The sequence below is a fragment of the Alphaproteobacteria bacterium genome, assembly GCA_015231795.1.
Taxonomy (GTDB): Bacteria; Pseudomonadota; Alphaproteobacteria; order Rhodospirillales; family WMHbin7; genus WMHbin7.
Genome location: JADGAX010000002.1, coordinates 574,626 through 686,221 on the forward strand (window position 1 = coordinate 574,626; position 111,596 = coordinate 686,221).

111 protein-coding genes and 2 tRNA genes (2 of these 113 cut by a window edge) are annotated in these 111,596 nt (G+C 61.9%); 67 read left to right on the plus strand and 46 right to left on the minus strand.

Translation table 11 applies throughout. The annotated features are described in order from the left end of the window. Positions 1-1,329, plus strand: the 3' portion of a protein-coding gene (rnr, locus tag HQL44_06925) for a ribonuclease R (protein MBF0268309.1). Its footprint begins 846 nt before the window's first position; only the last 1,329 of its 2,175 coding nucleotides appear in the window; its start codon lies off the left edge, out of view; its stop codon occupies positions 1,327-1,329. Positions 1,330-1,379: 50 nt separating this feature from the next. Then, the gene (locus HQL44_06930) at positions 1,380-2,087 is read left to right on the plus strand and encodes a sel1 repeat family protein (GenBank protein MBF0268310.1); all 708 of its coding nucleotides are present in this window, start codon (positions 1,380-1,382) and stop codon (positions 2,085-2,087) included. A gap of 5 nt (positions 2,088-2,092) precedes the next feature. On the opposite strand, the gene HQL44_06935 is transcribed toward HQL44_06930, so the two are convergent. After that, positions 2,093-4,009 (minus strand): PAS-domain containing protein, encoded by a 1,917-nt coding sequence (locus HQL44_06935; protein ID MBF0268311.1) that lies wholly within the window; start codon positions 4,007-4,009, stop codon positions 2,093-2,095. A 109-nt stretch (positions 4,010-4,118) separates the two neighbouring features. Here HQL44_06935 and HQL44_06940 point away from each other — a divergent pair, with 109 nt between their 5' ends. Then, positions 4,119-5,786 carry an EAL domain-containing protein gene (locus HQL44_06940; protein MBF0268312.1) on the plus strand — a complete coding sequence of 556 codons (1,668 nt, stop codon included), beginning with the start codon at positions 4,119-4,121 and terminating at the stop codon, positions 5,784-5,786. On the opposite strand, the gene hutG is transcribed toward HQL44_06940, so the two are convergent. From hutG to HQL44_06955, 3 genes are read right to left on the minus strand one after another with little or no spacing between them, the layout of a single operon-like run. Continuing rightward, entirely contained in the window at positions 5,776-6,564 is a 789-nt protein-coding gene (hutG, locus tag HQL44_06945) for an N-formylglutamate deformylase (GenBank protein ID MBF0268313.1), read from the minus strand. The genes HQL44_06940 and hutG overlap by 11 nt on opposite strands. A gap of 10 nt (positions 6,565-6,574) precedes the next feature. Next, positions 6,575-7,477, minus strand: coding sequence for an ornithine carbamoyltransferase (gene argF / locus HQL44_06950; GenBank protein MBF0268314.1), 903 nt, complete (start codon positions 7,475-7,477; stop codon positions 6,575-6,577). Continuing rightward, on the minus strand, positions 7,477-8,658 hold the full coding sequence (locus HQL44_06955; GenBank protein MBF0268315.1) for an aspartate aminotransferase family protein: 1,182 nt from the start codon (positions 8,656-8,658) through the stop codon (positions 7,477-7,479). Before HQL44_06955 ends, argF begins: the two co-directional genes overlap by 1 nt. Before the next feature lie 197 nt (positions 8,659-8,855). Between HQL44_06955 and HQL44_06960 the strand changes: the two genes are divergently transcribed. Then, positions 8,856-9,218, plus strand: coding sequence for a global cell cycle regulator GcrA-like protein (locus HQL44_06960; protein ID MBF0268316.1), 363 nt, complete (start codon positions 8,856-8,858; stop codon positions 9,216-9,218). 89 nt (positions 9,219-9,307) lie between these two features. Here the strand turns inward: HQL44_06960 and HQL44_06965 are convergent, their stop codons facing one another. Beyond that, positions 9,308-10,318: a complex I NDUFA9 subunit family protein gene (locus HQL44_06965; protein ID MBF0268317.1), complete on the minus strand. Its 1,011-nt coding sequence runs from the start codon at positions 10,316-10,318 to the stop codon at positions 9,308-9,310. A 118-nt stretch (positions 10,319-10,436) separates the two neighbouring features. Between HQL44_06965 and HQL44_06970 the strand changes: the two genes are divergently transcribed. The 8 genes from HQL44_06970 to HQL44_07005 all read left to right on the plus strand — a co-directional run bounded on the left by HQL44_06970 (position 10,437) and on the right by HQL44_07005 (position 18,007). After that, positions 10,437-10,523: transfer RNA gene (locus tag HQL44_06970), tRNA-Leu, on the plus strand. Positions 10,524-10,595: 72 nt separating this feature from the next. Further along, positions 10,596-11,204 (plus strand): ribonuclease H-like domain-containing protein, encoded by a 609-nt coding sequence (locus HQL44_06975; protein MBF0268318.1) that lies wholly within the window; start codon positions 10,596-10,598, stop codon positions 11,202-11,204. A gap of 157 nt (positions 11,205-11,361) precedes the next feature. After that, positions 11,362-12,339, plus strand: coding sequence for a KpsF/GutQ family sugar-phosphate isomerase (locus HQL44_06980; GenBank protein MBF0268319.1), 978 nt, complete (start codon positions 11,362-11,364; stop codon positions 12,337-12,339). Positions 12,340-12,347: 8 nt separating this feature from the next. Further along, positions 12,348-13,031, plus strand: a complete 684-nt coding sequence (gene lptC / locus HQL44_06985; protein MBF0268320.1) for an LPS export ABC transporter periplasmic protein LptC — start codon at positions 12,348-12,350, stop codon at positions 13,029-13,031. Next, entirely contained in the window at positions 13,028-13,858 is an 831-nt protein-coding gene (locus tag HQL44_06990) for a hypothetical protein (protein MBF0268321.1), read from the plus strand. The genes lptC and HQL44_06990 overlap by 4 nt, the downstream gene beginning before the upstream one ends. Then, entirely contained in the window at positions 13,855-14,640 is a 786-nt protein-coding gene (lptB, locus tag HQL44_06995) for an LPS export ABC transporter ATP-binding protein (protein ID MBF0268322.1), read from the plus strand. Before HQL44_06990 ends, lptB begins: the two co-directional genes overlap by 4 nt. 11 nt (positions 14,641-14,651) lie before the next feature. Next, complete coding sequence (gene rpoN / locus HQL44_07000) at positions 14,652-16,151, plus strand: RNA polymerase factor sigma-54 (GenBank protein MBF0268323.1); 1,500 nt, start codon at positions 14,652-14,654, stop codon at positions 16,149-16,151. 26 nt (positions 16,152-16,177) lie between these two features. Then, positions 16,178-18,007, plus strand: a complete 1,830-nt coding sequence (locus tag HQL44_07005; GenBank protein MBF0268324.1) for an O-acetylhomoserine aminocarboxypropyltransferase — start codon at positions 16,178-16,180, stop codon at positions 18,005-18,007. Positions 18,008-18,151: 144 nt separating this feature from the next. On the opposite strand, the gene HQL44_07010 is transcribed toward HQL44_07005, so the two are convergent. Together HQL44_07010 and HQL44_07015 are read right to left on the minus strand one after the other, a co-directional pair. After that, the gene (locus tag HQL44_07010; GenBank protein MBF0268325.1) at positions 18,152-21,496 is read right to left on the minus strand and encodes an EAL domain-containing protein; all 3,345 of its coding nucleotides are present in this window, start codon (positions 21,494-21,496) and stop codon (positions 18,152-18,154) included. A 96-nt stretch (positions 21,497-21,592) separates the two neighbouring features. Then, complete coding sequence (locus HQL44_07015; GenBank protein MBF0268326.1) at positions 21,593-22,177, minus strand: TIGR00730 family Rossman fold protein; 585 nt, start codon at positions 22,175-22,177, stop codon at positions 21,593-21,595. A gap of 147 nt (positions 22,178-22,324) precedes the next feature. Between HQL44_07015 and HQL44_07020 the strand changes: the two genes are divergently transcribed. Beyond that, complete coding sequence (locus HQL44_07020) at positions 22,325-22,783, plus strand: cytochrome c (protein MBF0268327.1); 459 nt, start codon at positions 22,325-22,327, stop codon at positions 22,781-22,783. A 27-nt stretch (positions 22,784-22,810) separates the two neighbouring features. After that, positions 22,811-23,260 (plus strand): ribosomal protein S18-alanine N-acetyltransferase, encoded by a 450-nt coding sequence (rimI, locus tag HQL44_07025; protein MBF0268328.1) that lies wholly within the window; start codon positions 22,811-22,813, stop codon positions 23,258-23,260. Here rimI and HQL44_07030 read toward each other — a convergent pair. Beyond that, positions 23,257-23,586, minus strand: coding sequence for a type II toxin-antitoxin system PemK/MazF family toxin (locus HQL44_07030; GenBank protein MBF0268329.1), 330 nt, complete (start codon positions 23,584-23,586; stop codon positions 23,257-23,259). The genes rimI and HQL44_07030 overlap by 4 nt on opposite strands. Next, positions 23,573-23,764: a hypothetical protein gene (locus tag HQL44_07035; GenBank protein MBF0268330.1), complete on the minus strand. Its 192-nt coding sequence runs from the start codon at positions 23,762-23,764 to the stop codon at positions 23,573-23,575. The genes HQL44_07030 and HQL44_07035 overlap by 14 nt, the downstream gene beginning before the upstream one ends. Positions 23,765-23,936: 172 nt before the next feature. On the opposite strand from HQL44_07035, the gene HQL44_07040 reads away from it, so the two are divergent. The 5 genes from HQL44_07040 to HQL44_07060 all read left to right on the plus strand — a co-directional run bounded on the left by HQL44_07040 (position 23,937) and on the right by HQL44_07060 (position 28,727). Continuing rightward, the gene (locus HQL44_07040; GenBank protein MBF0268331.1) at positions 23,937-24,140 is read left to right on the plus strand and encodes a 30S ribosomal protein S21; all 204 of its coding nucleotides are present in this window, start codon (positions 23,937-23,939) and stop codon (positions 24,138-24,140) included. Positions 24,141-24,250: 110 nt separating this feature from the next. Continuing rightward, positions 24,251-24,925 carry an MBL fold metallo-hydrolase gene (locus HQL44_07045; GenBank protein ID MBF0268332.1) on the plus strand — a complete coding sequence of 225 codons (675 nt, stop codon included), beginning with the start codon at positions 24,251-24,253 and terminating at the stop codon, positions 24,923-24,925. Positions 24,926-24,945: 20 nt separating this feature from the next. Further along, a complete protein-coding gene (locus HQL44_07050) occupies positions 24,946-26,370 on the plus strand; it encodes an NAD-dependent succinate-semialdehyde dehydrogenase (GenBank protein MBF0268333.1) in 1,425 nt (474 codons plus the stop codon). A gap of 81 nt (positions 26,371-26,451) precedes the next feature. After that, positions 26,452-28,059: an MASE1 domain-containing protein gene (locus tag HQL44_07055; protein MBF0268334.1), complete on the plus strand. Its 1,608-nt coding sequence runs from the start codon at positions 26,452-26,454 to the stop codon at positions 28,057-28,059. A gap of 14 nt (positions 28,060-28,073) precedes the next feature. Beyond that, positions 28,074-28,727, plus strand: a complete 654-nt coding sequence (locus HQL44_07060; GenBank protein MBF0268335.1) for a response regulator transcription factor — start codon at positions 28,074-28,076, stop codon at positions 28,725-28,727. A 2-nt stretch (positions 28,728-28,729) separates the two neighbouring features. On the opposite strand, the gene HQL44_07065 is transcribed toward HQL44_07060, so the two are convergent. Further along, the gene (locus tag HQL44_07065; GenBank protein MBF0268336.1) at positions 28,730-29,944 is read right to left on the minus strand and encodes a cyclic nucleotide-binding domain-containing protein; all 1,215 of its coding nucleotides are present in this window, start codon (positions 29,942-29,944) and stop codon (positions 28,730-28,732) included. A gap of 102 nt (positions 29,945-30,046) precedes the next feature. Between HQL44_07065 and HQL44_07070 the strand changes: the two genes are divergently transcribed. After that, positions 30,047-30,637 (plus strand): SIS domain-containing protein, encoded by a 591-nt coding sequence (locus tag HQL44_07070; protein ID MBF0268337.1) that lies wholly within the window; start codon positions 30,047-30,049, stop codon positions 30,635-30,637. Between the two features lie 78 nt (positions 30,638-30,715). On the opposite strand, the gene HQL44_07075 is transcribed toward HQL44_07070, so the two are convergent. Continuing rightward, positions 30,716-31,432 (minus strand): Bax inhibitor-1/YccA family protein, encoded by a 717-nt coding sequence (locus tag HQL44_07075; protein ID MBF0268338.1) that lies wholly within the window; start codon positions 31,430-31,432, stop codon positions 30,716-30,718. A 151-nt stretch (positions 31,433-31,583) separates the two neighbouring features. On the opposite strand from HQL44_07075, the gene HQL44_07080 reads away from it, so the two are divergent. Beyond that, the gene (locus HQL44_07080; protein ID MBF0268339.1) at positions 31,584-33,647 is read left to right on the plus strand and encodes a hypothetical protein; all 2,064 of its coding nucleotides are present in this window, start codon (positions 31,584-31,586) and stop codon (positions 33,645-33,647) included. Positions 33,648-33,656: 9 nt separating this feature from the next. Beyond that, positions 33,657-34,175: an acyl-CoA synthetase gene (locus HQL44_07085; GenBank protein ID MBF0268340.1), complete on the plus strand. Its 519-nt coding sequence runs from the start codon at positions 33,657-33,659 to the stop codon at positions 34,173-34,175. Positions 34,176-34,227: 52 nt separating this feature from the next. Here the strand turns inward: HQL44_07085 and rpoH (HQL44_07090) are convergent, their stop codons facing one another. Beyond that, the gene (gene rpoH, locus HQL44_07090) at positions 34,228-35,100 is read right to left on the minus strand and encodes an RNA polymerase sigma factor RpoH (GenBank protein MBF0268341.1); all 873 of its coding nucleotides are present in this window, start codon (positions 35,098-35,100) and stop codon (positions 34,228-34,230) included. Between the two features lie 81 nt (positions 35,101-35,181). Next, entirely contained in the window at positions 35,182-36,177 is a 996-nt protein-coding gene (locus tag HQL44_07095; GenBank protein ID MBF0268342.1) for an RluA family pseudouridine synthase, read from the minus strand. Between the two features lie 26 nt (positions 36,178-36,203). Between HQL44_07095 and HQL44_07100 the strand changes: the two genes are divergently transcribed. The 3 genes from HQL44_07100 to HQL44_07110 are packed head-to-tail and all read left to right on the plus strand — an operon-like array spanning position 36,204 to position 37,878. After that, the gene (locus tag HQL44_07100; protein MBF0268343.1) at positions 36,204-36,569 is read left to right on the plus strand and encodes a hypothetical protein; all 366 of its coding nucleotides are present in this window, start codon (positions 36,204-36,206) and stop codon (positions 36,567-36,569) included. Then, a complete protein-coding gene (locus HQL44_07105) occupies positions 36,566-37,015 on the plus strand; it encodes a M67 family metallopeptidase (GenBank protein MBF0268344.1) in 450 nt (149 codons plus the stop codon). The genes HQL44_07100 and HQL44_07105 overlap by 4 nt, the downstream gene beginning before the upstream one ends. An 8-nt stretch (positions 37,016-37,023) precedes the next feature. Next, a complete protein-coding gene (locus tag HQL44_07110; protein MBF0268345.1) occupies positions 37,024-37,878 on the plus strand; it encodes a CoA ester lyase in 855 nt (284 codons plus the stop codon). A 25-nt stretch (positions 37,879-37,903) separates the two neighbouring features. Here the strand turns inward: HQL44_07110 and HQL44_07115 are convergent, their stop codons facing one another. Continuing rightward, positions 37,904-40,183 (minus strand): GAF domain-containing protein, encoded by a 2,280-nt coding sequence (locus HQL44_07115; protein ID MBF0268346.1) that lies wholly within the window; start codon positions 40,181-40,183, stop codon positions 37,904-37,906. After that, entirely contained in the window at positions 40,180-40,803 is a 624-nt protein-coding gene (locus HQL44_07120; protein MBF0268347.1) for a hypothetical protein, read from the minus strand. The genes HQL44_07115 and HQL44_07120 overlap by 4 nt, the downstream gene beginning before the upstream one ends. Before the next feature lie 79 nt (positions 40,804-40,882). Here HQL44_07120 and HQL44_07125 point away from each other — a divergent pair, with 79 nt between their 5' ends. Next, positions 40,883-41,200, plus strand: a complete 318-nt coding sequence (locus HQL44_07125) for a PilZ domain-containing protein (protein MBF0268348.1) — start codon at positions 40,883-40,885, stop codon at positions 41,198-41,200. 8 nt (positions 41,201-41,208) lie between these two features. On the opposite strand, the gene HQL44_07130 is transcribed toward HQL44_07125, so the two are convergent. From HQL44_07130 to HQL44_07160, 7 genes are all read right to left on the minus strand, one after another. After that, positions 41,209-41,922, minus strand: a complete 714-nt coding sequence (locus HQL44_07130) for a phosphatase PAP2 family protein (GenBank protein ID MBF0268349.1) — start codon at positions 41,920-41,922, stop codon at positions 41,209-41,211. Next, positions 41,919-43,562, minus strand: coding sequence for a glycosyltransferase family 39 protein (locus HQL44_07135; protein MBF0268350.1), 1,644 nt, complete (start codon positions 43,560-43,562; stop codon positions 41,919-41,921). Before HQL44_07135 ends, HQL44_07130 begins: the two co-directional genes overlap by 4 nt. A gap of 52 nt (positions 43,563-43,614) precedes the next feature. Further along, positions 43,615-44,487, minus strand: a complete 873-nt coding sequence (locus HQL44_07140) for a 3-hydroxybutyryl-CoA dehydrogenase (GenBank protein MBF0268351.1) — start codon at positions 44,485-44,487, stop codon at positions 43,615-43,617. Between the two features lie 48 nt (positions 44,488-44,535). Beyond that, entirely contained in the window at positions 44,536-45,465 is a 930-nt protein-coding gene (locus HQL44_07145; protein ID MBF0268352.1) for an electron transfer flavoprotein subunit alpha/FixB family protein, read from the minus strand. A 1-nt stretch (position 45,466) separates the two neighbouring features. Further along, the gene (locus HQL44_07150) at positions 45,467-46,216 is read right to left on the minus strand and encodes an electron transfer flavoprotein subunit beta/FixA family protein (protein MBF0268353.1); all 750 of its coding nucleotides are present in this window, start codon (positions 46,214-46,216) and stop codon (positions 45,467-45,469) included. Between the two features lie 119 nt (positions 46,217-46,335). Continuing rightward, on the minus strand, positions 46,336-47,190 hold the full coding sequence (gene pssA / locus HQL44_07155) for a CDP-diacylglycerol--serine O-phosphatidyltransferase (GenBank protein ID MBF0268354.1): 855 nt from the start codon (positions 47,188-47,190) through the stop codon (positions 46,336-46,338). Then, entirely contained in the window at positions 47,190-47,879 is a 690-nt protein-coding gene (locus HQL44_07160) for a phosphatidylserine decarboxylase (protein MBF0268355.1), read from the minus strand. The genes pssA and HQL44_07160 overlap by 1 nt, the downstream gene beginning before the upstream one ends. A 120-nt stretch (positions 47,880-47,999) precedes the next feature. Here HQL44_07160 and HQL44_07165 point away from each other — a divergent pair, with 120 nt between their 5' ends. Next, the gene (locus tag HQL44_07165) at positions 48,000-48,488 is read left to right on the plus strand and encodes a hypothetical protein (GenBank protein MBF0268356.1); all 489 of its coding nucleotides are present in this window, start codon (positions 48,000-48,002) and stop codon (positions 48,486-48,488) included. Between the two features lie 2 nt (positions 48,489-48,490). On the opposite strand, the gene HQL44_07170 is transcribed toward HQL44_07165, so the two are convergent. The 4 genes from HQL44_07170 to HQL44_07185 are packed head-to-tail and all read right to left on the minus strand — an operon-like array spanning position 48,491 to position 51,039. Then, the gene (locus HQL44_07170; GenBank protein ID MBF0268357.1) at positions 48,491-48,766 is read right to left on the minus strand and encodes a hypothetical protein; all 276 of its coding nucleotides are present in this window, start codon (positions 48,764-48,766) and stop codon (positions 48,491-48,493) included. 60 nt (positions 48,767-48,826) lie between these two features. Beyond that, the gene (locus tag HQL44_07175) at positions 48,827-49,222 is read right to left on the minus strand and encodes a hypothetical protein (GenBank protein MBF0268358.1); all 396 of its coding nucleotides are present in this window, start codon (positions 49,220-49,222) and stop codon (positions 48,827-48,829) included. A gap of 45 nt (positions 49,223-49,267) precedes the next feature. Beyond that, the gene (gene metW / locus HQL44_07180; GenBank protein ID MBF0268359.1) at positions 49,268-49,882 is read right to left on the minus strand and encodes a methionine biosynthesis protein MetW; all 615 of its coding nucleotides are present in this window, start codon (positions 49,880-49,882) and stop codon (positions 49,268-49,270) included. Continuing rightward, the gene (locus tag HQL44_07185) at positions 49,879-51,039 is read right to left on the minus strand and encodes a homoserine O-acetyltransferase (GenBank protein MBF0268360.1); all 1,161 of its coding nucleotides are present in this window, start codon (positions 51,037-51,039) and stop codon (positions 49,879-49,881) included. The genes metW and HQL44_07185 overlap by 4 nt, the downstream gene beginning before the upstream one ends. A 100-nt stretch (positions 51,040-51,139) precedes the next feature. On the opposite strand from HQL44_07185, the gene pheA reads away from it, so the two are divergent. The 3 genes from pheA to HQL44_07200 are packed head-to-tail and all read left to right on the plus strand — an operon-like array spanning position 51,140 to position 53,954. After that, positions 51,140-51,961: a chorismate mutase gene (pheA, locus tag HQL44_07190; protein MBF0268361.1), complete on the plus strand. Its 822-nt coding sequence runs from the start codon at positions 51,140-51,142 to the stop codon at positions 51,959-51,961. Positions 51,962-51,975: 14 nt separating this feature from the next. Then, positions 51,976-53,067 (plus strand): histidinol-phosphate transaminase, encoded by a 1,092-nt coding sequence (locus HQL44_07195; GenBank protein MBF0268362.1) that lies wholly within the window; start codon positions 51,976-51,978, stop codon positions 53,065-53,067. Beyond that, on the plus strand, positions 53,064-53,954 hold the full coding sequence (locus HQL44_07200; protein ID MBF0268363.1) for a prephenate/arogenate dehydrogenase family protein: 891 nt from the start codon (positions 53,064-53,066) through the stop codon (positions 53,952-53,954). The genes HQL44_07195 and HQL44_07200 overlap by 4 nt, the downstream gene beginning before the upstream one ends. 265 nt (positions 53,955-54,219) lie before the next feature. On the opposite strand, the gene HQL44_07205 is transcribed toward HQL44_07200, so the two are convergent. Together HQL44_07205 and HQL44_07210 are read right to left on the minus strand one after the other, a co-directional pair. Continuing rightward, positions 54,220-55,257 carry a DUF2125 domain-containing protein gene (locus HQL44_07205; GenBank protein ID MBF0268364.1) on the minus strand — a complete coding sequence of 346 codons (1,038 nt, stop codon included), beginning with the start codon at positions 55,255-55,257 and terminating at the stop codon, positions 54,220-54,222. Then, positions 55,254-55,814 (minus strand): DUF2889 domain-containing protein, encoded by a 561-nt coding sequence (locus tag HQL44_07210; protein ID MBF0268365.1) that lies wholly within the window; start codon positions 55,812-55,814, stop codon positions 55,254-55,256. The genes HQL44_07205 and HQL44_07210 overlap by 4 nt, the downstream gene beginning before the upstream one ends. A gap of 86 nt (positions 55,815-55,900) precedes the next feature. On the opposite strand from HQL44_07210, the gene HQL44_07215 reads away from it, so the two are divergent. Then, complete coding sequence (locus HQL44_07215) at positions 55,901-56,320, plus strand: hotdog fold thioesterase (GenBank protein MBF0268366.1); 420 nt, start codon at positions 55,901-55,903, stop codon at positions 56,318-56,320. A gap of 1 nt (position 56,321) precedes the next feature. Here HQL44_07215 and HQL44_07220 read toward each other — a convergent pair whose 3' ends face one another. The 7 genes from HQL44_07220 to HQL44_07250 form a co-directional block, all read right to left on the minus strand. Next, a complete protein-coding gene (locus HQL44_07220; GenBank protein ID MBF0268367.1) occupies positions 56,322-58,208 on the minus strand; it encodes a GHKL domain-containing protein in 1,887 nt (628 codons plus the stop codon). A 1-nt stretch (position 58,209) separates the two neighbouring features. Further along, positions 58,210-58,944, minus strand: a complete 735-nt coding sequence (locus HQL44_07225) for a transporter substrate-binding domain-containing protein (GenBank protein ID MBF0268368.1) — start codon at positions 58,942-58,944, stop codon at positions 58,210-58,212. 207 nt (positions 58,945-59,151) lie between these two features. Further along, entirely contained in the window at positions 59,152-60,627 is a 1,476-nt protein-coding gene (locus tag HQL44_07230; protein ID MBF0268369.1) for an AAA family ATPase, read from the minus strand. An 85-nt stretch (positions 60,628-60,712) separates the two neighbouring features. Beyond that, complete coding sequence (locus HQL44_07235; GenBank protein MBF0268370.1) at positions 60,713-61,366, minus strand: Crp/Fnr family transcriptional regulator; 654 nt, start codon at positions 61,364-61,366, stop codon at positions 60,713-60,715. A 47-nt stretch (positions 61,367-61,413) separates the two neighbouring features. Then, on the minus strand, positions 61,414-62,697 hold the full coding sequence (locus tag HQL44_07240; GenBank protein MBF0268371.1) for a c-type cytochrome: 1,284 nt from the start codon (positions 62,695-62,697) through the stop codon (positions 61,414-61,416). A 28-nt stretch (positions 62,698-62,725) separates the two neighbouring features. Then, a complete protein-coding gene (locus HQL44_07245) occupies positions 62,726-63,037 on the minus strand; it encodes a DUF4242 domain-containing protein (GenBank protein ID MBF0268372.1) in 312 nt (103 codons plus the stop codon). Positions 63,038-63,159: 122 nt separating this feature from the next. Beyond that, a tRNA-Met gene (locus tag HQL44_07250) sits at positions 63,160-63,234 on the minus strand. 167 nt (positions 63,235-63,401) lie between these two features. On the opposite strand from HQL44_07250, the gene HQL44_07255 reads away from it, so the two are divergent. From HQL44_07255 to HQL44_07275, 5 genes are all read left to right on the plus strand, one after another. Further along, a complete protein-coding gene (locus tag HQL44_07255; GenBank protein MBF0268373.1) occupies positions 63,402-63,980 on the plus strand; it encodes a 2-oxoacid:acceptor oxidoreductase family protein in 579 nt (192 codons plus the stop codon). Next, positions 63,964-65,136 carry a pyruvate ferredoxin oxidoreductase gene (porA, locus tag HQL44_07260; protein ID MBF0268374.1) on the plus strand — a complete coding sequence of 391 codons (1,173 nt, stop codon included), beginning with the start codon at positions 63,964-63,966 and terminating at the stop codon, positions 65,134-65,136. The genes HQL44_07255 and porA overlap by 17 nt, the downstream gene beginning before the upstream one ends. 61 nt (positions 65,137-65,197) lie before the next feature. Next, the gene (locus tag HQL44_07265) at positions 65,198-66,205 is read left to right on the plus strand and encodes a pyruvate ferredoxin oxidoreductase (protein MBF0268375.1); all 1,008 of its coding nucleotides are present in this window, start codon (positions 65,198-65,200) and stop codon (positions 66,203-66,205) included. 14 nt (positions 66,206-66,219) lie between these two features. Beyond that, complete coding sequence (locus HQL44_07270; protein ID MBF0268376.1) at positions 66,220-67,905, plus strand: FAD-dependent oxidoreductase; 1,686 nt, start codon at positions 66,220-66,222, stop codon at positions 67,903-67,905. A gap of 80 nt (positions 67,906-67,985) precedes the next feature. Then, positions 67,986-68,600, plus strand: coding sequence for a hypothetical protein (locus tag HQL44_07275; protein ID MBF0268377.1), 615 nt, complete (start codon positions 67,986-67,988; stop codon positions 68,598-68,600). 14 nt (positions 68,601-68,614) lie between these two features. Here the strand turns inward: HQL44_07275 and HQL44_07280 are convergent, their stop codons facing one another. The 3 genes from HQL44_07280 to HQL44_07290 form a co-directional block, all read right to left on the minus strand. Beyond that, positions 68,615-68,956 carry a DUF2794 domain-containing protein gene (locus HQL44_07280; GenBank protein MBF0268378.1) on the minus strand — a complete coding sequence of 114 codons (342 nt, stop codon included), beginning with the start codon at positions 68,954-68,956 and terminating at the stop codon, positions 68,615-68,617. Positions 68,957-69,033: 77 nt separating this feature from the next. Next, positions 69,034-69,414, minus strand: a complete 381-nt coding sequence (locus HQL44_07285) for a hypothetical protein (GenBank protein MBF0268379.1) — start codon at positions 69,412-69,414, stop codon at positions 69,034-69,036. A 64-nt stretch (positions 69,415-69,478) separates the two neighbouring features. Then, a complete protein-coding gene (locus tag HQL44_07290; GenBank protein ID MBF0268380.1) occupies positions 69,479-70,051 on the minus strand; it encodes a cob(I)yrinic acid a,c-diamide adenosyltransferase in 573 nt (190 codons plus the stop codon). Between the two features lie 91 nt (positions 70,052-70,142). Between HQL44_07290 and lptG the strand changes: the two genes are divergently transcribed. Genes lptG through HQL44_07305 form a run of 3 tightly spaced genes read left to right on the plus strand, consistent with a single transcriptional unit; the run spans position 70,143 to position 73,385 of the window. Then, positions 70,143-71,246 carry an LPS export ABC transporter permease LptG gene (gene lptG, locus HQL44_07295; protein MBF0268381.1) on the plus strand — a complete coding sequence of 368 codons (1,104 nt, stop codon included), beginning with the start codon at positions 70,143-70,145 and terminating at the stop codon, positions 71,244-71,246. Continuing rightward, positions 71,246-72,721 (plus strand): glycosyltransferase family 39 protein, encoded by a 1,476-nt coding sequence (locus HQL44_07300; protein MBF0268382.1) that lies wholly within the window; start codon positions 71,246-71,248, stop codon positions 72,719-72,721. The genes lptG and HQL44_07300 overlap by 1 nt, the downstream gene beginning before the upstream one ends. Position 72,722: 1 nt before the next feature. Continuing rightward, positions 72,723-73,385, plus strand: a complete 663-nt coding sequence (locus HQL44_07305) for a phosphatase PAP2 family protein (GenBank protein ID MBF0268383.1) — start codon at positions 72,723-72,725, stop codon at positions 73,383-73,385. On the opposite strand, the gene HQL44_07310 is transcribed toward HQL44_07305, so the two are convergent. Then, on the minus strand, positions 73,354-74,673 hold the full coding sequence (locus HQL44_07310) for a PAS domain S-box protein (GenBank protein MBF0268384.1): 1,320 nt from the start codon (positions 74,671-74,673) through the stop codon (positions 73,354-73,356). The two genes, HQL44_07305 and HQL44_07310, sit on opposite strands and share 32 nt — an antisense overlap. A 137-nt stretch (positions 74,674-74,810) precedes the next feature. Between HQL44_07310 and HQL44_07315 the strand changes: the two genes are divergently transcribed. The 20 genes from HQL44_07315 (at position 74,811) to HQL44_07410 (ending at position 94,556) form a co-directional block, all read left to right on the plus strand. Further along, complete coding sequence (locus HQL44_07315; GenBank protein ID MBF0268385.1) at positions 74,811-75,818, plus strand: HupU protein; 1,008 nt, start codon at positions 74,811-74,813, stop codon at positions 75,816-75,818. Next, positions 75,815-77,251: a nickel-dependent hydrogenase large subunit gene (locus tag HQL44_07320; GenBank protein ID MBF0268386.1), complete on the plus strand. Its 1,437-nt coding sequence runs from the start codon at positions 75,815-75,817 to the stop codon at positions 77,249-77,251. Before HQL44_07315 ends, HQL44_07320 begins: the two co-directional genes overlap by 4 nt. A 299-nt stretch (positions 77,252-77,550) precedes the next feature. Further along, on the plus strand, positions 77,551-78,708 hold the full coding sequence (locus HQL44_07325; protein MBF0268387.1) for a hydrogenase small subunit: 1,158 nt from the start codon (positions 77,551-77,553) through the stop codon (positions 78,706-78,708). 11 nt (positions 78,709-78,719) lie between these two features. Then, positions 78,720-79,721 carry a hydrogenase 2 operon protein HybA gene (gene hybA / locus HQL44_07330; GenBank protein ID MBF0268388.1) on the plus strand — a complete coding sequence of 334 codons (1,002 nt, stop codon included), beginning with the start codon at positions 78,720-78,722 and terminating at the stop codon, positions 79,719-79,721. 1 nt (position 79,722) lies between these two features. Further along, a complete protein-coding gene (hybB, locus tag HQL44_07335; protein ID MBF0268389.1) occupies positions 79,723-80,871 on the plus strand; it encodes a Ni/Fe-hydrogenase cytochrome b subunit in 1,149 nt (382 codons plus the stop codon). 15 nt (positions 80,872-80,886) lie between these two features. Next, positions 80,887-82,590, plus strand: coding sequence for a nickel-dependent hydrogenase large subunit (locus tag HQL44_07340; protein ID MBF0268390.1), 1,704 nt, complete (start codon positions 80,887-80,889; stop codon positions 82,588-82,590). A gap of 182 nt (positions 82,591-82,772) precedes the next feature. Continuing rightward, positions 82,773-83,255, plus strand: a complete 483-nt coding sequence (locus HQL44_07345) for a HyaD/HybD family hydrogenase maturation endopeptidase (GenBank protein MBF0268391.1) — start codon at positions 82,773-82,775, stop codon at positions 83,253-83,255. A gap of 2 nt (positions 83,256-83,257) precedes the next feature. Beyond that, complete coding sequence (locus HQL44_07350) at positions 83,258-83,488, plus strand: HypC/HybG/HupF family hydrogenase formation chaperone (protein MBF0268392.1); 231 nt, start codon at positions 83,258-83,260, stop codon at positions 83,486-83,488. Beyond that, the gene (locus HQL44_07355) at positions 83,485-84,681 is read left to right on the plus strand and encodes a nickel-dependent hydrogenase large subunit (GenBank protein MBF0268393.1); all 1,197 of its coding nucleotides are present in this window, start codon (positions 83,485-83,487) and stop codon (positions 84,679-84,681) included. The genes HQL44_07350 and HQL44_07355 overlap by 4 nt, the downstream gene beginning before the upstream one ends. Continuing rightward, positions 84,674-85,015, plus strand: a complete 342-nt coding sequence (gene hypA / locus HQL44_07360; protein MBF0268394.1) for a hydrogenase maturation nickel metallochaperone HypA — start codon at positions 84,674-84,676, stop codon at positions 85,013-85,015. Before HQL44_07355 ends, hypA begins: the two co-directional genes overlap by 8 nt. Beyond that, a complete protein-coding gene (gene hypB, locus HQL44_07365) occupies positions 85,015-85,806 on the plus strand; it encodes a hydrogenase nickel incorporation protein HypB (GenBank protein ID MBF0268395.1) in 792 nt (263 codons plus the stop codon). Before hypA ends, hypB begins: the two co-directional genes overlap by 1 nt. Further along, complete coding sequence (locus HQL44_07370; GenBank protein MBF0268396.1) at positions 85,803-86,882, plus strand: hydrogenase maturation protein HypF; 1,080 nt, start codon at positions 85,803-85,805, stop codon at positions 86,880-86,882. Before hypB ends, HQL44_07370 begins: the two co-directional genes overlap by 4 nt. An 82-nt stretch (positions 86,883-86,964) precedes the next feature. After that, positions 86,965-87,243, plus strand: a complete 279-nt coding sequence (locus HQL44_07375) for a type II toxin-antitoxin system Phd/YefM family antitoxin (GenBank protein ID MBF0268397.1) — start codon at positions 86,965-86,967, stop codon at positions 87,241-87,243. Beyond that, positions 87,240-87,662, plus strand: coding sequence for a type II toxin-antitoxin system VapC family toxin (locus tag HQL44_07380; protein MBF0268398.1), 423 nt, complete (start codon positions 87,240-87,242; stop codon positions 87,660-87,662). Before HQL44_07375 ends, HQL44_07380 begins: the two co-directional genes overlap by 4 nt. 48 nt (positions 87,663-87,710) lie before the next feature. Continuing rightward, complete coding sequence (locus HQL44_07385; protein MBF0268399.1) at positions 87,711-87,941, plus strand: HypC/HybG/HupF family hydrogenase formation chaperone; 231 nt, start codon at positions 87,711-87,713, stop codon at positions 87,939-87,941. Continuing rightward, positions 87,938-89,065 (plus strand): hydrogenase formation protein HypD, encoded by a 1,128-nt coding sequence (gene hypD / locus HQL44_07390; GenBank protein ID MBF0268400.1) that lies wholly within the window; start codon positions 87,938-87,940, stop codon positions 89,063-89,065. Before HQL44_07385 ends, hypD begins: the two co-directional genes overlap by 4 nt. Continuing rightward, positions 89,062-90,084 (plus strand): hydrogenase expression/formation protein HypE, encoded by a 1,023-nt coding sequence (gene hypE, locus HQL44_07395; GenBank protein MBF0268401.1) that lies wholly within the window; start codon positions 89,062-89,064, stop codon positions 90,082-90,084. The genes hypD and hypE overlap by 4 nt, the downstream gene beginning before the upstream one ends. Continuing rightward, positions 90,084-91,727 (plus strand): hydrogenase maturation protein, encoded by a 1,644-nt coding sequence (locus HQL44_07400; protein MBF0268402.1) that lies wholly within the window; start codon positions 90,084-90,086, stop codon positions 91,725-91,727. The genes hypE and HQL44_07400 overlap by 1 nt, the downstream gene beginning before the upstream one ends. Further along, entirely contained in the window at positions 91,724-93,169 is a 1,446-nt protein-coding gene (locus HQL44_07405) for a sigma-54-dependent Fis family transcriptional regulator (protein MBF0268403.1), read from the plus strand. Before HQL44_07400 ends, HQL44_07405 begins: the two co-directional genes overlap by 4 nt. After that, entirely contained in the window at positions 93,147-94,556 is a 1,410-nt protein-coding gene (locus HQL44_07410; GenBank protein MBF0268404.1) for a PAS domain-containing protein, read from the plus strand. The genes HQL44_07405 and HQL44_07410 overlap by 23 nt, the downstream gene beginning before the upstream one ends. Here the strand turns inward: HQL44_07410 and HQL44_07415 are convergent. From HQL44_07415 to HQL44_07445, 7 genes are all read right to left on the minus strand, one after another. After that, the gene (locus HQL44_07415; GenBank protein ID MBF0268405.1) at positions 94,522-95,160 is read right to left on the minus strand and encodes a phosphoribosylanthranilate isomerase; all 639 of its coding nucleotides are present in this window, start codon (positions 95,158-95,160) and stop codon (positions 94,522-94,524) included. The two genes, HQL44_07410 and HQL44_07415, sit on opposite strands and share 35 nt — an antisense overlap. After that, positions 95,157-95,444, minus strand: coding sequence for a DUF1049 domain-containing protein (locus HQL44_07420; GenBank protein ID MBF0268406.1), 288 nt, complete (start codon positions 95,442-95,444; stop codon positions 95,157-95,159). Before HQL44_07420 ends, HQL44_07415 begins: the two co-directional genes overlap by 4 nt. Positions 95,445-95,472: 28 nt before the next feature. After that, complete coding sequence (gene ihfB / locus HQL44_07425) at positions 95,473-95,757, minus strand: integration host factor subunit beta (protein MBF0268407.1); 285 nt, start codon at positions 95,755-95,757, stop codon at positions 95,473-95,475. Positions 95,758-95,842: 85 nt separating this feature from the next. After that, positions 95,843-97,936 (minus strand): CHASE domain-containing protein, encoded by a 2,094-nt coding sequence (locus HQL44_07430; protein ID MBF0268408.1) that lies wholly within the window; start codon positions 97,934-97,936, stop codon positions 95,843-95,845. A 33-nt stretch (positions 97,937-97,969) separates the two neighbouring features. Then, on the minus strand, positions 97,970-98,875 hold the full coding sequence (gene rpoH / locus HQL44_07435) for an RNA polymerase sigma factor RpoH (protein ID MBF0268409.1): 906 nt from the start codon (positions 98,873-98,875) through the stop codon (positions 97,970-97,972). 153 nt (positions 98,876-99,028) lie between these two features. Next, on the minus strand, positions 99,029-101,167 hold the full coding sequence (locus HQL44_07440) for a diguanylate cyclase (protein MBF0268410.1): 2,139 nt from the start codon (positions 101,165-101,167) through the stop codon (positions 99,029-99,031). 208 nt (positions 101,168-101,375) lie between these two features. Continuing rightward, positions 101,376-102,482 (minus strand): CoA transferase, encoded by a 1,107-nt coding sequence (locus tag HQL44_07445; protein MBF0268411.1) that lies wholly within the window; start codon positions 102,480-102,482, stop codon positions 101,376-101,378. A 136-nt stretch (positions 102,483-102,618) separates the two neighbouring features. Between HQL44_07445 and rpmE the strand changes: the two genes are divergently transcribed. From rpmE to glnT, 8 genes are all read left to right on the plus strand, one after another. Beyond that, positions 102,619-102,843: a 50S ribosomal protein L31 gene (gene rpmE / locus HQL44_07450; protein MBF0268412.1), complete on the plus strand. Its 225-nt coding sequence runs from the start codon at positions 102,619-102,621 to the stop codon at positions 102,841-102,843. A 276-nt stretch (positions 102,844-103,119) separates the two neighbouring features. Beyond that, a complete protein-coding gene (locus HQL44_07455; protein ID MBF0268413.1) occupies positions 103,120-104,991 on the plus strand; it encodes an adenylate/guanylate cyclase domain-containing protein in 1,872 nt (623 codons plus the stop codon). A 68-nt stretch (positions 104,992-105,059) separates the two neighbouring features. Next, on the plus strand, positions 105,060-106,298 hold the full coding sequence (locus HQL44_07460) for an FAD-dependent oxidoreductase (GenBank protein MBF0268414.1): 1,239 nt from the start codon (positions 105,060-105,062) through the stop codon (positions 106,296-106,298). A gap of 1 nt (position 106,299) precedes the next feature. Continuing rightward, positions 106,300-106,557: a sarcosine oxidase subunit delta gene (locus HQL44_07465; protein MBF0268415.1), complete on the plus strand. Its 258-nt coding sequence runs from the start codon at positions 106,300-106,302 to the stop codon at positions 106,555-106,557. Continuing rightward, positions 106,554-109,406: a (2Fe-2S)-binding protein gene (locus tag HQL44_07470; protein ID MBF0268416.1), complete on the plus strand. Its 2,853-nt coding sequence runs from the start codon at positions 106,554-106,556 to the stop codon at positions 109,404-109,406. Before HQL44_07465 ends, HQL44_07470 begins: the two co-directional genes overlap by 4 nt. Then, on the plus strand, positions 109,407-110,024 hold the full coding sequence (locus HQL44_07475; GenBank protein ID MBF0268417.1) for a sarcosine oxidase: 618 nt from the start codon (positions 109,407-109,409) through the stop codon (positions 110,022-110,024). After that, the gene (locus HQL44_07480) at positions 109,972-110,658 is read left to right on the plus strand and encodes a helix-turn-helix transcriptional regulator (GenBank protein MBF0268418.1); all 687 of its coding nucleotides are present in this window, start codon (positions 109,972-109,974) and stop codon (positions 110,656-110,658) included. The genes HQL44_07475 and HQL44_07480 overlap by 53 nt, the downstream gene beginning before the upstream one ends. A gap of 101 nt (positions 110,659-110,759) precedes the next feature. Then, positions 110,760-111,596, plus strand: the 5' portion of a protein-coding gene (glnT, locus tag HQL44_07485; GenBank protein ID MBF0268419.1) for a type III glutamate--ammonia ligase. It continues 477 nt past the right edge of the window; only the first 837 of its 1,314 coding nucleotides appear in the window; it begins with the start codon at positions 110,760-110,762; its stop codon lies off the right edge, out of view.

Here is a 111,596-nt window from a genome sequence, read left to right on the forward strand (position 1 = left end):
GAACCCGACACAGATCCGAAGAATCCCGGCGGCTGGCGGCTGCTGGTCGCCATCGCCGACGTGGCTTGGTATGTGCGCACGGGCGATGCGCTGGACAGCGAGGCGCGCAAGCGCGGCAATTCGGTCTATTTTCCTGATCGCGTGGTGCCGATGTTGCCAGAAGCCCTGTCCAACGGCTGGTGTTCGCTGAAGCCAGACGAGGATCGCGGCACGATGGCGGTGCGTATCACCATCGACGCCGACGGCAATATCTTGCGCCATGCCTTCACGCGCGGCCTGATGCGCTCGGCGGCGCGCCTGACCTACGAACAGGTCGAGGCGGCGCATAAAGGAAATCCTGGCGATGCCATCAAGCCCTTGATGGCGCGCTCGATCGAACCCTTGTTCGCCGCCTTCGCCTGTTTGATGAAGGCCAGGGAGCGGCGCGGCGTCCTCGATCTCAACGTCACCGAGCGCAAAGTGTTGCTGGATCAAGAGGGTCAGGTGACGGGCATCGTGCCGCGTCAGCAATTGGACAGTCATCGCCTGATCGAGGAATTCATGATCGCCGCCAACGTCGCGGCGGCGGAAACGCTGGAAAAAATGCATCTGCCCTGCATGTACCGGGTGCATGCCGAACCGGCCCAGGACAAGCTGGAATCCTTGCGCGAATTTCTGTCCTCCATGAGCCTGAACCTAGCCAAGGGCCAGCATCTGACGCCCGCCCACTTCAACCAGATTTTGGCCAAGGTGAAGGGCACGCCCAACGAGGAGCTGGTCAATCAGGTGGTGTTGCGCAGCCAGGCGCAGGCCATCTACGCGCCCGAGAATGTCGGTCATTTCGGACTTAATCTCAGGCGCTACGCGCATTTCACCTCGCCCATTCGCCGCTATGCCGATCTGCTGGTGCACCGCGCCCTCATCAAGGGGCTGAAGGCGGGTGGCGGGGCTTTGCAGCCCGACGAGATGGAAAACTTCGCGGCGACGGCCGAACATATTTCGGGAACCGAGCGGCGCGCCGCTGCCGCCGAGCGCGACGCCATCGACCGCTATACCGCGTTGTTCCTGTCCGACCGCGTCGGCGCTCTGTTCGAAGGGCGCATCGGCGGTGTTACGCGCTTCGGCCTGTTCGTGACATTGGCCGATACCGGGGCGGATGGGCTGGTCATGGCCTCCAGCCTACCCGGCGACTATTACGTTCATGACGAGCGCAGCCATTCCCTGATCGGCAGGCGGACCCGCAAAACCTATCGCTTGGGCGATCCGGTCACCGTGCGTCTGATGGAGGCGGTTCCAGTGACCGGCGGCCTGCGTTTCGAGATCGTCAAACATTCAGGGCCAAAACGTTGACCGAAGGCTTGGCGAAAGCTATTGTCCGCCATTCCACTTCACGGTTCCCCATGCGCCTTCTTCTTCTGATCTGCCTGACCATCGGCATTTTGAACGGTTTCTCCGCGGCGGCGGCGACGGTGGCTCCTCCGTCCGGTCCAAAGTCGGCACAAAGCTGGTATGGCCGCGCCGCCAAGGCGGGCGACGCGCTGGGACAGTATCTGCAAGCCTATCGGCTGGAGCATGGGGTGGGGGTCAAGGCCGACAGCGCCGAGGCCGCCGAATGGTATCGCCGGGCGGCGCAGCAGGGCCTGATCGAAGCTCAGTTCAAGATCGGCGTGATGCGGGCCAAGGGGCGCGGCGTGTCGCGCGATTATGCGGCCGCTAGGCGCTGGTTTCGCCTGTGCGCTACAGAAGGGCTGATTGAGGCGCAATATAATTTGGGCCTGATGACCGACCAGGGATTGGGCGAACCCAGAAACGCTGCCGAAGCGGCGGAATGGTACCGAGCCGCCGCCGAAGCGGGCTTGGCGGCGGCGCAACGCCGCCTGGGCCGCCTGTACCACTTGGGCGACGGCGTGCATCGGGACTGGGCGCAGGCCTTCTTCTGGTATGAGATGGCGGCGCGCCAGGGCGACCGCGAGGCCAAGTCGGCCAAGGAAAGTCTGGCGGGCGACATGAGCAAGCGCGACCTTGAGGCGGCGAACGAACAGATCGCCAACCGTTTAAGGGAATCGCGCGTTCCCGCCTTTCCCCCGCCTCCGAAGGATTACCAATAACGCGATCACCCTTCGGCGAGAAGCCTGGCCAGGGTTTCTGCCAGCAGGGCCGGGTCGAGCGGCTTGGCAAGCTGCGCGTCGGCCAATCCCGCCTCGAGGGGCGGAAAAGGATAGCCCGACATCAACACGGCCTTAAGGCTGGGCCACGCGGTTTTCAGCTCCTGGATCACTTCAGGCCCGCTCATGTCGCCCATCACCACGTCGCACAGGATCAGCGCCACCGGCTGTTCCGCCGCCATGCGCAAGGCGTCCTTGCCGCAAGTCGCCGCCACGGTGCGATAGCCCAGATCGAACAACAGATGCTTCAGGTAATCCAGCACCGCCGGATCGTCTTCGGCGATCAGGATCGTTTCTTCGCGGGGCTGCGATTGAAACTCGTTTCGTTCGTTGACGCGCGCGCGTAGCGGCTTGGCGGTGATGGGCAGCAAGATCTTGAAAGTGGACCCCATCCCCAGTTCGCTTTCAAGCAGCACGGTGCCGCCAGCACTGGTCGCCATGCCATAAACCATGGCTAGGCCCAGGCCGGTTCCTTCGCCTGCCTTCTTGGTGGTGAAGAAAGGTTCGAAAATGCGCTTCTTCAACTCCTCGTCGATGCCGGTGCCGGTGTCGGTCACGCGGGTCACGACATAGTCGCCGGGCGCAATGGACAGCATCTCGGCCTCGGTCGAGCTTAGGCTGGCTCGTTCGGTGGCGATGGAAATCGAGCCGCCCTTGGGCATGGCGTCTCTGGCGTTGATGACCAGATTCACCACGGCCTGCGCCATCTGGCTGGGATTGACGACGGAATACAAGCCGTCGTCGTGCGGCGCGATGTTCAGGCTGACCTTCTCGCCCAACAGGGGGCGCAGGAAGGATTCCAAATCCCAGACCGCTTGGCCGACATCGACGACCTTGGCCTCGGTCGGTTGGTTGCGGCTGAAAGACAGAAGCTGTCCGGTCAGGTCGGTCGCCCGCTCGGAGGCTTTGGCGATTTCGGTGAAGCACAATTCCGCCCGGGCGGCGTTGGACGGATCGCGCAGGCCCATTTCAGAAAAACCGCCCACCGCCGTCAGCACATTGTTGAATTCGTGCGCCAAGCCGCTGGCCAACTGGCCCAGGGCTTCCATCTTGTGCGATTGGCGCAGCCGCTCTTCTTGCTGCTTGATTTCCGAAATGTCGGTCAGCAGCTTGACCACGCCGCCCGACGGGGTGGCGCGCTCGCTGATGACGTACCAGCGTTCGCCCGAAAGCCTGCAAACCACGGGATCGGTATGGCCCAAATGGCGGGCGATGCGCTCGCGCACCCATTCGTCCATTTGCTCGCTGTCATCGACGAATTGGCCGCGCGTGGCCGCCTTCCTTAGAATGTCGATGAAATTGGCGCCCGGCGTCAGAAGGTCGGCGATCAGGGGATAGGCCCCCCGATAGGTTTCGTTGCACATCACCAGCCGCATGTCGGCATCGAACAGCACGAAGCCTTCCGAAATGCTGTCGATGGCTTCGCGGCTTAAGCGCTCCAACCGTTCCATGGCGTCGCGGGCGTCGATCTCGGCCTGATGGCTTTCTCTTAACTGGCGTTCCTGGTCGGCCAGGCGGGCCGATGCGTGATTGATCGCGGTTTGCAGGCGCAGGATCTCGACGGGCGCGTCCGGTTCGTAATTAAGGAACTGGCCTCGTCTTTCCGCCAGTTCCTCGGCAAAGCGCGTGGCAGCGGAAAGGGCCTGCAGGGGGCGGCGCAAGACCAGCGCCACCACGCCCATCATGGTCAGAATGCCGATCAGAATCAGCCCAAGCTCGATGGCCCAATGCTGGGGGCCGCTGTCTTGATGACCGAGCACCTCATGGGCGAAAATGAGCGACGCCAGGATGGTGAAACCGCCCCCGATCGCAAAAACCAACCGGTAGCCGAGACGTTTCGGCAGGTAAGAGGTCAAACTCGGCATGAAGGGATCTTTCCAGGTTGGGGCGAAACGGAGCGCGGGCCATGATTGCCTGTTGCCCGACTGGGATCAAGGGTGGAGACAGGAACGCAATTGCGCTATAACCAGCCATATGGGGACGCATAATCTGCCAGATTCCTTGCTCGATCTTTTGTCGGACGCCGTCATTGTGGCCGATGCGGATTTGCGCATCCAAAAGGTGAACCGCGCCTTCGAGAAAGCAACCGGGTTGACCCTGGGTTTGGTGGCCGGGCGCGATCTGAACGGCTTGTGGACCGAACCCCTGGCCATCATCGACAGCGTGCTGAGCAGCGGACATCCGCAAAGCGGCGAGGCCAGGCTGGAAAAGCCGGGCGGCGAGATCAAGCATTTCTCTGTCAATCTGACGCCGCAGGACGGCGAGGGAACGGGCAGGCCCGGCCTGCTGGCGGTTTTGCATGATTTGGAACAGTCCGGGGCGACCCAATCCAAGGTTGGCGTCGATGCGCTGACCGGCCTGCCCAACCGCTACCTGTTCCACGACCGGGCCGAGCAAAGCCTTCTGAACGCCAAGCGCGCCGCCAAATCGATCGCCATGTTGATGATCGGGCTGGACCGATTTTCCGTGCTGAACGACGCCTTCGGCCATAGCGGCGGCGATGAATTGCTGAAGGAAGTGGCCGAACGTTTGAAGAAATGCGTGCGCGGCTCGGATACGGCGGCGCGCCTCAGCTCGGACATGTTCGGCCTTGTCTTGCCGATTGCCGCCGTCGACGACAGCGTGATCGTCGCCGAGAAGGTGCTGAAATCGATGCGCGAGCCGTTCCGCGTCGATGGGCGCGACGTGGTGCTGTCGGCCAGCATCGGCATCAGCATCTATCCTACCGACGCCGACACCGCCGATCATTTGCAAAAGAACGCCGACAGCGCCATGCATCACGCCAAGTCGATGGGGCGCGACCAGTATCAGTTCTATGCCGGCGAGATGAACGAAAAGGCCAGGAAGCGGCTTGATCTGGAACATCGGTTGCGCCGGGCCTTGTCGGCGGGCGAATTCGTTCTTTTTTATCAGCCGAAAATTCGCGTCGAGGCCGATACGCTGACCGGCATGGAAGCCTTGATCCGCTGGATCGAGCCGGATCGGGGCATGGTGTCGCCCGCCGATTTCATTCCGGTCGCCGAGGAATCGGGGCTGATCGGCCCTATCGGCCATTGGGTGCTGCGCGAAGCCTGCCGCCAGAACAAGCTCTGGCAGGATATGGGGCTGAAGCCCCTGCGGGTGTCGGTCAACGTCTCGGCACACCAGTTTCGCGACCGCAATCTGATCGACAAGGTGCAAGAGGTGCTGGTTGAAACCGGCCTCGATCCCAAATGGCTGGAGCTTGAGCTGACGGAAAGCATGCTGGTGGGCGACATCGAGCAGGTGATCGGCAAAATGAAGACGCTGAGGGATTTGGGCATCCATCTCTCGATCGACGATTTCGGCACCGGCTATTCAAGCCTTAGCTATCTGGCCCGCTTTCCCATCACCACCTTGAAGATCGACCGGGCTTTCGTGAAGGATGTGGAAACCAATCCCTTCACCGCCGAAATCGCCAGGGCCATCATCGGCCTGTCGCGCGGCCTCAATCTTGAAGTGGTGGCCGAGGGCGCCGAGCTGGCCGAACAGGTCGATTTCCTGCGCGAGAATGGTTGTGACATGGTGCAGGGCTTCTATTTCAGCAAGCCCTTGCCGGTGCCCGAATTCGAGGCCCGCCTGATTGCGGCCACCGAAAGAGAAAAGGCGTCGGCTAGCGCCTGACGGCCAGCAAGGCCTTGGCCATTCGCTCAAGGATCGAGATCACGTTCTGCGCCTTTTCTTCCGCGAAGTCGTGGGGTTGGGCCTCGTCCATATAAGCATCCTGGACGATTTCGATCTGAAGCGCATGCACGCCTTGCTCCGGTCGTCCGTAATGGCGGGTGATATGGCCGCCGGTGAAGCGCCCGTCGCGTACGCTTGAATATTGGCCTTGCCCTTCCAGCACGCGCCAAGCGGCGTCGCAGAAGTCTGGGCCAGCGCTTTTACCCTCGGACGATCCCAGATTGAGATCGGGCAGGCGGCCTTCGAAGAATCGCGGCACGCTGTGCGGGATCGAATGGCCGTCCAGCAAGACGCAATGGCCGAAGCGCTTGACGATGGCGTCTATATCCGCGCTAAGCCTCTCGTGATAGGGCTTCCAGAAGGTCTCGATGCGCTGTGCCACCTCTGCATTGTCGGGCGCTTGCCCGTCTCGATAGATGGGCTGCCAGTCGAAGCGGGTCAGGGGAACCAGCTCCGTGTTGTCGCTGCCGGGATAGAGCAGCCGACCCTCGGGGTCGCGGTTCAGATCGATCACGTAACGCGAATGGGTGGCGGCCAGGAACCCCGCCCCGATTCGCTCGGCAAATGCGAAAAGCCGGTCGACATGCCAATCGGTATCGGGAAGCGCCAGGGCTTCGGGCGTCAGCCGGGCGGCCATGTCGGGCGGAAGATAAGTTCCGGCATGCGGAACGTCGATCAAAAGGGGGCTTCCAGCTTCGATCCGTCGCCAGAGTTCCATCGATCGTCCTCTAAGCGCCTTCCAGGCACCACATCAGGATGCCCTTCTGGGCATGCAGGCGGTTTTCCGCCTCGTCCCAAACCACCGACCAAGGTCCGTCGATCACGCCGTCGGTGACCTCCTCGCCCCGGTGGGCGGGCAGGCAGTGCAAGAACAAGGCGTCGGGTTTGGCGTGCGCCATCAGGCTTTCGGTTACGGCGTAGGGTTCAAGAAACTGCTGGCGATTTTCGGATTCGAAACCCATGGAAACCCAGGCGTCTGTGATGACGGCGTCGGCGCCCTTGACCGCGGCGGCGGGGTCCTCGGTCAACACGATCTTGGCGCCCTTGGCGCGGGCCCAGGCCATGATGTCAGCGTCGGGCGGCAGATTGGCCGGGCAGGCCAGACGCATTTCGAATCCGAACAAGGCGGCGGCTTGAATCCAGGTGTTGGCGACATTGTTGCCGTCGCCGCTCCAGGCCACCACCTTGCCGCCGATGGGACCGCGATGTTCCTCCACCGTCATGATGTCGGCCATGATCTGGCAGGGATGCGTGGTGTCGGTCAGGCCGTTGATGACGGGCACGCTGGCATAGGCCGCCAACTCGTCCAGCTTGGCCGGGTCGTTGGTGCGGATCATGATGGCGTCGACATAGCGAGACAGCACGCGGGCCGTGTCGGCCACCGTCTCGCCGCGCCCCAACTGGGTGTCGTGCTGGCCCAGCACCACAACATCGCCGCCCAACTGCTTCATGCCGGCTTCGAAGGAAACGCGCGTGCGGGTCGACGGCTTTTCGAAGATCATGGCCAGGATGCGTCCGCGCAACGGCTGCGGATCGGCGGCGCGCTTGCCTTTGAAGTCCAGTCCGCGCTTTAGCATATGGCGCAGCGTGATCTCGTCGAAACGGTCGAGATTGAGAAAATGACGCGTCATCAAGCCCCCCGGCTTTCCAAGGCGGCTAAAGCCGCTTCAAGTTTGGCGCAGCCTTCCAAGATTTCCTCGTCCGTGACGATCAAGGGCGGAAGGATGCGCAAGACATTGTCGCCCGCCAGAACGGTCAGCAGTCCCTGGGCGTAGCAGGCTTCGGCGATGTCGCCGTTGGGACGTTTGCAGACCAAGCCCTGCATCAATCCCAGTCCCCTTGCCGACAGCAGCAAGGAGGGATGGCGCTCGACCAGCAGGCAAAGACGATCATGCAGCAGGGCGCCCTTGCGGGCGACTTCCTGCAAGAAGCCGGGTTCCTGCATGACGTCCAGCACCGTCTCGGCCACCGCCATCGCCAAAGGATTGCCGCCGAAAGTGCTGCCATGCGTGCCTGCCGTCATACCCTGCGCGGCGCGCTCGCTGGCCAGACAGGCGCCGATGGGAAAGCCGCCGCCCAGTCCCTTGGCCAGCGCCATAATGTCGGGGGCCACGCCCGCCTGCTGATAGGCGAACAGGCTGCCGGTGCGGCCCATGCCGCACTGAACCTCGTCGAAAACCAGCAGCAGGCCGAACTCGTCGGCGGCCAGGCGCAGTTTTTTCAGATAGTCGGTCTCGGCCGGGCGGATGCCGCCTTCGCCTTGCACGGGTTCAACGATAATGGCCGCCGTTTGCCCGGTGATGGCGGCGCGCAACGCATTCATGTTGCCGAAGGGAACCTGATCGAAGCCGTCGACGACGGGATCGAAACCCTTCAAATGCTTTTCCTGGCCGCCCGCCGCGATGGTGGCCAGGGTGCGGCCATGAAAGGCGCCCTCGACCGTGATGCAGCGATAGCGCTCCGGCGTGCCGGTGGTGTCATGATATTTGCGCACCATCTTGATGGCGCATTCCATCGCCTCGGCGCCCGAATTACAAAAGAAGGCGGTATCGGCAAAGCTGGCCTCGACCAAGCGCGCCGCCACCCTTTCCTGGCCCGGCACGCGATACAGATTCGAACAATGCCAGAGTTTCTGCGCCTGGGCGGTCAGGGCCGCCACCAGCCTGGGGTGCGCATGGCCAAGCGCGTTGACCGCGACGCCCGCTCCGAAATCCAAAAAGCGCCTGCCATCGACGCTTTCCAGCCAGCAGCCTGCGCCCCGCTCGAAGGCAAGGTCGGCTCTGGCATAAGTCGGCATTACGGCGCTGATCATTGCTCTCCTCTAGGGGAAAACCCCCAGTGTTCCAAGGAAAGCGGCAGACTATGGGCGTTCGTCCGATTTCTGTCAACGAGCAGGCAAGGCAGGCCTGGCGCTTGTGGAAAACTCTTGTTTGACTCCGACCCGATTGCCCCACTATGTTGTGGTCGGATTGGGGTGGAAACCACAAGATACAGGGGCAAGGAGGGGTTATGGCCTGGACCGATGAAACGATCAACGAACTGACGCGTTTGTGGCAGCAGGGCTTGTCGACCAGCGAAATTGGGCGGCGGATCGGCATGTCGAAGAACGCCGTGGTCGGCAAGGCGCACCGCCTGGGCCTGATCGCCAGACCGTCGCCGATCAAGCGGGCCGCCCCCGTGCAGCCCCAGCCGCCCAAGGTGGTGCCCTTCAACAATCGCGGCGGCTGCTCCTGGCCGATCGGCGATCCCAGAAAAGACGATTTCCATTTCTGCGGCGAGCAAGCCATGAACGGCAAGCCCTATTGCAGCCAGCATGCGGCGATCGCCTATATCGCCCCCAAAAGCAATCACAAGTCGGAAGACGCGGCCTAACAACCGCCTCCAGGACTTGCCAAGTGAAAACCCCGGAGAAGAAATCTCCGGGGTTTTTCTTATGCCCGCTTTCAAATCACAGTGAAGCGTTAAATATGATGCGCGCTGCGGCGCGCGCCGGGCTGGTGGCGGGTCAGATAGGCGGGGATGATCGCCTCGGGCGCGGTCGGGCGGATGCCCAATTCCTTCAGTCCGGGATGCTTGCCGGACGGTACATTATCCCTGGCCAGCAGCTTCATCTGGTCGGGCGTCAGGGGGGGCTTGGGCAGGAATTGCAGGAAAAAGGCCTGAATCTTGCCGACGAAGGGGGGCAGGGGCAGGATGGCCGGGCTGCGCTTGATGGCGGTGGCCACCATTTCCATCACTTCCTTCATGCGGATGGGGCGCGGGCCGGCGATCTCGAAGGTGCCGCCCTTGGCATCGGGCTTGTTCAGCACGGCCAGGATGGCGTCGGCCAGATCGCCCACATAAACCGGCTGGAAGGCGGCCCCGCCCGATCCGAACAGATCGAAGTCGAAGCTAAGGTCCTGCAGCGAGAATTTAGGCCTGAAGCCGTCGGATACGAAAACCGGCAACATGCGGGTCAGGCGGGCCAGATTGGCGAAGCGGTTGAAAAAATCGTCATCGGGTCCGAAAACGACGCTGGGGCGCATGATGACGGCATCGGGGAACTGGGCCAGCACCTCGGCCTCGCCCTTGGCCTTGCTGCGGGCATAGGCCGAAGGCGAATTGGCGTCGGCGCCCAGGGCCGAAACATGGACTAGGCTTTGAACGCCCGCCGCCTTGGCGGCCTGGGCGATCCGCTTGGCACCCTCGACATGGATGGTTTCGAACTTGGCGGCGCCGCTTTCATAAAGGATGCCGACCAGATTGATCACGGCACTTGCCCCTTCTACGGCCCTGGCGATGGCGGTCTTGTCGCGCAGATCTGCCTTGATGGGAATGACCTGCCCAACCTCGCCCATGGGCTTCAGGAAAGCGGCTCCGATGGGGTCTCGCACGGCGGCGCGCACCGTGGCGCCGCTGGCCGCCAACCGTTGCACCACTTGGCGCCCAATGAACCCAGAAGCGCCAAAAACCGTCACCACACAGCCGGACATGCCATCCTCCCCAAAATAAAACTGGGGGAAGGTTACACAGCCAGCCAAGTTTCGTCCATCCCGCGCTTGACATCGGCGCTTTGTCGGGGTATCGCTCGCCCTCCCAAGAAGTGCCCCTGCCCAGGTGGCGGAATTGGTAGACGCGCTAGATTCAGGTTCTAGTGGCTGAAAGGTCGTGGAAGTTCGAGTCTTCTCCTGGGCACCACTTTCTTGGCGGTCGCATTTTGGCCGGGGCGTCGGGGGATGCCTGACAGGGGATTTGGGAAAGGAAGCCCGAATGGCCAATCATCTGCACCATGGCGACCTGCCCGAAGGGCTTGATCTCGGCCCCGTCATCGCCATCGACACCGAAACCATGGGGTTGAACCCCATGCGCGACCGGTTGTGCGTGGTGCAATTGTCGTCGGGCGACGGCAACGCCCATCTGGTCCATTTCCAAAACCGCTATGAAGCGCCGCGCCTGAAAGCGATGCTGGCCGATCCCAAGCGCCTGAAAATGTTCCATTACGCCAGGTTCGACATCGCCATGCTGGCCCGCTGGCTGGGCGTGACCTGCGCGCCGGTTTATTGCACCAAGATCGCCTCCAGGCTTACCCGGACCAATACCGACAAGCATGGGCTGAAGGATTTGTGCCGCGATCTTTTGGGCGTCGAAATGTCCAAGCAGCAGCAGACCAGCGACTGGGGAGCGGCCGGCCTGACCGCCGAACAGTTGGCCTATGCCGCTTCCGACGTTCTGCATCTGCATGCCCTGAAAGCGAAGCTGGACGATCTGCTGCTGCGCGAGGGCCGCAAGGCCCTGGCCGATTCCTGCTTTTCCTTTCTGCCCACCCGCGCTGCCCTCGATCTCTTGGGCTGGGACGAAGAAGACATCTTCGCGCACTAATTTGGGCATCGGGGCCGCCATTCATTGACCTTGGCGGCTGGGCCGGGCATAATCCATGCAAAGACGGCGCCAAGTTGAAAATGGCTTTGGCTGCCATCGTTCCGCCATCATGAATGGCAAGACTGGCTCTTGATCTGAACGCCCGGCAATGACGCCCATGACGAATAAGACCGTTTCGACCGCGCAGGCCGACCTCGACTCGGCGCGCCGCGTCCTGTCTCTGGAAGCCCAGGCCCTGCAAAGCATGGCCGAGGGGCTGGACGGCGCCTTTTTGAAAGCGCTGGACATCCTGGCCGCCGTCGCGGGCCGGGTGGTGGTCAGCGGCATGGGCAAAAGCGGCCATGTCGGCCATAAGATCGCGGCGACCCTGGCCTCCACCGGCACGCCCGCCGTTTTCGTGCATCCGGCCGAGGCCAGCCATGGCGATCTGGGCATGATCACCGCCAAGGATGCCGTGCTGGCCCTGTCCAATTCCGGCGAGACCGCCGAACTGTCCGACCTGATCGCCTATACGCGCCGCTTCGCCATTCCGCTGGTCGGCATCACGTCTCGCGAGAGCAGCAGCCTGGGCGAGGCCGCCGACGTGGCCCTGGTCCTGCCCACCATGAGCGAAGCCTGTCCGATGGGGCTGGCGCCCACTACCTCGACCACCATGATGCTGGCAATGGGCGACGCGCTGGCGGTGACGCTTCTCGAACGCAGGGGCTTCACCGCCGCCGATTTCCAGATGCTGCATCCCGGCGGCGCTTTGGGCCGCAAATTGCTGAAAGTGTCCGACTTGATGCATCAAGACGGCGAGGTTCCTTTGGTCGCGCCGGATCAGCCCGTGGCCGAGGCGTTGTTGGTTATGACCAACAAGCGGTTCGGCTGCGCTGGCGTTGTCGGCCCCGATGGTTTGCTGGCGGGCATCGTCACCGATGGCGATCTGCGCCGCCACATGTCTGACGGCATGCTGAAGAAGACCGCCCGCGAGATCATGACCCGCGATCCCAAAACCGTGCGCCCGCAGATTCTGGCCGCCGAGGCGTTGCGCATCATGAACGCCAGTTCGATCACCACGCTGTTCGTCGTCGAGGCCGGCAAGCCGGTCGGCATCCTGCACGTCCACGACTGCCTTCGGGCAGGTGTGGCATAGGAGGCGTCATGGTCCATATCGACAGCCGCTTGGCGCTTCGCTCCTCCGATCGGACGCGCGATCTGTTGGCCGCGGGCGACATCAAGACCCGCGATCCCAGCTACACCCGCTTCGTCGGCATGATGAAGATCATCCTGCCCGCCGTGGCGGCGCTGGTCCTGGGGCTGGTGCTGATCTGGCCGCAGATCGTGGGCAAGGACGAGCGGTTCAGGGTCAGCTTTTCGAACATCAACACCAAGGACGTCGATACGCTGTCCATGGTCAATGCCCGCTATTTCGGCACCGACAAGGACAATCAGCCCTTCACCGTCACCGCCGACGCCGCCACCGAGGCGTCCAAGGGTGCCAAGGCGGTCGAATTGGAAGCGCCCAAGGCCGACATGATGACCCGCGACAACCAGTGGCTGGCCCTTTCCGCCGACAATGGTTTGTACAGCCAGCCGTCCAGCACGCTCGATCTGTTGGGCAACGTCAATCTGTTCCACGACAAGGGCTATGAAATTCACACCCAAAGCGCTCAGGCCGACCTGAAAATGGGCACGGCGTCGGGCGACGATCGGGTGCGCGGCCAGGGACCCTTCGGGGCGCTGACCGCCGACGGCTTCAGACTGTACGATAAAGGGGCGCGCATCATTTTCACCGGCAAAGCCCATCTTGTTCTCGACCCCAAGGCGGGCATGCCCAAAAAATGATGACTGGTTGGCGCATTTTTCTGATGGCGGTGCTGGTTGCTGCGGGGTTCGCGGCAAGGCCGATGGCCGCTGGTCTCGATTTCACGGGCGGCGGGCCGGAAGGCGCTGTCGACGTCACGTCGGATCAGGGCATCGAATGGATGCAGCGCGAGCAGAAGTTCATCGCCAAAGGAAACGCAAGGGCGATTCGCAACAACGTGACCGTCCATGCCGACGAACTGGTGGCGCATTATCGCGACCGCAAGGAAGGCGGCGGCACCGAAATCTGGAAGCTGGAAGCGATCGGCCATGTGCGCATCATTTCCGCCGACACCAAGGTGACGGGCGATACCGCGGTCTACGACATCGACAATGTGCTGTTGGTGATCAAGGGTACGCCGGTCGCCAAGCTGCAAACGCCGACCGACACCGTGACGGCCACCGACAGTCTGGAATATTGGGAGGCCAAGCGCGTGGCGGTGGCCAGGGGCGACGCTTTCGTGCAGCACGACGACAAACGCCTGCGTGCCGACACCATCACCGCCGATCTCAAGGAAGACAAGAACGGAAAGCTGGAAATCAAGCAGGCCAACGCGTTCGGCAATGTGCTGGTGCGCACGGCCAATGACGTCGCCACCGGCGACAAGGGCATCTACTACACCGAAAGCCAGCTGGCCACGTTGACCGGCAACGTGAAAATCACCAGGGACAAGAACCAGTTGAACGGCGGCTATGCGGAAGTGAACATGGCCACCGGCGTCAGCAAGCTGTTTCCGGCGGCGCCCGGAACGGCGGGAACGCGCGTGCAAGGCATTCTGGCCCCCGATGGCGGGCGCAAGAAGAAATGAGCAGCTCCTCCGATTTCGATCAGCCGCTTTCGCCTTTGAACGTGCCGGCCCGCGCCGCCGGTCGCGGCTTGGTGGCGCGCCATATCGGCAAGCGCTACAAGCGCCGTCCGGTGCTGAGAGACGTCACGGTCACCGTCCAGCGCGGCGAGGCGGTGGGGCTGCTGGGTCCCAACGGTGCGGGCAAGACCACCTGCTTTTACTGCATCACCGGCTTGATCACGCCGGATTCCGGCTCGATCGAGTTGGACGGACAGAACATCACCGATCTGCCCATGTATCGGCGCGCTCGGCTTGGCATCGGCTATTTGCCGCAAGAGGCTTCGATTTTCAGAGGCCTGTCGGTTTCCGAAAACATTATGGCCGTGTTGGAAGTCACCGAGCTTGATTCCGAGAAGCGCGAACATATGCTGGAAGCGCTGCTGACCGAATTCTCGATCAGCCATCTGGCCGACGCGCCCGCGGTGGCGCTGTCGGGCGGCGAACGCAGGCGCGTCGAAATCGCCAGGGCCTTGGCCTCGCGCCCGCACTTCATTTTGCTGGACGAACCCTTGGCGGGCATCGATCCCATCGCGGTCTCCGACATCCGCGATCTGGTGGCGCATCTGAAGGATCGCGGCATCGGGGTTCTGATCACCGACCATAATGTGCGCGAGACGCTGGACATCATCGACCGCGCCTACATCTTGCACGAAGGCCATGTGCTGATGGAGGGCAGGCCCGACGAGATCGTGGCGCATGCCGATGTGCGCCGGGTCTATCTGGGCGAGAAATTCAGCCTCTAGGAGAGCAAGACATGGTGCTTGCCCCAAGACTCGATCTTCGCCAAGCCCAAACATTGGTCATGACGCCGCAACTTCAGCAGGCGATCAAGCTCCTACAACTCAGCAATCTTGAACTGACCGCCTATGTCGAGCAGGAGCTTGAACGCAATCCGCTGCTCGAGCGCGAGGATGGCGAGGCGGACGCCAGAATTTCGGACGCCGAAAGCCAGAACGCATCGCCCGAGCGCGAACGGGCGGAAGAGCCGCTGGTCGATACGGCGCCGGGCACGGAAGAATCGAAGCTGGACATCGACGTCGACAACCAGTTCAACAATGACAGCGCTTCCGATGGCGACGGCGAGGGTTGGCAAGGATCGTGGGAGGGCCGCGGCGGGCGCTCCGACTTTCTGGACGACGAGTCCGATCTGGCGCAAACCGTGGCCAGCCAGAAAAGCCTGCGCGATCATCTGATCGACCAACTGAATCTGGATGTGCAAAATCCGGTCGAACGCATGATCGGCCTGCATCTGATCGACATGCTGAACGAAGCGGGCTGGCTGATCGGCAATCTGGAAGAGGTGGCCGCCCGGCTGGGCTGCCCGCTTTCCCGCGTCGAGAAAGTGTTGGCCTGCCTGCAGGCCTTCGACCCGCCCGGCATTTTCGCCCGCAGCCTCAAGGAATGTCTGGCGCTGCAGTTAAAGGACAAGAACCGGCTGGACCCGGCCATGCAGGCCCTGCTGGACAATCTGGAGCTGCTGGCCAGGCGCGACATGGCTGGCCTGTTGAAGATTTGCGCCGTCGACGCCGAAGACCTAGCCGACATGATCAACGAAATACGTGCGCTTGATCCCAAGCCAGCTCTGGCCTTCGATCATGAAATCACGCAAGCCATCGTGCCCGACGTGCTGATGCGCCCCTTGAAGGGGGGCGGCTGGGTGGTGGAGCTGAACAACGACACTTTGCCTCGCGTGCTGATCAACACGCGCTATCATGCCGAGATCAGCAAGCGCGCCAAGAACAGGGACGAGAAGCAATTCATCGCCGAGCGTTTCCAATCGGCCAACTGGCTGGTGAAAAGCCTGCATCAGCGGGCCACCACCATCCTGAAGGTGGCGACCGAGATCGTGCGCCAGCAGGAAGGCTTCTTCGAACATGGCGTGGCGCATCTGAAACCCTTGGTGCTGCGCGACATCGCCAACGTCATCGGCATGCATGAAAGCACGGTCAGCCGCGTCACCTCGAACAAGTACATCTCAAGCCCGCGCGGCATTTACGAACTCAAATATTTCTTCACCCAATCCATCGCGGCGTCCGGCGGCGGCGACGCCCATTCCGCCGAATCGGTGCGCCACCGCATCAAGGAACTGATCGACGCCGAACCGCCCAAGGACATTCTGTCCGACGACAAGCTGGTGGACATCTTGAAGAAGGAAGGCGTCGACATCGCCAGGCGCACGGTGGCCAAATACCGCGAGTCCCTTAAAATACCTTCTTCGGTGCAGCGAAGGCGCGAAAAATCGATCGGCCTGTAGGAATTGGATTCTAGGAGAAACGCAGCATGGCCCAGCCCGAAGTCATCCCCTATGCCGACGACTATTTGCGCGCCATTCTGGCGGGTGTCCGCACCATCGCCGTGGTGGGGGCGTCGGCCAATTGGAACCGGCCCAGCTTTTTCGTGATGAAATATCTGCAGGAAAAAGGCTATCGCACCATTCCGGTCAATCCCGGACTGGCGGGCCAGGAGTTGTTGGGCGAAACCGTCTATGGCCAGCTTTCCGACATACCGGAACCCGTCGACATGGTCGACATCTTCCGCAATTCCGAGGCGGCCGGACCCATCGCCGACGAAGCGATCAAAATCGGCGCCAAGGTCGTGTGGATGCAGTTGGGCGTGCGCAACGACGAGGCGGGGGCCAGGGCCGAGGCGGCTGGCCTGAATGTCGTCATGAACCGCTGCCCTAAGATCGAATATGGCCGTTTGGGCGGCGAACTGTCCTGGTCCGGCGTCAATAGCGGCTTGGTGCAAAGCAAGGCTTTGCGCGCCCCCAACATGGCGCCCAGGCGCGGCCAAGGTGCTGATAAGATGGACAAGGAGGCCGGGGGGGAAAAAGTCCCTTTCGGGATTGAAACCCTGGCCGTGCATGCGGGCGCCAGGCCCGATCCGGTGACGGGCGCGCGCAATGTGCCCATCTATCAGACCACCAGCTATGTCTTCGACAATGTCGATCACGCGGCCAATCTGTTCAATCTGCACACCTTCGGCTACATCTATTCGCGACTGACCAATCCCACCGTGTCGGCCCTGGAAGAGCGCATCGCCACGTTGGAGGGCGGGCGCGCCGCCGTGTGCGCGGCTTCCGGCCACGCCGCGCAGTTTCTGACCTTCTTTACGCTGCTGGAACCGGGCGACGAGTTTCTGGCGGCCAGAAACCTGTATGGCGGTTCGCTGACGCAATTCATGCTGTCCTTCAAGAAGCTGGGCTGGACCTGCCATTTGGTCGATCCCAAGGAGCCTGAGAATTTCCGCAAGGCCCTGACGCCCAGAACCAAGGCCATCTTCATCGAAGGCCTGGCCAATCCGGGCGGCATCGTGGTCGATATCGAAGCGGTTTCCGCCATCGCCAAGCAGGCTGGCATTCCCTTGATCGTCGACAACACGCTGGCCACGCCTTTTCTCTGCCGCCCCATCGAATGGGGGGCCGATCTGGTCGTGCATTCGACCACCAAATTCATTTCCGGCCATGGCACGTCGGTGGGTGGCGCGGTGGTGGAATCGGGTAAGTTCGATTGGGCGGCGTCCGACAAATTCCCGTCGCTTTCGAAACCAGAACCCGCCTATCACGGCCTGACCTTTTATGAAACCTTCGGCGACTTCGCCTTTACCACCAAGGCCCGCGCGGTGGCGCTGCGCGACTTCGGCCCCGCCATGGCGCCGATGAACGCCTTTCTGACTTTGACCGGCGCCGAAACGCTGCACCTGCGCATGGAGCGTCATGTGCAAAACGCGCAAGCGGTGGCCGAGTTTCTGGACAAACATCCCCAGGTGGCCTGGGTTTCCTATGCGGGCCTGCCCGCCAATCCTTATCACCAGTTGGCCAAGAAATATTTCCCCAAAGGGCCGGGGTCGGTTTTCACCTTCGGAGTCAAGGGCGGCTTCGAAGCCGGGATCAAGGTGGTGGAATCGGTGCAACTATTCTCGCATCTGGCCAATATCGGCGATACGCGCAGCCTGATCATCCATCCGGCATCCACCACGCACCGCCAGCTTTCCGACGAGCAGAAGATCGCTTCCGGCGCTGGCCCCGACGTGCTGCGCCTGTCGATTGGGATTGAAAGCGCCGACGATTTGATTCGCGATTTGGATCAGGCCCTCAAGCGGGCTGGTTAGAGCAAGCGGCTATGGGTCAACTTTTTGCCGGTTGGTCGCGGGCAAGGCCCGCGCGCGCCCAATGGCGCGGGAGCCAAGCGTTCCGGAGGAACGCGCCCGGCGCTTGAGGTTTGCGTTCGTCGGATCGACGAACGCAACTTGACCTTAAGCATCGACCGTTTGCTTGGCGCGCAGCCATGCTTCGAACTGCTCCACCGGCATGGGCTTGGCGAAGTAATAGCCCTGCGCCAACTGGCAGCCCAACCCTGCCAGATAGCTGGCTTGTTCGGCGGTTTCGATTCCCTCGGCGACGGTCAGCAGACCCAGCGAGCGGGACAGGTCGAGAATGGCCTTGGCGATGGCGGCGTCGTCGGCGTCGCCGGGCAGATCCTTGACAAAGGAACGGTCGATCTTCAAGGACGAAATCGGCAGGCGCTTCAAATAGCTCAAGCTGGAATAGCCGGTGCCGAAATCATCGACGGCGATCGAGAATCCGCGCTCGCGCAATTCGCTTAAGATGGCGACCGCCTCGCCGGGATTGGACATGACGACCGATTCGGTCAGTTCGATTTCAATCCGCCTGGGGTCGGCCCCACTGGCCTTCAGCGCCTTGTCGATGGTCTCCATCAGATGCAGGTGCTGAAGCTGGCGTGCCGACAGGTTGACCGCCACATGTCCGTTCAACAAGCCGTTCGCCGTCCAGATGGCGGTCAGGCGGCAGGCCTCGCGGAACGCCCATTCGCCGATAGGAACGATCAGCCCCGTTTCCTCGGCCAGCGGGATGAAGTCGTTGGGCGGAACCAGTCCCCTTTCGGGATGGCGCCAGCGGATCAGGGCCTCGGCGCCCGCCGGCTCTCCGGTGGCCAGCAACACCTTGGGCTGGAAATACAGCTCGAACTCCAGTCGCTCGACGGCGCTTCTCAGATGCGTCTCAAGGTCAAGCCGCTCCAGCGCCCTTGAATTCATGCTGGTGTCGAAGAAGCGAAAGGCGTTGCGCCCCGCCGCCTTGGCCTGATACATCGCGGTATCGGCGTTCTTCATCAACGCCTTCGCATCCAGCCCGTCCTCGGGGAAAAGGGCGATGCCCACGCTGGTCGTGACATGGATTTGGTGACCCTCAAGCGTCAAGGGCTGCACCAGTTCGTGAATGACCTTCTCGGCGACATGGGCCACTTCGGCGGTGTTCGAAAAATAGGAAAGAACCAGCACGAATTCGTCGCCGCCCAAACGGGCCAATGTGTCGCTTTTGCGGATGCAGGAGCGAAGCCGCTCGGCGACGGCCTGCAGCAGAAGATCGCCGACATCATGACCCAGGCTGTCGTTGATGGTCTTGAAGCGGTCAAGATCGAGAAACAGCAAGGCTAGGTGCGTGCGGTCGCGTCTGGCCACGTCGATGGCGTGATCCAGGCGGTCTTGCAAAAGCATGCGGTTGGGCAAACCGGTCAGGGCGTCATGGTAGGCTTGGTGCTTGATGCGCTCGTCCTTCATGCGCAGTTCGGTCACGTCGTTGAAGACGGCGACATAGCGAACGGGTTGGCCCTGATCGTCCAGGATCGCGGTGATGCTTTGCCACTCCAGGAAGGCTTCGCCGTTCTTGCGCCGGTTCCACAATTCACCCTGCCAACTGCCCGTTTCGGCCAGCGTCTTCCACATCTGGGCGTAGAATTGCTCGTCGTGATGTTCGGATTTCAAGATGCGCGGCGTTTGGCCGATCGCCTCCTCGGCCGTATAGCCGGTAATTTCCGTAAAGGCGGGATTGACCGACAGAATGATGCCGCCTTTGTCGGTGACCACGATGCCTTCGACGGTGTTGGTGTAGACGCTGGCGGCAAGGCGCAATTCCGCCTCGGCCTTGCGCTTGGCGGCGATATCCTCGGCCAGCATCAATAGATGAAAGCCGTCGCCGCTGGTGAAACGGGCGAAGCGACAAGACATCCATATTTCCGTGCCAAAAGAGGATGTCGTATGCGCTTCGATCTCTTCGGCGACGCCGTTGTCCAGAACGCGCAAAGCCGCGTCGCGCAGGCCGGATTCCCGCCAGGAGGCGACGGTCAGGAAGTTCTGCCCTTGCAATTGGTCGATGGTGGCGCCTGTAAAGCGGGCCAAGGCCAGATTGGCCAACACGCATTGGCCGTCCTTGCGATAGACCGCGATGCCCAGCGGCGAGGCGGAAATGATGCGCTGGTTCAGCTCAAGCAGCTCGGCCAATCGCTGCTCGGTGCGATAGCGATCCGTGATGTCTTGCAGAACGCCTTGCAACCGCACCACGTTGCCCTGGGCGTCGCGTACGATCTCGCCTTGCGAGGCGATTTGCAGCCATTCGCCATTCTGATGGCAGGCGCGATATTCGACCTGATAGCTGGTGCCGCATTCGATGGCGTCCTCCAGCCGGGGCAGGTCGTCTTGATGAATGCGGCGGAAGAGGGCGCGTTTCCACAAGGGTTCGCCGGGGGTCAGGCCGAAGATGCGGTAGGTTTCGTCGGTCCAGGTCAGGCGATCCGAAGCGATGTCCCAAGTCCAGCCCCCGATCTTGGCGCGTTGCTGCGTATCTTCCAACTGACGCTGCACCAATCTTTGAGCTTTCAGGCGATTGGTCAGCGCGCGGACGGTAAGGAAGATCGCCGCCATCATGAGCAGCCAGAGGATGGCGCCGATAAAGGCCTTCAGGCGCCACGGCTCCATGACATGGCGGTAATTCTGCGTCACCGAGACGATGACGGGATAATTGTCCAGTTTGACTTGGCCGATCAGGCGCTCGACGCCGTCGATCGGCGAGACGTCGATGATGTTTTCCTCGCGCCGCTCGGACTGGGCGAACTGGGCCAGGGCGGGCGGCGACTGGCCGATCGATTCCGCCCTGTAGGGAACCCGGACCATCAAGGTCCCGTTGGCGTGGAAGATGCCCATCGATCCGCCCTGGCTGATTTGCTGGCGGCTGAAGGTAGTGCTGAAATCCAGGCAATCGACCATCACGCTGACCACGCCCGCGAACTGGCCGTTCTTGTCCACCAGCTTGCGGCTGAGAATAAACATGAACTTGGTCTTGTCGTTCAGGTAAGGAATGGCCTGGGTTAAGAACAGTCCGTCGGTCAGGCCGTCTCGATGCGCCTTGAAATGTTCGCGCTCGGCGATGCTGCCCGAGGTCGCTCCTTCGAAGGTGCGCTGGCGGATATTGCCCGCCTGGTCGGCGATGGCGATGTTGATGGCGATGGGCGAGATCTTCTTGCGCTGCTTCATGATGACGTCGATGTTCCGCCTGGCATCGGCCAAGTCGGGGTTCTGTTCAAGCTCGATCATGAAGGTCAGAATCTGGTCCAGAGTGCCCAAAGTCTGCTCGGTATAGGCTTTGTAAAGCCTGGCCTGATCGCGGGTTTCCACATAGGCGGCCTCGCGGATCAGCGTGCGTTCGTAATAGATCAGCAGGCATGTCAACAGAGTGACGAGCAGGGCCAAGCCCAGGCCAAGAACCTTGATCCACTTTTCCAGCCGTTGTGGATTTTCGCCGCCCATGATCCCTAGCAGTTCAGGTATTTCTTCCCGACTGCGGAAACCTTAAGGCCAGATAATTTGCGGGGCAAGCCTGGAATAACCCTAAAAAACCAAAGCCTAAAACAAGTCCGCCCGATTGACGGCGCTGGGCGTCTCTAAAGCCATGGCCAGCGGGATGATCTCTTCGACGCTTTGGGCCACAGCGAACAAGTCGCGATGGCGCGGCGCAACGAAACCGCCATCGATCATCGAAGCGATCAAGGCCAGCAGCGGATCCCAAAAGCCGAAGCCATCGACCAGCACCACCGGCTTGTCATGCAGGCCCAACTGTTTCCAGGTCAGAATCTCGAAGGTCTCGTCCAAGGTGCCCAAACCGCCCGGCAAGACCGCGAAGGCGTCGGCCAGTTCGAACATGCGGGCCTTGCGGCTGTGCATGCTGTCCACCACCACCAGTTCCGAAAGGCCGGTATGTCCCACTTCCATCTTCAGCAGATGTTCGGGGATGACGCCGGTGACGTGTCCGCCATTGTCCATCACGCCCTGGGCGACCTTGCCCATCAGCCCGACATTGCCGCCGCCATAGATCAGCTTGATGTCGTGGGCGGCCAGATTGGCCCCCAGTCTGAAGGCCATGTCGGCCATGGCGGGCTGCTTGCCCGCCGACGAGCCGCAGAAGACGCAAAGTGATTTGATCGCTGACATGCCCATCCTTTCGAATACATACGCCATCGGTGATATAGCTGATCCGCTCTCCCATGGCGAGAGGCGCTTGACATGTGCCTGCGCGCAGCCGAGATATGGGGCAGGGGTTCCTGTTCAACGCATTTTGACCAGCCAGGAGGATATCGCATGCGACGTTCTTTGAAGGCGGCTTTGGCCGCAAGTCTGCTTGCCGCCATCGCCAGCGCACCCGCCCAGGCCCAGCAGAAACCCGATGAAGTGTTGGCCCTGCGCAAGGGTGTGTTTCAAGTGATCAAGTCCAGTTTCGGCCCGATGGCCGGTTTCGCCGACGGCAAGGTGCAGCTTGATGCAGCCCGGGCGGCTGTTCTGGGTGCTCGTTTAAGCGCCGTGGCGCCGATGGCGGCTGATGTGTTCCCGGCGGGTTCCGATTTCGTGGTCGGATCGAAAGCCAAGCCCGAGATTTGGTCCAAGCCCGATGATTTCAAAGCCAAGATGTCGGCCTTTCAAACGGCGGCGGCCAAGCTGGCCGACGCCGCCAAGGCGGGCAATCTGGACGGCGTGAAGGCGGCCGTTCCCGATGTCGGCAAGGCCTGCAAGGCCTGCCACGACGATTTCAAGGAAAAGTAAGAGAGCTATTTCGGTCCCGCCAGAGAGATGACGAACGAAATCGATATCGACCTGGCGGGTCCGGCCTATGCCTTTACCTTGGCCGCCATTCACCAGGAAAGTGCAGCCGATCCCTGGGACGGGGCCGCTTTCGCCACTTTGCTGGCCCAGCCCGGCGTGATGGCCCTGCTGGCCCGCGCTGGCGGCGATCCTTTGGGTTTCATCCTGCTCCGCCTAGCCGCTGACGAAGGTGAAATCCTGCATTTTGCGGTTCGCCCGGCGCATCGCCGCCAGCATCTGGGGCAAGCCCTGCTCGATCAGGCTCTGCGGATCATGATTTCCCGAGGGGCCGGGCGCTTGTTCCTCGAGGTCGAGGAAACCAACCAAGCCGCCCAAGGACTTTACGAACAGGCAGGCTTCAAGAAAGCCGGTTTTCGGCCAGATTATTACGGCCCGGGCCGTCCGGCGCTGCTGCTGGCGAAGAATTTGGAAGCCTAATCCCCCAAGCCCATGACGAAGGCCAGGGCAGAATTCAGGCGCGCCAAATCCGCCGCGCTCAGGCGTCCGATCCGCTGGCCGACACGCTCGCGGCGGATGGTCACCGGCTTGTCCGCCATGACTTGCGAAGGCAGGCGCAGGCCGTTTTCGGGGCTGGGATCGACCGTAATGCGAAAGTCGGGGGCGTCTGCCAGCTCGCTGGTCATTTGGCAGACGATGACGGACGCGAAATTTCTGGGGAAGGCGTCCGACTGAACGATGACGGCCGGGCGCGGCTTGCCGTAATCGCCGCTGCTGGCGACTGTGACGACGTCACCGCGCTTCATCGGTTTCGAATTCAGAGACGGCTTCGATCCATTCAAGCGCTTCTTGTTCGGACCTGGGATTTAGCCTGGCCGTCTCCTGGGCGATGCGTTTCTGCACGTCCTTGACGCGGGCGTCCGGCAAGATCAGACGCACCTCGCGCAGGTTAAGGCCGCGCCGTCTGTCCCGCATGGCCCTCATTCGTTCCGCAGCAGCCATAAAACCTCCCATTGGATGGTTGCATCGTAACGCGTTACGAAGATTCTTTCAATCCTTCCTTGGCAAGCCCGATTACCTGTGCTAGAAACCCCGCCTTTCCAGGACGCATGGGGCGGCCTGGGGGCGGTTTTGCTTTTGGAAGGAGCGGTTGCCCGTGCAGGTTCTCGTCCGTGACAACAATGTTGATCAGGCCCTCAAGGCGCTCAAAAAGAAGATGCAGCGTGAGGGGATCTTCCGCGAGATGAAGCTGCGTCGCAATTTCGAGAAGCCCTCCGAACGCAAGGCCCGCGAAAAGGCCGAAGCCGTTCGCCGCGCCCGCAAGCTGGAGCGCAAGCGCCTGGAGCGCGAAGGCTTCTAACCCTTCTTTCTTCCCGCAAGGAAAAGCATGCCAGCCCCGATCCGCAAGGACCGGGGCTTTCGGTTTTTTTAAGCAAGGGCTATGGTGGGTGGCATTTCACGAGGAACGACATGACCTATCGCAGCGACTTCGATTTCGGCGATCTTAGCCTTTCGCGCATCGTGACCAATCCGCCTTGGTTCGAAAACGCCTATGTGGTCCGCCATAAGCCCAGCAACAGCGCCGTGGTGATCGATCCGGGCGGCATGGCCCCCGAGATCGCCAAGGCCGCGGGTGAAGACGGCTGCAAGCTGGCAGCCATCTGGCTGACCCATGGCCATTTCGACCATCTGGCCGGGGTTGCCGATCTGCAGGACCTGCAAGACGTGCCCTGCATCGCCCATGCCGACGAAAAGCGGCTGATCGAGGCCCAACCCGCCTTCTCGGCTTCGATGCTTGATCAGCCGGTGCGCCTGCCTAGGAGCCTGTCTTGGCTTTCGGGAATCGACCCCGACCTGGATTTGGGTGGGTGCCGGGTGCGGGCGATCACCACGCCGGGCCATACGCCGGGCGGCGTCTGCTACGATTTCGGCCCCTTCGTGATCACCGGCGACACTTTGTTCGATCAGGGCGTCGGACGCACCGATCTGCCCGGCGGCGACGGCGTGGTTTTGAAGTCGTCGATCGACCGGCTGCTTGGCCTGCTCGATCCCGAAGTCCGCCTGTTCGCGGGCCATGGCGAGGATTGGACGGCAAGCGACGCCAAGCCCTGGTGGGTCCAGATGGGCGGCTATTTCTTCTCGTAAGTTCTGGGGAGACTGCAAGCATGTATATCGACGGCGCTTGGATCGAAACGCGCAAGACCTTCGCCAGCCACAATCCGGCCAATGGCGAGATATTGGGCCAAGCACCCGATGGCACCGAGATCGAGACCCGCCAGGCCATCAACGCCGCCGCCAAGGCCTTTCCCGCTTGGGCGTCGTCTTCGGCCTATCTGCGCGCAGAGCTTTTGTACCGCGCTTGGCAATTGATGGTCCAGCGCAAGGAGGAACTTGCCCGGCTGATGAGCGAGGAACAGGGCAAGCCCTTGAAGGCGGCGCGCAACGAGGTGGTTTACGGCGCCGATTTTCTGCAATGGTACGCCGAGGAAGCCAAGCGGGTTTACGGCCAGGTGATTCCAGCGCCCAGGGCCGACCAGCGCTTCATATCCTTGCGCCAACCGGTGGGCGTGGTGGCGGCGATCACGCCTTGGAACTATCCGATGTCGATGTTGACCCGCAAGATGGCCCCGGCGCTGGCCGCCGGCTGCACCATCGTGCTGAAGCCCGCCGAGGCGACGCCGCTGTGCGCCATGGCCGTTTTCAAGATTTTCCACGACGCGGGGTTTCCGCCCGGCGTGGTCAATCTGGTCACGGCCCGCGATCCTGCGCCGGTGGGCGAGGAAATGGTTTCCAATCCCCTGGTGCGCAAGATCACCTTTACGGGTTCGACCTATGTCGGCAAGCAAATCGCCTCGAAGGCGGCCTTGCACGTCAAGCGCGTCTCGATGGAACTGGGCGGACACGCGCCGTTCATTCTATGCCCCGACGCCGACCCGGTGCATGCCGCCAAGGGCGCTGTGCTGATCAAGGGGCTGAATACCGGCCAGGCCTGCATCAGTCCCAACCGCTTTCTGGTTCATCGCCCCCTGGTTCCCGCCTTCGTGGCCGAACTGGCCGCCAGGACCGCCAAGCTGAAGGCGGGGTCGGGGCTGGATGAAAGCGTTTCGGTGGGTCCGCTGATCAGCCAGTTGGCGCTCGACAAGGTGCATCGCCAGGTCGAAGACGCCGTTTCGAAGGGCGCCAAGATCGAATGCGGCGGGCACAGGCTGTCAGACGGCGGATTGGATAAGGGGCATTTCTACGCGCCCACGGTTCTGTCGGGCGTGGCGCGCGACATGCTGATCTGGCGCGAGGAAACTTTTGGCCCGGTCGCACCCGTCATCGCCTATGACGACGAAGCCGAGATTCTGCCCCTGGCCAACGACACCGACTATGGCTTGGCGGCCTATGTCTATACGCCCAACTTGAACCGCGCCATGAAGCTGTTCGAAGGATTGCGTTTCGGCATCATAGGCGTCAACGACATCAATCCCACCGCCGTCGCCGCACCCTTCGGCGGCATGAAGGAAAGCGGTCTGGGCCGCGAGGGCGGCCAGGAAGGGATATTGGAATATCTGGAGACCAAGTTGGGCGGCTTCTCGCTGGCCTGACCGCCCTCAGGGCAAGTACCTACGCGCGCTTACCCGCCCGCTTTTCATGGACAGAAGCGTCCTCGGACGCAACAATCGGGCATGAGCCGATATTTGGACAAGATGGGAGAAACGGCCAACGGCGTGGTATTGCTGGCCGCCGCCTATGTGGCGCTGCATGTCTTTCTGGATGGCGTCAGTTGGGTACATGGGCTGCAGAATCTGCTTATAACGCCCTGGAATCCGGTCGCAGGGCTGGCTCTTGCCTTTCTGTTGTTGGCCGGAATTCGCTATTTCCCGGCGGTCATGGCTGGCTGCCTGATGGCCGATCTGCTGGTCAGAGGGTCATCCTTCCATCTGCTTCCCTCGCTTGTTTTCGCGCTGCTCTTTGCCCTTTCCTACGTCGCCTGCGCCCTGTTGCTCAAACGCCATCGGATCGGGCTGGATGCGCTGAATCTGCGCGACGTCTTGCTGATTGCGATCATCGGATCTGGAACTGCGCTGATCATCGGAACCGTCCATGTCGCCACTTTGATCGCTTTCGACATGCTAAGCCTGTCCCGCCTTGGCGAGGCTTTGCCGCGCTACTGGGTGGGCGACGTCATCGGCATCATCACCACGGCGCCGTTGATTCTCGTCTTGTGGCCGCACCGCAAGGACTTGTGGGGATTGCTCCAGGAACTGGTCTGGCCGCTGGCCGCGGTGGCGGCGATTTCCTGGATTACCTTCGGCGTCAAGACGACAAACGAGTTCAAGCTCTTCTATCTCTTATTCCTGCCCCTGATCTGGATGGCGGTGCGACACGGCATGAAAGGCGCCGTCATCGGCATCGCCGCCACGCAGATTTGCATGATGGCGATCACGACCTTGCTAGGCTATGAAGCCGCGACGGTGACCTCTTTTCAGATCTTGATGCTGGTTCTGACCTTGACGGCGCTGCTGCTGGCCGCCGTCGTCGATGAGCGGGCGCGGGCGGAAAGCAATCTGCACGACCACCAGATGAGTCTGGCGCAAATGACCAGGCTGTCGCTGGCTGGCGAAATGGCGTCGGGTCTGGCGCATGAGCTGAACCAGCCCCTGACCGCCATCGTCAATTACATCAAGGCGGCACAAGGCCTGCTGCAAGGCCCGTCATCGCGGTTGGCCGACGCCCAGGACGCCCTGGGCAAGGCCTCCAGCCAAGCCATGCGGGCCAGCCAGATCATCGGCCGCCTGCGCGAATTCTTGCAAAAAGGCGAGATGGCATTGTCGCCGGTCTCCTTGTCCGATCTGGTGGCCGAGGCCCTGGCGTTGATCGCCTCGACCGCCAAGCGCAGCCAGGTGCGCATCGCGGTGCAGCTTGCGCCGCCATTGCCCAAGGTGATGGTGGACCGCATTCATATCGAGCAGGTCCTGCTCAACTTGTTGCTCAACGCCATCGAGGCGACCTCCGACAGAAAGCCGGACGAGCGCGAGATCGCCATCGAGGCTAGGCTCAGGAGCGACGGCATGGCCGAAATAGCGGTGCGCGACAACGGGCCGGGCATCGATCCGGAAATCGAAGGCCGCCTGTTCGAGCCATTCGCCTCCTCGAAAAGCGAAGGCATGGGGCTTGGCCTGATGATTTGCCGGACCATCGTCGAGGCGCATGGCGGCAGCCTGTGGCACGATGATAAAATCGGCGGCGCCACCATCTTCCGCTTTACGCTTCTTGTCGATGCTTCCGCTTAAGAAAGGAAAAGGCCATGACCCTGCCAACGCAACCCGCAACCGAAGAGCCGGTCTTTCTGGTTGATGACGATGCCGCCGTGCGCGATTCCCTGGCGCTGTTGCTTGGCGTGGCCGGATTCAAGGTGCAGGCCTATGGATCGGCCCATGATTTCCTGGATGCCTATGTGCCGGGCCAGGGCGGGTGTCTGGTGACCGACATTCGCATGCCGGGCATGGATGGGCTGGAGCTGCAAGCCGAGCTGATGCGGCGCAATATCGATTTGCCGGTGATCTTCATTACCGGCCACGGCGACGTCGCCAAGGCGGTGCAGGCTTTAAAGACAGGGGCCTGCGATTTCATTGAAAAGCCGTTCGAGGAAGAGGTGCTGACCAGCTCGATCCGCCAAGCCTTCGACAAGGAAGCGAACCGATTGGCGCCCCGGCTACGCCGCGAGGCGGCGGGCATATCGACAAGGCGCGCCCTTCTTACGCCGCGCGAGGCGCAGGTGATGGATCTGGTGGTGGATGGGCATTCGAACAAGTCGATCGCCCAGAAGCTGGGCATCAGCGCCCGCACGGTCGAAATTCATCGCGCCCGCGTCATGGACAAGATGAAGGCGCGCAACTTGTCGGATCTGGTGCGCATGGCGCTCCGGGCCTCTTGCGACAATGCCGACGCCGCCCCGTAGCGTTAAACTTTGCTTGATCGGCGGGCTGGCGTCTTCTTGGCGGGCTTTTCCGGCGGCTTGGGTTTTTCAGGCAGCATCGAGCGGGTTGAATAGACCAGCCGCTCGCACAGCACGCGTGAAAGATTGAACAAGACCTTCGAGGCTAGGTCGGGGGCCGAACGCATCAGCTTGCGCAAGAAGGTCTGCGACACGACCAGGATTTCGCTTTCGGCCAGCGCCACCACGTCGGCCGAGCGCTTGACGTTGGCGATGAAGGCGATTTCGCCGAACACCTGGCCCGGTTCCAGCACCGCGATGGGCTGCTTGGCTTTGGGCAGGCGAACCTCGGCCAGGCCGGAAAGAACGACGAACAGTTCGTTGCCCACGTCTCCGATGCGCAAGATCGTGTCGCCCGCTTGGCAAGACAGAACGGTGCCGCTTTTCAAGACCCGCTTGCGCTCGTCATCCGACAGGCCTTCAAGCAGGGGCACCCGGCTGCCGGTCGAGGGGCGCAGTTTATCGGCCAGGAACTGCCAGAAAGCGTCTTCGCCCGCACCCCAGCGCGCCGCCTTGGTGGTGGCGGGGAATTCGCGGGCCAGCCAGTCGGCGTCGCTCTGCTTTTGCCACAAGTCCGGTCGGTTCTTGAGCTTGCGCCAGAAGGGCGATTGAACGGCTTCCAGATGGGCGGCGTCCTTCAGGGCCAGAATCAGCGGAACGCGATAGCCCACTTCGGGGTCCAGGAAGTTCTCGGTGTAGGGTCGGTAGCCCAGATGTTCGTACAATTCGATGAGGGCGGGGGCGCAATAGCAAAAATCGTAAACGACGCCGCTTTCCAGCCCCAGTTCGTAGGCCCGGCTCAGAATTTTGTGCAAGGCGACCGATCCGCGCAAATCCCTGGCCACCATCAGGCGCGACGAAAAGCTCAATCGTTCAGGCGCAATGGCGCTGAAGCGAGACAGACGATAAGCCGTCTCCAGGGCGGGCGGCAGGCGGGTGCGCTTGGCGTTGTTGATGCGCAGGGTGGCGACCACGGCATCGCCTTCCTGGGCGTAGAGAATCAGGGCGTCCTCGTCCAATTCGTCGGCCAGGAAGCGCCGCTTGTGGTCGGCGTTGGCCAGGGCGATCTTGCCCATCTCCTCGACGTAAACGCCGTAGCGGAAACGCCAGACGGCTTCCCGTTCGTCGGCCGAGCGGGCCTGGCTGATGCGCAATGTCTGAGTGGCGTCTGCTTGTGCCATTTTTTGTACTGCTCTCCCCCGAGAAAGTCCATTCTAGCAGCTTGATTCAAAAAGCGCACGCCGGAGTATTGCCCCCGGCGCGCGGTTACGCTAAGAAAGCCTATGACCGATGCGACGAAACAATTGACCCGTTATTTCGACCTGCTGTCCGACCTGGGGCGTTCGGCCCAGGCCAGCGACGGGGCCGGGAAAGCCCTGGTTCTGGACGAAGCCATCGGGCGCATTCGTGCCCTGGCCCGCGTGACCCACGAGGCGGGCCATACGCTGTATTTCATCGGCAACGGCGGCAGCGCCGGGATCGCCAGCCATTTAGCCATCGATTACTCGAAGAACGGCAATCTGCGCTCGCTGGCCCTGAATGATGGCGCCCAACTGACCTGCCTAGCCAACGATCTGGGCTATGAAAACGTCTTCTCTCATCCTATTGGGCTGCATGGCCGTTCGGGCGATCTGTTGATCGCCATTTCCAGCTCGGGCCGCTCGGTCAATATCTTGAAGGCGGCTGAAACGGCCAAGGGCAAGGGCATGGCTGTGGTCACCCTGTCGGGTTTCGACGGCACCAACCCGTTGCGCCGCCTGGGCGACATCAACCTGCATGTCGCTTCGCATCAGTACGGCTTCGTGGAAATCTTGCATCTGGCCCTGCTGCACGCCGTTCTCGATTTCGAAATGGGCTGGAACGGGCAGGTTTAGAAGCTGTCTGCCTGCTGAAAAAGCGAAAGGGCCGGGGTTTCCCCCGGCCCTTATTGCTAGCAGACGGCTGATTGCCTGTTAACGGCGCTCGCCAAAGAAACGCAGGAGCATCAAGAACAGGTTCAGGAAGTCCATGTACAGTGACAAGGCGCCCATCACGGCCTTCTTGCCCGCGGCCTCGAGACTGTCGGCCTCGAAGTACATTTCCTTGATCTTCTGGGTGTCGTAGGCGGTCAGGCCGGTGAAGACCAGCACGCCGACGGCCGAGATGACCAGTTCCATCATCGTCGACTTCAAGAAGATGTTGACCAAGCTGGCCAGGATGATGCCGATCAGGCCCATGAACAGGAACGAACCGAAGCCCGACAGGTCGCGCTTGGTGGTGTAGCCGTACAGGCTCATCGCGCCGAAGGTGGCGGCGCAGATGAAAAACGTTCTGGCGATGCTGGCCCCGGTATAGACGATGAAGATCGGCGCCAGTGCCGCGCCCATCAGGGCGGCATAACCCCAGAAAGTGATCTGCACGGCTTGCAGGCTCATCTTCTGGACGCGGAAGCTGAGGAAGAAGACCAGCGCCAGGGGGGCCAGCATGACCACCCACATCAGGCCGGTGCCGAACAGGGTCTGCATCAGGGCTTCGTTCGAGGCGATGAGCGCCGACACGATGCCAGTCAGCGCCAGACCGGAGCCCATGTAATTGTAGACGCGCAGCATGTAGGAGCGCAGCCCCTGGTCGATGGCGGCGGACTGGGTGCCAGCGACCGTGGCGGTGCGGCGAAGCGATTCGAGTGCCATGATGGTTCCTCTCTGTAACCTATACCGCCCATGTTATATGTGAGAGGAAGGTGGGAAATCAACAGCTAGGCCAGAATTTGACGCTTGGCGGTTGTCTTTATCGCGGTTTCCCCTTACTTTTCAAGGAACAGGGAAGGGAGCGGGAGGCCGGATGGCCAAGGAACCCGAAAAAAAGAAAGTGGCGGCGGCCGTGGTTCGCAAGGAACCCGTGAAGGGAGCGGGCACGCCCATCTTGCTGAGAGATCGCTATCAGATCTTTCCGGCCACCCCCATGTTCGATTTCGATCTGCCCAGCGCCACCGCCTTCGCCTGTTCCGACAAGCGCGACCCCAACAGCTATTTGCTGGCCTATGTCTGCAAGCCCGAACTGCCGCCTCGCATCAACGTGCTGCGCAGCTTGAAGGGCCAGCAGATAACCGGCGTCATGCCGCTTTTGGAGTGGGGCGTGACGGAATGGCCGCCCGCCGGGCGGCAATGCATGATTGTCATCTACCAGCGCCCCTTGGGCGGGCGCGTCATGCCGTCGCTGGAATCCGAGATTGCACCGCTCGACGAATATGAGCTGGTCAAGAAGATCGTGCCGCAAATGGCCCTGGCGCTGAAGGAGCTGTCCGACCGCGGCATCAGCCACCGCGCCATTCGCCCCACCAACCTGTATTGGATGGACGATCTTTGCGAGCAGATGGTGTTGGGCGATTGCGTCACCTCGCCGCCCGCCTATGATCAGCCGGTTTTGTTCGAGGGCATCGAAGCGGGCATGTGCCTGCCCGCGGCAAGAGGCAGCGGCGGACATGCCGACGATCTGTATGCGTTGGGCGTGTCCATGCTGATGCTGAAGCTGGGGCGCGATCCCTTGAAAGGCGTCGAGGCAAGCCAACTGATCAAAGCCAAGATCACCAAGGGAACCTATTCGCTGATGGTGGGTGACGAACGCCTGCCGTTGTCGATGATCGAGGTGTTGCGCGGCCTGTTGTGCGACGATCCCGCCGAGCGCTGGACGGTCAACGATCTTGATCTATGGACGAACGGGCGGCGTCTTTCGCCCTTGCAGCCCAAGCAGGAAAAGCGGGCCGTGCGCGGCTTCGCCTTCCTGGGCGCCGAATACAACACCGCCCGCGAGCTGGCTTTCGTGATGGCAGAGAACTGGGGCAAGGCCGCCGAACCCATGCTGGACGGCCAGCTTGAAGTCTGGCTGCGGCGCGGCATCGAGAACAAGGAAATGGCCGACTTGGTCAGCACAGCCATCAAGTCGGTCAAGCAAACCCCCGGCGTCGATCAGAAGACCGCCGAGGATCTGCTGGTCACGCGGGTTCTGATGCTGCTCGATCCGATGTCGCCCATTCGATACAAGGGATTTTCGGCGCTGCCGCTTGGCTTCGGCCCGGCCCTGGCCGTCATCATGGGATCGAAGGCCGATCCCAAATTGTTCGCGGAATGCATTCTGCGCGACGTACCGCACATCTGGTTCGAAACCAGGCCCGAATACGACGCATCGAACTCGCAGATCGACAATCTGTTTAAGGATTTGAAGGCCTATATGCAGCAATCCGCCATGGGCTACGGCCTCGAGCGGGTTCTTTACGACCTGAACGAAGCCCTGCCCTGCCAAAGCCCGTTGGTGGCCGATTCCTTCGTGGTCGATATCGGCGAATTGCTGCCAGCGCTTGAGCAGACCGCCAAGAAGATCGATCCCAGAACCATGCCGATGGATCGTCACATCGCTGCCTTCATCGCCTGCCGCTTCGACTTCAATGTCGAGCGCCAGGTAACGGCGCTCAACGACAAATCATCACAGAACCAGCTTTTGGGCATGCTCAGTTTGCTGGGCACCGTGCAATGGCGTCTGGGACCTGAAAGTCTGCCAGGTCTGGCTTCATGGATGGGCGCGCATCTCGGCCCCGTGGTCGGCGCCTTCCACAGCCGGGCCAGACGGCGCGACATGGAAAAGGAACTGCCCCGGCTGGTGCGTTCGGGCAATCTGCCGGAACTGTTCGCCTATATCGACAATCACGAGGAAAAACGGCGCGACGAGGACGGCTATTTGCTGGCCAGGGCGGAATATGCGGCGTCCAGCCAGGAAGCGAGCGAAATTGAATCGGGTTCCGACCGGCGCAACCAGCAGGCCACGCGCTATGGCCATCAGGCGGCCGGGGTGATTTCCATGATGCTGGCGCTGATCGTGCTCAGCATTCTTCTGATGATCCGGTTCTTCTAGGGATAGGACATGGCCAAGAAGAAACCAACCAAGAAAATCCCCCCTCCCCAAGGCGGCATCGGTCGCGGGCGCATTACGCTGGGCTTGCTGATCCTGGGGCCGCCCGCCTTGTTTTTCTTCCTGCCGACCTGGGTGTTCCTGGGCCTGTCCATGCTGCCTACGATCGTGGCCTATATCGTCGATCGCAGCCCTTACCGCTATGGCTGGGTTTCAGTGGCCGGTCTCAATTTGGCGGGCGTCGCGCCCTATCTCATGAAATTGTGGTTTGAGGGCCATTCTTGGAGCCACGCCCTGCAGATCCTGTCCAACCCTTTTGACCTCATCGTCATGTATGGCGCGGCGGCTCTGGGTTGGGTATTGCATCTGTCCGTGCCGCCGGTGGTCGGCGCTTGGTTGGACGTAACATCGCAAAGACGCCTAACGCAGTTAAGGTCCATCCAGCGGCGGCTGATATCGGAATGGGGCGAGGAAGTGTCCAGGCCGGAAGACGACGACGTGGCTGCAACGCCGCACGCTCGCAGGCGTTAAAGCGCTCACCGGCCCCGTCAAACGAACGGGGGCCGGTGGTTGCTTCAAGAAATTAAGCGGCGGCCTGGGCGCGCAGGACCGATTTTTGCACTTTCTCGAAAGCGCGCATTTCGATCTGGCGCACGCGCTCGCGCGAAATGGCGAAGCGCTGCGACAATTCCTCCAACGTCGCCGGTTCGTCCTTTAAGCGCCGCTCGGCCAGAATGATGCGCTCGCGCTCGCCCAATTGCGTCATGGCGCCGCCCAGCAGCCCGCGCCGCTGGTCGCTTTCCTCGGCCTCGGCCAAACAAACTTCCTGGCTGGACGAATCGTCTTCCAGGAATTCCATCCATTCGCCGTCGCTGTCGGCGCGCATGGGCGCGTTCAATGAATGGTCGGGGCCGGACAGGCGGCGATTCATCTGGACGACTTCGTCCTCGGTGACCGCCAGTTTGTGGGCGATGGTCTTGACTTGCTCGGGATGAAGATCGCCTTCCTCCAGCGCCTGCATGCGGCTTTTCATGCGGCGCAGGTTGAAGAACAGCTTCTTCTGGGCTGCCGTGGTTCCCATTTTGACCAACGACCAGGAATGGAGGATGTATTCCTGAATGGCGGCGCGTACCCACCACATGGCATAGGTGGCCAAACGGAATCCCTTTTCAGGGTCGAAACGCTTGACCGCCTGCATCATGCCCACATTGCCCTCGGCAATCAGCTCGCCCAGGGGCAGGCCATAGCCGCGATAGCCCATGGCGATCTTGGCGACCAAGCGCAGATGGCTGGTCACCAGTCGATGGGCGGCGTTCTGGTCGTCGGTTTCGCGGTAATTTTTGGCCAGCATGTATTCTTCTTCCGGGGCCAACATCGGAAAACGGCGAATTTCCATCAAATAGCGGCTGAGGTTGCCCTCGGGGGCTATGGGCAGGCGCATGGCTGTTGCGTTCATAACTTTGACTCCTTCCCGCTAGCTGGGGGCCTTAATAGGCGCCCCCATTAACCAAGCTGTGAAGTCAGGATTGTCTTCTTTTTAGGATTTGTCTAGGGAGATTATTAGTACATTGAAATCTGGTGGAAGAGATTCGTTGAATTTTAGATAATTGCCAGCTATCGGATGGTAAAAACCAAGCTCGTAGGCATGCAAAGCCTGGCGCGGAAAAGATTGAAGCATATGGACATTGTCGCCAGACAGGTTCTTAAGCGGCACGCGCCTGGGTCCGCGGCCATAGGCCGGGTCGCCGATCAAAGCATGACCGCCATGCGCGAAATGCACGCGAATTTGGTGGGTGCGTCCGGTCTCAAGACGGCATTCGACAAGGCTGACCGCCTGATTCCAGGACTTCAGAACCTTGTAGCGGGTCAGCGCATGTTTGCCGCGCCCCTCGGGAACGACGGCCATTTTCGTGCGATGTTTGGGATCGCGTCCGATGGCGCCAGCAAACTGCCCAACCGGCGGCAAGGGCACGCCCCAGACCAGCGCCTGATAGGCGCGTTCGATCTCATGGGCGGCGAACATCTTGCTAAGGCCGCGATGGGCGGCGTCGGTCTTGGCCGCCACCAACAGGCCGCTAGTGTCCTTGTCGATGCGATGCACGATGCCCGGGCGCTTGACCCCGCCGATCCCCGACAGGCTGTCGCCGCAATGGGCGATCAGGGCATTGACCAGCGTGTGGCCCGGATTGCCGGGGGCCGGGTGAACCACCAACCCGGCCGGTTTGGCGATCACGATCAAATGCTCGTCTTCGTAATGGATGTTGAGAGGGATGTTCTCGCCCAAGGGGACGGGCGCTTCCGCCGCCGGTTCCAAGACGGTGTAAACCGCTCCCGGTTTGACCGGTGCCGAGGGGTCGGTTATGGTCTCAATGCCGCACTGCACTTGCCCTTCGCCCATCAAAGCCTTAAGGCGCGTGCGCGACAGGCTGGGCAGGGCCTGGGCCAGCCATTTGTCGAGCCGCATGCCGGAACAGTCGTCCGGCGCCGGCAAAAGAGTGTGGCGGGTTGATTGGGTCATCTGAATGTCCGTCATACTAACTTTGGGAACTTTGACAAAGCATGAATCTCGCGGTTCTTAAATCCATCACCATCGGCATGGGCTTTCTGATCGTCGGCGGTTTGGCCGCTTTGGTCTACGGCGCGATGAACCAGGCGGGCAAGCTGAAGCTGGAAAAGGCGGAAAGCGCCCCGGTTCTGGAAGCGCCGAAGCCTTTCGGCACATTGGAGCTTAAGGAACCGGCGGGCACGGAAATTCTGGAACTCGCCACCGGCGACGGGCGTTTGTATCTGCGCCTGGGCGGCGGCGGCAAGCCCGAGCGCATTCTGGTGCTGGATGCCAAGAGCGCGACCGTGCTGGGAACCATCCTGCCCAGCCAGGCTGAAGCCGCATCCGCCCCTGCCCCCACGCCCAGCCCCGCCCAGTGATCAGCCTGACCTTCGGCCAAGCGCGCTTGATCGAAAGTTTGGCGAAAGCCGCCTGGCCCAGGGAGTGCTGCGGCCTGCTGATCGGGCGTTGCGTGGACGGCGCGCAAATCATCGACGAAGTGCGGCCCTGCAAAAACTTGCTGGCCGATGCACAAAACGATCGTTTCGAAATAGATCCCCAGGACCGTTTCGACGCCATGCGCCAGGCCAGAAGCATGGGGCGCGAAATCCTGGGCCATTACCATTCGCACCCCAACGGCGTGGCGGCGCCGTCGAAAACCGACCGCGACATGATGTACGAGCCGGACTTGATCTGGCTGATCGCGGGCGTGACCGGGGCTGGCGATTGCAGCCTTGCCGCGTTCCGCCCCAATCTTGACCGGGAAGATTTCGATCCGCTTAGGCTTGTCATCAAAGCCGCAGACGATCAGAATTGCCAGCCATGACGCAAATCATCGATCATCGACCGCGCCGCAGCGCTCTTTACATGCCAGCCTCCAACGCCAGGGCTTTGGAAAAGGCGCGCACCTTGCAAGCCGACGTGCTGATTCTCGATCTGGAAGATTCAGTGGACCCGCAATCCAAGGAGACGGCGCGCGGCCAAGCCATGGCCGAACTGGCGAAGGGCGGCTTTGGCAGGCGCGAGACGGTGCTGCGCGTCAATGCGCTGACGACGCCCTGGGGGGTGGACGATCTGAAGGCGGCGGCGCATGGCAAGGCCGACGCCGTGTTGCTTTCCAAGGTGGAATCGGCCCACGACGTCCGCGAAGCGGAATCACTGCTGGCGGGAACCGACCTGTCGATTTGGTGCATGATCGAAACGCCCAAGGGCGTTCTGGCCGCGTCCGAGATCGCCCAGGCCTCCAAGCGCCAAGGCTGTTTCGTTCTGGGCACGTCCGATCTGGCCAAGGATCTGCGTTGCCGTCATACGCCAGACCGTCTGGCGCTGCTGTTCAGCTTAAGCCAGACGCTGCTGGCCGCCCGCGCCCATGGCTTGGCCTGCCTGGATGGCGTGCATCTTGATCTGTCCGACGATGTGGGGTTCGAGCGCGCCTGCCTGCAGGGCCGCGATCTGGGCTTTGACGGCAAGACGCTGATCCATCCCAAAACCATCGAAACGGCCAACCGCGTCTTCTCGCCCAGCGATCAGGACGTGGCGGCGGCCAAGAAGATCGTGGCCAGCTTCGAGGCGGCGAAGGCGCAAGGCAAGGGCGTTGTCGTAGTCGATGGCCGTCTGGTCGAACATCTGCATGTGCAAGAAGCGCTGCGCGTCCTGGCCTTGGCCGAGGCGATTGCACGCGGGGTCTGACCCCACTCGCTGCCAGACACCGGCGCTACTTAGATTTCAGACGCCAGACGCCGTCCCAATCCGGCGGCGGGTTGGCCTTCAGATATTCGCAGCGTTCGATATACATCTTCGCGCAGAAATCGTTGGGGTGCAGGCGAAGCGATTCGCGGAAGGCCTTTTCAGCTTCGTCGAACTGGCCGTGGCGGTATGACTGCACGCCAAAGCCGAAGGTGCTGAGCACGTCCATCATGTTGGGGAAGGTGGCGTCGGTGTGGAAGTCGACCACCTCGAACACCGCCACCGGCTGCGTCTTGCCCTTGACGATCACCTTGTCCACCTCGCGCATGCGATAAGTGCCCTTCAGGCGGGCCTTGGTGAATTCGCTGATCAACAGCTTGGCGCCATACTGCTTGGTGGCCGATTCCAAGCGCGAAGCCAGGTTCACGCCGTCGCCGATGACGGTGTAATCCATGCGTTTGGGACTGCCGATATTGCCCGACACGATATTGTCGGTATTAAGGCCGATGCCGATGTCGACCGGGCGCTTGCCCTCAGAGGCGCGCCGCTCATTGTATTTGGCCAGGCCTCGCAGCATGTCGAGGGCGGCGCGCATGGCGCGGTCCTCGTCATCGTCGTGTGGCAATGGCGTGCCGAAGATGGCCATGATGGCGTCGCCAATGAACTTGTCGAGCATGCCGCCTTCATTGGTGATGCAATCGACCATGATGGTGAAATATTCGTTCAGCAAAGCCACCGTGCCTTGCGGCCCCAGTTCCTCGGTCAGGGTCGTAAAGCCGCGAATGTCCGAGAACAAGACGGTGGCGATGCTGGATTGGCCGCCCATCACCGCCTCGCCGCCGGCCAGCAGCTTGTCGGCCAGCGTGGGGTCCATATAGCGGGCCATGGTCGATTTCATGCGCTTTTCTGAACTGATGTCCTCGATCATCAGCATGCTGCCCAGCTTCTTGCCGCTGGCGTCCGACAATGGCTCGAAGGTCAGGTTGGCGGAAATGCGCTCGCCCTCGATCTCCAACTCGGCGTCGATCATGGCGTCGCCCGCGCGCTCTTCTTCGCACTGCTTGATCTTGTCGAAAATCCAGTCATTGGGGGCTTGGAAGAAATCTGCGGCCGGGCGGCCCAGAATTTGCGCAGCTTCCACTTTCAAGATGCGCAAGCCCGAAGCGTTGCAGGTGACGATCTTGCCGTCCTCGTTCAAGGTCAGCACGCCGCTGGTCATCGATTCCAGGATCGATTCATTGTAGTTCTTGATGTTCTGGACGTCGTCGAACAGTTTGGCGTTTTCAAGGCCGATGGATATTTGCGAAACGAAGGCCTTCAGCCTCGCCTCATCCTCGGGCGAGAAGGCGCCGCCCCGCTTGTTCAAAACCTGAGTGACGCCGATGCCCTTGCCGTCCTTGTTCAGAACCGGCACGCACAAGATCGAGCGCGTGAAAAAGCCGGTCTTGCGGTCGAAGGCGGGGTTGAAGCGCAAATCGGCGTAGGCGTAGGGAATGTTGATGGTCTCGCGCGTCGTGAAGACGGCGCCCGCGATGCCTAGATGGTTGGGCAGCCTGATCTGCGTGGCGCCCAGCCCCTCGCCCACCATGGTGAACAGCTCGTTGGTCTTTTCGTCATTGATGAACAGGGTCGAGCGTTCAGCGTCCAGCATGCGGGTGATGGTGGCGATGATCTTCGAAAGCAACGGCCCCAGCTTCAATTCCGACGAAATGTCCGAGACGACGCTTAAGAACTCAAGCTCCTGCTTGCGCTTGCGCTCAAGGCCCTCGACGGTGTGCAGGCTTTCCAGGGCGATCGCCGCCTGCTCGACCGTGGCTTCCAACAGGTCCATGTCGGCCTGGGTGAAGTCGCCCGAAAACTTGTTGAGAAGCTGGGCGACGCCGATGCATTCGCCCTTCAGGTTGCGCAGCGGCACGCACAAGATGGATTTTGTGATGAAGCCGGTCATCTGATCGACCGACTTGTTGAAATGCGAATCCTGATAGGCGTCGTGGATCATGACGCCTTTGCCGGTGGTGAAGACGTGGCCCGCGATGCCGCTTGAATTCATGATGCGGATTTCGCGGGTGAACTTGCCCTCGGCGACCAGCGAATACAATTCGCCCGACGCCTCCTCGTTCATGAAGATGGCGCCGCGCTCGGTGCCGATCGATTTTGTGGTGATGTCGACCAGCGTGGCCAGCGCCTCAAGCAGATCGTGCGAGGCGGCCAAACGGTTCGAGACGTCAAGCAAAAAGCTGGCTTGGCGGGCGTTGGTCTTGGCCCCCGTCTTTCTTGCCTGAACCTGTTGCCTTGCCATCTCGTTCATGTGCCTGCCTCAAGCCGCTCTCTCAGCGCGGAAATAGCCCTTTGAAGTTCAACCGCCTCGGCGGCGAACTTGGCTTCGGCCTTGCGCATTTTTTCCTGGCTTTCAAAAGTTTGCAAGTCCAGCTTCGCCCTCAGCGCATCCGCCGTGCCCTTCAACTGGCGGATTTCCTCTTGCATCTCCAGGGATGCCTTCTGAACCCGTTCGGTTTCGCCGATGCGCTGTTTGTCCAACTCGTCGCGCAGGGCGTCGGCCATGGCGCGCAATTGCGCGATCTCGGCCTGAGCGTTGCCGACAACCTTCTGCGTGCGTTCGGACTCGCCGATGCGCTGCCTCTCAAGCTCGTCGCGCAGCGCGTTCACGGTCTCGCGAAGCTGGGAAATCTCGCCCTGGAAGTCGTTCTGGAGTTTCTGGGCGCGCTCTGCCTCGCCGATCTTCTGCTTGTCCATCTCGTCGCGCAGGGCGTTGATGGTGGCCTTCAGATGCGCGTTCTCGGCTTGGATGTCGTTGACCGCCCGCTGCACGGCGACCGTCTGCTCCCTGCGCAGCCGGTCGAGTTCGGCCCTCAGCCGGTCGGCTTCGTTCTGGTCTGACCGGGGGGCGACGGCGGCGTTTGGCTGCATCCAGGACACCTCAACAGAGCGCTGTTTTGCCCAAGTATAGCAGCTTTTCACCTGTTCGTGGAAATGTTAAGCTGAGGCTATGACAGGAGAAAGCGCTTCAGATCGCCGCAGATTTACCCGCCATGACGTATCCATCCCGGTTCGCATCAAGGATGGCGGGCGTGGCATTGAGGCCGAAACGGTCAACATTTCGGGTTGCGGTCTGGCGCTGAAGTTAGAGTCGTCCTTGCTGGCGGGCAGCAAGGTCAAGGTGGAAATCGGCGAGCTTGGCGAATTTGCCGCCGACATCGTGGCGGTCGGCGATACTGGTCGCCTGCGGCTTGACATTTCCGAGACCGAGCAGGCCCAACTAGCCGACGAGATCGTGCGCAAGCTGGCGCATCTGATGCCGGTTTAGAACGGCTTCTATATAAGCCGCTTGTCTCGTTCCAGCCTGATCTGAATGTCGTACCCCTTCAGGGTGAAATAGCGCCGCAGCAGCACGGCGGCGGCAATCGCGATCCAGGCCCCCATCACCGTATCGGACAGGTAATGCACCGTGATCATGACGCGGCTGAGCGCTATCAGGAAAGCCAGCACCAGATAGGCGGCGTCATAGCGAGGATAGATGAAATACAGCGCCATCATGGCGGCGAAAATGGCCTGCGAATGGCCGGACGGAAAGGAATTCATGCCCCATTGGGTGTTGAAGGGTTCGAATCCGTACATTCCTTGCTCGAACAAATGACGGGGCCGGATGCGCCCGATCAGATATTTCAGCAGATTGACCAACAGGCCCGACGTCACCATGACCAGAAGGGCGTAAAGGGCGGCGCGCCCCCAGGAGCGATAGCGCTGAAAATCGATGTTGCGCACCGACGAATGGGCCATGGTGCGCAAGATCAGAAGGGCGACGGCGGCCACCACCAGATAGCCGGTGGCGTCGCCCAGCACGGTAATGGTTTTAAAGAAGGACAAAGTCTCCGGCGAGACGCCCTCTTTCAGCGCCAGCGCCAGCGGCTTGTCGATGGCGACGTAGGAAAAGGCGCAAAAAACCAGCACATACAAGAATGACGCGGTCAGCGGCCAAGCCGCCGTCAAGCGTCTGATCTCGTGCAGGGCGATCTTCAAGGGGATCATCCGCCCTTCCCGGCCCGATACAGGCGCAAGGTGACGGGCTTGCCGCGCGAATAGTTGATGCCTTCGATTTTAGCCAGTTCCTCGACGTCGCTCAGGCCCAATGCAGCACGAAAGCCGATCTCTTCTCGCTCTTCCACCAAGGCCAGGGCGCCCTGATGGGCCAGGATATGCTCGGCGGCTGATTTTCCGCCATCGGCCAGCAGGGTGCGCGTTCCCAGCCAGAAGACCAGACTTGGTTCATGGTAACCGGCGGCGGCCACCGGCAAGGTTGCGCCCTGTGCGGCCACGGCTTCGGCGGCGCGCCTGCTGATCGCCAACTGGTCCAGCCTGGGCAGAATGGCGGCCAGGATCAGGGTAATCGCCAGCGCTCCGGCCAGACCGCCCTGGATCAAGGCCTTGGCGTGATGGCCGGTCCAGAGATGGCGGATGGCCAGGGCGCTGGCCAGCAAGGCGGCCAGGGCGGCGGGAATCGACCAAAGGGTAAAGCCGGACCCATACAGAATGGGGGCTGCGACGCTGGCGGCGGCCAGAATTAGGCCGATCAGCCCCCAAACGGCGGCCCAGGCTTTCAGGCCCTTGCCAATTTTTCCCTGATTCTCAAAGGCCCAGGCGGCGATCAAGAGGGCCAGGGCAGGATAAAGCGGCAGCACGTAATGGGGCAGTTTGGTGGGGATCAGTTCGAAGATCAGCCAGGACGGAACCAGCCAAGCCAGCAAAAAACGGTGATGAGGGGCCGCCCGCTCGCGCAGGGCGCGGCTCAGGGCGGGCCACAGCAGCAGCGATCCCGGCCACAAGAAGATCGAGGCCAGCAGCAGATACATGCCGGGGACGCCGCCATGCGATTCCTGGGCGCCCAGCAATTTGGGCAGCAGGTCCTTGCCCACGGCTTCGCCCATGAAGGCGCCGCCGGTGGCGCTGCTGATCGAGACCAGCCAGGGACCCACGATGGCAGAAGCCACCAGAAGCCCCATCAAGGGGCGCATTTTAACGAACCAAGCCAGATTGCGGTCGGCAATCGCCAGTGCGGCCAGGGTGACGGCGACGATCATGGGCAGGACGGGTCCCTTGATCAGCATGCCAAGGCCCAAAGCCAGCCAGAAGGCCAGGGCGACGCCATTGCCGGGCTGGGCGATGGCCTTGCCCCGCCCATGCAGATAGAACCAGCCCATGGATCCCATGACGGCGATCGAGACCGCCATCAGGGCAGCGTCGGTTTTGGCCTGATGGCCTTCCAGAATGACCATCAGCGACGAAGCCAGCACACCCGCCCCCAGCAAAGCGGCGGGCGGTCCGGTCAGGCGTTTTCCAAAATGATAGAGCAGCAGCACGCCCAGCCAGACCGAGAGCAGGGACGGCAGGCGATAGGGCCAGATGGCGGTACTTGCGGGCGATGAGAATGCGGCCACGCTGGCCGCCTGCGCCCAATAGATGCCCACCGGCTTTTTGTTGCGCGCCTCGTCTTGATACATGATGCGGATGTAATCGCCGCTTTCCAGCATTTGGCGCGTGGCCTGGGCGAAGCGCGATTCGTCGCGGTCCAGGGGCGGAATCTGCGCCAGGCCGGGGATCAGAACGCCCAGGCAAAGCAGGCTTAGGATCAGATAGGGTTTGAATCCCTGGAACAAGTGGCGGCATCCCATAAAAAAGAAACGGCCCCGCAAGGGGCCGCTTCCAAGATCGGAAACAGTAACCTTAGCGGGTCGGCACCGGCTTCTCGCCCGAATAGTCGTAGAAGCCGCGTCCGGTCTTGCGGCCCAGCCAGCCCGCCTCGACATATTTCACCAGCAGCGGGCAGGGGCGGTATTTGGTGTCGGCCAGACCGTCGAACAGAACTTGCATGACGGCAAGGCAGGTGTCCAGACCGATAAAGTCGGCCAGTTCCAGGGGACCCATCGGGTGGTTGGCGCCCAGCTTCATGGCGGTGTCGATGGCGTCGACCGATCCCACGCCCTCATACAGCGTATAAACAGCCTCGTTCAGCATGGGCAGCAAGATGCGGTTGACGATGAAGGCCGGGAAATCCTCGGCGCTCACCGGCACCTTGTGCATCTGCAGCGTCAGTTCGCGCACGCTGGCGAAGGTGCCTTCGTCGGTGGCGATGCCGCGAATCAGCTCGACCAATTGCATCAGGGGCACCGGGTTCATGAAATGCATGCCCATGAACTTGCCGGGCCGGTCGGTCGACGACCCCAGGCGGGTGATCGAGATCGACGAGGTGTTGGAGGCGATCAGGGCTTCCGGCTTCAGATACGGGCACAGCTTGGCGAAAATCTCTTTCTTGACCGCTTCCTTCTCGGTGGCGGCCTCGATCACCAGATCGCAGTCGGCGAACAGCTTGTAGTCGGTGCCGGTTTCGATCAGGGCCTGCGCTTTCACCTTGTCGGCTTCGGTGATCTTTTCCTTGGAAACCTGACGGGCCATGTTCTTCTCGATGACCTTCAGGCCCGCCTGCAGGCGGTCGTCGGAAAGATCGACCAATTTCACGGAAAATCCCGACAGGGCCGCCACATGGGCGATGCCCGACCCCATCTGGCCCGAGCCGATGATGCCTAATTTCTTGATCATGATGGACGATCCTTGCGAAGAGTTGGGCGAGATGTGGTTCATGGAAGATCAGAGAGCCTTTGAGAGTTCAGGGACTGCCTGAAACAGATCCGCCACCAGTCCGTAGTCGGCCACCTGGAAGATGGGGGCCTCTTCGTCCTTGTTGATGGCGACGATGACCTTGGAATCCTTCATGCCCGCCAGATGCTGGATGGCGCCCGAAATGCCGACGGCGACGTAAAGTTCGGGAGCGACGATCTTGCCGGTCTGGCCCACCTGCAAATCGTTGGGGGCGAAGCCCGCATCGACGGCGGCCCTGGAAGCGCCCACGGCGGCGCCCAGCTTGTCTGCCAGTTCTTCCAGCATTTTGAAGTTTTCCTGGCTGGCCATGCCGCGCCCGCCCGAAACGATGATGCGCGCCGCCGTCAGTTCCGGCCGCTCGCTTTTGGTGATCTCGGCCGAGACGAAGCTGGACAGATCACAAGCGATTGCGCCGCCCACGGTCTCGATGGCGGCTGAACCGCCGCTGTCGGCAGCCGCGTCAAAGCCGGTGCCGCGCACGGTGATCACCTTGATGGCGTCCTTCGACTGCACGGTGGCCAGCGCGTTGCCCGCATAGATGGGGCGCACGAAAGTATCGGCGGACACGACGGCGCAGATGTCGGAAATCTGGGCGACGTCGAGCAGGGCGGCCAGGCGGGGCAGCACATTCTTGCCCGTCGTGGTGGCCGATGCCAGCACATGGCTGTAATTCTTGGCCAGACCGACCAGCAAAGGCGCCAGCGCCTCGGCCAGGGGGTGGGCCAGGGCCGCGTCGTCGGCCAGCAAGACTTTGGCGACGCCAGCGATCTTGGCGGCGGCTTTGGCGACCGGCCTGCAATTGGAGCCAGCCACCAGAAGATGGATGTCGCCGCCGATCTTCTGCGCGGCGGTGACGGTATTGAGGGTGGCGGGCTTCAGGCTCGCATTGTCGTGTTCGGCAATCACAAGAAGAGCCATGTCAGATCACCTTCGCTTCGTTCTTGAGCTTATCGACCAGTTGGGCCACGTCGGCCACCTTGACGCCCGCTTGGCGCTTGGCGGGTTCGCTCACCTTCAGCGTGACCAGACGAGGCTGGGTGTCGACGCCCAGCGCATCCGGGGCCACCGTCTCGATCGGCTTCTTCTTGGCCTTCATGATATTAGGCAGCGACGCGTAGCGCGGCTCGTTCAGGCGCAGGTCGGTGGTGACGATGGCGGGCAGCTTGACCTTGATGGTCTCAAGGCCGCCGTCGATTTCGCGGGTCACCAGGGCTTGGCCGTCTTCCAAAACGATCTTGGAGGCGAAGGTGGCCTGCGCCCAACCCATGAGGGCGGCCAGCATCTGGCCGGTCTGGTTGGCGTCGTCGTCGATGGCCTGCTTGCCCAGGATCACCAAGCCGGGCTGCTCCTTCTCGCACAGGGCCTTCAGGGCCTTGGCGACGGCCAGCGGCTGCAATTCGTCATCGGTTTGCACCAGGATGCCCCGGTCGGCGCCCATGGCCAGCGCGGTGCGGATGGTTTCCTGACAGGCGGCGGGACCCATGGAGACGGCCACGATCTCGGCGGCCTTTCCGGCCTCCTTCAGGCGAACCGCTTCCTCGACGGCAATTTCGTCGAATGGGTTCATCGACATCTTGACGTTAGCCGTCTCGACGCCTGTTTGATCGGATTTGACGCGGATCTTGACGTTGTAATCAATCACGCGCTTAACGGCGACCAGGACCTTCATCTTTTCCCGCAGCCTTTCATGAAATGGGGCCGTCCAGGTTGGTGCCTACCCGAAAGCGGCATTCGAATACCAGTATATGCACCGCACAATAACCGCGGCCTTCTGGCCTGTCAACGCGGCTAATTCCCGTTTTCGCCTAGTCCCGGAGGGGACACGCCATCCTCGACCGGTTTGTCCTGAAGTTCCATGGCCTTGCGCTCAAGATCGCGATAGGCCTTGAAGGCGAAGGGGATCGAGATGGCATAGACGATCTCGATCAGGGGCAGGGTGACCCAGGGCGCCGTGACCATGAAGGCGGCCAGCAGGGCCAGAACCAGAAAGCCCGGCAAGATGTAAGGATGGGGGATGCGCAAGCCCTTGAGCGAGAAGGTGGGAACGCGGCTAACCATCATGAAGGCGACGGCGATCATCACCAGCCCGACCACCAGGGGGCTGGAAAAAAAGGCCTCTCCCAGCTCGAAGGACAGCATCAGGGGCAGCAGGGCCAATCCGGCGGCGGCAGGGGCGGGCACGCCGGTAAAGAAGTTGTAGGCGTAGGGTGGCAGGTTCGCTTGGCCGATCATGGTGTTGAAGCGGGCCAAGCGCAGGGCCGAGCAGACCACGAACAAAAGGGCCAGCGCCCAGCCGGGACTGCCCGCGTCCTTCAGGGTCCAAAGATACATAACCATGGCGGGGGCGACGCCGAAACAGACGAAATCGGACAGCGAGTCAAGCTCGGCACCGAAGCGCGAGGTCACCTTCAAAAGCCTGGCGATCCGTCCGTCCAACCCGTCAAGAATGGCGGCCAGCAGAACGGCGAAGACGGCATGTTCCCATTTGGCTTGCAGGGCGAAACGGATGGCGGTCAGGCCTGCGCATAAGGCCAGCAGGGTCAGAATGTTGGGAATCATGTGATTCAGCGGGGGGCCTTTCAGCCTTGGAATGCCCCGGCGCTTCTTGCGCTTGTACCCGTGATTGCCGCTTTCTTCTTGCATCAGCGGATCTCGCCCGATCTGGCCGGCTCCGTCCCAACCAAATCGGCCAGCACGGTTTCGCCCGCGATGGCGCGCTGGCCCACCGCCACCAGCGGGGTAGTCCCCACCGGCAGATAGACATCGACGCGGCTGCCAAAACGGATCAGGCCGAACCGTTCGCCGGTGCGAAAGGTCTGTCCTTCGGAAATCGGACAAACGATGCGCCTTGCGACCAAGCCCGCGATCTGCACGAAGGCCAAGTCGCGCCCATCGTCCAGATCAAGGCGCACCGACATGCGCTCGTTGTCGTCGCTGGCCTTGTCGAGGCTGGCGTTCAAGAACAAGCCGGGGCGGTAGAACTTCACACCCACCTTGCCCGCATGCGGGATGCGGTTCACATGCACGTCGAAAACCGACATGAACACGCAAATCCGGGGACGCGCCGCTTCGCCCATGCCCAGTTCGGCGGGCGGCTTGGCTTCGTCGATCAGTTGCACGAATCCGTCGGCGGGGCTGATCACCAAGCCTTCGCGGGTGGGCGTCACGCGATCCGGGTTGCGAAAGAAATAGACGCACCACAAGGTAAGGACCGCGCCGGGCAAGACCAGCGGCGCCCACAGCCAGTACAGGACCAGCGTGCCGACGGCAAACAGGGTGATGAAGGGCCAGCCTTCGGGATGGATGGGGACAAGGAGATATCGTTTCAGCATGATGGGGTTATAGAACAAGCCGGGGCGGCTGAGTAGTCCGGAATTGCGTCCCGGACTCGGTTAAAAGGATATAATCAGTCATTTTCATGCGCGATTCCCTTGTGATAGTGTGACGCCGCCATGACAAGCCTGGATTTGCCGCCCGAAGCCGCCAGCCGCCCCATCCCGCTTCACCGCCTGGGACGGGACGCCGATGGCCGGGTGGTGCTGCGCGAGCGCGCCGGGCCGGTCAGATTCGAATTTAGCTATTTAGGTCAAACGGTTCACGGCGAAATCGAAGATAGCGAAACCCATTCCCGCTTAAGACTGCGGGCGGAATTGGGGCGCATTCCCTATTCGGCGGAATCGAAGGATTGGCGTCAGAACGTGCTGGCGCTGGTCGAATCGGCCAACGAGGCGCTGGCGGGCGCCGTGCGCACGACGCCCGACCAGCGGATCGTGGCGGTCTATGACGACGAATTGATGTCGCCGATGACCGGGGCCATGATGATCGGCGCCATCACCCATTTCCTGCTGCGCATCCGCCCCTACCTTGAGCTGATCTTGATGATCGCGCCCCGGGTCAGAAGAACCCGCAAAGCCTTCACCTTCCCCAAACGCGTTGCCTGAAATCAGGCTGCGCTCAGGCCCCCGATTCCCGTCATGAAGATGCCTGGCATCAGAAAGGCCAGAAATTGGTTGCCGATTCCCATCAGCTCGGCCTGACGCAGCACTTTGTTGGCTTGTCGCTTGCCGCAGGGCATGACGCGCACCCCATCGGGGCGGGCGGGCAGGTCGTTGCGCTGTTCCAGGGCGGCCACGATATGGTGCGCGCCCTCGATCCTGTCGGCCGCCACCACGGCGACCAAACGGTGATCGGAAAAAACCGTCCATAATTTGCGGTTCATGAGAAGTCTCCAGTCTTCGACATCTTGAATCCGGCCCTGTTCATGGGGCCGGGGCTTGTTTCAAGCGTCAGGAGACGGGGGCGCCCTGGGGGCTGCTTTGCTGTGGCGCGCCTGCGGCTCGTCCAAGGGCGGGGCCGCGGTTCCATATTCGGCCGAATATAGGGGAAAGTCGATCTTGACCAGGGCCGCCTGGGCGGCGGGGCCGTCCAAGCCGCCTTGCAACAGGGGCAGGCAGAAAACGCAGAACGACGCCGCATGACCAGCCTGGTTGGCGGGAATTTGATCGGCGCCGGGTCCGACGGCGGTCATGCCGAAGGCGGTGCAGATATAGGTCTGGCTGACCAACTGGCTGAGCGGAGCGGCCGCCTGGGCAGGCATCAAGGCCCCGGCAATCAGATTGAATGCCAGTAGATACAAGCCCGTCCAGGCCATGGCTTTGCGGCGCGTGCGCATCATCGGGCCAAGGTAGGCAAGCCTTCGGGGGCTGTCAATGGCGGGGGGTTACTTATTCCCCAGCAGGAACAGGCCGTTTTCGCCGAACAGATTGGCTTTCCAGTCGGGCGGCGTGAAGGCGCGCGTGCGGCCCGAGGAATCGATGGCGATGCCTTTTTCGATCCTGGCGCCGATGGCCTCGGTCAGGTCGGCGAAATCGTCGATGGTGCACAGATGGATATTGGGCGTGTCGTACCAGGCGAAACCCAGGCTTGAGGTGACGGGCATGCGCCCATGCACCAGCAGGCTTAAGCGCACCCGCCAATGGCCGAAATTGGGCAGGCTGACGATGGCGCGGCGACCGATGCGCAGCATCTGCTCCAGCACTTCGCGGGGATTGCGCGTCGCTTGCAGTGTTTGCGACAGAATCACGTAATCGAATGCCTGCGCCGGATAATCCTTAAGGTCGGTGTCGGCGTCGCCTTGGATGACCGACAGGCCCTGGCGCACCGCGCCCGAAACGCCGCTCATCGACAATTCGATGCCGCGCCCATCGACCTTTTTGGTTTCTCGCAGGAATTTCAGCAATTCGCCCTCGCCGCAGCCGACGTCCAGCACGCGCGTCTTGGGGGCCACCATGTCGGCGATCATGCGCAGATCGAAGCGAAGCTGCGAAGGATTCATCCAAGCCCCCGCTGTTCGGCAGCACCATCCAGGAAGCCCTGAAGGGTGCGGTGGAATTCAGGTTCGTCCAGCAAAAAGGCGTCATGGCCCTTGTCGGATTCGACTTCGACGAAGCTGACATTGGCCGCAACAGCGTTCAGCGCATGCACGATGGCCCTTGATTCCTGGGTGGGAAACAGCCAGTCGCTGGTAAAGGAGATCACGCAAAAGCGCGTCTGCGTTCCCTTGAAGGCGTTGGCCAGCTTGCCGCCGTTCTCGGCCGCCAGATCGAAATAGTCCATCGCCCTGGTGATGTACAAATACGAGTTGGCGTCGAAACGCTCGACGAAAGTGCTGCCCTGATGGCGCAGATAGCTTTCGATCTGGAAATCGGCGTCGAAGCCATAGGTCACGTTCGCCCGGTTCTGCAGCTTGCGTCCGAATTTGCGGTGCAGGGCCACTTCGGACAGATAGGTGATGTGGGCGGCCATGCGCGCCACCGACAGGCCGCGATGGGGATTGGTGCCGTGCTCCAGATAGTCGCCGCCCATCCAGTCGGGGTCGGCCATGATGGCTTGGCGTCCCACTTCGTGAAAGGCGATGTTCTGGGCCGAATGACGATAGCTGGTGGCGATCGGCAGGGCCGCGAAGACCCGCCTGGGATGGCTGGCCGCCCATTCCAGGACCTGCATGCCGCCCATAGAGCCGCCGATCACGCAGAATAATTGCTCGATTCCCAGATGATCCAGCAACAAGGCCTGGGCATTCACCATGTCGCCGATGGTGATCACCGGAAAAGAAAGCCCCCAGGGCTTGCCGGTGTCGGGATTGATCTCCATGGGGCCGGTGGTGCCCATGCATCCGCCTAACACATTGGCGCAAATCATGAAATAGCGGTCGGTGTCGAACAGGTTGCCTGGCCCCAGCAGCGTATGCCACCAGCCCGGCTTGCCGGTGACCGGGTGGGGATCGCCCAGATATTGATCGCCGGTCAGGGCGTGGCAGACCAGGATGGCGTTCGATTTGTCGGCGTTCAGCGCGCCATAGCTGCGCCAAGCCACGGTGACGCGGTCCATCACCACCCCGCAGTCAAGCTTTAAGGGGCCCAACTCGGCGGTCGAGCAGGCCTTGGTTCTGGGGTCGGTCACGCCGGGGGCAAGGGCAGGCGGCAGATTCATGATGGAAGAGACCTAGGGCGGGGGCACCCCCCTGTCAATCCCTTTGATTTCACGCGCCTGGGGGGATAAAACGGTTTCCCTTAACTTTCACAGCCGGACCATGAGCAAAGCCCCCACCCTTGCCAGCCTGCGCAAACAGATCGACGGCATCGACACCAAGCTGCACGACCTGTTGATGCAGCGCGCCTTGGTCGTTGAATCGGTCGGCGAGCTTAAAAAGGCCCAGAAGCTGGGAGCGCCCTTTCGCCTGGGCCGCGAAGCCGAGATCCTGCGCCGCCTGAAAGCCCGCCACCAAGGCCAACTGCCCTACCCGGTCATCGCCAGGCTGTGGCGCGAGATCATCGCCAGCTTCACGCAGTTGGAGGCGGCCTATGCGGTCGCGGTCTGCCAGACTTCGAGCGAGGCCCCGGTGCGCGATCTGGCGCGCGATCATTATGGCGGCGGGGTGGCTTTGCTCCCCTATGCCCAACCTGGACCCGCCCTGGTGGCCTTGTCCGAGGGCAAGGCGGTGCAGGCCGTTTTGTCCATGCCCAGGCCGGATGACGAAACCCCCTGGTGGTCGATGCTGATGGACGGCGCCCAAGCGCCGCGCATCGTGGCCCGCCTGCCTTTTGCCGGAACCCAGGGGCCGGGGCGCGAGGCGCTGGTGGCCGCCCTGTTCCCGCCCGAGCCTTCGGGCGACGACGTGACCTTGCTGGGCATCGAAACCAACGAACCGGCCAGCCGCACCGGCTTGAAAACCGAGTTGGAGAAGGCGGGCTTCGCCCAGCCTCGCCTGCTGGCCGCCGGGCGTTATGGGGCCAAATCGCTGGCCCTGGCCGAAGTCGACGGTTTCGTCGAGGCGCAGGACGCCCGCCTAGCCACCCTTTCAATGCCCCGCGTCCTGGTGCTGGGCGCCTATGCCAGACCCATTCTCGAATAGACCGGAGTTTTCTGATGACCCTTCCCCAGCCCCGTCCCGGCATCATGGACATCGCGCCCTATATCGGCGGCGAGTCGAAAATTCCCGGCGTTGCGCGCGTGATCAAGCTGGCCTCGAACGAGGGTGCCCTGGGTCCCAGCCCGGCCGCCATCGAGGCCTACAAGACGGTGGCTGGCGATCTGCACCGCTATCCCGACGGCGGCTGTTCGGAACTGCGCAAGGCCTTGGGCGCTCGCTGGGGCCTTGATCCGGCGCGCATCGTCTGCGGTGCCGGTTCGGACGAACTTCTGGGTCTGCTGTGCCGCGCCTATGCCGGTCCTGGCGATGAGGTTCTGTATTCGGCGCATGGATTCTTGATGTATCCCATCGCCGCCAAGACGGCGGGAGCGACGCCCGTCACGGCGCCCGAAACCGATTTGACCATGAGCGTCGACGCCCTGCTGGCCAAGGTAACGCCCAAGACCAAGATCGTCTTTGTCGCCAACCCCAATAATCCGACCGGCACCTATGTGTCGATCAGCGAGATCGAGCGGTTGCGCAAGGGTCTGCCCGACCATGTGCTGCTGGTCATCGACGCCGCCTATGCCGAGTTCGTCAGCAAGAACGATTACGCCGCGGGCAACGAGTTGGTGGATCAGGGGTCCAACACCGTAGTCACCCGCACTTTCTCGAAAATCTACGCCCTGGGTTCGGTGCGTCTGGGCTGGGCCTATTGCCCGCCCAATGTGGCCGACGTGCTGAACCGCGTGCGCAATCCGTTCAACGTGTCGGCACCCGCCCAGGCGGCGGGGCTGGCGGCGCTTGGAGACGAGAAATTCTTCGCGCTGTGCAAGGCCCACAACGACATGTGGCTGCCTTGGTTGTCGCAGGAGCTGAAGGCGATGGGGCTGCAACTGACCGACAGCGTCGGCAATTTCGTGCTGGTGCGCTTTCCCAAGGCCTGCGGCAAGACCGCCGACGAAGCCGACAAGTTCCTGACCTCGAAAGGCATCATCGCCCGCAAGATGGGCGGCTATGGCCTGCCCGACGCGCTTCGCATCACCATCGGCCAGGATGACGAGATGAAGGCGGTGGCGGCGGCCATGAAGGAGTTTCTGGCGTCGTGAGTTCAACCAAACTGTTCAACAAGATCGCCCTGATCGGCATCGGCCTGATCGGCTCGTCGATCGCGCATGCCGTGAAGAAAAACGGCTTGGCCGCCAGTGTTTCGGTGGGCGACGTCAGGCAAGATCACTGCGACAAGGCCCTTGAATTGGGTTGCTGCGATCAGGCCAGCACCAATCTGGCCTTGGCGGTGAAGGACGCCGATCTCGTCTTGCTGTGCGTGCCCATCGGGGCCAATGCCGAAGTGGCCGAAAAAATCGCGGCCCATTTGAAGCCCGGCGCCATCGTGTCGGATGTCGGCTCGGTCAAGCAGGCCGTGGTCCGCGACGTGGGGCCGCTGCTGCCCGAAGGCGTGCATCTGGTGCCCGGCCATCCGATCGCGGGCACGGAATTCTCCGGCCCCGAAGCGGGCTTCGCCGAGTTGTTCCAGGGCCGCTGGTGCATTCTGACGCCGCCCTCCGGCACCGCCGAGGAGGCCACCGCCAAGGTGACGGCGCTGTGGCGGGGCATGGGTTCGATGATCGAAATCATGGACCCGTCGCACCACGACATGGTGTTGGCCATCACCTCGCATCTGCCGCATTTGATCGCCTACACCATCGTGGGCACGGCCAGCAATCTGGAAGAGAGTTTGAAGGGCGAAGTGATCCGCTACTCGGCCAGCGGTTTTCGCGACTTCACCCGCATCGCCGCCTCGGACCCCATCATGTGGCGCGACGTGTTTTTGAACAATCGCGACGCCGTGTTGGAAATGCTGCAACGATTCTCGGAAGACCTGACCGCGTTGCAGCGCGCCATCCGCTGGGGCGAGGGCCAAGTGCTGGAAGACCTGTTCACCAGAACCCGCGCCATCCGCCGGGGCATCATCGAGGCCAAGCAGGATAGTTAGCTGTCAGCTATCAGCGGTCAGGCATCAGCAAGAAAGCTGATGGCTGAGTGCAGCTCCTCGACGCGACAAATGGAAATGGACAAACATAATTCCTCACCCTGAGGAAGCCGCGAAGCGGCTGTCTCGAAGGGTGGGCGAAAGGAACAAGAGAGCATTTACGGATACTCATCCTTCGAGACGGGCCTTCGGCCCTCCTCAGGATGAGGGAAAATTCATGTCGGCATCTGGCTCAAGTCCACTTCAAGCGCCGAAGGACCCTGAATGCTTATTCCTCAATCCATGGCGGGTTGGGCAGTCTTGCCAAGCGGGCCGGGCCGATGAACAGATCGCGGCCTTGAAGGGTCAGCGGCAGACGCATCATGCCGTTGTCGGGATCGGGCGGTTCCTTGGCCAGCACCGCCAGCGCCAGCTTGACCGGCAGCGCGTTCGCCTCTTCGATCCATCCCCGTTCGGCCAGGGCATCGACCATTTCGAAAACGCCCTTGGCCTTCAGGCCGAAGGGGGCAATGGGCATCAATTGGCGGTCAAGCGCCAGGGTGCCGTCGCCGTCCAGGACCATTGGTCCCCATTCGGCGTGCAGGGCATCGACATTCAAAATCCCTCCGGCATCGCTCCAGGCGGTCAGCGGTATGGCTTTCAGGCTGCTGGGAACCGGACCGCGCAGCGACAAGTTTATATGGGCCGCTTTCACCATCTCGCTTGAAATCCCCCCGGCCTCGGGGGGCAGGGTCAGGGCTTCGAGAGCCAAGGACAGGCTGGCGGTTGGCGTGGTCAGGTCGTCGGGCGGCACATCGCGCCGGTGTGCTGCGTCCAGGACAAGGCGGCCCAGGCCCAGCGGCTGCGGGAAGAAACCGCTGACCGTCGCCCGCTCGAGCGTCAGATGCAGGGTCTCGAAACCGTTGGCCGAAAAGTTCAAGCTGGCCTCAGCCGTTTCGAAGACAAGGTTCGCCTGCTTGCCCCGATAGTCCAGGCGATGCGCTCCATGTGCTTCAAGGTTCAGCAAGCCGGGAGCCAAGGGGCTGATGCGCGCCGCTACTTCGTCTGGACCATGCCAAGCGAAAGGCTGTTTGCCTTCCCGCGACACGACGGGCTTGGCGACGATCAGGTCGATGCGCATGGGGAATCCGGAAGCGCTGACACCTTCATGGGTAATATTGAAATTTGCGCCGCGCCTGGCTTCGATCCAGCGTTCCAACTCGGCCTTGGCGGCCTCCGCCGCCTGATTCCACCAAAGGCCGTACAGGCCGGTCGAGATGGCCAGGGCGGCCAGGATCAGGCCCAGGCGGCGATTTTGCCGCCTCATGGTAGCTGGTCGCGGGGTTTGGCGTATTGCGGCCAATGCAAGGCCACCACATTGCCGTCGCTTTTCAAGGCATGGCAGCGGTCGATGATGCTGGGCTTCTTGCGGTCGGGCTTTTGGGCCTCCTTGGCTTCGCGCACGCTCCACAGCGTTTGGTAGGCGGTGGTCAGCACCACGCCCATCAGTTCGTTCAGATGCGTGCAGCCTTTGGGGCCGCCGAACATGTCCTCGACCACTTCCAGAAAATCCGAGCCGAGGCGCATGCCGGTCAGGCGGGCGAAGGCCGGGGCGGCGCCCGCGCAAACCGAAAAGGGCGCGTGGTCGGTGCTGGCCGCCGCTTCGTGAATCAGGAAAGTCTCGTCCACCGTCACCCTGACCGACATGCCATGCAGGCACTTGCCGGGGGCCAGAACGCCGATTTCAAGATTTTCATAGGGCACGTCCTTCACGTCGTTTAGTTCAGCTTCAATGTCCCACAGGCCGTCGTCGCGCCGATAGCCCTCGGCGACGATGCGCCTTGTGTGGTGGCGCTGGCGGCTGGCTGGCGGCGGCAAGGGCATGGGGAAGGAACCTCGACAGGTCGTCTGCGTGAAGATATCGTCAGTTTACAAGCCGCCCTTTCCCCCGGTCAAGAAAGCCAGATCGCATGACGCAAGCCCAAGATCCAGCCATCATCGCGGCCAAGCTGCTCGAACGCGACCAAATGGCCCGCTTACTCGGCGTAGAACTGGTCGAGGTGGGTTTGGGGCGCTGCGTGCTGAGGATGACGTGCGGGGCTGCGCATTTGAACGGTTACGGCGGCGGGCACGGCGGCGCCATTTTCGCGCTGGCCGACGTGGCCTTCGCCATCGCCTCGAATTCGCGCGGCCACATGGCGGTCGGCATCGACGCCCATATCGCCTATTTCGTCGGCGTCAAGGAAGGCGACGTTCTGTACGCCAGAGCCAGCGAGATCAATCGGTCGCGACGACTTGGGACCTATCGCATCGACGTCGAACGCGCCGACGGCGTGCTGGCGGCGGCTTTTACCGGCACGGTCAGCGTCAGCGAGAAACCGGCTTTCTGATTTATGCCTCGCCTTCGCTGGCGGGCAGGGTGAAGTAGAAGGTCGATCCCTGGCCCAGGGCTGATTCCAGCCACATGCGCCCGCCATGGCGTTCGATGACGCGACGGCACAGGGACAGGCCGATGCCTTCGCCGGTTGCGTGGCTGGGCGGGCTTAGTCGCCTGAAAACCTGGAAGACGTCGCTGGCGTAGCGCGGATCGATGCCGATTCCGTTGTCCTTGACCGAGATCATCCATTCGCCGTCGCGCCGTTCGGCGGCAATCCTGATCGCGGGCCTTGCGCCTTGGCTGCGGAATTTCAGGGCATTGTCGATCAGGTTTCGAAAGACGTCGGCGATCTGCTCGGCGTTCACAAAAGCCTTGGGCAGGAAATTCACCTCGATTTCGGCCTGGGTCAGCCTGATCTGTTCGCGCAGCATGTCGAAGGCCCTCTTGGCCAGCAGGTCAAGATCGACCATCTCGCGATTCGCGACGCCCTCGCCGATGCGCGCATATTCTTGCAAACCTTCGACTTGAATCTGCATCCGTCTGGCGGCGGCCACCAGATAGCCCAGGTAATCTTTGATTTCCTTGTCATAGGAATTGCTGAGATGACGCTCGAGCAGTTGCGAGAAGCTGACGATGCTGCGCACCGGTTCGGCCAGGTCGTGGGCGGCGGCGTGGGTGAAGCGTTCAAGCTCGCTGTTGGTTTCCATCAGCCGCTCGACGGTGACGGCCAAGGAATGCCTGGCGACCGCGCGCTCGGTAATGTCTTCCTGGGAAACGATCACGCGGTCCAGCCGAGTGCGGCTGGCGGGCAGAACCAGCCAATGGATCAGGACGTCGCGCGTCTCGCCGGTCAGGGTCTTGACCTCGCTTTCGAAGGCCAGTTCGTTCTTGCCGCTCCAGATGGCCATCAGTTCCAATTTGAACCCGCGCAGCGAGGCGGGCGTGAATATCCGAGACAGATCGCCCAGCAATTCCGATTTGCTGGCCGCGCCATGCATGCGAAGGGTGGCGTTGTTCACATCGATGACGCGGATCAAGGAGGCGCATTCATGAATGAAATTCGGATGGGCCTCGATATAGGCTTCAAGATTGTCGGTTTGGGCGCGAAGCTCCTCAAGCCGCTCCTTCAATGGCGAAAAGTCCTCTTCCCACAGGGCGATCGGCGAATAGGTGAACAATTCTCGGTAACGTTCCTCGCTGGCCTTCAACTCGGCGACGTTCTTGTTCAGCGCCGCCTGCATTTCTGCCAAGGTGCGCACCAGAAGGCCGAATTCGTTTTGCGCGTGCTGCATTTCCAGGTCACTTAGAATGGCCGTTTCTTCCTGGCCTTTGCCCAAGCGGTGCGCGAAAAGGGTCAACTTGCCCAAGGGAGCGGCGATCAGTCCACGCAAGATGGCGTAGAGATAGGCCGACGCCGCCAGCACCAAAAGCAGATTGGCCAGCCCGAAAACAAGGGCGTTCTCGACGGCCTTGTCCTTGATGTGCGCGTCGGTGGCATGGACCAGCAAAGTGCCGATGACCAATTCCCGGTCCTTGTAGCGCTTGACCAAGGGAAAGCTGCGACTGAAGACGGCGCCGTCTCTGGGGACGCCGGCCTGGCTCAGCTTGGCGCCTCCGGGATCATGCACTTCAACGTGGACGACGTTGGGCAGACGGCCGATGCCCATGACGAGAAGGGAAAGCCGGTCCCTGTCTTCCAGCCAGGCGGTTTCGGTCAGGCTGCCCAGATATCCTTCCTCGATCTGGGTGAAGACCTCCTCGATCTTGCGCGATTCGTCGCGATATTCGATGAAGACGGCGGCGAAGGTGGCCATGAGCGCGAACAGACCGCTGACCAAGGCCAGACGAAGCATCAACTGGCGGGCGACCGACTTTTGAACAGGCGAGAGCTGCATAGACACTCTAGGGCTCCAGGCGCGGCGGCTGACCCAGCCCTTTGAAGGCTTCCCGGGCAATGGCCTGATAACTGCCATCCGCCTTCATGGCGGCCAGCTCCCTGGCGAGTTCGGGCGCCAGGGCGGCATGTTTGCGATTGAGATAGATGAACATCGGCACGCGAGCCAGCGGCGGCTCCGAAACGACGAGTTTCAGCCCGCTCTGGCGGGCCTGCCACAGGGCCTGCCAGCGCTCGTGCAAGGCCAGATCCACTTTTTCCGCCTTCAGCAAGGCGAAAAGCTGTTCGGCATCCTTGGCCAGCAGCAATTCGCGGGCGGGCTTCAGGTTTTTGTCGAAAATCTGCCAGCCGATAATGTAGCTGACGCGATAGGGGGCGATGCTGTCCCAACTGGCGGTCTTGGGGGCGCCGCTTAGGCCGCAAGCAACGAAATCGTTGATGAAGATGGGTTCTTGCACCCTGACCAAGTTGGAGAACTTCGCCTCAAGCCCTTCGACCCGGGCGGCGATGCCGTCATCGACGCCGTCGTCGGCCAGGGTGATGGCGCGTCCCGACGCCTTGTTGACGACCAGTTCGGCATCGATGTTGAGGCGCTTGAACAATTTGGGGATCAGGATGTCGGTAAAGCCCTTGCGATCTGCCGTCGTCCACGGTTCGGCCATGCCGGTGGACAGGGTCAGGCGCGCCTGGGCCAGCGCCGCATTCGCAAATCCCAAGGTCAGAACCACCGCCGCCATGCCCATGAACAAGGTCACGGCTTGGCGACGACTTGAGTCCTGCCTCGTCTTGGGACGGGCATGCGGCATGGCGAAAGTTCCTCATCAATCGATGATCAGATGTTTACAGTTTACGCCCTCCTGGGGCGGAGACAAAAAGAAAAGAAGGTTATAATCGGGCAAAAACAGGCCTTGACGGGCGGTTGGCGCATTCTTGGTCAGGCCGCATTATGGTCAGGACATGGGCGTGGCGATGTCTTCGCCAGTCAGCAGGCTTAGCTGTTCGCGCGACGGATTGGCGATGGCGGCCAAGCGATTGGCTTGGCGGGTCAACGACGCTTCGAAGGCGTTGCGCGCCGTTCGCCCATTGCCGAAATGCCGATCTCGGCCCTTATGCAGCTTGGCGAACATGTCCAGGGCCTTTTGTCGGGCCTCCGCATCCAGTTTGTAGCCGCCGTCATGGGACAGTTTCTCGAAAATCTCGAGCAGTTCCGGCGGGCTGTAATCGGGAAAGTCGAAGTAGCGCGAGAAACGCGAGCGCAGGCCCGGATTGGCCTCGATGAAGGTTCGCATCGGCTGGGGATATCCGGCGGCGATCACGGCTAGGTCGGCCCTTTGATCCTCCATCGACTTCAGAAGCACGGCAATCGCTTCCGAGCCGAAATCGTTCGAGGTTCCCTCCTTGGCCAGGGCATAGGCCTCGTCGATGAACAAGATGCCGCCCTTGGCCTTGTCGATGGCTTCGCGCGTTTTTACCTCCGTCTGGCCGATATACTGGCCGACCAAGCCGGAACGGTCGGTCTCGATCAACGTGCCGGTGGACAGAATGCCCATATGGGCGTAGATGCGGCCCAGCAGGCGGGCCACCGTCGTCTTGCCGGTGCCGGGATTGCCGGTGAAGACCAGATGCAGCGAAACGGCGGGCGCCGGCAGGCCTTGCTCCAGGCGCAATTGCCGGATGCGCAGCAAGTTGATCATGGTGCCCACTTCTTCCTTGATGTTGCCAAGGCCGATCAGGGCCTCCAACTCGGCCCGGCAGGCGTCGAGATTGTCGGGAGGCTTGACTGGGGCGGCTGGGGCGGCAGGCGTCGCGGCATGATTCTCCACAATCTTGCGCTTGCCAAAAACCGGCCGGGGCTTGCCATACACATCCAAAACTGGCGGCGGGGCGAGGCTGTCGTTGGAAAAGGGCGGAGGAGGAGGGGGCTGGGGCTTGTCCGGCCCCAGAATGGCGGCGGCGACGCTGCGAATCCTAGCGATGTAAGCCGTCAGGGCTTTGGTTTCGATTTCCGACACTTGGTCGTCGGCGGCCAGGGCCAGCAAGCCGATGGTCTCGAAGGCCTCGATCATGCGCTTGGCGACGCCTTCGCGGCTCTTCTGATCCATCTGGATGGCGCATTCGACCAGCAGCGGCACTTGTTGAGAAAAACCGTTCAGCGTTTTCGCGTGCACCTGCATTTGGTTGGTCAGGGAGACGACCGACTCCTGGCGTCCCAGCACGGCATTAAGGAAAGAAACTTCGCCGGGATGAATGACGCCGTCGGTCGAAAACAGCCAGACCGTGAAGAACAGGATGTCGGTTTCGACGAGTTGCTCGGGCGTTGGCCTTGCGGCAAAGGGCACCCAGCAGCCTGCGGCCTCAAGGCGCTTGGCATCGGCAAGCGCCTGCTTCACCAAATAAGCGGCTTGTTGGGCGAGATGGGCCGTCATGGTTGCACCGCGGCTTTTGTGAACTGTGGCCAGTCTGCTGGTTTCGCCGCTGGCCTGCAACTGGCCAAAGTCAAGCGCTTGGTAATTAGCTTTTGATGAGCGCGGCCAGGGCGGGCGCTTTCAAGATGCGCACGTTGCCCCGCTTGGTTTCGATCCAGCCCTGCTTGGCCATCCGTCCCAGCAGACGGGCCACTACTTCGCGCGTGGTGCCGATATGTCCGGCGATCTCCTGCTGCGTCATGCCAACGGCGCATTCCGCCGAGGCATGCAGCAGCAGAAAACTGGCCAGCCGCTGATCCAGCGTATGGGAATGCACCTGTTCGAGTTCCCCCATCAGGCGAAAGACCAGCGTCGAAAGGGCTTCCACGGTCAGGCCCTGAACCGATGGTTCGCTTTCGAACAAGCTGCGATAGACCGGGCCGGGCACGACGGCGACGGTGGTCGCCCTTTCGGTCTGCACCCAGGCCGGATAGAGCAAGCGGTTGAACAGGCTGTTGAGGGCCAGGATGCAGGTCTCGCCGGGTTCGATCAGATACAAGGTGGCCTCGCGCCCCGCTGGCGTATAGGTGAAGACGCGCAACCGGCCTTCCAGCACGAAATAGGCGCCCGAGACATTCTGGCCCTTGTCGATGATGACGTTGCCGCCCTTGAACCGGTGCGTGGCCGCACCCTGTTTCAGCAGGGCCTTTCCCTTCTCGGAAAGGGCGCGGAACGCGGCCACCTTGTCCAACCCAGCCATGGGCCTCCCCCTCTTCCAAATGGAATTGGGGGATGATAGGCCGATCACTATCTGCGCGCCAGCTTTGGCGTCAGCCGATCGGAACTTAGGGCGGTCAGAAAGGCGGCCAGGTCATCGATATCCTGGCGGCTTAGATATTTCTGGCCAGGCTTGGGCGCTCGCCCACTGCCTTCGATCACGGCGTTCAACTGGGCTTCGGCCATTACCCGCACGGCCTCTTTCAGGTCGGACACGGCGCCATTGTGAAAATAGGGCGCGGTCAGGGCGACGTTGCGCAGACTGGGAATGCGCCAGATGCCATTGGGGCTGTCCTTGGGGGCCTTGCCCTTGTCCTCGCCTAGACGGTATTTGGCGGCCAAGGGGCTGCGCGAGGCCATCAGATAGCGGTCGGAAGCGAAAGGCGGGAACAGGCTGGCCTGGCTGAAATTGGGTCCCGAATGGCAGGTGATGCAACCGGCGCTGCGAAACAAGGCCATGCCGCGCTTTTGATCGGGCGCCAGCGCGTCGCCGTCGCCATGCATGAAACGATCAAAGGGGGCGTCGGGGGTGATCAGCGTGCGTTCATAGCTGGCGATGGCCTTGGCGATGGCGTCGATGCCGATGGGGGCGCTTTCACCGAAGGCCCTGGCGAAAGCGTCGCGGTAGCTTTCATCCGCACGCACCCGCATTGCTACCGCCTCCAGGCTGGGCATGCCCATTTCGCCAAGATTGACCGGCGGCCCCTTGGCCTGTTCTTCCAAGGAAGATGCGCGTCCATCCCAGAACTGCACCGCCTGGAAGGCGGCGTTCCATACGGTAGGCGCGTTCCTGGGGCCGATCTGGCTGTTGATGCCCAGCGCCGTCGCCCGGCCATCGGCGCCCGCCTTGCCGGACACGTCATGGCACGAGGCGCAGGCGACAGTCCGGTCAAGGGACAGGTTGGGGTCGAAAAACAGGCGCTCGCCCAGTGCCGCCTTTTCTTGCGTCAACGGATTGTCGGCGGGCGCGGGGGCCGCATCGGGCAAGGCTTGCCAGCCAAGGCGCAGGCGCATATCCTCGGACGCTTTGTCCTCGCCTTCCGGCATGGCCTCATGGGCCAGATGCGCGATCAAGGGGGTGACGGTCACTTGCGGGGCCTGCGACAGGGCCAGGATGATGACCAGCTTCAGCGTCAGAACGATGGCGCCAGCGCCCAGGCCAGCGCCCAGGAACCAGCGCCCGCCGCCGGACAGGGCATTCTGGAACTTGGCCGTGGGGGCCAGATCGCGCCCGACGATCAGAAACAGCCCCAATCCCGCCGCAAAGATCAGGAACAGCATATAGGTCAGCAATTCGCCCAGATTGGCGTTCATGGGGCTGCTCCAACAAGACGGGGATGGATCAGGCTGCTTCGGCCTGGCGCATGAAGAAGGTGTCCGACGGGCTGGCGGTTTCGATTTCGGTGATCGAATCGAAGGGCAGGCCCATCCGTTCATGGGCCCGCTTCACGGCCAGGGCGTCGGGGGCCATGGTCAGGCAGAAGGCGCGGCCGGCCTCAAGGCCGACATGGCTGCGGACCAGGAACACCCCTTCGGCCCGGCAGGCCTCCTCAAAGGCGACCATGAAGCCCTCGAACTGTTCGCGGGAAAGCTGGCCGGGAAAGCTATTCTTGGATTTGTCGTGGGTATCGAGGAAGAATTTCAAACGTTGCATGACAGTCTCCGGCATCATAGTGGATCGATGCCGAAAGCCTATGCTCCTGCGACAAGCTGGGTCTGTAGCTTAGGATACAAAGCATAAAAAAAACCCGGCCAAGCCGGGTTCTATCGGGCATTTGGTAGCGGGGGAGGGATTTGAACCCCCGACCAAGGGATTATGATTCCCCTGCTCTACCACTGAGCTACCCCGCCAGAACCACTAGAATGTGGGAGGGGCCTAATAGCCCGTGGGCCGCCGCCTGTCAAGACAGGCCATGACGGTTTGGGGTCAATCCTTTTGCCGACTTGCTATTTATTAACGCTAAGGCGTAGTCTTTCTTCAAGAAAGTCGGGTCAAGACCTGCAAGGGAGAGCCGGGCATGATAGAAATCCGCATTCACGGTCGAGGCGGCCAGGGCAACGTGGTGGCCGCCTATGTCCTGGCTGGCGCCGCTTTCGAGGAGGGCAAACGTTGCCAAGCCTTTCCCAATTTCGGCGCCGAGCGCCGCGGCGCTCCGGTGGTGGCCTTCGTGCGCATTTCCGAGAAACCCATCCTGCGCCGCTGTCAGGTCGAGGCGCCGGGCTTCCTTTTGATCCAAGACGAAAGCCTTTTGCACATCCCCTCGGTGCTGGAAGGATTGAAAGACAAGGGCGGAATTCTGGTCAACTCGTTGAAAAGCAGCGAGGAATTGACCAAGGAATATGGCCGCCCCATGGTGGCGCTGGCGGGCAGCCAGATGGCCGCCGAGATCGTGGGCAAGCCGCTGGCCAATGTCGCCCTGCTCTCGGCCTTCCTGACCCTGACCGGCCTTTTGCCGCTGGACGCCCTGAAAAAGGCGCTCTCCAAGCGCTTCAGGGGCGAGGTGCTGGACAAGAACCTGAAATTGATCGACGAGGTGGGAAGCCATGTGACGGCTGACCTGTGGAAGAAGGAGGCCAAGCATGTTGCATGCGCTTGAAGGTTCGCAGGCCATCGCCCAGGCGGTGGCGCTGTGCCGCCCCGCCGTGGTGGCCGCCTATCCGATCACACCCCAAACCCATATCGTCGAGAACATCTCGAAGCTGGTCGCCGACGGCAAGCTGAAATGCGAATTCGTCAGCGTGGAAAGCGAATTCTCGGCCGCTTCGGTGGTGCTGGGTTCGGCCGCCACGGGGGCGCGTTCCTACACCGCCTCGTCCTCGCAGGGCATTCTGCTGATGGCCGAAGTGCTGTTCGACATCGCGGGCATGCGTCTGCCCATGGTGCTGACCTGCGCCAACCGCGCCATCTCGGCCCCGATCAACATCTGGAACGACCATCAAGACGCCATGACGGTGCGCGATTCGGGGTGGATCCAGCTTTACTGCGCCGACAACCAGGAAGCCATCGACACCACCATCCAGGCCTTCCGCATCTCGGAACGCACCGAATTGCCGGTCATGGTCTGCGTGGACGGTTTCGTCCTGACGCATACGCTGGAAGTGGTGGACATGCCCACGGCCGAAGAGGTCGATTCCTACCTGCCGCCCTTTACCTTCAAGAACAAGCTGGACCCCAAACATCCCTTAAGCCTGGGCACGCTGGTGGGGCCGGAATACTACACCGAGGCCCGCTATTCCCTGCACAGAGCACTTGAAAAAGCGCTGCCCGAAATTGAATCGGCGGATGCCGATTGGGCCAAGATTTGCGGGCGCGCTTCGGGCGGCCTGCTGACCGTCGATGGCCCGGAAAGCGCCACCATTGGCGTGCTGGCCATGGGGTCGGTGGTCTCCACCCTGACCGAAGCCAACGAGATTCTGCCCGGCAAGAAGCGGGTCAAGCTGATGAAGCTCAGGGCCTTCCGACCCTTCCCAGCCGAAGCGCTGCGCCAAGCCTGCGCGGGCTTGAAGGAACTGATCGTGCTGGAACGCGCCTTCTCGCCCGGTTGCGGCGGCATTCTGGGCACCGAAGTGCGGGCCGCGCTGGCTGGCATGGCAAAGCCGCCCGCCGTGCGCAATTTCGCGGTGGGGCTGGGCGGGCGCGACATTCCGCTGGGCACACTGTCGAAATTGCTCGACGCCGCCAAGGCGCAGGGCAACCAGGGCTTTTCCATCCTTGACGTGGAGCCGGAACGGCTCCCGCCTGAAGACCGCTGAGGAGGCCCTAGTCATGGACAACACCAAGCTCAAGCAGGAAATTCAGGAACGCAGGCTTCAGATGCAATCGGCGCCCAAGGAAGGGGTTGCCGGTCAGCACAATATGGAAGAGCTGCGCAAATTGCAGCCGCGCTACCGGGGGCTTGAAGCCGGACATCGCGCCTGCCAAGGCTGCGGCGAGGCGCTGGCCGCCCGTCTGGTCACCGAGGCGGCGGGTCCCGACGTGATCTTGACCAACGCCACCGGCTGTTTGGAAGTGTTCACCACGCCCTGGCCGCAATCGGCTTGGCGTCTGCCCTGGATCCATTCCTTGTTCGAGAATTCGGCGGCGGTGGCGTCCGGCGTCGAGGCGGCCTTGAAGGCGCAGGGGCGCTCGACCAAGGTGATCGCCCAGGGCGGCGACGGCGGCACCTTCGACATCGGCTTTCAGGCCCTGTCGGGCATGCTGGAACGTCAGCACAACATCCTTTATGTCTGTTACGACAACGAAGCCTACATGAACACCGGCATCCAGCGTTCGGGCAGCACGCCGCACGCCGCCATGACCACCACCAGCCCGCCCGGCAAGGAACGGATGGGCAAGCGGCACATGAAGAAGGACTTGCTGTCCATCATCGCCGCCCATCACATCCCCTATGCGGCATCGGCTTCGGTAGCCTATCCGGCGGACATCCGCAGGAAAGTGCGCCGCGCCGTTTCCATCGAAGGCCCCACCTTCTTGCTGATTCACAGCCCGTGCCCGCTGGGCTGGGGCATTGAAAGCGACGTCTCGATCGAGGTGGCCCGTCTGGCCGTGCAAACCGGCCTGTTCCCGGTCATCGAACTGGAGCGCGGCGAGTTGACCGGCGTCATGCCGATCAGGAATCCCAGGCCGGTGACCGATTATCTGAAGCTGCAAAATCGCTTCAAGCACCTGTTTACCGACGACCCCAGAGCCAGAAAAGAGCGCGAGCATGTGCAAGCGCTGGCCGATCACAATATCGAGATCTATCAGTTGCGGGGCGAGGGCGTGGATGCGCTGGACACCGACGGCGCCGATACGGTGCGTCGCGGCGGCGTGGTCGATTGAGGGAGGGCGGACGGATGAAACAGCTTTCACGCGGCGCGTTTGCCCTTCCCGGCACATCGCTTGATTTCAAAACCGGCACTTGGCGCAATGAAATGCCGGTTCACACCCATTGGGGCGCGCCCTGCCATGTCGCCTGCCCGGCGGGCGAGGATGCGCAGGCCTACATCGCCAAGATGATGGAGGGACATCCCAAGCAAGCCTGGGAAATTTTGGTGCAGGCCAATCCGCTGCCCGCCACCACGGCCCGCGTCTGCCCGCATTTTTGCGAACAGGCCTGCAACAGAAAGCATATGGATCAGCCGATCGCCATTCATCTGATCGAGCGCTATCTGGGCGACGAGGCGATCAAGAACAACTGGGCCTATCCGGTCGACGTAAGCAAGGAAGACGGCGATCCGGTCTGCGTGGTTGGCGCGGGTCCCGCCGGTCTGTCGGCGGCCTATCATCTGCGCCGCCTGGGCCACCCCGTCACGCTGATCGACAGCCTGCCCGAAGCGGGCGGCTTGTTGCGCACCGCCATTCCGGTGACCCGCCTGCCCCGCGACGTGCTGGACGCCGAAGTGGGTCGTTTGCTCAAACTGGGCATCGACTTCAAGCCGCGCACGGCGCTTGGCCGCGACGTCAGCCTTGAACAATTGATGGGCGAGCATGCCTATCTGTTCTTAGCGCCGGGGGCCGCGAAAAGCCGCCATTGGAGCGTTGACGGCGCGGTGCCCAGCGATCTGCGCGAGGGGCTTGGCCTATTGAAGGAATGGCTGGTGGTGGGCGACATCCCCAAGCCCAAGTCGGTGGCCATCCATGGCGGCGGCAATACGGCGGTCGATCTGGCCCGCGTGATGAAGCGCGCCGGCGTGGCCGACGTGCATGTGATTACCGCTTCCGGCCTGCCCGGTCCCGACGCCGATCCCAAGGATGTGCTGAACGTAGTGCCCAGGGAATTCGAGCAGGCGGTGGAAGAAGGCATCGTCTTCCATGCGCATCGCACGATTCAGCGTTTGTTGATGCGCGGCTCGAAGTTGGTCGGCCTCGAGATGGTGCATTTGAAGAAGCTGCCGGGAGCGGGCGGGCGATCCTCGCGCGTTGCCTTCGAAGGCACGGAAACCGTTTTGCATGTCGAGATGGTGGTGCCCGCCATCGGCGAGGTGGTTGAGCCGCAAGGCTTCGAGAACCTGCTGGGCCATGCCGATTATTTCAAGGCCGATCCCATCGGGCAGATCGCCGGTTCGGATCGCGTGTTGGTGGGCGGCGATGCCAGGGGCGATCGCGGCACGGTGACGGCGGCCATCGGCGACGGGCGGCTGGCCGCCCTGGCCATTCACGCCAAATTGACCGGCAAGGAATTGCCCGATCCCAAGCGCCGCCCCTTCATCGATTACGACAAGCTGAACGTCAATTACTTCGAACCTGCGAAACGGGCCGTCGAACCCATGCTGGCGCTTGAGCAACGCAACGACAGCGACGAGATCGAAGGCGGTCTCAACTACGCACAGGTCACGCACGAGATCGGACGCTGTTTTTCTTGCGGCAACTGTCTGGCCTGCGACAATTGCTGGACCTTGTGTCCGGACAATGCCGTGATCAAAACGGTGGAGCGGGCGGCCGACGGGTCGCACTATGTATTCGACTATGAATATTGCAAAGGCTGCGGCCTGTGCGCCCATGAATGCCCCTGCGGCTATATCGGCATGGTGAGCGATTGACCGGGACAGGAGTAGATTCCTTGACTTTCCGGCCCTGGAACCGCATTCTCGGGCCGTTAGAGCTTGGAAGGAACTAAAGAATGAGTCGTCGTCTGGCAGGATTTCTGGCCGCGCTGGCCGTCATGGCCATAAGCTCCCCGCTTTGGGCGCAATCGTTGGATGCGCTTCAGGCGCGCCTGTCGGCCCTCTCCTTCGGCACCCTTGATCGCGGCCAGGTGGTCGAAGTTCGCCTGCAAGACGATTCCGAGGACAACAAGGCGATCAAGGCGGCGTTGGAACAGTCCTTGACCAAGGCGGGCTATCGCCTGACTCCCAATGCCCGCTATGTCCTGTCTTTCGAGGCCACGAACTCACTGACCGCCAACGATCCCAAGCGCCCCACCGTTTTTTCGGTCGATGGCCACAAGGGAAGCTATGACGATTCCGTGGAAGCCAGGGTCAAGCTGTTCTCGACCGGCGAAGACAGCGTTTTCAAGCAACGGCCCGACGAAGGCCCGCAGGGCACGGCGGGCAGCGTACGTCTCGATCTGGGCGTGATCGACCGGTCGGGCGGCAAGCGTTTGTGGCAGGGCTGGGCGCAGACGCCGGTGCAAACATCGGACACGCTGGCGCTTACCAAATCGCTGGCAGAGCCGCTGGTCGCCCATCTTGGCCAAGCGGTGAAAAACAAGTCCGTGCCGCTGGTAGCTAAGTAGCCCCGCAGATTTTCTTACGTCACCAGCTTCAGCTGGTTGTCGAGCCGTGCCACGACATCCTCGATCCGGTCGGCCTGCAGCAGGCGCTTAGCGCCTTGCGAAACCAGAAACTCGCCGCCCTTGCCCAAGGTTCCCGGTCGGAACTTCGAGATGGTGTAGGCCGGGCGTTCCAAAGCGCTTTTATAGACGGTGAAGGACGCCATGCCGGGGGCTTGGCGGATGGCGTAATCGCGCCATTCGCCCCGCTTGACCCGGCGGCTGTACAGGGCCAGCAGCAGGTTCAGTTCAGGGCGCGTGAAGCACACCGCGTCCAGGCGGCGGCGTCTTTCCTCGCTTAAGCGGACCAGCTTGCTCATCGTCCGTCCCAAAATTGGCAGGGACAATACTTGACCGGGTGCTTGGCCGCGGTCAATGATTCGAATCTAGAGAAGAATCAGCGGGTTGGCGTGGGCTGGCGGTTGTAGGCCTCGACTCCCACCGCCTGGGCGCCGTCGCCGTAGGGGTCGGGTTCGCGATAGCAGCTCACTTGGCCCAGCGTGCGGTAGCAATAGACGTCGGGGCGTTGAATGGGCGGGTTGCGGCTGACGCAGAACTGCCCTTCGTCCTTGGCGCGGATGGTTGAGCAATCCTTGCCGGTAGCGAGCGAGGCCACATGGTCGGTGGCGGTCTTGCCGGTCGCCACCAGGGAAACCACCTCGACCTGCATCAGGCCGCTGGTGATGGGATATTGGCCGGTCGTCATGTCGTAACCGCAGGCCGCCGCCAACAGGGGCAGGAGCAGAATGGCCAGTCTTTTGATGCGCGTTGCCATCATTCGTCACCCTCTTTACCGGCATTAAGACTATCAAAGGCCGGTTAAAGAAGACTGAATCAAGCGGTTACCTGTTTTGTCCGGGCGCCCACAAGATGTCGTCTTCGCCCTGGCGATTTGCGCTCCTGGCCAAGACGAAAAGCAGGTCGGACAGACGATTGGCATAGGCCAGGGCCTGGGGATTGATCGGTTCCTCTTCAGCCAGCGCCGCTATCAGCCGTTCGGCCCGGCGCACCACCGTGCGGGCCAGATGCAAATAAGCCGACGCCGCGCTGCCGCCAGGAAGAATAAAAGATTCCAATGGATTGAGGCTTGCATTCTGCAAGTCGATCTCGGCCTCCAAGCGCAGAACCTGGGATGGATCTATCCGCAAGCGAGGCGCAGCATCGTCCTCGGCAGCCTTTGGCGTGCACAGATCGGCCCCCAGATCGAACAAATCGTTCTGAATACGGGCCAGAATGGCGTCGATCTCGGGCGCATCGGCGCAATGAAGGCGCGCCAGACCCAAAACGGCATTGGCTTCGTCAACTGTGCCATAGGCTTCGACCCTGAGCGCATGTTTGGCGACCCGCTGGCCGGAACCCAGCGACGTCATGCCCTTGTCGCCGCCCCTGGTGTATATGCGCGTCAAGCGGACCATCAATCACGCCTTGCAAAAGAGTAGGTAAGATAACGATATAGCGCTTCCCGGCTTGCCAGGCGAGCCAATTTCGGTCCAATCTCCGCCCATGATCCGCCTGTCGCCCATCCTAAGCCTCTATATCGGCCGCCAGTTCCTGATGGCCTTTCTCGCCACACTGGCCGTGGTGTCGGGAATCGTGCTCATGTTCGACGTGATCGAACTGGTGCGCCGCTCTTCGGGCAAGGGATCGGTCAGCTTTTTCACGCTGCTGGAAATGGCGCTCTACAAGCTGCCGCAGATGGTGCAAACCCTGCTTCCCTTCGCCGTGATGATCGGGGCGATGGTGGTGTTCTGGCGGCTGACGCGCACGCGTGAACTGGTGGTGACCAGGGCCGCCGGGGTCAGCGTCTGGCAATTCCTGGCTCCGGTGATGATCCTGGTCTTTTTCATTGGCGTCTTGATGGTGGTGGCCTTCAATCCGCTGGCCTCCAGCCTGTTTGCGCGCTACGAGCGCATGCAAGACGAGATTCAAATTCGCTCGTCGAATCCCTTAAGTTTCTCATCGGGCTTCGGTCTGTGGCTGCGCGAGACCAGCGGCAACCGCCAAATGATCATTCACGCCAATCAGGTTCGCCAAGATGATCGCAGCCTGGTTCTCGGCAATATCAGCATCTTCCATCTTGAGGATAACCGGTTCACCTTCCGCCACGACGCGGCGCGCGGGCGCATCGCCGATCAGCGCATCGATCTCGAGAAAGTGTGGGAGATCGTGCCCGGGCGGCCTTCCGAACCCAGGCCGCACATCACCTTGCCGACCACGCTGACCATCTCGAAGATCCAGGATAATTTTTCGTCGCCGGAAACCATGTCCTTCTGGGAACTGCCGGGCTTCATCCGCTTTACCGAGGAATCGGGCTTCTCGGCACAGAAGCACCGCATGTATTTCCAGTCGTTGCTGGCCTCGCCGGTGCTGTTGTGCGCCATGGTGCTGGTGGCCGCCGTCTTTTCGCTGCGGCCCAACCTGCGCATGGGCGGCGTGATGATCCGCTTGGGCGGCGGCGTGGCCGCCGGATTTCTGTTCTTCTTCTTCTCGAAAGTCGCCTTCGCGCTAGGCCTTTCCGCCACCTTGCCGCCCACGCTGGCCGCCTGGAGTCCCGCCATGGTGACGCTGCTGGCGGGCCTGTCCACGCTCTTCCATCTCGAGGACGGATGATGAACGCGCCCAGCGCAACGGCAGGACGCTTGGCCTTGCCGATCTTTCTGTTCGCGGCCGCCGCCGTTACCGGCTGGCGCTTTCTGGTGCTGTCCGCCAGCCCCCTGAATCTGTCCTTTGACGAAGCGCAATATTGGCTGTGGTCGCTGTCGCCCGACTGGGGCTATTACTCGAAACCGCCCTTCGTGGCATGGTCGATCGCGCTGGCCCAGGGCGTTTGCGGCGAAGGCGAGGCGTGCATCCGCATGCCGTCTTCGGTCGCCTACGCCATCGGCTCGGTCTTCGTCTTTCTGGCCGCCCGCCATCAATGGGGCAATCAGGTGGCCTTCTGGTCGGGTCTGGCCTTTCTGACCCTGCCCGGCGTCGCCTATTCCTCGATGCTGGTCACCACCGATCCCCCGCTTTTGATGTTCTGGGCAATGGCCCTCTACGCCGTTGTGCGCGCGCAAGACAGCGACCGACCGATAGGCTGGTGGGCGCTGCTGGGCGTCGCCATGGGGTTGGGCCTGTTGTCGAAATACGCCATGATCTTGTTTGCGCTGTCGCTGGCGCTGTATTTGGGCTTTACGAGCCAAGCGCGCCAGCAGGCTGGTTGGCGCGGCCCTGCCCTGGCGGGCTTGCTCGCCCTGCTTTTATACCTGCCCAATTTCTTTTGGAACGCCGCCAACGGCTTCGCCAGCTATCTGCACACCAAGGACAACGCCAATCTGGCGGGTCCCTTGTTTCATCCGGAAAAGATGGCTGAATTCGTCGGCTCGCAATTTGCCGTTTTCGGCCCCTTGCTGTTCGCGTCCCTGCTTGTCTTTCTGATTCTCGTCAAGACAAGCGCCAAGGACGCACGGCTTCGCCTGCTGGCCTTTCTAACGCTGCCCATCTTGCTGCTGATGATCGTGGAAAGCCTGCTGTCCAGGGCCAATGCGAATTGGGCGGCCCCCTCCTATGTGGCGGGTTCCGTTTTGGTCACCGCATGGCTGGCCCAAAAAAACCGGCTGGGTCTGGTTCGCCTGTCCGTCGTGCTGCATATGACGCTGGCCACCCTGGTCTATAATTACGAACAGGCCTTGTCCCTGCTGGGCCTGCCGCTGGACGCCAAGACCGACATCGCCAAGCGCCTGAAAGGCTGGCCCGAGGCGGGGGCAAGGGTTGCGGAGTTGCTGGGCCAGCATCCGGGCGCCGTTCTCATGAGCGACGACCGCAAGCTGATGGCCTCGCTCAGCTATTATGCGCGCCCGCGATCGCTGGCCGCCGTCAAATGGAACCCAACCGGGCGCGTGCGCGACACGTTCGATCTGAACGCCAGCTTCAAGGGGAACAGCGAAAGCCAGCTTGTCTTCGTGACCGAGCGAGAAACCATTCCGGAAATCGCACAATCATTTGACGCAGCCGATGCGTTGGGCCTTATTCGCCAGCCCATTCATCCTGGCTATTCCATCGACATGCACGTCTTTCTTCTGACGGGTTACAAGGGCCGCTGACGTGACGCGACACATTCCCTACTCCATCCTCGCTGTGATGATTCTGCTGGCCTTCACGCCGGGTTTCGACCTGTTTTTCACCGGCCTGTTTCACAATGAGACGGAATGGTTTTTCTGGCGTTACGCGCTGCCGTTGGAATTCGTGCGCAAGGCCCTGCCCACCTTGATCATCGGCGTGGGCGTGTTCTTGCTGCTGATCGGCCTAGCCAATCTTTGGCTGAAGGACAACATCTTCAACATGACGCGCCGCGCCATGGCCTATCTGCTGTTGACCATTCTTCTGGGGCCGGGCCTGATCGTCAATCTTCTGTTCAAGGAACATTGGGGCCGGGCGCGGCCAACCACCATCGTCGAGTTCGGCGGCAGGCAGAATTTCACTCCGCCCTTCGTGATGACCGATCAATGCGACGGCAATTGCTCCTTCGCCTCCGGCCATGCGGCGATCGCCTTTTGGACCTTTGCCCTGGCCATGCTGCTGCCGCCCGCCTGGCGCGTGCGGGCGGGATGGGCCGCCATCTGTTTCGGTTTTCTGATCGGACTGGTGCGCGTGATCCAGGGTGCGCACTTCTACAGCGACGTGATGTCGGCTGGAATCGTCACCGTGGGGGTCGCCCTGGCGCTTAGGCCGTTGCTTAAATCTGGGACTGGGACGCCTCGAGCGTGAAGTAGAAAACGCTGCCCTGGCCCGGCGTGGATTCAACCCAGATTTCGCCGCCATGCCGCTCGGCGATGCGCTTGCAGACGGCCAGCCCGATGCCTGATCCGGGCACATGGCCGTGCGGATCGATGCGTTGGAACAAGGTGAACAGACGCTCGAACTGGTGGCGCTCGATGCCGACGCCGTTGTCGGCGATGGAAAACAGCCAGCGCTTGCCCACCGCGCGTGCCGCAATGCGGATCAGGGGCTTGCGCTCGGGGTGGCGGTATTTTAAGGCGTTGCCCAGCAGGTTCTGAAACAGGCTGACCAACTGCATGCGGTCCGCCAGAACGCCGGGCATGGTCTCGATATGGATTTCGGCAGCGCATTCCTGGATGGCGGCTTCTAGGTTGGCCAGCGCGTCCTTCAGGACTTCGCCGCTGTCGACCGGCTCGGGCGCTTGGCCCTGGGTGGTGATGCGCGAGAAGGACAGCAAGTCGCGGATCATGCTGGACAGGCGGGCGACGCCGTCTGTTGCGAAACCGATGAAGGTGTCGGCGTCCTCGTCCAGCCTGCCTTTGTATTTGCGCGCCAGCATCTGAACGTAATTGCCGATGTTGCGCAGCGGCTCTTGCAGGTCATGCGAGATGACGTAGGCGAAGCGCTCGAGATCCTCGTTCGAGCGGGCCAGTTCATCGGTGCGCAGGGCCAAGATCCGTTCGGCCTCCTTGCGGCTGCTGATGTCGAGCACGGCGGACAAGCACATCGGACCCAGGCCGGAACGCTCGTCTTCCATAAGCGACGACTGCAAGATGACCGGCATCGCAGGCGCTTCCGGCGTTTTCAGCGTCAGTTCGATCTGTCCGCCGAACCCTTGGAATATCTGGGCCAGATGGTGCTCGAAGCCGGGGCGGAATTCAGGCTCGATAAAGGCCGACAGCGGCATGCCGTGCAACGTTTCCGGTTGGTTGCATAGCAGGGCGGCCCCCATGGCGTTCACTTCTCGCAGAAAGCCATGCTCGTCGATCAGGAGATAGCCGATGGGAGAATTGTTGAACAGGCTGGCATAGCGCCACAGCGCCAGTTCCAAACAGCGTTGCGCTTCGCACAATTCGCTGTCCTTGGCCTGCAGCCTGTCTTGACAATGATCGATGCCTGAAAGCGTGCGCAAGAACGCGTCGCCGGTTTCGCGCTCGACGCGTTCCTTGGCTTCATATTCGCTCAGCCTCGCCTTCAGGCAAGCCAGCTCGGCTTGCAGTTCCTGACGGCTCTTTGGCACCGACACGTCCATGGGGCTGGCCCCACTCCTGGTCATGACAACGATATGAAGGTGTGTCGAGACTGTCCCCACAACCCCTCGTAGGGGCGGCACTTTACAGTGGTGCATTCCTCTTGTCACCTGCCGTTCTTTCTAACTATTGACCGAAGGGGGCGCAATGAGGATGCTCACCCATGCCCCATAAAGCACCCTATTCTTTCCTTTGGCTTCAGGCGGCGTCCTGCGGCGGCTGTACGGCGGCGGCGCTGGGGAGCGATCCCTCCTTCCTTGACAGGGCGACGCCAAACATTAAGTCATTGGCGCATCAGGCGTTTTCTGAAGAATGCGGGGTTGAGTTCAGCCAAATTCTCAGTGCCGTGCTGGAAGGCGGTCTGGTTCTGGACGGACTGTTGATCGAAGGCGCCATTTTGAACGGCCCCAACGGAACGGGGAAATTTCAAATGGCTCCTGGATTGGGCCAGCCCATGAACCGTCTGATCGCCGACCTGGCCGCCAAGGTGCTTCATGTCGTGGCGGTGGGCAGTTGCGCCGCCTTTGGCGGCGTGGTGGCGGGATTGGGCAGCCGGACCCAGGCGGTGGGGCTGCAATATGACGGCGGCGAGGCGGGTGGACTGCTGGGGGCGGGCTGGCGTTCCAGAAGCGGCCTTCCGGTCGTCAATGTCGCGGGCTGCGCGCCGCATCCCGGCTGGATTGTGGAAACCTTGCTGCTGTTGGCTGATGGCGCCTTGGCCCCCGATGACCTGGATTCCTTCCAACGTCCCAGCTTCTTTGCCGATCATCTGGCGCATCACGGCTGCAACCGCAATGAATATTACGAATACAAGGCCAGCGCCCATGACCCGTCGCAACAAGGCTGCTTGATGGAGAATATGGGGTGCCGGGCCACCCAGGCGCCGGGCGATTGCAATCGCAGGCGTTGGAACGGCGCCGGCTCTTGCACCAATGCCGGTTTCGCCTGCATCGCCTGCACGGTCCCCGGCTTTGCCTCCAGCGCCGACCCGTTCTTGGAAACGCCTAAGTTGGCGGGCATTCCGGTCGGTTTGCCGGTCGACATGCCCAAGGCCTGGTTCGTCGCCTTGGCGGCGCTGTCGAAATCGGCAACGCCGTCTCGCGTGCGCCGCAACGCCACGGAAAGCCGGATCGCCGTGCCGCCCGATCCCAGGTCAAGGAAGCCCAAATGACGCGTCTGATCGTGGGGCCGTTCAACCGCGTCGAGGGCGATCTTGAGATCAGGCTCGAGATCAAGGACGGGCTGGTGCAAGAAGCCTTTGCGACCGCGCCTCTGTTTCGCGATTTCGAGCATTTGATGGAAGGCCGCTTTCCGCAAGATGCGTTGGTGGTGGCGCCGCGCATCTGCGGCATCTGCTCGGTCGCGCAATCGGCGGCCTCGGCTTCGGCGCTGGCCGATTGCGTGGGCCTCGTCATGCCGCCCAATGGCCGCGCCGTCTTCAATTTGCTGCAAGCGCTGGAAAACGCCGCCGACCATTTGGTGCACTTCTCGCTGTTCTTCATGCCCGACTTCGCCCGCCATTTCTACGAAGGCCGACCTTGGCACGAAAAGACGGTTGCGCGCTTCAAGGCCCAGCAGGGCGAGATGGCCAGGCAGGCGGCGGCGGCGCGCACGCGCCTGTTCGCCGCCATGGGCATCTTGGCGGGAAAGTGGCCACATACGCTGGCCCTTCAGCCCGGCGGCTCGACCAAGCCGCTCGATCTGGCCGAACGCATCCGGCTATTGGAAATCATCGGCGAATTTCGTCGCTTCCTGGAAGGCGAGATATTCGCGGCCAATCTGGAACGCGTCGTCGTCTTGGCGACGCAAGGCGAGCTGGACGAATTGAAGCGGGGCGACTTCGGATTGTTTCTGTCCATCGCCGACGATCTGGACCTGTGGCGCTTGGGGCGATCCCCTGCGCCCTTGATGAGTTGCGGGGCCTTTCCGGGATTGGAGGGCGAGGCGCATCTCTTCGCCTCCGGCCTGTGGCGCGATGGCGCTAGGCAGGAACTTGACCTTGCCCGCATCACGGAAGACGCCAGCCGGTCTTGGTTGCAGGGCGGTCAACCGCTGCATCCATCTCAGGGAACCACCCAGCCCGAGGCCGACAAGCCAGATGCCTATAGCTGGTCGAAAGCCCCCCGCCTTCTCGGGCAGTCGGTCGAGGTGGGGGCGTTGGCCCGCCAAGTCCTGGCCGGGCAGCCCTTGGTCAAGTCGATGTTCGCCGAATTTGGCTCGACCGTGGCGACCAGGGTGGCGGCCCGCTTGATCGAACTGGCAAGGCTGGTCTTGCAGATGGAGAGTTGGGCGGGCGCGCTTGATCCAAGGCAACCCTTCTGCGTGCCGTTTGCAGCCATCGACGTTGGCCAGGGCGTGGGGCTGATCGAGGCGGCACGCGGCACGCTCGGCCACTGGTTGACCATCGAGCACGGAAAACTGAAGAACTATCAAGTGATTGCGCCGACGACCTGGAATTTTTCGCCCCGGGACGGCCAGCATCAACCCGGCCCGGTCGAAGCGGCACTGGTGGGAGTCAGGGTCGAGGAGGGGGAAAGCTCGCCGCTGGCCGTCCAGCATGTCGTGCGCTCGTTCGACCCTTGCATGGCCTGCACGGTGCACTGACGCAACAGGAAACAAACATTCCACAATGTGGAAGATACGCTTCCACTCGCTCGTTTCTACAGACTTCCATCATATAAATAAATTACCGCGATTATGACGGGTTAGCGCTCCGGGCTGGTTGGCACGATCCTTGCCCTACCAAAGGGTAGGGCGGTCTGCGCAAGCGGAGCTGACCCTAAAGATCGCGAACCACGCGACAGGTTTCGTCAGGGAGGAGTGACCCCTATCGAATCCAGACCTTCAACCCTGGGCTTGCGGCCCCGAGGGCGGTTGGCGTGGTTGCGTTCTTGCCACTGGGTATGAGCGGACGACTTAAGAGGGGTAGCGACATGTTCCGAGATTCGATCGACGCGCTGGAAGCCAAGCTGGGACTCGAGCGCCGGACCTTCCTCAAGTTCTGCGCCGCCATGGCGGCGACCATGGGGCTGCCCAAGGGGGCCGAAGCCCAGATCGCCCAAGCCATCTCGACCCCGGCCAAGCGGCCTTCGGTGATCTGGCTGCATTTCCAGGAATGCACCGGTTGTACGGAATCACTGCTCAGGGCCGAGCATCCGACCATCGAAAAGCTGATCCTCGAAATCATCTCGCTCGATTATCACGAAAGCCTGTTCGCCGCCGCCGGTCATCAAGCAGAAGCCGCGCGCTATGCCGCCATGGCGGCCAACAAGGGCAAATACGTGCTGGTGGTCGAGGGCGCCATTCCGGTCAAGGACGGCGGCATCTACTGCAAGATCGGCGGCAAGACCGCGCTGGACATTCTGAAGGAATGCGCTGCCGACGCCGCGGCCATCATCGCCATCGGTTCATGCGCTTCCTGGGGCGGTATGCCCTCGACACCACCCAATCCCACCGGCGCTTCGCCGGTCAACGCCATCATCAAGGACAAGCCGGTCGTCACCATTCCGGGCTGTCCGCCCAACCCCTACAATTTCCTCTCCACCGTCGTGCACTACCTGACCTTCGGGTCGCTGCCCAAGATCGACGCCGAGGGCCGCCCGCTGTTCGCCTATTCGCGCCTGATCCACGAAAATTGCGAGCGCCGCGCCCATTACGACGCCGGGCGCTTCGCCATGGAATTCGGCGACGAGGGCCACCGCAAGGGCTACTGCCTGTACAAGCTGGGCTGCAAAGGCCCCGAGACCTACGCCAACTGCCCCTCGATTCTGTTCGGCGACGTCGGATCGGGTTCCTGGCCGGTCGGCACCGGTCATCCCTGTTTCGGCTGCACCGAAAAGGGCGTCGGCTTCTACAAGCCCATCCATCAACTGGCCGACGTCAAGAACGTGGTGCCGCCCGCCTCTTATCCGCGCGTCGTGGAAGAGCAGGGCGTGGGCGCCACGCTGGGGTCGGCGGCGCTGGTCGCCGCCGTGGCCGGTCTGGCCGCCGGGGCGGGCTACAAGGTGGCTGGCAATCTCGGCAAGAACAGCAGCGGTTCCGACAAAGACAGCGCGGAATAAGGAGCCTGATCATGACGCTCGATCGGCGCAACTTCATGAAGGCGGCGTTGGGCGGCACAGCCGCAGCAACGGCCGCCGTCGCCCTGCCCTCCAACAAAGCGCATGCGCGCGACAACAAAGCGATGCCGCCCAAGGCGGTGGGCCTGTTGTTCGATTCGACGCTGTGCATCGGCTGCAAGGCCTGCGTGACGTCCTGCAAGGACGCCAACGACATGCCTGCTGAATTTTCGACGCCCGACAAATTGTGGGATACGCCGCTTGACCTGTCGGGCAAGACGCTCAACGTCATCAAATCCTATGCCGAGGGCACCTCGGACGTGAAGGATCGCGAAGGCAACGGCTACGCCTTCGTGAAGAAATCCTGCCTGCATTGCGTCGATCCGTCCTGCGTCTCGGCCTGTCCGGTCACGGCGATGAGCAAGGATCCCGAGTCCGGCATCGTCTCGTACGACGCCGACAAATGCATCGGCTGCCGCTACTGCGTCGCCGCCTGTCCCTTCGGCGTGCCCAGGTTCCAGTACGACACCGCGACGCCCAGAATCCAGAAATGTCAGTTGTGCAAGCAGCATTTGGCCAGCACGGATGCGGAGCGCAAATACAAGTTCGCCGCCTGCGCCCAGGTTTGTCCGACGGGTGCGACCTTGTTCGGCCCTGTCGAGCTGTTGAAGGCCGAGGCCCAGCGCCGCCTTGAGCTTGAGGCGGGGGTTGCCGCCGTCTATCCGCGCGGCCATATCGAAACGCCCTTCCCATCACACGAAAAGCCGGCGCCCGACTACAAGAAGCGCATCTATGGCGACAAGGAAATCGGCGGCACGCAGATGCTGCTGCTGGCGGGCGTTTCCTTCGGCAAGCTGGGTTATCCCGACCTGCCCGAGCAAAGCTACGCCGCCAAATCTGAAAGCCTTCAGCATAGCTTGTATGGCGGCATGATCCTGCCCCTGGTCGCCCTGGCTGGCCTGGCCTTCGCCACCAAGCGCACGGCGGGTGCTCATAAGAACGAGGAGGGTGAATAACATGAAAGCCCAACCCATCGGCGGCAGGCTGGTATCGCCCGTCACGCTCGTTCTCATGGTCCTTATCCTGCTGGCGGCTTTTTTCGGCGCCCAACGCTTCCTGTTTGGCTTCAATTCGGTCGCCAACATCAATGACGGCTTTCCCTGGGGCATCTGGATCGCCTGGGATGTGGTGATCGGCACCGGCCTGGCCTGCGGCGGCTTCGCCCTGGCCCTGCTGGTCTATATCGCCAACCAGAACCAGTATCATCCCTTGATGCGTCCCGCCCTGCTGGCCAGCGTCTTCGGCTACACGCTGGGCGGCGTTTCGGTTATTTTCGATCTGGGCCGCTATTGGAACTTCTGGCACATCTTGTTTCCCACCTACCAGCAATATGGTTCGGTCATGGTGGAAGTGGCCTTGTGCGTGGCCGCCTACATCATCGTTCTGTGGATCGAGTTCAGCCCGGTGCTGGCCGAGAAGTTCGGCTGGACTGGCGTTAAGAAATTCACCGGCAAATGGATGTTCCTGTTCATCGCCCTTGGCGTGCTGCTGCCCACCATGCATCAGTCGTCGCTGGGGTCGCTGCTGATCGTCTATGGCCAGCAGATACATCCTTTGTGGCAAACCATGCTGCTGCCCTTGCTGTTCTTGCTGTCGGCCGTCGCCATGGGCTATGCCGTGGTGGTGTTCGAGGCCTGCGTTTCGACCGCCGGGTTCAAGCGCAAGATCGATCATGAGTTGCCGCTGATCGCCAGCCTGTCGAAGATCATGGCTTGGCTGTTGGTGGCCTTCATCGTCATCCGGCTGGGCGACATCGTGGCGCGCGGCGCTTTCGGCGCCATGTTCACCTCGGGCGTCAAGAGCTTCATGTTCTGGGTCGAGATGACGCTATACGCACTGCCGGTGGCCATGCTGCTGTCGCCGTCGGTCAAGCGCGACGCCAGAATCTACTTCCTGGCCGCCTGTTCGATGCTGCTGGCCGCCGTTCTTTACCGCATCGACGCCTATCTGGTCGGCTATGAAACCGGTCCAGGTTGGAACTACTTCCCTGCCGTGCCCGAAATCATGATCACGATCGGCATCGTCGCCTTCGAGATCCTGGGCTACATCGTTTTCGTCCGCTTCTTCCCCGTCTTGCCCGGGCATGGCCCGGACAAGGCGCACTGAACAGGAGAGCCTGCCGTGTCCCAACGCATCACCATCGATCCCATCACTCGCATCGAAGGCCATTTGCGCATCGACGTCGAAGTCGACGGCGGCAAAGTCAAGAAATCCTGGGCCTCGGGCCAGATGTGGCGCGGCGTCGAGCAGATTCTGCTGGGCCGCGACCCCCGAGACGCCTGGATCATCACCCAGCGTTTCTGCGGCGTCTGCACGACGGTGCACGCCATCACCTCGGTGCGCGCGGTTGAAAACGCGCTGCAGCTTGAAGTGCCGCTGAACGCCCAGTACATCCGCAACATGATCGCCTCGGCGCACGCCATCCACGATCATATCGTGCATTTCTATCATCTGGCCGCCCTTGACTGGGTGGACGTGACCAGCGCCTTGAAGGCCGATCCCGTGAAGGCGGCGGCCTGGATCGAGCAATATACCGACTGGCCCTTGAACAACCGCCACGTCATGACCGACGTCAAGAACAAGCTGGCCACCTTCGTAGGGTCGGGCCAGTTGGGTCCCTTCACCAACGGCTATTGGGGCCATCCGGCGATGAAGTTGTCGCCCGAAGTCAATCTGGTCGCCGTGGCCCACTATCTGCAGGCGCTGGAAGCGCAGCGTCACGCCAACAAGGTGGTCAGCACGCTGGGTTCGAAAAGCCCGCACGTGCAGAACATGGCGGTCGGCGGTGTGGCCAACCCCATCGCGCTCGACAGCCAGTCGGTGCTGTCAATTGAGCGCTTGTTGCTGGTCAAGGAACAGATCGACAAGCTGAACGACTTCATCCAGAAGGTGCTGCTGGTCGATGTGGCCGCCGTGGGCGCCGTCTATGCCGACTGGACCAAATATGGCGCGGGCGTCACCAACTATCTGTCGGTGCCCGATCTGCCCATGGACACCAAGGGCGAAAAGTTCCTGATGCCGGGCGGCTATATCTCGGGCGGCGACATCTCTACCTACAAGCCGATCACCAGCTACCAGGACGCCTATTTCCGCGACGGCGTCGCCGAAAGCGTCAAACATTCCTGGTACAAGGGCGGCAAGGGCGCTCTGCACCCTTGGAAGGGCGAAACCAACCCCGAATACACCGATTTCCAGGACGACGGCAAATATTCGTGGGTCAAGGCGCCCAGCTTCTACGGCAAACCCGCCCAGGTGGGGCCGCTGGCCAATGTGCTGTGCATGTACGCCGCCGGGCACAAGCCGACCCAGGCCTACGCCACCAAGGTGCTGGATACCGCCAGCGCGCTTTTGGGCCAGAAGATTCCGCTGGCCGCGCTTCATTCCACCATCGGGCGCATCGCCGCCAGGGCCATCCGCTGCGCCGTGATGGGCGAATATCTGACCGCCAACTGGCAGGCCCTGATCGACAACATCGCCAAGGGCGACACCAAAACCTTCAATGCGCCGGTTTTCCCCAAGGGCGAACAGATGGGCTTTGGCTATCACGAAGCGCCGCGCGGCGCCCTGTCGCATTGGGTGGTCATCAAGGACGGCAAGATCGCCAATTATCAGGCGGTGGTGCCCACCACCTGGAATGCGGCGCCCAGAAACGAGGACGACGCCATCGGCCCCTACGAGGCATCGTTGCTCGACAATCCGGTGGCCGATCCCGAGCGCCCGCTCGAGGTCTTGCGCACCGTTCACTCCTTCGACCCCTGCTTGGCCTGCGCCGTGCATCTGGTCGATCGCGAGAAACGCAAGATCGTGCAAGTCAAGGCCCTCTGATCCTTCGGGCCTTCCTCGACCCTCCCATTGCCAAAGCGATGGGAGGGTTTTATTTTAGGTCGTTGAGCTATCCTTATTCCCGTCATCGCCGGGCTTGACCCGGCGATCCATGGATGCCCGGATCAAGTCCGGGCATGACGAGGCGGGAAGCGGTTTGCCACTTTGTAGGAAAGAAGCGTCTTATGCGCATCATGGTGCTGGGCATCGGCAATATCCTGATGACCGACGAGGGGATCGGCGTGCGCGTCGTCCAGGAGATGGAAAGCCGCTTTCGCTTCCCGGACTCGGTCGAGATGGTGGATGGCGGGACGTCGGGCATGGAATTGCTCGAACCCATGATGGACCTGGATCATCTGATCGTGGTCGACGCCGTGCGCTCGGGCGATCCGGCCGGCACGCTGATTCGTCTGGAAGACGATGAAGTGCCCGCCCTGTTTCAGACCCGCCTGTCGCCTCATCAGTTGGGCCTGTCCGACGTGCTGGCCACCTTGAAGCTGGCCGGAGGCTTTCCCAAACATCTGGTCTTGCTGGGCTGTGAACCCAAAAGCCTGGAAACCAATATGGGCCTGTCGCCCGAGGTGGAAGCGAAGGTCGAGCCTTTGATCGACGCCACGCTCAAGGAGTTGTCGGCCATCGGCGTCGCACCGCTAAGCGGGATGGCCTGATCATGTGCATGGCCATTCCGTCCGAAGTGATCGCTATCGAGAACGGCATGGCCACCGTGGAATGCTTCGGCGTCACGCGCCAAGCCAGCCTGCTGATGATGGGTGACGAGGTGGAAATCGGCGATTTCGTGCTGATCCAGGCGGGCGGCTTCGTGGCCGAGAAAGTCGATAGGGAGACGGCGCTGGAAACGCAGGCTATGATGGCCGAAGCGCTTTCCCAGCCATCCGCATGACGACACCCGCGGCCGCCTTGGAGGGCGTGTTGCGCGCCCGACTTTGCGTGGAGGGCGGCATGATCAGGTCGGCGCTGGTGGCGCCGCGTCCCACCCCGCCCATCAAATCCTTGCTCAAGGGCCGCAAGCTGGCCGAGGCGGTTCGGCTTCTGCCCCGCCTGTTCAGCCTTTGCGGCATGGCGCAGACCGTGGCGGCCCTGGGAGCCGCCGAAATGGCGCTGGCCTTGCCTGTATCGGCTGCCCAGGTCGCGGCCAGACTGGCTTTTACCCTGGCGGAAACGGTGCAGGAACATGCCACGCGCCTGCTGCTGGACGCTCCCTTGGCGCTGGGCGAAGCGCCCGATGCCCAAGCGGCCAAAACCATCCGCCGCCATGTCGCTGGACTGGTCCCCTTGGTCTGTGCGAACGACGCATGGGTCAAGCCGGGCGGCGGCCAGTTGGACCCTGATCGCAAAGGGCTGGCCGAGTGGCTGGAAACGCTGCGCCGCTTGGTGCTGACCCATCTGATGGCGGGCTGCGACGTGGCCGGACTGACGCAAGCGTCTGAGCTGGAACGCTGGGCCAAGAAAGGCGGCTCGACCGCCGCCCTGGGCATGGCGCGGATCTTCAAGGATCAGCAGGCTAGGCTTGGCGCGAGCGCCACCTTTCTGATGGGGCGGCTGGACCTTGAATTCGTCCGCTCGGCATTGGCCTGTGAAGGCGGGTTGGACTTCGCGAGCGCGCCCAGGAACGCCGACGGCTTTTGCCTGGAGACCGGGCCGTTGTCTCGCCAGTACGAAAATCCGCTGATCAAGGATTTGCATCGCCATTACGGATATGGCTTGGCGGCAAGATACGCCGCCCGGTTGATCGAACTTAGCCATGCCGTAACGGGCATTGCGCTTTCCCTGCCGTTGTTGGACGCTGAAGGGGCCAGCAATGATGATCCGGCAGGCGGCGACGGCGAAGGGCTGGGTAGCGCCGAGGCGGCGCGAGGACGGCTGTTTCACTGGCTGCGCTTGCGAGACGGGCTGGTTGATGACTACCGGCTACTGGCTCCCACCGAATGGAATTTCCATCCCGACGGCGCCTTCGCACAGGGATTGAAAGCCGTTGCGGCCAAGGATGACGAAGCCGTCCTGCGGGCCGCCAAGTTGCATGGGCTGGCGCTTGACCCTTGCGTCTTGCTCAAAATCGAGGTGGACTATGCATGAAATGTCGCTGGCCGACGGGATCGCGCGCATCATTCAAGCCCAGGCCGATGAGCACGGCTTTTCCAAGGTGCTGACGGTGCGAGTCCAAATCGGCCAACTGGCCCATGTCGATCCCGACGCCCTGGCCTTTTGCTTTGGCGCCGTCATGAAGGGCACGCCCGCCGAAACGGCCAAGCTGGTGATCGAGCGCGCCGAGGGGCTGGTCTGGTGTTTGGGCTGCGCCGAACAGGTGGCGATCAAGGTTTGGGGCGAAGCCTGCCCCAAATGCGGCAGTTTCGATCTGAAGGCCGACGGCGGCGACGGCATGCGAATTTTGGATTTGGAGGTCGAGTGATGTGTAGCATATGCGGCTGCGGCGAGCACAAACATCATGGACACGACCATCATCACGACCATGATCATGATCACGGCCATGATCACGATCACGCCCATCATGACCATCCGCACGCGCCGGATCAGGGACGCTTGTTGCGCATCGAGCAAGACATTCTGTCCGAGAACAATCGCTGGGCCGCGCTCAACCGCAAAACCTTCCAGGAGCAAGCGACGCTGGCGCTCAATCTGGTGTCCAGCCCCGGCTCGGGCAAAACGACGCTGCTGGTCAAGACCATCGGCATGCTGAAGGGAAAGCTGCCCTTGGCCGTGGTCGAGGGCGATCAGCAGACGGCGTTGGACGCCGAGCGCATCGAAGCCACCGGCATTCCCGCCCATCAGGTCAATACCGGCAAGGGCTGCCATCTCGACGCCCATATGGTGCGCCATGCCCTGGAAACCCTGCCCTTGGGCGAAGGCGGCGTTTTGTTCATCGAGAATGTGGGCAATCTGGTTTGCCCCGCCGGCTTCGATTTGGGCGAGGCGGCCAAGGTGGCCGTGCTGTCGGTGACCGAGGGCGAGGACAAGCCGCTCAAATATCCCGACATGTTCAGGGCCGCCAGTCTGATGATTCTGAACAAGATCGATCTGTTGGCGCATCTCGATTTCGACGTCGAGAAATGCGTCGAATACGCAAGGCGCGTACATCCCAATATCGGCGTGATCAAACTGTCGGCCCGCTCCGGCGAGGGGATGGAGTCCTGGCTGGCCTGGATCCAAGCCCAGCAGGCCCTGCTGCGCGTGGCGGGATGATTGAATTCGACCTTCCCTTTGATGCACCCGCGGTGCTGGCGGTCGGCGCTTACCTCAAAAACAACGTCGCCGCCGCCAAGGGGCGAAAGGCCGTTGTTTCCGAAGCCAGGGGCAATCTGGAAACGCCCGACGACATCAGGCGTTTCAAGGAAGACCTGCAAAGCATGATCGATTGGTTGGGCGAACCCGCCCGGCGCATCGCCCATGATCTGCATCCCGATTTTCCCAACAGCCGCCACGCTCAAAGCCTGGGCATTCCCGCCCTGGCCGTGCAGCATCATCACGCCCATGTCGCCGCCGTGGCCGCCGAGCATGGCCTTCTGGAACCCGTGATCGGTCTGGCCCTGGATGGTTTCGGCCTGGGGCCAGGCAACCAATCTTGGGGCGGCGAGTTGTTGCTTGTGAACGGTCCTGGGTACGAGCGCCTGGGCCATCTTCAGTCCTTGGCCCAACCGGGGGGCGATGTGGCGGCGCGCCAACCCTGGCGCATGGCGGCTTCTGTTCTGCACGAGTTGGGGCAAACCGGAACCATCGCCCAGCGTTTTTCCGATCAGCAAGGGGCCGAGGTGATCGGGCAGATGCTGGCCCGTTCGGTCAATTGTCCGCGCACCACCAGTTGCGGCCGTTTGTTTGACGCCGCCTGCGGCCTGCTGAATCTGTTGCCGGTGGCCGCATTCGAAGGTCAGGCTCCGATGATGCTGGAAAGCCTAGCTAAGGCCCCCGAAATCATGGCGGGCGGTTGGAAGATCGAGGGCGAGGTCTTGTCCTTCATGCCCCTGCTGGCCAGGCTGGACGGCATGGACGCCGTGCTTGGATCCAATCTTTTCCATGGCACACTGGCCGCCGGACTGGCCGAATTCGCCGCCCTTCAGGCGCAAAAGCGCGGGATCGGACGGGTGGCGCTGTCGGGCGGCTGTTTTTTGAACGCCGTGCTGACGGCCCAAATCGAGCGCCATCTTGCCGCCAAGGGCTTGCAGGCCCTGAAGGCTTGCCGCCTGTCGCCCGGCGACGGCGGCCTGGCCCTGGGTCAGGCCTGGGTGGCGGCGCTTGATCCAGAGACTTTGTTAAGCGGTTAGAGCAAGCAGCAAGCCTTGCATGTTCGATCCCGCCGTTGTAAAGTATCCTGGTTAACTAGTTAGCAACGTTCAGGACAGGTCCATGCCCTCCACCGCCCCTAATTGGTCCTTGTTCGACGCCAAGGCGCGTTTCAGCGAAGTGGTCGAGCGGGCGCGCCATGACGGGCCGCAATTCGTCACCAAGCGGGGCGAGCCAGCGGTGGTGATCCTTTCCGCCGAAGATTATGCGGCGCTGCGCCCCCCTTTGCAGGCTGGAAGGACGTTCAAGGATGTTCTGGTCGGCGGCCCCAAGCTAGATGAGGACGTTATCGATCTCATCAATGCGCGCTCCCGGGATTTTGGGCGCGAGATCGATTTGTGAGATATCTGCTCGATACCAATGTCATTTCGGAGACCCGGCGCAAGGCGCCAAATCCTGATGTTGTTGCATGGATCGAGCGGGCCGCGCCGGACTCGTTGCTCATAAGCGCCCTCACCTTGGGCGAAATCGCCAAAGGAGCGGAAAGTCTTTTGCGCCGCGACCCCGTGGCCGCCAATTCGCTCTATGCCTGGCTGGAGACGATCCAGGCCAATTTCGCCGACCGCGTGCTAGGGATAGACGGCGACGTCTCAATGGCATGGGGCCGACTTTGCGCACATCGTCCGTTGCCCGTCATCGATGGCCTGCTGGCGGCGACCGCTCTGGTCAGGGGCTTGACGCTTGTCACGCGCAATGCGGCGGATTTCACAGGAACGGGCGTGATTTTGCTCAATCCCTGGCTGGACCTGAAGTCCGCTTGATAAGGCCGCGTGCAGCCGCCATAGTCGCAGAAAACAAGGAGCCGCACCATGTGCCTAGCCATGCCCGCCCGCGTTGTCGAGATGAGGGACGACGATCAAGCCGTCGTCGAGCTTGACGGCGTGCGCAAGGAAATCTCGGTGGCCCTGATCGAAGCGCCCCGGGTGGGCGATTACGTCATTGTACATGTGGGCTATGCGCTGTCGCGTCTCGATCCCGAAGAGGCCGCGAAGACGCTGGCCTTGTTCGCCGAAATGCAGGCAGCCGGAGCCGCGGCTTGAAATATATCGACGAATACAGGGATGGCGACTTGGCCAAGGGCTTGGCGTCGGCCATCGCGCGCGAGGCCAAGCCCGATTGCCGCTATCACTTCATGGAATTTTGCGGCGGCCATACGCACGCCATCTTTCGCTACGGCATTCAAGACCTGCTGCCTTCCAATGTGCGCATGATCCACGGACCCGGCTGCCCGGTCTGCGTGCTGCCGATGGGCCGCATCGACGGCGCCATTCATTTAGCCAAGCAGCCGGGCGTCATTCTGGCCAGCTATGGCGACATGCTGCGCGTGCCAGGCGGCGGGCGCGAAAGCCTGTTGAAGGCCAAGGCCCTGGGGGCCGACGTGCGCATGATCTATTCGCCGTCGGATGCGGTGGCGCTGGCCAAGGCGCATCCCGACCGCGAGGTGGTTTTCTTCGCCATCGGCTTTGAAACCACCACGCCGCCCACGGCGCTGGCCATCCGCCAGGCCCATAGGGAAGGGCTTTCCAATTTCAGCGTCTATTGCAACCATGTGCTGACCCCTTCGGCGATCTCCAGCATTCTGGAAGCGCCATCCGTGCGCGATCTGGGCACCGTGCCACTGGATGGTTTCATCGGCCCGGCGCATGTCTCCACCGTGATCGGCAGTCAGCCCTACGACTATTTCGCCGAAGAATATCGCCGCCCGGTGGTGATTGCCGGTTTCGAGCCGCTGGACGTTCTGCAAGCCATCTTGATGTTGATCCGCCAAGTGAACGAGGGCCGTTTCGAGGTCGAGAACGAATTCACCCGGGCGGTGACGAAGGAAGGCAACATGAAGGCCAAGACGCTGGTCGCCGAAACATTCGAGATGAAGCGCTCGTTCGAATGGCGCGGCCTTGGCTTGGTGCCCTACAGCGCTTTGGCCATCAAGCGCCAATGGGCCCAATTCGACGCCGAGGCGCGCTTTATCGTGCCCGAGTTCAAAACCGAGGATCACAAGGCCTGCGCTTGCGGGGCCATTCTGCGCGGCCTGAAAACGCCCGCCGATTGCAGCTTGTTCGCCACCGCCTGCACGCCCGAACATCCCATCGGCTCATGCATGGTGTCGGCGGAAGGGGCGTGCGCTGCCTATTACACCTATGGCCGCCAGCGGAGAAAATCATGAAGCTCGATCTGGAACATGGCGTCGTCGAAATGGCGCATGGCGGCGGCGGGCGGGCCATGGCCAAGCTGATCGAAACCATCTTTCTTGGCAATTTCGACAATCCCTTGCTGGCGCAACACAACGATCAGGCCTGCTTTTCAATGCAGGCCGGACGCGTGGCGATGACCACCGATTCCTATGTCATCCAGCCCTTGTTCTTTCCTGGCGGCGACATCGGCAGCCTTGCCGTGCATGGCACGGTGAACGATCTGGCGATGTCGGGCGCAGTGCCCTTGTATCTGTCGGCGGGCTTCATTCTGGAAGAAGGCTTGCCGCTTGGCGACCTCGCCCAGATCGCGCGCTCGATGGCGGCGGCGGCGCGCGAGGCAGGCGTTTTTATCGTGACCGGCGACACCAAGGTCGTCGAGAAGGGCAAGGGCGACGGCGTTTTCATCAACACCGCCGGAATTGGCGTGATTCCCGATGGCGTGGCGCCCTCTGGCGAGCGCGCTAGGCCCGGCGACGCGATTTTGGTGTCGGGCACGCTGGGCGATCATGGCGTGGCGGTGATGAGCAAGCGCGAGAATCTGGCCTTCGAGGTCGATATCTTGTCGGACGCGCAGGCCTTGAACGGGCTGGTGGCCGCCATGGTGGCAAAAGTGCCGGACATCCATGTGCTGCGCGATCCCACCCGGGGCGGTTTGGCCGCCACGCTGAATGAAATCGCCAGGCAAGCCAAGGTCGGCATGGAATTGGACGAGCGCGCCATTCCCATCAAAGGGGCCGTGCGCGCCGCCTGCGAATTCCTGGGGCTTGATCCCTTGAACGTCGCCAACGAAGGCAAGCTGGTCGCCATCTGCGCAGGCGATCAGGCAGAGCGCCTGCTGGCCGTTATGCGCGCACATCCCAAAGGGGCGGACAGCGCCATCATCGGGCGCGTGACCCAGGATGCCGATTGCTTCGTGACCTTGAAGACCGCCTTTGGCGGAACCCGCATGGTCGATTGGCTGACCGGCGAACAACTGCCGAGAATCTGCTGATGCGCATTTTGTTGCTCGCCCATTCCTTCAACAGTCTGACCCAACGCGTCTGGGTGGAACTGCAAGCCCTCGGCCACGAACTGGCCCTAGAGCTTGACATCAAGGACAGCGTGACCGAAGAGGCCGTGGCGCTGTTTCGACCCGACTTGATCGTCGCCCCTTTCTTGAAGCGCGCCATTCCGCCTAGCGTTTGGCAGGCCGTGCGCTGTCTTGTCATTCATCCCGGCCCCTTGGGCGACCGTGGCCCCGCCGCCCTTGATTGGGCTATTCTGGAGGGCCGTTCGCAATGGGGGGTGACGGTGTTGGAGGCGGCAGCCGATTTCGATGCCGGCCCCGTCTGGGCGCACCGCGCGTTCCAAATGCGCGCCGCCAGCAAGGGCAGCCTTTACCGGCGCGAGGTCAGCGATGCAGCCATCGACGCGTTGCAAGAAGCGATTGCCAAGATCGAGGCGGGCGAGAAACCGACGCCAGCGCCGGACGGGGCGTTCCGCTCGTTTGTACCGCAAGAACTTCGCGCCATCGATTGGCGAACCGACAAGGCGGCGGACGTGCTTCGCAAGATCCGCTCGGCCGACGGAGCGCCGGGCGTTCGCGACGTCATCGATGGTCGCGAGTTTTATCTGTTCGACGCCGAGAGTGCCGATCTGCAAGGGCCGCCTGGAGCTTTGCTGGCCAGCGACGGCGCCCGATTGGCCAGGGCATGCGCCGACGGCGCCGTCTGGATCGGCCATCTCAGGCCGACCGGATCCGAACAACTGAAATTGCCCGCCACGCATTACTTAAAGACAGAGGGCTTGGCCCAACAGGACCCCAGCGACATCGCCTATGAGGAGCAAGGAGCGGTGGGCGTGCTGCGCTTTCCCTTCTACAACGGCGCCATGAGCACATCGCAATGTCTTCGCCTGCGCGATGCCTTCCTAGCGGCGGCCAAGCGCCCGACCCGCGTCATCTTGCTGGCGGGCGGCGAGGATTACTGGTCGAACGGCATTCATCTGGGAACCATCGAGGCCGCGAAAAGCGTTTCCGACGAATCTTGGGACAACATCAACGCCATCGACGATCTGGCCGAAGCGATCATCACCTGCGGCTCGCATTTGACGCTGGCCGCCATGGCGGGCAATGCCGGAGCGGGCGGCGTGTTCCTGGCCCTGGCCGCCGACCGGGTGGTGATGCGCGGCGGCATCGTGCTGAACCCGCATTACAAAGGAATGGGAAATCTCTACGGGTCGGAATATTGGACCTATCTTCTGCCCAAGCGCACGACCAAGGAACAAGCGCTGCGCATCCTTGAGGCGAGGCTTCCCATGGGCGCCGCCGAGGCCCTTGATCTGGGTCTAGCCGACGTCGTTCTCAGCAAGGACATGGCCAGCTTTGCGCAAGAAGCGCTTGGTTGCGCCGCAGCAATGGCGGCGGGAGATGGGTTCTTGGAAAAGTTGGCGGCCAAGCGCCAATCTCGCGCCGACGACGAAGCGGCAAAGCCGCTGTCGGCCTATCGCGCAGAAGAGCTTGAGCGAATGCGCCTTAATTTCTACGGCTTCGATCCCAGCTATCATGTGGCGCGCTATCACTTCATCTTCAAATCGGCCAAGTCGCGCACCCCTCTTTACCTGGCACCCCATCGGCGTGCTAAACTTGTCGCATGAGCAAGCCGACCATCCTGGTCATTGACGACGAGATACGCTCGCAAGAAGCGCTCAGACGCGTGTTGAGCGAGGAGTTTTACGTCTTCACCGCTTCGGGGGCCGAGGCGGCCGAGACCTTGCTGGAGCAAGAACGGGTCGAGGCGATCCTTTGCGATCAGCGCATGCCGGGCGAGACCGGCGTCGCCTTCTTGAAGCGCGCGCGCGAACGCTGGCCGGAAACGGTGCGCATCATCATCTCGGGCTACACCGATTCCGAAGACATCATCGCGGGCGTCAACGAGGCGGGAATCTACCAGTACGTCACCAAGCCATGGGAGCCGGAGGCGCTGCTGGAAATCGTGCGCGAAGCCACGCGCCTGTTCAGGCTGCAAAGCGAAAACCATGCGGCCAGCCTGGAGATCAAGCTCGATTCCAAAAGCCTGGGCCGCGTGGTGGCCGACAAGCGCAAATCGCTGAAAAGCCGCTTTGGCTTTGATCGCCTGCTTTGTTGCGACGCCAGCCCTCTGAAAGGGGCAATCGATTTGGCGCGCCGGATCGCCAGATACGACATTCCCGTGCTGATCACCGGCGAGTCCGGCACCGGCAAGGAATTGCTGGCCCGCGCCCTGCACTATAATTCGCACCGCGGCGAAAAGCCCTTCGTGGTCGAGAATTGCGGCGCCCTTCCCGACACGCTGCTGGAAAGCGAATTGTTCGGCACCAAACGGGGCGCCTTCACCGGCGCCATGGAAGACCGCATCGGCCTGTTCGAACAGGCCAGCGGCGGCACCATCTTCCTGGATGAAATCGGCGACACCTCGCCCGCCTTCCAAGTCAAGCTGCTGCGCGTGTTGCAGGAAGGCGAAATCCGCCCGTTGGGGGCCAGGGGGCCACGCAAGATCGACGTGCGCGTCATTGCCGCCACCAACCGCGATCTGGAACGAGACGTGGCGGAGGGGCGCTTTCGACGCGATCTTTATTATCGTCTCGCCGGATTGCGCTTGCATGTGCCGCCGCTGCGCGAGCGGCCGATGGATTTGCCCCTGATCGCGCAGCGGCTGGTCGAACAGGCGGCGAAATCGTTTGGCAAGAAAATCGGCGTCATCGCGCCGGAAACCCTGGCCCGCCTGCAAGACTATGACTGGCCGGGCAATGTGCGCGAGATGCAAAACGAAATCAGCCGCATGGTGGCGCTGGCCGATGGGCCGGAGCTTGGCCCCGATTTGCTAAGCGAACCCGTTCGCGAAAAGCGTCCGGCGGCGCAGTTCGGCTTTGCATCCATTCAATTGCCGGAACCGCAGGGCGCTTTGAAGGATCACGTCGAGCGGCTCGAGGAACGTTTGATCGCCGAATCGCTGCGCCGTCACCGCCACAATATCAGCCGCGCCGCCGAGGAACTGGGATTGTCTCGGGTGGGCCTGCGCGCCAAGTTGCAACGTTATGGCCTCGAGCGTCTCAACTGATCGGGCGCTGCCCGACATGCTGGAACAGGTGGGCGGTCTCAATCTGACCGGCTTGCAGGAAACCGCCTGGATCGAAGTCATCCGCAAGATGGAAGAGGTCTATTCCGACCTCATCCGCTACGAAGTCGACCTGGAAAGCAAGAACGACGCGCTTGAACAAGCACACCGTTTCATCGGCAGCGTTCTGTCCTCGATGTCCGACGTGCTGCTGGTCTGTGACGGCAAATGCCAGATTCAGCAGGTCAATCAGGCCTTGCTCGATCTGACCGGCCAAGCCGAGGCCGATTTGCTGGGCGAACCCCTGACCACCTTGCTGCCCTTTGCCGGACAAAGCCTGGTGGAATCTTTGCTGGGCCTGTCCGGCGCCCAGCCGGTCCAGGACCGCGAAGTGCGCTTTCTGGCCAAGTCGGGCGAGGCGACGGAACCCGTAGCCCTTAATGCGTCGTTGCGCCGCGACGCGTTGGGCCAGCCCGCTGGCTATGTGCTGATCGGGCGTCCGGTGGGTGAATTGCGCCGCGCCTATGAAGCGCTGGAGACGGCGCATGCCGATCTGAAGGCCGCCCAGCAACAGTTGGTGCAGTCGGAAAAGCTGGCCTCTTTGGGGCGCTTGGTCGCGGGCGTGGCGCACGAGCTTAACAATCCTGTCAGTTTCGTGCTGGGCAATGTGCATTCCCTGGCGCGCTATCTCGACCGCCTGACCAGCTATGTCGATGCGGTGCACGAGGGGGCGTCGGCCAGGGCGCGCGAAAAGCTGCGCGCCGAACTGTCCATCGACGCCGTGCTGGCCGATCTTGGGCCTCTGATCGACGGCACGCGCGAGGGCGCTGGGCGGGTGGCCGAGATCGTGCGCAACCTGAAGCGTCTGTCCTTTACCAATCCAGGCGGCGCTGAAATTTTCAATCTGGCCGAGGTGGCGCGCACGGCTGGCGAATGGGCGGCGCGCGGACGAAAGAAGCAGGCGGAACTGGCTTTCGACCTGCCTGCCAGCTTGAACGTGCGCGGCAATGCCGGCGCCATTCATCAGGTGCTGGTCAATCTGGTCGAAAACGCGCTGGACGCCATGGAAGACGTCAAGCAAGCCAAGCTGTGGCTGAGCGCCAGGGCCGAAGGGGCCAGCGCCGTGGTCGGCGTGCGCGACAATGGTCCGGGCATCGCCGACGACAGCCTGCTGAAAGTGTTCGACCCTTTCTTCACCACCAAGCCGCCCGGGCGCGGCACCGGTCTTGGTTTGTGGATTTCTTGGAACATCGTGAAAGATCACGGCGGCGCCATCGAGGCGGGCAACCATCCCGACGGTGGTGCTGTGGTGCTGTTCACGCTTCCATTGGCGACAGATGGCAAGGGCAAGCGCTCTACAGCGTCCGGGCCAGTTCCAGAAACGCCCTGATTTTGTCGGGATTCTTTTTGCCAGGCGCGTCTTCGACGCCCGAGGAGACGTCCACCTCTTTGGCGCCGCTTGTCCGTACGGCTTCGGCCAGATTGCTGGGCGTCAATCCGCCCGCCAGCATCCAAGGCAGGCGGATGCGCAGGTTGGCCAGCAGCGTCCAGTCGAAGCTGTTGGCGTTGCCGCCGGGGCGCGTCGCCCCCTGGGGCGGCGGCGCGTCGAACAGCAATCGGTCGGCGATGTCGGCATAGTCCTTGACCGCTTGAAGATCCTGCGGACCCGCCAGCGGCAGGGCCTTCATGACGGGGCGCTTGCACTGTTTGCGAATGGCGGCCGTGCGGGCGGGCGTTTCCTTGCCATGCAACTGTATGAGGTCAAGCGGCGCGTGATGCAGAACGGTTTGCAAAAATTCGTCGCTTGGATCGACGAACAGGCCAACCTTGACGATGCCGGTCGGCACGCGATGCATCAGACCCGCCGCCAGTTCCGGGGCGACGTTGCGCGGGCTGGGCGGGAAAAAGACGAATCCCAAAAAGGACGCGCCATGCCGGGTCGCGGCATCGACGCCGACAGCGTCGTTCAGCCCGCAGATTTTTGCGGCGATCATGGCAACACGGCTGGTAGGGCAGGCGCAGACTTTTCCAGGGTCTTGATCTGGCGGGCGCGCTCACGGGACAGACGGCGCGATTTGCCGCCCGCCAACCAAGCGGCGGCGCCGCCCAGCAAAACGCCCAGGGTCAGCGGCGCCAGAACAAGGAAAAAGACCGGGGTGGCGATTTCATAGGGCAGGGGCCACAGCGACACCGCCGCCGATTGACGGTTGACGACCGCGAACACGACCAAAAGGCCGGTGATCGGCAGAAGAATCAGTAACTTTAGCAGTCGCAGCATAACGCCCCCCGCTGTGGGGCGGGCCGCATCAGCCCACCGTGTTCAGACGTTCCCGCAATTGCTTGCCGGTGCGAAAGAAGGGAACGAATTTCGACGACACCGACACCGACTGTCCGGTGCGGGGATTGCGCCCCTGTCTGGCGTCGCGCCGCTTCACGGAAAAGGCCCCGAAGCCGCGCAATTCCACCCGGTCGCCTCGGGCCAGCGCCTCGCCGACCTCATCGAAGATGGTCGTGACGATACGCTCGACGTCGCGCTGGTAGAGATGGGGGTTCAATTCCGCCAGGCGGGCGATCAGTTCGGATTTGGTCATGGTGGGCATCCCTCGTCGCATGAGACCCTCAGGCTGCCAAATGGGGGGCGGCGCGTCAAGCATCCCCTTGAGAAAATCGATTAATTTAGCTGGAATGGCCCGGCTGAAGGGCTGACTTGGCGCGGCGCACCCGTTCAGCGGGCAGGAAAAAGCCGACCGAGGCGCCTTTGCCCGGCTCGCTTTCGACGGTCATGGTTCCCCCATGCATCTCGATCATGCTCTGGGCGAGGGGCAGGCCAAGGCCTGTCCCCTCCTGGCGCCGGTTCATGCCGCTGTCGACCTGCATGAAGGGCGTCATGGCCTTTTGAATGTCCTGGGGCGACATGCCGATCCCGGTGTCGGTCACCCTGAAGAGCAGGCTTTCATCCGGGTTCTGCCTGAGCGTCAGCGTCACCTTGCCGCCCTCGGGCGTGAATTTGACGGCGTTGGACAGCAGGTTCAGCAAGATCTGCTTGATGCGCCGTTGGTCGCCCACGACGGCGGGCAAGGATTCGTCTGGCAGATCGAGAACGAGCGTGCAATGCGTCTTGAGCGCCCTGGCTTCCAGCAGACGCAGGCTGGACCGCGCGACCGAGACGGGATCGAAGATGGTTTCATACAGATCCATCGTGCCCGCCTCGACCCGCGAAATGTCCAGAATGTCGTTGATGATGTCCAGAAGATGGCGGGCCGACACTTGGATGTCGTGCGCGAAGGTTTTGTAGCGCGGCGTTCCCAAAGGTCCTAAAAGTTCCTGCTCCATGATGTCCGAGAAGCCCAGCACGGCGTTCAAGGGGGTGCGCAATTCATGGCTCATATTGGCCAGGAATTCCGATTTGACGCGGTTGGCCATCTGGGCCGCGTCCCTGGCCGTGACCAGGGCCTTTTCGGCTTCCTTGGTCTTGGTGACGTCGCGCAACGACGTGACGTGCAGCACGCGCCCGCGAAAGAACAGATCGGCGCCTCGGGCCTCGGCGACAATTTCATGTTTGTCCTTGCAACAAAGGCGAACTTCGGACTGACCGGCAGCGACGTCGCCGGACGCGTTCTGGAATTTCGCGCGGTCCTCGGGATGCACCAGTTCTAGAACCGACATGCGCTTGATGTCGTCGGGCGCAAAGCCGGTCATTTCCACCAGCCGCGTGTTGAAGTCGTAGATGTGCGCCCAGTCGTGAATGACCAGCCCCTCCCACGCCGCTTCGGCCAGACGGCGGAACCTTTCTCCGCTTTCCGTCAGCTCGCGCTTGACGGCATCTCGGCCCTCGACCTGAATGCGCAAGCGAAAGGCGGCCAAAATCAGAACAGCGGACAAGAAGGATATCAGGGCGGTCAGACTGGCGCCGCCGCTCCAGAACGACAATCGGCTGGGATAATCCAAGCTCCAGCCCTGCAGCGGAATGGCGGCTAGGCGCCATTTGCCGCCGGGCACGTCAATGTCGATGGTGATCGGGTGCTCGTCGAACAGGCTGGGTTCTCCCCAAACCATGCCGCCGCCAGCACCTAACCCATCGCGGCCTCGAACGGCGGCGCGAATGCCGATGCGGTCGGCGGCAGTGCGAAATCCGGCTTCGTCGAAAATCGTGTCCGCCTCGATGATTACGCTGACCAAACCCCAGAACTCGGGTTGACCGCGTTGACCAGCATGCAAAAAAACAGGCGTTATCGACGCCAGCCCCAAACCGCCCTGGTCCAGCGAATAGGGACCGGCCATCATCACGCTCCGCTTGGCGACCGCCTCCATGACGACATTCGCCAATTCGGGACGCGCCAGAAGATTGCTTCCCAGCGTCTGGCGATTGCCTTGCAGGGGGAAAACATGGGTGACGACGTTGTTGCGGGCCAGAGCGATGCTGCGCACGCCGGTGCGTCCCGCCAGCAGAATGCGCGAGATGGCGTCGAATTCGGCTGGCGAGATGTCATGCTGGCTTCTGACCAGCGCCTCCATGCCTTGGCCCAGGAACAAGCGCTGGTCGAGCGCACTTTCCAGTCGGTTCTTCAACAGCGACAGTTGCTGGCGAACCTCGCTTGCCTGCGCATTCTGATGCTTCGTCAGGTTGGCGTGATCAAGATAGGCCATCAGCGCCAGCCCCGCCATGAAGACCAGAACGGCGGCCAGCAGGGCGGGGACTACGCGGCGTGTCGCCGAATCCTTGGCACCGTCGGCGGTCTGTTCGGCGGTGTCGTTGAACAGCTTGATCATGTCGCTCCATTCGCCCGCTGGGGCGAATGGGAATTATAGGGCAAGGGCCGGGGATGGCAAAGCGTGGGCGCTGCCGATAACAGCCTTTTTGAGCTTTTCGAAAGCCTTCGCCTCGATCTGACGCACCCTTTCGCGCGAGATGCCGTATTCGGCGGCCAGCGCCTCCAGCGTTTGCGGCTCGTCTCTTAGGCGTCGTTCGGAAATGATGTGGCGCTCGCGCTCGTCAAGCAGTTCCAGCCCCGATTTCAGCCAAGCAAGGCCGCGGCTGGTCTCCTGGCGTTGAGACAGCATGGTCTCGGCATCCTCGGTTTCGTCCTCCAGCAGGTCCTGGCGTTCGACGACCGAGTCCATTCTGACCGGGGCGTTCAGCGAGGTGTCGCGGCCAAACAGCCGCCGGTTCATCGTCTGCACTTCGCTGGCCGAAACTTCCAGCTTGTTGGCGATTTCCAGGGCTTGCGCCGGTTCGATGTCGGCCTGATCGGACAAGCCAAGCGATGTCTTGATGCGCTTTAAGTTGAAGAACAGCTTTTTGTGCGCCGCCGCCGTGCCGATCTTGACCAGCGACCAGGATTGCAAAACATATTCGGTGATCGACGCCCTGATCCACCACATGGCGTAGGTCGCCAGGCGAAAGCCGCGCTCCGGCTCGAACTTCTTGACGGCGCGCATCAGGCCGATATTGCCCTCGGCGATCAGATCGGCCACCGGCAAACCGTAATTCTTGAAACCGAAGGCGATCTTGGCGACCAGACGCAGATGGCTGGTCACCAGCCGATGCGCGGCGTCGATGTCGCCATGCTCGTTCAGACGCTTGGCCAGCATATATTCTTCCCCGGCCGTAAGAACCGGAAAGCGGCGGATGTCTTGAAGATAGCGCCTCAGCCCATCGGGGGCCGGGGCGGCTAGCGAAATGGGCAAATTAAGGGCGTCGGTTGTCATTGTCACATCCTCCTCGAGCAATATGACGTCCGCGGCTAGGCGGATATTCGTTCAGCACGCCCAACATGGGCCGCGCCGGGAAAGGCCCCCGCCCATGACGGCACGGCGGCACTATTCTCTACCTGACAAAATAGCAGGTTTAGGGGGTCTGGGTCAAGCTGTCTGAGGTTCTTCGGGCGGTATTGTCTCTTCACTCGCCAGAACGACGCGGTCGCGGCCCTGGGCCTTGGCTAGGTACAACGCCTTGTCGGCGGCCTCGATCAAGGCATAGCGATTGGCGATCAGCGAAGGATGGGCGGCAAGACCGATCGAGATGGTGATTTGCCCGACCGGGCGGCCCTGGTGCAGAACCGTCAGGGCCTTGACCGCCTTTCGCAGGGCGTCGGCCCGTTCCTGGGCGTTGGCGAGATTGGCGCCGGGCAGCATGACCAGGAATTCCTCGCCGCCATACCGACAAGGCAGGTCGGTCGATCTGAAATGGTCGCGCAGCAATTCGCCGACGCTGCGCAAGACCAGATCGCCCGCATCATGGCCGAAAGTGTCGTTGAACCGCTTGAAGTGATCGACATCCATCATCATGAGGCAAAAGGGTTCTTGCGTCCTGGCGATCCTGGCCATTTCGCGCTCGAAGGTTTCTTCGACGAAGCGCCGGTTGTAAAGGCCGGTCAGCGCGTCGCGGATCGACAGATCGCGCAGCGACTGGCGCAGCTTGATGTTGGCCAGGGCCAGAGAAATGCGATCCGCCGCCGCCTGCACCAGCTTAAGGCGGGAATCCAGATCGGACGGCTGTCCGTCCCCGTCCCACAGGAAAACCAAGGTGCCCAGGGTTTTCCCCTGGGCCAGCAAGGGAACGCAATGCGTGGCATGCGATGTGGGCTTTTGAAAATGCGAACAATGGGGCCTTGCGTCACCCTGGATGGACGAGTAGGTGCGGCCCAGGCGCAGCGCCCAGCAGTCGTCGGGCAGGAACGAGATGGGCAGCTCGCCGCCCCACATGGCGACGCGCTCGAGAAGATTGTTGCTTTCGCGGAAAAGGTACGCCCCGCCTGTGCCCATGCCGAACAAGACGGGCATCGACCGGTCTAGAACGAGGCAGGCTTCATCCAGCGTTTGGCACGATTGCAAAAGGTCCGACATTTCGTTCAGGGCGATCAGGTCATGGCGCCTAGTTTCCAAAAGCGCGTTGCGCTCGGAAGCGACGGCCACGGCTTCTTGAAGTTCGCTGGTTCTGTCCAGCACACGTTGCTCTAGGGTTTGCTTGGTTGCCAGCAGGGCGCTCTCGGCGCGCGCCCTCTCGGCGTCTTCCTGGGACAAGGCGTCGGCCATGCGGTCGAAGGCGGTCGCGATGGCGCGGATTTCCATGGCGCCGCCGGTTTTGCCGACGCGCGCCATCCGCTCGCCCTGGGCAAAACTTGAAGCCAGATCGTGCAGCTTGCGCAAGGGCTTCAGAATGGCGGTTTCCGAGAAGGTCCAGGCGGTGCCGACGCCAGCCAGAAGGGCCAGCGTGAACAACATCAGCGCAATATGATAGGATCTCAGGCTTGGCCCCAAAAGTTCAGCCGTGGGCACGCCCGCCGTTATCCAGAAGCGGGCCGCCTGTTCCTCGAACCGCGTGAAGGCGTAGATTTTCTCGACGCCGTCCGGCCCGGGAAGTCTGGCGGTTCCCGAACTAAGCGCGCCCTGCTTGATCATTTGGAAGATGGGGGCGTCGGCTTGCGATTGGCCCGCCAGACCCTCAAGATCGGGCGAGCGCGCCAAGATGACGCCTTCGTCCGACCAGAAGGTATATACGATGTTCATGGACTGGGCCGCAGCCGTCGATTTGGCCAGATAGGCCGACAGATCGATGCTGGCGGCGAAAACGCCGGTCGCCTTCCCTGCGGCGTTCTTAAGGCCGATGGTGACCGGGATGATCATCTTCGATTTGGCGACGCGCCCCTGCTCGGGCGGCCCGATTTGCGGCATGTCCGACACTAGGGCAAGGCGGAAACTGATGATGTCGGCGATGTTCACCTTGCCGGGCAGCGGCGTGGCGCTGCATGTAATATCGCCATCGGCTTCGATAAACGCAAAATTCGCATAGGCGGGAAAGGCGGTCTTAAGGCTCGCCAGCATCTTGCCGCAGGCCGGGTTGCGAAAATAGCGCTCATGATCGCCAGCCATCGCCATCGTCATGGCGAATTGGCGAGCACCCTCGATAGCGTGCTTGAAATCGTCGGCCCGCTGCAGCACGGCATTGCGAATCCAGTCCATCGAGCTGTCTTCGGTGCGTGTTCTTTCGCTGTATGCCATATGAAGCAAGGCCGCGCCCAATGGCACGACGGCCGTCAGGACCAGTAAAACGATCAGATTGCGAAACCCGATTATAAGCACGGCGAAGCCTAATTATTGACAGCTTCAGTAATATGGGGTGCCGATAAAATGGATGCAGCAAAATTCTTGTCTTATTTACTTGTCATGGCATAGACAAAACTACCTATCATGCAAATGACGCAAACATTCAGGTCATTTCCATCAATACTTGCTCGGCGGTCTTGACTTCAAACCCTTTCCTTGGTGAGGGCGGCTTGCCATCGGCGATGACCGGCAAGCGGATATCCGCCCAGCCCGGGCCGGATTCTACTAGGCCTCGGGCGCGGATATGGGGGTGGGCAAGGGCTTCCCCTGGGGTCAGCACGCACTCGAAACAACAATCCGTTGATGCAAGCAGTTCTTGCCAATCCGCCAAGCTGCGGCTGGCGAACAGGGCCGCCGTTTCCTCAATCAGGGCTGTTTGTGGAAAGGGATCGCTATGGCGCGCCGCCAAATCCGGCCTGCCGACCGCCTCGCAGAAGGAATGCCAGAATTTGGCCTCCAAAGCGCCCAGGGCCAAAAAACGTCCGTCATTGCTGCGGTAAATACGGTAATAGGCGGCGCCGCCATTGATCAGTCCGCCCTCTCGCGCCGTCGCCCCCTCGGGCCGCTGCGAGGCGGCCAGCTCCAGATAATTCAAGGACAGCGCCGCTTCAAACAGACTGATATCCAGATAAGCCCCTTTGCCGGTACGGGCGCGTCCCAAAAGGGCGGCCAGAATGGCGCTGACCGCCTGTTGGGCGCCAGCATGATCGGCCAGCGGCGGATCGGCCACGACGGGAGTTTCCTTGGTTCCTTGGGCGGCCAGGGCGCCCGCCAGGGCGACATAGGTCAGGTCATGGCCCGCCCGCAGGCGGTAGGGTCCGGTCTGGCCGAAACCCGAAAGGGCGCAATGAATCAGGCCGGGGTTGATCTCTTGCAGCCGGCTGGCCGGAAAACCCAGCTTGTCCAGCGTGCCGGGGCGGAAACTTTCCATCAGGACATCGGCCTTGGCGACCATCCGTTCGAAGGCCTGCTTGCCCTCTGGCGTCTTCAGATCAAGCCGCGTCACAGACTTCCCGGCATTCAACAGCTTGTAATAGATAGAGATTCCATCATGGTCGGGCGCTCCGAAGCCCTGCATGGGATCGCCCGTTGGCGGCTCGATCTTGATGACCTCGGCCCCCATATCGGCCAATTGGCGGGTGGCGAAGGGGCCTGGAATGTATTGCGACAAGTCCAGAACCCGGATGCCTGCAAGAAAATCTGCGACCATGGACCTTCCTTTCCAGAGACAAGGATCGGTCCAATCTTGCCCGAATGCAACGAAAAGGCTGCAAACCGCTCTATGCCCTTGCGCCTGGGCGTTCGATCCGCTATAAGGCCCGCCTTGATTTCAGAAGGGCACGATCATGAAAGCCGATATCCACCCCGACTACCACGAGATCAAAGTGGTGATGACCGATGGGTCCGAATTCACCACCCGCTCGACCTGGGGCAAGGCTGGCGACACAATGCGCCTCGACATCGATCCTAAGTCGCATCCGGCTTGGACCGGCGTGCATCGCTTGGTCGATTCCGGCGGCCAGCTGGCCAAGTTCAACAAGAAGTTCAAGAGCTTTGGCATCAAGGCCTAACAAGACGGCCCGACCGCCTGCTTCTTGAAAGTATTCAAAGTCCCATCTTTCTGCCTGAGAGATGGGACTTTTTTAATTAACTCCTCTATATTTGCAGTCTGGGTAAATTACATTAAATTCTACCCGCCCGCCGCCGGTTGAAGGCGCTTGGGCGGGAAAACAAGAACCCGGTAGCGGGGTTTGGCTGGCGGTTGCCGTAGGCTGGCTGAAGTTCCGCGACCGGCACAAGAAAGGATTGCGGGGGTCGCCCTGAATTGGGGGCGCCCGGGAAAGCCGATGGCGACGCGCGCTGCGAGAACCGAGACGACATACGAGGTCTACCTGCTGGAAGGCAGGCATTGGCAGCTGCATGCCCGCTTCCGGAGCAATGAAAAAGACAGCGCCATCGCCGAAGCCCGCGACATGGATCGCCGGGGCGAAGGGCACGGCGTCAAGGTGGTGCGGGAAATCTTCTACCCCGACTACAACAAGACGGAAGAAGCGGTCATTTTCGTCGGCAAGCACGGCGCGCAGCAATCGGGCGGCGGCGACCTGTTCGACGAAAATAGGGGCGGCGGACAGGCTTCCGGCCCGGCGCCTTCCGGCCTGTACATCGCATGGCGCATCATCGTCATTACCATCTTCAGCCTGGGCTTCGGCATTCTGGTCGCTCTCGGCACCTCGATGCTCATGGCCTATCTGGGGCATATCGGAATCAACACGGGCAGCCAAGCCAAGGGCGTCGTCGTCATCGCCTTCCTGCTGGGCGTGGTGGTGATCGCGCTTCCGATGCTGATTTCCCTGTTCGTCGCCCTCTCCAGGGCTTCGGCGCCGCCCAAGGCCGCCGCTCCGCCCAGGCCCAAGCCGCGCCCCAAGCCCAAGCCGCCGTCTGAACCTGAACCGGACGATCACGGTTTCGAATTCGATTCCAAGATGAAAGAGGATCATACGCCCAGCTACGCCTTCGCGACGGAGGAAGATTACGACGATGGCGTGGAAAAGGCGCCCTGGTGGAAGCTGTCTTGGTTCTCCAGAAAGGACAGGGGCGACGAGGACGACGAGGCTGAGTCTTTCCATCCCGCCTACCAGCCCTCGGTTCCCAGCGAACCGCCGGTTGCCGGCGAGGAAGCGGCCTTTTCCATCGCTCCCGACGAGGAGGAGGAAGAGGAACCCGTTCCCGAAGCAGACGATGTGGACGCCCAGGATTTCGAGGCGCACCGCCTGTCCGTCATGCGCTTCCTGGGCGGCGCCATCGCCGCCATCAAGACGGTTCGTCCGCAACTGGACGCCTACGCCAAATTCGCCGTCGACCTGACGCTGGCAGGTGCTTGCGAAGCGGTGGCCGCCAGGGCGGGGCTAAGTGATCGCGACAAGCGCGTCATCTTGAAGGAAGCGGTTGAAATGATCGGCACCAAGCCCGATCTGGCCCAGGCCTTCGCCGACAAATACGAGAGCTATTTCGTCGAATCGCGCTACAAGCAGATGGCCGAGATTGGGCGAGAATCGATGAACCGGTTTCTGGCGGGCGAGGAACAGCCTTTCATGGCCCTGCCCGCGGCGCTCGAATCTTGGGACAAGCCGCAGATGAAGCCGGGCGCCCAGCAGTCGATCATGACCATTTTCTTCACCGACATGGTGGGATCGACCGACATGACGCAGGAAAAGGGCGATTTCGCGGCGCAGGAAATCGTGCGTCGCCACAACGCCATCGTCCGCTCGGCTCTGGCAGAATATGGAGGCCAGGAAATCAAGCATACCGGCGATGGCATCATGGCCAGTTGCCCCACGGCGCCCTCGGCGCTGCTGGCCTGCATCGCCATTCAGCGCGGCATCGCCTCGTTCAACGCGACCAATCCGCCCATTCCGCTGGAAGTGCGCATCGGCTTGAATTCGGGCGAACCCATCGTCGAGGAAAATGATTTGTTCGGCGCCACGGTGCAGCTGGCGGCGCGTGTCTGCGCCCAGGCCAAGGCCCGCCAGATACTTTGTTCGCAGACGGTGTTCGATCTGGCCGCCAGCAAGGCCGAGTTGCTCACCTCACTGGGCCAGGTGATGCTGAAAGGCTTCAAGGAGCCAGTGCCCGTTTACGAAGTGCGCTGGGAAGCGGGGCCGCAGCCGACGGCGGCGCCTGCCGCTCCCAGCATGCCGCCTCCGCCCCCTCAACTTTAGTGAAAAATATTTGCATGCCATGAAAAAAGGCGCTAGGGTCCGCCCATAGCGGTTTTCAAGGTCATGTCATGCCTCTGGCGCTCATCAAGCACGCCCTCGGTCTTTCGCGTCCCAAGCGGCAGCTTCCCGCCCAAAAGGAGCTGAGGTCCAACTACGACGTGGTGATCGTCGGCGGCGGCGGCCACGGTCTGGCGGCGGCCTATTATCTGGCCAAAGACTGGGGCGTCACCAATGTCGCCGTGCTTGAGAAAAGCTGGCTGGGCGGCGGCAACACGGCGCGCAACACCGCCATCGTGCGCTCGAACTACATCACGCCCGAGGGCGTGCGTTTTTACAAAGAATCGATGGGCCTGTTCGAAACGCTGTCGCAGGACCTTGACTTCAACGTCATGTACACCAAGCGCGGCCATCTGACGCTGGCGCACACCGATGCCGCCATGCGCACCATGCGCTGGCGCGCCGAGGTGAACAAGCATATGGGCGTTCAGTCGGAACTGGTCGATGACCAAGACGTGGCCCGCATCGAGCCTGCTCTCAACATGTCGCGGGACGTGCGCTGGCCGATCTTGGGAGCGCTTCATCATCCGGTGGGCGCGACGGCCAGGCACGACGCCGTGGCCTGGGGCTATGCGCAGCGCGCCGCCGAAATGGGCGTCGAGATTCACCAGGGCACGGAAGTCACCGGCTTTGAACTGTCGGGCGGAAAGATCGTCTCGGTGCAAACCACGCGCGGCAAGGTCGGCTGCGGCAAGGTGCTGCAGGCGGTGGCGGGCATGAGTTCCAAAGTGGCGGGCATGGCGGGCGTGACCTTGCCCATTCGAACCATTCCCTTGCAGGCCTGCGTCTCGCAACCTTTGAAACCCTTCCTCGACACCATCATCGTGTCGGGCAGCCTGCATTGCTATATCTGGCAATCGCAGCGCGGCGAATGCGTGATGGGCGGCGCCGTCGATCCCTATCCTTTGCAAGCGCCGCGCTCGACCCTTGATTTCAAGGAAGGGCTGATGGCCCACATGCTGGAACTGATCCCCGGCTTGGCCGATGCGCCCCTGATGCGCCAATGGGCGGGACTGGCCGACATGACGCCGGATTTCAGCCCGGTCATGGGCAAGACCAGCCTGGAGAATCACTATATCGACGCCGGATGGGGGACTTGGGGATTCAAGGCGACACCGGTTTGCGGCAAACGCATGGCCGAATGCGTGGCCACCGAAAAGGTTCCCGACATTCTCTCGGCCTTTCGCTTCGACCGTTTCAAGACCTTCGATCAAGTGGGCGAGGCGGGTGCGGCCTCGGTGGGGTCGTAAGATGAAAATCATGAACTGTCCGTTGAACGGCCCTAGAAACATCTCGGAATTCGCCTATGGCGGCGAGGTCAAGCCGACGCCCGCCCCCGAAGCGCCGTCGCAAGACTGGGCCGATTACGTCTACTACCACGCCAACCAGCCCGGCATCTTGCGCGAATGGTGGCTGCATGTGCCCACCTCCTACTGGTTCATCGCCGAGCGCGACGTGACGACCGATCGCATCATCGCCACCTTCAAGCCAGAAGAGGTGCTGCGATGACGCGCCTGCCAACCCCCTGGGGCAAATGGATCGACCGCAAGTCGCGGCTTTCCTTCTCGTTCGAAGGCAAATCTTACCCCGCGCATCCTGGCGATACGGTCGCCAGCGCCTTGCTGGCCAATGAACAATCGCTGATCGGCAGATCGTTCAAATATCATCGCCCGCGTGGCTCCTACTCGGCCGCTGGCTGGGATGCCAATACGCTGGTGCAGGCGGGATCGAAGCCCAATCTCAGCGCCGACCGCTTGTTGGTTCAAGATCATCTTCAGGTGAAGGCGCTCAATTATTTCGGCTGTCTCAAGCGCGATTGGGGGCGGCTGGTCGAAAAGGCGTCGCGCCTGTTGCCAGCGGGCTTTTACTACAAAACCTTCTTCACGCCGCGCATCGCCTGGAAATTCTGGGAGCCGGTCATCCGCCATATGGCGGGATTGGGGCGTGTCGATTTGAAAGCCCGGCACGCCTATTACGACAAGGAATATCTGTTCGCCGACGTCGCCGTGATCGGGGCCGGACCGGCGGGCCTTGCCGCCGCTCTGGAAGCCGCCAAGGCTGGCGCCGAAGTGATTCTCATCGACGAAGATCAGCGGATCGGCGGTTCGCTCAATTGGGCCAGGGGCGGCGATACAGAGCCGATGGCAAAATTGGCGGGCGAGCCACGCATCACGCTGTTGGAACAAGCCAGCGTCCAAGCGCTGTTCGATGACAACTGGCTGGAAATCGTCAAGGGCAACCGGCTTTACAAGTTGCGCGCCAAATCGGTGGTGGCGGCGACGGGCTGCTATCAGATGCCGCTGGTCTTTCGCCACAATGATCTGCCGGGCGTGATGCTGGGGTCGGCGGTTCAGCGCATGATGCGTCTGTGGGGCGTTCGACCAGCCAAGCGCGCCGTGGTCGCCACCGCCAATGACGAGGGTTATGCGGTGGCGCTTGATTTGCTGGAGGCGGGAATCGAGGTGGCGGCCATCGCCGATCTGCGCCAGCATCGCGACAGTGGAGCCTTTGCGCATGAGGCGGGGATGCGCGGCTTGCGCATTTTGCAAGGTTTCACGCCCTATGAGGCGCATGAGAAGAACAATCGGCTGGCTGGCGTCAGCTTGGCGCAGATCATAAGCGAGGGTCGTTGCGGCCCAGATTTCGAACGCATCGATTGCGACCTGCTGGCCGTTTGCGTGGGACGCATCCCGGCCACCGGTCTGTTGTCGCATGCGGGGGCCAAATTCGCCCATCAGGCCAATATGGATTTGCCGACATCCTTGCCTGCGCATGTGTTTGCCGCTGGCTCGGTCAATGGCTGTTTTGCCCTAAGTGCTGCGCAACAGGACGGCAAGCGGGCAGGCGCTCTGGCCGCCAAGGAGGCCGGTTACGAAGTTAAAATCTCCCCAGCCCCCATGCGCGACTGCGAAGGCGTTACCCATCCCTGGCCAATCTTCGCGCATCCGAAGGGCAAGGAATTCGTCGATCTGGATGAAGATGTGCAGATCAAGGACATCCTGGCTTCGATGCAGGACGGCTACGACCATATCCAGTTGCTGAAACGCTATTCGACATCGGGCATGGGGCCTTCGCAGGGAAAATTATTCTGGCCGCATGTGCAGCGCTTGATGGCGAAAGAGAAAGGCGTTACCCCAGCCGAGATCGGCGCTTCCACCATTCGCCCGCCGATGGGCGGCGAAACGCTGGGCCATCTGGCCGGGCGCGGTTTCGAGCCGGTGCGCCTGACCGCCATGCACCAGCGCCATCTGGAACTGGGCGCCGTGATGATGCCCGCTGGCGCATGGATGCGCCCCGCCTATTACGGCCAGGATGAAAAGGCCATCGAGAGCGAAGTGCTGGCCGTGCGCAACAGCGTCGGGCTGATCGACGTCTCTACCCTGGGCGGGTTGGATGTGCGCGGCCCGGACGCATCGGCTTTTCTTGAGCGGCTTTACACCTGGTCCTACGCCAAGCTGGCGGTGGGGCGTGCGCGCTATGTGCTGATGTGCGATCAGACCGGCGTGGTGATCGATGACGGCGTGGCGGCGCGTCTGCATGACCAGCATTTCTACGTCACCGCCACCACTTCGGGCGTGGATCGCGTCTTTCGTCTGATGCAGTGGTACAATGCGCAATGGCGCATGCAAGTGGATATCGCCCAGGTGACCAGCGCCTATGCGGCGGTCAATCTGGCCGGACCCAGGGCGCGCGAGGTTCTGGCCAAGGCCGGGACAAACATCGACATAGCCAAGGATGCCCTGCCCTATCTGGGCGTGCGCGAAGGCCTGGTGGCGGGCATAGAGGCCCGCATCCTGCGCATCGGTTTCGTGGGCGAGTTGGGCTATGAAATTCATGTGCCTGCCCAGTATGGCCAAGCGCTTTGGGATGCGTTGATGGCGGCTGGGCAAGAAGTCGGCATCAAGCCCTTCGGGGTCGAGGCGCAGCGAATCTTGCGCCTTGAAAAGGGGCATATCATCATCGGCCAGGATTCCGACGCGCTCACCCATCCGTTCGAAATCGGCATGGATTGGGCGGTCAAGATGGACAAGCCCTTCTTCATGGGCCAAGCGGCCATCAGGGCGCATCTTGAGAAAACGCCCACGCGCAAGCTGGTTGGCTTCGAGCTTGAGAATGACTTGGGGCCGGTTCCCAAGGAATGCCATTTGGTCATCGAGGATGGCGAGATCGCTGGGCGCGTGACGTCGGTGGCGCGCTCGCCCGCACTTGGCCGCGTGATCGGTTTGGCCTTCGTGCCGCCCGGCAAGGCTGCGTTGGGCAGCCGCTTCCAAATTCGGGTCGATGGCGGAGCGATGGTGAATGCACGCGTGACGCCAACGCCGTTCTTCGATCCCAAGAACCAGCGCCAGGAGATGTAGATGCAGCCCAGGCGTCAAAGTTTCATAGCCCCGCCCAAACCTCGACAGCAGGGTTTGCCCGCCCTGGCGATGGCGGATTTCAGCTTGCAGCCTCGCCTGGGCTTCAAAGGGGCGGGTACGGCTGACTGGCTGGCGGCCCAGGGTTTGGCCTTGCCGCAAGACCCCAATCAATCGGTCACGGACAGCCAGGGGCGCATCGTCGCCCGTTTGTCCTGGGGCGAGTTTCTGCTGCTGGGCGATTATTCTGGCCTGGAATCCGCCTGGAGTTTCGAGGCAGCCCCCCTGTGCTTTCCCCTGCCTCGCTTGCACAGCCATGCCTGGATCGTCATCAGCGGCGAGGCCGCGCCTAAAATGATGGCAAAAATCTGCGGCGTCGATCTGAGAACGCATCAATTCGCCCAAGGGCGGATCGCCCAGACCTCGGTCGCAAGGCTGAACGCCATCGTGATCGCGGATCGGATCAAGGGCCGCGCGGGGTTTCACCTGCTTAGCGACATCTCGACCTCACAATACTTGTGGGATTGTCTTTGCGATGCCATGCTGGAATTCGATGGAGCGCCGGTAGATGCAAAAGCGCTCGCAAAGGAGAGCCATGGCCAGACCGACGCGCAAGGATAAAGCCCTTCAGCCCATTCTCGATCAAGACCCGCATGCCGTCGAAGGGGCCAGGGAAAATTCGCTGGAAGCGTCGATCGGCCGTCAGGTGCGCGAATACCGGATCAAGCTGGGCATGACGGTGGTCGATCTGTCCCGTCAGGCCGATCTGTCGGCGGGCATGCTGTCGAAGATCGAAAACGGCATGACCTCGCCCTCGCTGGCCACTTTGCAAAGCCTGTCGCGGGCGTTGAACGTTCCCGTCACCTCCTTCTTTCGCAAGTTCGAGGAAAGCCGCGACGCCACCTATGTGGCGGCGGGACAGGGCCTTGCCATCGAGCGGCGCGGCACCAGGGCCGGGCATCAGTATCAGCTTCTGGGCCACAGCATCGGCAACAAGGACATCGTGCTGGAACCTTATCTGGTCACGCTGACCGAAAAGTCCGACGTCTTTCCCGTCTTCCAGCATTCCGGCCAGGAGTTCATCTATATCCTGGACGGCGAGGTGGCTTATCGCCACGGCGCCAAGCTCTATCCCATGAAGGCGGGCGATTCCCTGTTCTTCGATGCCGACGCGCCGCACGGCCCCGAGATTTTGCAAAAGCTGCCCATCCGCCTGCTGTCGGTGATCGTCTATCCGCGCGGCAAAACGGAATAACGTTTCCTAAGAAGAATATTTGTTGAATATGGGTTGATCGCCCGAAAAACCTCGCCTATGCTCGCCAACGGAGTGTTGCGAACAGCGGCAGAGGGGAAGTCATGAAGGGCGTCACCATCGATCTGGCCAAACTGGCCAGGGACAAGGGAATCAAATATTTCCTGATCAGCTATGTCGATCTGTTCGGCGCGCTTCGCGCCAAGCTGGTCCCCGCAACCGCCATCGGCGGCATGCAGAAGAACGGGGCGGGTTTTGCCGGATTCGCCTCGAATCTCGATCTCAATCCCGCCCATCCCGACGTGTTCGCGCTGCCCGATCCTTCCAGCCTGATCCAACTGCCCTGGAAGCCGGAAGTGGGCTGGTTGGCCAGCGACTTGTACATGGATGGCAAGCCGCTGGAACAATCGCCCCGCTATCTTCTGAAGAAAATGCAGGCCAAAGCGGCCGAAATGGGCGGCTTCGTTTTGAAAACCGGCGTCGAGGCGGAGTTCTTTTTGCTGGCCAAAGACGGCACGGCGATTTCCGACCCTGAGGATCTGGCCGCCAAGCCCTGTTACGACCAGCAAGCCTTGATGCGCCGCTATGACGTGATCACCGAAATCTGCGACGCCATGCAGACGCTGGGCTGGGGTCCCTATCAAAACGACCACGAGGACGCCAACGGACAGTTCGAAATGAACTGGGACTATGATGATGTGCTGCTGACCGCCGACCGCCACGTCTTCTTCAAATACATGGCCAAGGCCCTGGCCGAGAAGCACGGCTACCGCGCCAGCTTCATGCCCAAGCCCTTCAACCATCTGACCGGCAATGGCTGTCACATTCATCTGTCGCTGTGGGCTGGCAAGAAAAACGCCTTCTCCGACAGCAAGGGCGAGCTGGGCATGTCGGCCCTGGCCTATGAATTTCTGGGCGGCGTGCTGCATTCGGCGGACGCT

What these genes read in the sequence shown, in the direction of transcription:
- HQL44_06930 (MBF0268310.1), top strand. Translation starts at nt 1,380, where the DNA reads ATGCGCCTTCTTCTTCTGATCTGCCTGACCATCGGCATTTTGAACGGT.
- HQL44_06935 (MBF0268311.1), bottom strand. Translation starts at nt 4,009, where the DNA reads ATGCCGAGTTTGACCTCTTACCTGCCGAAACGTCTCGGCTACCGGTTG.
- HQL44_06940 (MBF0268312.1), top strand. Translation starts at nt 4,119, where the DNA reads ATGGGGACGCATAATCTGCCAGATTCCTTGCTCGATCTTTTGTCGGAC.
- hutG (MBF0268313.1), bottom strand. Translation starts at nt 6,564, where the DNA reads ATGGAACTCTGGCGACGGATCGAAGCTGGAAGCCCCCTTTTGATCGAC.
- argF (MBF0268314.1), bottom strand. Translation starts at nt 7,477, where the DNA reads ATGACGCGTCATTTTCTCAATCTCGACCGTTTCGACGAGATCACGCTG.
- HQL44_06955 (MBF0268315.1), bottom strand. Translation starts at nt 8,658, where the DNA reads ATGATCAGCGCCGTAATGCCGACTTATGCCAGAGCCGACCTTGCCTTC.
- HQL44_06960 (MBF0268316.1), top strand. Translation starts at nt 8,856, where the DNA reads ATGGCCTGGACCGATGAAACGATCAACGAACTGACGCGTTTGTGGCAG.
- HQL44_06965 (MBF0268317.1), bottom strand. Translation starts at nt 10,318, where the DNA reads ATGTCCGGCTGTGTGGTGACGGTTTTTGGCGCTTCTGGGTTCATTGGG.
- HQL44_06975 (MBF0268318.1), top strand. Translation starts at nt 10,596, where the DNA reads ATGGCCAATCATCTGCACCATGGCGACCTGCCCGAAGGGCTTGATCTC.
- HQL44_06980 (MBF0268319.1), top strand. Translation starts at nt 11,362, where the DNA reads ATGACGAATAAGACCGTTTCGACCGCGCAGGCCGACCTCGACTCGGCG.
- lptC (MBF0268320.1), top strand. Translation starts at nt 12,348, where the DNA reads ATGGTCCATATCGACAGCCGCTTGGCGCTTCGCTCCTCCGATCGGACG.
- HQL44_06990 (MBF0268321.1), top strand. Translation starts at nt 13,028, where the DNA reads ATGATGACTGGTTGGCGCATTTTTCTGATGGCGGTGCTGGTTGCTGCG.
- lptB (MBF0268322.1), top strand. Translation starts at nt 13,855, where the DNA reads ATGAGCAGCTCCTCCGATTTCGATCAGCCGCTTTCGCCTTTGAACGTG.
- rpoN (MBF0268323.1), top strand. Translation starts at nt 14,652, where the DNA reads ATGGTGCTTGCCCCAAGACTCGATCTTCGCCAAGCCCAAACATTGGTC.
- HQL44_07005 (MBF0268324.1), top strand. Translation starts at nt 16,178, where the DNA reads ATGGCCCAGCCCGAAGTCATCCCCTATGCCGACGACTATTTGCGCGCC.
- HQL44_07010 (MBF0268325.1), bottom strand. Translation starts at nt 21,496, where the DNA reads ATGGGCGGCGAAAATCCACAACGGCTGGAAAAGTGGATCAAGGTTCTT.
- HQL44_07015 (MBF0268326.1), bottom strand. Translation starts at nt 22,177, where the DNA reads ATGTCAGCGATCAAATCACTTTGCGTCTTCTGCGGCTCGTCGGCGGGC.
- HQL44_07020 (MBF0268327.1), top strand. Translation starts at nt 22,325, where the DNA reads ATGCGACGTTCTTTGAAGGCGGCTTTGGCCGCAAGTCTGCTTGCCGCC.
- rimI (MBF0268328.1), top strand. Translation starts at nt 22,811, where the DNA reads ATGACGAACGAAATCGATATCGACCTGGCGGGTCCGGCCTATGCCTTT.
- HQL44_07030 (MBF0268329.1), bottom strand. Translation starts at nt 23,586, where the DNA reads ATGAAGCGCGGTGACGTCGTCACAGTCGCCAGCAGCGGCGATTACGGC.
- HQL44_07035 (MBF0268330.1), bottom strand. Translation starts at nt 23,764, where the DNA reads ATGAGGGCCATGCGGGACAGACGGCGCGGCCTTAACCTGCGCGAGGTG.
- HQL44_07045 (MBF0268332.1), top strand. Translation starts at nt 24,251, where the DNA reads ATGACCTATCGCAGCGACTTCGATTTCGGCGATCTTAGCCTTTCGCGC.
- HQL44_07050 (MBF0268333.1), top strand. Translation starts at nt 24,946, where the DNA reads ATGTATATCGACGGCGCTTGGATCGAAACGCGCAAGACCTTCGCCAGC.
- HQL44_07055 (MBF0268334.1), top strand. Translation starts at nt 26,452, where the DNA reads ATGAGCCGATATTTGGACAAGATGGGAGAAACGGCCAACGGCGTGGTA.
- HQL44_07060 (MBF0268335.1), top strand. Translation starts at nt 28,074, where the DNA reads ATGACCCTGCCAACGCAACCCGCAACCGAAGAGCCGGTCTTTCTGGTT.
- HQL44_07065 (MBF0268336.1), bottom strand. Translation starts at nt 29,944, where the DNA reads ATGGCACAAGCAGACGCCACTCAGACATTGCGCATCAGCCAGGCCCGC.
- HQL44_07070 (MBF0268337.1), top strand. Translation starts at nt 30,047, where the DNA reads ATGACCGATGCGACGAAACAATTGACCCGTTATTTCGACCTGCTGTCC.
- HQL44_07075 (MBF0268338.1), bottom strand. Translation starts at nt 31,432, where the DNA reads ATGGCACTCGAATCGCTTCGCCGCACCGCCACGGTCGCTGGCACCCAG.
- HQL44_07080 (MBF0268339.1), top strand. Translation starts at nt 31,584, where the DNA reads ATGGCCAAGGAACCCGAAAAAAAGAAAGTGGCGGCGGCCGTGGTTCGC.
- HQL44_07085 (MBF0268340.1), top strand. Translation starts at nt 33,657, where the DNA reads ATGGCCAAGAAGAAACCAACCAAGAAAATCCCCCCTCCCCAAGGCGGC.
- rpoH (MBF0268341.1), bottom strand. Translation starts at nt 35,100, where the DNA reads ATGAACGCAACAGCCATGCGCCTGCCCATAGCCCCCGAGGGCAACCTC.
- HQL44_07095 (MBF0268342.1), bottom strand. Translation starts at nt 36,177, where the DNA reads ATGACGGACATTCAGATGACCCAATCAACCCGCCACACTCTTTTGCCG.
- HQL44_07100 (MBF0268343.1), top strand. Translation starts at nt 36,204, where the DNA reads ATGAATCTCGCGGTTCTTAAATCCATCACCATCGGCATGGGCTTTCTG.
- HQL44_07115 (MBF0268346.1), bottom strand. Translation starts at nt 40,183, where the DNA reads ATGAACGAGATGGCAAGGCAACAGGTTCAGGCAAGAAAGACGGGGGCC.
- HQL44_07120 (MBF0268347.1), bottom strand. Translation starts at nt 40,803, where the DNA reads ATGCAGCCAAACGCCGCCGTCGCCCCCCGGTCAGACCAGAACGAAGCC.
- HQL44_07125 (MBF0268348.1), top strand. Translation starts at nt 40,883, where the DNA reads ATGACAGGAGAAAGCGCTTCAGATCGCCGCAGATTTACCCGCCATGAC.
- HQL44_07130 (MBF0268349.1), bottom strand. Translation starts at nt 41,922, where the DNA reads ATGATCCCCTTGAAGATCGCCCTGCACGAGATCAGACGCTTGACGGCG.
- HQL44_07135 (MBF0268350.1), bottom strand. Translation starts at nt 43,562, where the DNA reads ATGGGATGCCGCCACTTGTTCCAGGGATTCAAACCCTATCTGATCCTA.
- HQL44_07140 (MBF0268351.1), bottom strand. Translation starts at nt 44,487, where the DNA reads ATGATCAAGAAATTAGGCATCATCGGCTCGGGCCAGATGGGGTCGGGC.
- HQL44_07145 (MBF0268352.1), bottom strand. Translation starts at nt 45,465, where the DNA reads ATGGCTCTTCTTGTGATTGCCGAACACGACAATGCGAGCCTGAAGCCC.
- HQL44_07150 (MBF0268353.1), bottom strand. Translation starts at nt 46,216, where the DNA reads ATGAAGGTCCTGGTCGCCGTTAAGCGCGTGATTGATTACAACGTCAAG.
- pssA (MBF0268354.1), bottom strand. Translation starts at nt 47,190, where the DNA reads ATGCAAGAAGAAAGCGGCAATCACGGGTACAAGCGCAAGAAGCGCCGG.
- HQL44_07160 (MBF0268355.1), bottom strand. Translation starts at nt 47,879, where the DNA reads ATGCTGAAACGATATCTCCTTGTCCCCATCCATCCCGAAGGCTGGCCC.
- HQL44_07165 (MBF0268356.1), top strand. Translation starts at nt 48,000, where the DNA reads ATGACAAGCCTGGATTTGCCGCCCGAAGCCGCCAGCCGCCCCATCCCG.
- HQL44_07170 (MBF0268357.1), bottom strand. Translation starts at nt 48,766, where the DNA reads ATGAACCGCAAATTATGGACGGTTTTTTCCGATCACCGTTTGGTCGCC.
- HQL44_07175 (MBF0268358.1), bottom strand. Translation starts at nt 49,222, where the DNA reads ATGATGCGCACGCGCCGCAAAGCCATGGCCTGGACGGGCTTGTATCTA.
- metW (MBF0268359.1), bottom strand. Translation starts at nt 49,882, where the DNA reads ATGAATCCTTCGCAGCTTCGCTTCGATCTGCGCATGATCGCCGACATG.
- HQL44_07185 (MBF0268360.1), bottom strand. Translation starts at nt 51,039, where the DNA reads ATGAATCTGCCGCCTGCCCTTGCCCCCGGCGTGACCGACCCCAGAACC.
- pheA (MBF0268361.1), top strand. Translation starts at nt 51,140, where the DNA reads ATGAGCAAAGCCCCCACCCTTGCCAGCCTGCGCAAACAGATCGACGGC.
- HQL44_07195 (MBF0268362.1), top strand. Translation starts at nt 51,976, where the DNA reads ATGACCCTTCCCCAGCCCCGTCCCGGCATCATGGACATCGCGCCCTAT.
- HQL44_07205 (MBF0268364.1), bottom strand. Translation starts at nt 55,257, where the DNA reads ATGAGGCGGCAAAATCGCCGCCTGGGCCTGATCCTGGCCGCCCTGGCC.
- HQL44_07210 (MBF0268365.1), bottom strand. Translation starts at nt 55,814, where the DNA reads ATGCCCTTGCCGCCGCCAGCCAGCCGCCAGCGCCACCACACAAGGCGC.
- HQL44_07215 (MBF0268366.1), top strand. Translation starts at nt 55,901, where the DNA reads ATGACGCAAGCCCAAGATCCAGCCATCATCGCGGCCAAGCTGCTCGAA.
- HQL44_07225 (MBF0268368.1), bottom strand. Translation starts at nt 58,944, where the DNA reads ATGGGCATGGCGGCGGTGGTTCTGACCTTGGGATTTGCGAATGCGGCG.
- HQL44_07230 (MBF0268369.1), bottom strand. Translation starts at nt 60,627, where the DNA reads ATGACGGCCCATCTCGCCCAACAAGCCGCTTATTTGGTGAAGCAGGCG.
- HQL44_07235 (MBF0268370.1), bottom strand. Translation starts at nt 61,366, where the DNA reads ATGGCTGGGTTGGACAAGGTGGCCGCGTTCCGCGCCCTTTCCGAGAAG.
- HQL44_07240 (MBF0268371.1), bottom strand. Translation starts at nt 62,697, where the DNA reads ATGAACGCCAATCTGGGCGAATTGCTGACCTATATGCTGTTCCTGATC.
- HQL44_07245 (MBF0268372.1), bottom strand. Translation starts at nt 63,037, where the DNA reads ATGCAACGTTTGAAATTCTTCCTCGATACCCACGACAAATCCAAGAAT.
- HQL44_07255 (MBF0268373.1), top strand. Translation starts at nt 63,402, where the DNA reads ATGATAGAAATCCGCATTCACGGTCGAGGCGGCCAGGGCAACGTGGTG.
- porA (MBF0268374.1), top strand. Translation starts at nt 63,964, where the DNA reads ATGTTGCATGCGCTTGAAGGTTCGCAGGCCATCGCCCAGGCGGTGGCG.
- HQL44_07265 (MBF0268375.1), top strand. Translation starts at nt 65,198, where the DNA reads ATGCAATCGGCGCCCAAGGAAGGGGTTGCCGGTCAGCACAATATGGAA.
- HQL44_07270 (MBF0268376.1), top strand. Translation starts at nt 66,220, where the DNA reads ATGAAACAGCTTTCACGCGGCGCGTTTGCCCTTCCCGGCACATCGCTT.
- HQL44_07275 (MBF0268377.1), top strand. Translation starts at nt 67,986, where the DNA reads ATGAGTCGTCGTCTGGCAGGATTTCTGGCCGCGCTGGCCGTCATGGCC.
- HQL44_07280 (MBF0268378.1), bottom strand. Translation starts at nt 68,956, where the DNA reads ATGAGCAAGCTGGTCCGCTTAAGCGAGGAAAGACGCCGCCGCCTGGAC.
- HQL44_07285 (MBF0268379.1), bottom strand. Translation starts at nt 69,414, where the DNA reads ATGATGGCAACGCGCATCAAAAGACTGGCCATTCTGCTCCTGCCCCTG.
- HQL44_07290 (MBF0268380.1), bottom strand. Translation starts at nt 70,051, where the DNA reads ATGGTCCGCTTGACGCGCATATACACCAGGGGCGGCGACAAGGGCATG.
- HQL44_07300 (MBF0268382.1), top strand. Translation starts at nt 71,246, where the DNA reads ATGAACGCGCCCAGCGCAACGGCAGGACGCTTGGCCTTGCCGATCTTT.
- HQL44_07310 (MBF0268384.1), bottom strand. Translation starts at nt 74,673, where the DNA reads ATGACCAGGAGTGGGGCCAGCCCCATGGACGTGTCGGTGCCAAAGAGC.
- HQL44_07315 (MBF0268385.1), top strand. Translation starts at nt 74,811, where the DNA reads ATGCCCCATAAAGCACCCTATTCTTTCCTTTGGCTTCAGGCGGCGTCC.
- HQL44_07320 (MBF0268386.1), top strand. Translation starts at nt 75,815, where the DNA reads ATGACGCGTCTGATCGTGGGGCCGTTCAACCGCGTCGAGGGCGATCTT.
- HQL44_07325 (MBF0268387.1), top strand. Translation starts at nt 77,551, where the DNA reads ATGAGCGGACGACTTAAGAGGGGTAGCGACATGTTCCGAGATTCGATC.
- hybA (MBF0268388.1), top strand. Translation starts at nt 78,720, where the DNA reads ATGACGCTCGATCGGCGCAACTTCATGAAGGCGGCGTTGGGCGGCACA.
- hybB (MBF0268389.1), top strand. Translation starts at nt 79,723, where the DNA reads ATGAAAGCCCAACCCATCGGCGGCAGGCTGGTATCGCCCGTCACGCTC.
- HQL44_07345 (MBF0268391.1), top strand. Translation starts at nt 82,773, where the DNA reads ATGCGCATCATGGTGCTGGGCATCGGCAATATCCTGATGACCGACGAG.
- HQL44_07350 (MBF0268392.1), top strand. Translation starts at nt 83,258, where the DNA reads ATGTGCATGGCCATTCCGTCCGAAGTGATCGCTATCGAGAACGGCATG.
- HQL44_07355 (MBF0268393.1), top strand. Translation starts at nt 83,485, where the DNA reads ATGACGACACCCGCGGCCGCCTTGGAGGGCGTGTTGCGCGCCCGACTT.
- hypA (MBF0268394.1), top strand. Translation starts at nt 84,674, where the DNA reads ATGCATGAAATGTCGCTGGCCGACGGGATCGCGCGCATCATTCAAGCC.
- hypB (MBF0268395.1), top strand. Translation starts at nt 85,015, where the DNA reads ATGTGTAGCATATGCGGCTGCGGCGAGCACAAACATCATGGACACGAC.
- HQL44_07370 (MBF0268396.1), top strand. Translation starts at nt 85,803, where the DNA reads ATGATTGAATTCGACCTTCCCTTTGATGCACCCGCGGTGCTGGCGGTC.
- HQL44_07375 (MBF0268397.1), top strand. Translation starts at nt 86,965, where the DNA reads ATGCCCTCCACCGCCCCTAATTGGTCCTTGTTCGACGCCAAGGCGCGT.
- HQL44_07385 (MBF0268399.1), top strand. Translation starts at nt 87,711, where the DNA reads ATGTGCCTAGCCATGCCCGCCCGCGTTGTCGAGATGAGGGACGACGAT.
- hypE (MBF0268401.1), top strand. Translation starts at nt 89,062, where the DNA reads ATGAAGCTCGATCTGGAACATGGCGTCGTCGAAATGGCGCATGGCGGC.
- HQL44_07400 (MBF0268402.1), top strand. Translation starts at nt 90,084, where the DNA reads ATGCGCATTTTGTTGCTCGCCCATTCCTTCAACAGTCTGACCCAACGC.
- HQL44_07405 (MBF0268403.1), top strand. Translation starts at nt 91,724, where the DNA reads ATGAGCAAGCCGACCATCCTGGTCATTGACGACGAGATACGCTCGCAA.
- HQL44_07410 (MBF0268404.1), top strand. Translation starts at nt 93,147, where the DNA reads ATGGCCTCGAGCGTCTCAACTGATCGGGCGCTGCCCGACATGCTGGAA.
- HQL44_07415 (MBF0268405.1), bottom strand. Translation starts at nt 95,160, where the DNA reads ATGATCGCCGCAAAAATCTGCGGGCTGAACGACGCTGTCGGCGTCGAT.
- HQL44_07420 (MBF0268406.1), bottom strand. Translation starts at nt 95,444, where the DNA reads ATGCTGCGACTGCTAAAGTTACTGATTCTTCTGCCGATCACCGGCCTT.
- ihfB (MBF0268407.1), bottom strand. Translation starts at nt 95,757, where the DNA reads ATGACCAAATCCGAACTGATCGCCCGCCTGGCGGAATTGAACCCCCAT.
- HQL44_07430 (MBF0268408.1), bottom strand. Translation starts at nt 97,936, where the DNA reads ATGATCAAGCTGTTCAACGACACCGCCGAACAGACCGCCGACGGTGCC.
- rpoH (MBF0268409.1), bottom strand. Translation starts at nt 98,875, where the DNA reads ATGACAACCGACGCCCTTAATTTGCCCATTTCGCTAGCCGCCCCGGCC.
- HQL44_07440 (MBF0268410.1), bottom strand. Translation starts at nt 101,167, where the DNA reads ATGGCATACAGCGAAAGAACACGCACCGAAGACAGCTCGATGGACTGG.
- HQL44_07445 (MBF0268411.1), bottom strand. Translation starts at nt 102,482, where the DNA reads ATGGTCGCAGATTTTCTTGCAGGCATCCGGGTTCTGGACTTGTCGCAA.
- rpmE (MBF0268412.1), top strand. Translation starts at nt 102,619, where the DNA reads ATGAAAGCCGATATCCACCCCGACTACCACGAGATCAAAGTGGTGATG.
- HQL44_07455 (MBF0268413.1), top strand. Translation starts at nt 103,120, where the DNA reads ATGGCGACGCGCGCTGCGAGAACCGAGACGACATACGAGGTCTACCTG.
- HQL44_07460 (MBF0268414.1), top strand. Translation starts at nt 105,060, where the DNA reads ATGCCTCTGGCGCTCATCAAGCACGCCCTCGGTCTTTCGCGTCCCAAG.
- HQL44_07465 (MBF0268415.1), top strand. Translation starts at nt 106,300, where the DNA reads ATGAAAATCATGAACTGTCCGTTGAACGGCCCTAGAAACATCTCGGAA.
- HQL44_07470 (MBF0268416.1), top strand. Translation starts at nt 106,554, where the DNA reads ATGACGCGCCTGCCAACCCCCTGGGGCAAATGGATCGACCGCAAGTCG.
- HQL44_07475 (MBF0268417.1), top strand. Translation starts at nt 109,407, where the DNA reads ATGCAGCCCAGGCGTCAAAGTTTCATAGCCCCGCCCAAACCTCGACAG.
- HQL44_07480 (MBF0268418.1), top strand. Translation starts at nt 109,972, where the DNA reads ATGCAAAAGCGCTCGCAAAGGAGAGCCATGGCCAGACCGACGCGCAAG.